The organism is Pontibacter burrus (genome assembly GCF_010686685.1).
In the GTDB taxonomy this organism is placed as follows: domain Bacteria; phylum Bacteroidota; class Bacteroidia; order Cytophagales; family Hymenobacteraceae; genus Pontibacter; species Pontibacter burrus.
Genome location: NZ_JAAGWD010000001.1, coordinates 111,684 through 227,026, shown reverse-complemented (window position 1 = coordinate 227,026; position 115,343 = coordinate 111,684). Strand labels below are relative to the sequence as shown.

Annotated in this window: 105 protein-coding genes and 1 tRNA gene (2 of these 106 cut by a window edge); 65 read left to right on the top strand and 41 right to left on the bottom strand. The window is 47.5% G+C overall.

The window, feature by feature from the left end:
* The 5 genes from GXP69_RS01135 to GXP69_RS01115 form a co-directional block, all read left to right on the top strand.
* Positions 1 to 1,270 carry the 3' portion of a putative Ig domain-containing protein gene (locus GXP69_RS01135; RefSeq protein ID WP_163911250.1) on the top strand. Its footprint begins 839 nt before the window's first position, so only the last 1,270 of its 2,109 coding nucleotides appear in the window; its start codon lies beyond the left edge, outside the window; it ends in the stop codon at positions 1,268 to 1,270.
* 123 nt (positions 1,271 to 1,393) lie between these two features.
* Complete coding sequence (locus GXP69_RS01130) at positions 1,394 to 3,163, top strand: ABC transporter ATP-binding protein (protein ID WP_163911247.1); 1,770 nt, start codon at positions 1,394 to 1,396, stop codon at positions 3,161 to 3,163.
* Positions 3,160 to 3,681: a GyrI-like domain-containing protein gene (locus GXP69_RS01125; RefSeq protein ID WP_163911244.1), complete on the top strand. Its 522-nt coding sequence runs from the start codon at positions 3,160 to 3,162 to the stop codon at positions 3,679 to 3,681. Before GXP69_RS01130 ends, GXP69_RS01125 begins: the two co-directional genes overlap by 4 nt.
* Positions 3,682 to 3,744: 63 nt before the next feature.
* Positions 3,745 to 4,362, top strand: coding sequence for a TetR/AcrR family transcriptional regulator (locus tag GXP69_RS01120; protein ID WP_163911241.1), 618 nt, complete (start codon positions 3,745 to 3,747; stop codon positions 4,360 to 4,362).
* A 141-nt stretch (positions 4,363 to 4,503) separates the two neighbouring features.
* The gene (locus GXP69_RS01115) at positions 4,504 to 5,571 is read left to right on the top strand and encodes a formylglycine-generating enzyme family protein (protein WP_163911238.1); all 1,068 of its coding nucleotides are present in this window, start codon (positions 4,504 to 4,506) and stop codon (positions 5,569 to 5,571) included.
* A 75-nt stretch (positions 5,572 to 5,646) separates the two neighbouring features.
* On the opposite strand, the gene GXP69_RS01110 is transcribed toward GXP69_RS01115, so the two are convergent.
* Entirely contained in the window at positions 5,647 to 6,069 is a 423-nt protein-coding gene (locus tag GXP69_RS01110; protein ID WP_163911222.1) for a hypothetical protein, read from the bottom strand.
* 721 nt (positions 6,070 to 6,790) lie between these two features.
* Positions 6,791 to 8,575, bottom strand: a complete 1,785-nt coding sequence (locus GXP69_RS01105) for an ABC transporter ATP-binding protein (RefSeq protein WP_163911219.1) — start codon at positions 8,573 to 8,575, stop codon at positions 6,791 to 6,793.
* Between the two features lie 147 nt (positions 8,576 to 8,722).
* On the opposite strand from GXP69_RS01105, the gene GXP69_RS01100 reads away from it, so the two are divergent.
* From GXP69_RS01100 to coaE, 8 genes are all read left to right on the top strand, one after another.
* On the top strand, positions 8,723 to 9,826 hold the full coding sequence (locus GXP69_RS01100; protein ID WP_163911216.1) for a Glu/Leu/Phe/Val family dehydrogenase: 1,104 nt from the start codon (positions 8,723 to 8,725) through the stop codon (positions 9,824 to 9,826).
* Positions 9,827 to 10,002: 176 nt separating this feature from the next.
* Positions 10,003 to 11,184 (top strand): transcription antitermination factor NusB, encoded by a 1,182-nt coding sequence (gene nusB / locus GXP69_RS01095; RefSeq protein ID WP_163911213.1) that lies wholly within the window; start codon positions 10,003 to 10,005, stop codon positions 11,182 to 11,184.
* A gap of 82 nt (positions 11,185 to 11,266) precedes the next feature.
* Positions 11,267 to 11,572, top strand: a complete 306-nt coding sequence (locus tag GXP69_RS01090; protein WP_163911210.1) for a YtxH domain-containing protein — start codon at positions 11,267 to 11,269, stop codon at positions 11,570 to 11,572.
* Positions 11,573 to 11,575: 3 nt separating this feature from the next.
* Positions 11,576 to 12,574 (top strand): isocitrate/isopropylmalate dehydrogenase family protein, encoded by a 999-nt coding sequence (locus GXP69_RS01085; RefSeq protein WP_163911207.1) that lies wholly within the window; start codon positions 11,576 to 11,578, stop codon positions 12,572 to 12,574.
* 26 nt (positions 12,575 to 12,600) lie between these two features.
* Entirely contained in the window at positions 12,601 to 13,152 is a 552-nt protein-coding gene (locus tag GXP69_RS01080) for a DUF1573 domain-containing protein (protein ID WP_163911204.1), read from the top strand.
* A gap of 21 nt (positions 13,153 to 13,173) precedes the next feature.
* A complete protein-coding gene (yajC, locus tag GXP69_RS01075; protein ID WP_163911201.1) occupies positions 13,174 to 13,491 on the top strand; it encodes a preprotein translocase subunit YajC in 318 nt (105 codons plus the stop codon).
* Positions 13,492 to 13,536: 45 nt separating this feature from the next.
* Positions 13,537 to 14,478, top strand: a complete 942-nt coding sequence (locus tag GXP69_RS01070; RefSeq protein WP_235925521.1) for a YbbR-like domain-containing protein — start codon at positions 13,537 to 13,539, stop codon at positions 14,476 to 14,478.
* A gap of 4 nt (positions 14,479 to 14,482) precedes the next feature.
* Complete coding sequence (gene coaE, locus GXP69_RS01065) at positions 14,483 to 15,076, top strand: dephospho-CoA kinase (RefSeq protein ID WP_163911196.1); 594 nt, start codon at positions 14,483 to 14,485, stop codon at positions 15,074 to 15,076.
* Positions 15,077 to 15,965: 889 nt separating this feature from the next.
* On the opposite strand, the gene GXP69_RS01060 is transcribed toward coaE, so the two are convergent.
* Positions 15,966 to 16,040, bottom strand: a tRNA-Val gene (locus GXP69_RS01060).
* Positions 16,041 to 16,225: 185 nt separating this feature from the next.
* On the opposite strand from GXP69_RS01060, the gene GXP69_RS01055 reads away from it, so the two are divergent.
* Positions 16,226 to 18,742, top strand: a complete 2,517-nt coding sequence (locus GXP69_RS01055; protein WP_163911193.1) for an AsmA-like C-terminal region-containing protein — start codon at positions 16,226 to 16,228, stop codon at positions 18,740 to 18,742.
* A gap of 539 nt (positions 18,743 to 19,281) precedes the next feature.
* On the opposite strand, the gene GXP69_RS01050 is transcribed toward GXP69_RS01055, so the two are convergent.
* The 3 genes from GXP69_RS01050 to GXP69_RS01040 are packed head-to-tail and all read right to left on the bottom strand — an operon-like array spanning position 19,282 to position 22,810.
* Positions 19,282 to 20,454 carry a mechanosensitive ion channel family protein gene (locus tag GXP69_RS01050; protein ID WP_163911190.1) on the bottom strand — a complete coding sequence of 391 codons (1,173 nt, stop codon included), beginning with the start codon at positions 20,452 to 20,454 and terminating at the stop codon, positions 19,282 to 19,284.
* A 1-nt stretch (position 20,455) separates the two neighbouring features.
* Positions 20,456 to 21,682: a Glu/Leu/Phe/Val dehydrogenase dimerization domain-containing protein gene (locus GXP69_RS01045; RefSeq protein WP_163911187.1), complete on the bottom strand. Its 1,227-nt coding sequence runs from the start codon at positions 21,680 to 21,682 to the stop codon at positions 20,456 to 20,458.
* 60 nt (positions 21,683 to 21,742) lie between these two features.
* Positions 21,743 to 22,810, bottom strand: coding sequence for an anhydro-N-acetylmuramic acid kinase (locus GXP69_RS01040; protein ID WP_163911183.1), 1,068 nt, complete (start codon positions 22,808 to 22,810; stop codon positions 21,743 to 21,745).
* 120 nt (positions 22,811 to 22,930) lie between these two features.
* Here GXP69_RS01040 and GXP69_RS01035 point away from each other — a divergent pair, with 120 nt between their 5' ends.
* Positions 22,931 to 23,239 (top strand): ArsR/SmtB family transcription factor, encoded by a 309-nt coding sequence (locus GXP69_RS01035; RefSeq protein WP_162347343.1) that lies wholly within the window; start codon positions 22,931 to 22,933, stop codon positions 23,237 to 23,239.
* A gap of 135 nt (positions 23,240 to 23,374) precedes the next feature.
* Here GXP69_RS01035 and hemA read toward each other — a convergent pair whose 3' ends face one another.
* Positions 23,375 to 24,649, bottom strand: a complete 1,275-nt coding sequence (gene hemA / locus GXP69_RS01030) for a glutamyl-tRNA reductase (RefSeq protein WP_163911180.1) — start codon at positions 24,647 to 24,649, stop codon at positions 23,375 to 23,377.
* 114 nt (positions 24,650 to 24,763) lie between these two features.
* Here hemA and GXP69_RS01025 point away from each other — a divergent pair, with 114 nt between their 5' ends.
* The 3 genes from GXP69_RS01025 (at position 24,764) to GXP69_RS01015 (ending at position 32,629) form a co-directional block, all read left to right on the top strand.
* A complete protein-coding gene (locus GXP69_RS01025; RefSeq protein WP_163911177.1) occupies positions 24,764 to 25,945 on the top strand; it encodes a sensor histidine kinase in 1,182 nt (393 codons plus the stop codon).
* Positions 25,946 to 26,072: 127 nt separating this feature from the next.
* Positions 26,073 to 27,011 carry a GNAT family N-acetyltransferase gene (locus GXP69_RS01020; protein WP_317164552.1) on the top strand — a complete coding sequence of 313 codons (939 nt, stop codon included), beginning with the start codon at positions 26,073 to 26,075 and terminating at the stop codon, positions 27,009 to 27,011.
* Positions 27,012 to 27,514: 503 nt separating this feature from the next.
* Positions 27,515 to 32,629 (top strand): T9SS type A sorting domain-containing protein, encoded by a 5,115-nt coding sequence (locus GXP69_RS01015; protein WP_163911174.1) that lies wholly within the window; start codon positions 27,515 to 27,517, stop codon positions 32,627 to 32,629.
* A 72-nt stretch (positions 32,630 to 32,701) separates the two neighbouring features.
* On the opposite strand, the gene GXP69_RS01010 is transcribed toward GXP69_RS01015, so the two are convergent.
* Complete coding sequence (locus GXP69_RS01010; protein ID WP_235925520.1) at positions 32,702 to 33,601, bottom strand: DMT family transporter; 900 nt, start codon at positions 33,599 to 33,601, stop codon at positions 32,702 to 32,704.
* Between the two features lie 660 nt (positions 33,602 to 34,261).
* Positions 34,262 to 35,257: a tRNA dihydrouridine synthase DusB gene (dusB, locus tag GXP69_RS01005; RefSeq protein ID WP_163911171.1), complete on the bottom strand. Its 996-nt coding sequence runs from the start codon at positions 35,255 to 35,257 to the stop codon at positions 34,262 to 34,264.
* Positions 35,258 to 35,310: 53 nt separating this feature from the next.
* Here dusB and GXP69_RS01000 point away from each other — a divergent pair, with 53 nt between their 5' ends.
* The 4 genes from GXP69_RS01000 to GXP69_RS00985 all read left to right on the top strand — a co-directional run bounded on the left by GXP69_RS01000 (position 35,311) and on the right by GXP69_RS00985 (position 39,317).
* Positions 35,311 to 36,261: a CPBP family intramembrane glutamic endopeptidase gene (locus tag GXP69_RS01000; protein ID WP_163911168.1), complete on the top strand. Its 951-nt coding sequence runs from the start codon at positions 35,311 to 35,313 to the stop codon at positions 36,259 to 36,261.
* A 58-nt stretch (positions 36,262 to 36,319) separates the two neighbouring features.
* Positions 36,320 to 37,147, top strand: coding sequence for a phosphatidate cytidylyltransferase (locus GXP69_RS00995; RefSeq protein WP_204281876.1), 828 nt, complete (start codon positions 36,320 to 36,322; stop codon positions 37,145 to 37,147).
* A gap of 88 nt (positions 37,148 to 37,235) precedes the next feature.
* Entirely contained in the window at positions 37,236 to 38,510 is a 1,275-nt protein-coding gene (locus tag GXP69_RS00990; protein WP_163911165.1) for a Glu/Leu/Phe/Val family dehydrogenase, read from the top strand.
* A 123-nt stretch (positions 38,511 to 38,633) separates the two neighbouring features.
* Positions 38,634 to 39,317, top strand: a complete 684-nt coding sequence (locus GXP69_RS00985; protein ID WP_163911163.1) for a phosphatidylserine decarboxylase family protein — start codon at positions 38,634 to 38,636, stop codon at positions 39,315 to 39,317.
* Between the two features lie 288 nt (positions 39,318 to 39,605).
* On the opposite strand, the gene GXP69_RS00980 is transcribed toward GXP69_RS00985, so the two are convergent.
* Positions 39,606 to 40,088, bottom strand: coding sequence for a GAF domain-containing protein (locus GXP69_RS00980; protein ID WP_163911160.1), 483 nt, complete (start codon positions 40,086 to 40,088; stop codon positions 39,606 to 39,608).
* A gap of 35 nt (positions 40,089 to 40,123) precedes the next feature.
* Complete coding sequence (gene ribD / locus GXP69_RS00975; RefSeq protein ID WP_163912879.1) at positions 40,124 to 41,137, bottom strand: bifunctional diaminohydroxyphosphoribosylaminopyrimidine deaminase/5-amino-6-(5-phosphoribosylamino)uracil reductase RibD; 1,014 nt, start codon at positions 41,135 to 41,137, stop codon at positions 40,124 to 40,126.
* A 203-nt stretch (positions 41,138 to 41,340) separates the two neighbouring features.
* On the opposite strand from ribD, the gene prmC reads away from it, so the two are divergent.
* The 7 genes from prmC (at position 41,341) to GXP69_RS00940 (ending at position 48,130) form a co-directional block, all read left to right on the top strand.
* Positions 41,341 to 42,195: a peptide chain release factor N(5)-glutamine methyltransferase gene (prmC, locus tag GXP69_RS00970; RefSeq protein WP_163911157.1), complete on the top strand. Its 855-nt coding sequence runs from the start codon at positions 41,341 to 41,343 to the stop codon at positions 42,193 to 42,195.
* Positions 42,196 to 42,267: 72 nt separating this feature from the next.
* Positions 42,268 to 43,302 carry a UDP-glucose 4-epimerase GalE gene (gene galE / locus GXP69_RS00965; protein WP_163911154.1) on the top strand — a complete coding sequence of 345 codons (1,035 nt, stop codon included), beginning with the start codon at positions 42,268 to 42,270 and terminating at the stop codon, positions 43,300 to 43,302.
* Between the two features lies 1 nt (position 43,303).
* Complete coding sequence (gene rfbB / locus GXP69_RS00960) at positions 43,304 to 44,353, top strand: dTDP-glucose 4,6-dehydratase (RefSeq protein WP_163911150.1); 1,050 nt, start codon at positions 43,304 to 43,306, stop codon at positions 44,351 to 44,353.
* Positions 44,354 to 44,531: 178 nt separating this feature from the next.
* On the top strand, positions 44,532 to 45,401 hold the full coding sequence (rfbA, locus tag GXP69_RS00955; RefSeq protein WP_163911147.1) for a glucose-1-phosphate thymidylyltransferase RfbA: 870 nt from the start codon (positions 44,532 to 44,534) through the stop codon (positions 45,399 to 45,401).
* A gap of 16 nt (positions 45,402 to 45,417) precedes the next feature.
* Positions 45,418 to 46,152, top strand: coding sequence for an acetolactate decarboxylase (locus GXP69_RS00950; protein ID WP_204281875.1), 735 nt, complete (start codon positions 45,418 to 45,420; stop codon positions 46,150 to 46,152).
* 111 nt (positions 46,153 to 46,263) lie between these two features.
* Positions 46,264 to 46,977, top strand: coding sequence for an endonuclease/exonuclease/phosphatase family protein (locus GXP69_RS00945; protein ID WP_163911144.1), 714 nt, complete (start codon positions 46,264 to 46,266; stop codon positions 46,975 to 46,977).
* A gap of 262 nt (positions 46,978 to 47,239) precedes the next feature.
* Positions 47,240 to 48,130, top strand: coding sequence for a restriction endonuclease (locus tag GXP69_RS00940; RefSeq protein WP_163911141.1), 891 nt, complete (start codon positions 47,240 to 47,242; stop codon positions 48,128 to 48,130).
* Positions 48,131 to 48,134: 4 nt separating this feature from the next.
* On the opposite strand, the gene chrA is transcribed toward GXP69_RS00940, so the two are convergent.
* A complete protein-coding gene (gene chrA / locus GXP69_RS00935) occupies positions 48,135 to 49,304 on the bottom strand; it encodes a chromate efflux transporter (RefSeq protein WP_163911139.1) in 1,170 nt (389 codons plus the stop codon).
* 71 nt (positions 49,305 to 49,375) lie between these two features.
* Positions 49,376 to 50,359 carry an isopenicillin N synthase family dioxygenase gene (locus tag GXP69_RS00930; protein WP_163911137.1) on the bottom strand — a complete coding sequence of 328 codons (984 nt, stop codon included), beginning with the start codon at positions 50,357 to 50,359 and terminating at the stop codon, positions 49,376 to 49,378.
* Positions 50,360 to 50,461: 102 nt separating this feature from the next.
* On the opposite strand from GXP69_RS00930, the gene GXP69_RS00925 reads away from it, so the two are divergent.
* On the top strand, positions 50,462 to 51,295 hold the full coding sequence (locus GXP69_RS00925) for a hypothetical protein (protein ID WP_163911133.1): 834 nt from the start codon (positions 50,462 to 50,464) through the stop codon (positions 51,293 to 51,295).
* 1,020 nt (positions 51,296 to 52,315) lie between these two features.
* On the opposite strand, the gene floA is transcribed toward GXP69_RS00925, so the two are convergent.
* From floA to proS, 3 genes are all read right to left on the bottom strand, one after another.
* A complete protein-coding gene (floA, locus tag GXP69_RS00920) occupies positions 52,316 to 53,308 on the bottom strand; it encodes a flotillin-like protein FloA (protein ID WP_163911130.1) in 993 nt (330 codons plus the stop codon).
* Between the two features lie 5 nt (positions 53,309 to 53,313).
* Positions 53,314 to 53,802, bottom strand: a complete 489-nt coding sequence (locus GXP69_RS00915) for an NfeD family protein (RefSeq protein ID WP_449578163.1) — start codon at positions 53,800 to 53,802, stop codon at positions 53,314 to 53,316.
* 950 nt (positions 53,803 to 54,752) lie between these two features.
* Entirely contained in the window at positions 54,753 to 56,231 is a 1,479-nt protein-coding gene (gene proS, locus GXP69_RS00910) for a proline--tRNA ligase (protein ID WP_163911126.1), read from the bottom strand.
* A 184-nt stretch (positions 56,232 to 56,415) separates the two neighbouring features.
* Here proS and GXP69_RS00905 point away from each other — a divergent pair, with 184 nt between their 5' ends.
* From GXP69_RS00905 to GXP69_RS00890, 4 genes are all read left to right on the top strand, one after another.
* On the top strand, positions 56,416 to 57,588 hold the full coding sequence (locus tag GXP69_RS00905) for a hypothetical protein (RefSeq protein ID WP_163911123.1): 1,173 nt from the start codon (positions 56,416 to 56,418) through the stop codon (positions 57,586 to 57,588).
* Positions 57,589 to 57,622: 34 nt separating this feature from the next.
* Entirely contained in the window at positions 57,623 to 59,137 is a 1,515-nt protein-coding gene (locus GXP69_RS00900) for an OmpP1/FadL family transporter (RefSeq protein ID WP_163911121.1), read from the top strand.
* 169 nt (positions 59,138 to 59,306) lie between these two features.
* Positions 59,307 to 61,541 carry a S9 family peptidase gene (locus GXP69_RS00895; protein WP_163911118.1) on the top strand — a complete coding sequence of 745 codons (2,235 nt, stop codon included), beginning with the start codon at positions 59,307 to 59,309 and terminating at the stop codon, positions 61,539 to 61,541.
* Between the two features lie 200 nt (positions 61,542 to 61,741).
* Complete coding sequence (locus tag GXP69_RS00890; protein ID WP_163911115.1) at positions 61,742 to 62,545, top strand: YybH family protein; 804 nt, start codon at positions 61,742 to 61,744, stop codon at positions 62,543 to 62,545.
* A 1-nt stretch (position 62,546) separates the two neighbouring features.
* On the opposite strand, the gene GXP69_RS00885 is transcribed toward GXP69_RS00890, so the two are convergent.
* From GXP69_RS00885 to GXP69_RS00870, 4 genes are all read right to left on the bottom strand, one after another.
* On the bottom strand, positions 62,547 to 63,380 hold the full coding sequence (locus GXP69_RS00885) for a RelA/SpoT domain-containing protein (RefSeq protein ID WP_235925518.1): 834 nt from the start codon (positions 63,378 to 63,380) through the stop codon (positions 62,547 to 62,549).
* Positions 63,381 to 63,461: 81 nt separating this feature from the next.
* On the bottom strand, positions 63,462 to 64,907 hold the full coding sequence (locus GXP69_RS00880) for an aldehyde dehydrogenase (RefSeq protein WP_163911112.1): 1,446 nt from the start codon (positions 64,905 to 64,907) through the stop codon (positions 63,462 to 63,464).
* Positions 64,908 to 64,990: 83 nt separating this feature from the next.
* On the bottom strand, positions 64,991 to 65,599 hold the full coding sequence (locus tag GXP69_RS00875) for a hypothetical protein (RefSeq protein WP_163911109.1): 609 nt from the start codon (positions 65,597 to 65,599) through the stop codon (positions 64,991 to 64,993).
* Between the two features lie 35 nt (positions 65,600 to 65,634).
* Complete coding sequence (locus GXP69_RS00870) at positions 65,635 to 66,423, bottom strand: SDR family oxidoreductase (RefSeq protein WP_163911106.1); 789 nt, start codon at positions 66,421 to 66,423, stop codon at positions 65,635 to 65,637.
* A 110-nt stretch (positions 66,424 to 66,533) separates the two neighbouring features.
* On the opposite strand from GXP69_RS00870, the gene GXP69_RS00865 reads away from it, so the two are divergent.
* Positions 66,534 to 67,073, top strand: a complete 540-nt coding sequence (locus GXP69_RS00865; RefSeq protein WP_204281904.1) for a 3-hydroxyanthranilate 3,4-dioxygenase — start codon at positions 66,534 to 66,536, stop codon at positions 67,071 to 67,073.
* 277 nt (positions 67,074 to 67,350) lie between these two features.
* Here GXP69_RS00865 and GXP69_RS00860 read toward each other — a convergent pair whose 3' ends face one another.
* From GXP69_RS00860 to kynU, 4 genes are all read right to left on the bottom strand, one after another.
* On the bottom strand, positions 67,351 to 68,748 hold the full coding sequence (locus GXP69_RS00860) for an FAD-dependent oxidoreductase (protein WP_163911103.1): 1,398 nt from the start codon (positions 68,746 to 68,748) through the stop codon (positions 67,351 to 67,353).
* 76 nt (positions 68,749 to 68,824) lie between these two features.
* Positions 68,825 to 69,415 (bottom strand): alpha-ketoglutarate-dependent dioxygenase AlkB family protein, encoded by a 591-nt coding sequence (locus GXP69_RS00855; RefSeq protein WP_163911100.1) that lies wholly within the window; start codon positions 69,413 to 69,415, stop codon positions 68,825 to 68,827.
* Between the two features lie 17 nt (positions 69,416 to 69,432).
* Entirely contained in the window at positions 69,433 to 70,902 is a 1,470-nt protein-coding gene (locus GXP69_RS00850; protein WP_163911097.1) for a potassium/proton antiporter, read from the bottom strand.
* A 539-nt stretch (positions 70,903 to 71,441) separates the two neighbouring features.
* The gene (kynU, locus tag GXP69_RS00845; protein ID WP_163911094.1) at positions 71,442 to 72,713 is read right to left on the bottom strand and encodes a kynureninase; all 1,272 of its coding nucleotides are present in this window, start codon (positions 72,711 to 72,713) and stop codon (positions 71,442 to 71,444) included.
* A gap of 252 nt (positions 72,714 to 72,965) precedes the next feature.
* Here kynU and GXP69_RS00840 point away from each other — a divergent pair, with 252 nt between their 5' ends.
* The gene (locus GXP69_RS00840) at positions 72,966 to 74,060 is read left to right on the top strand and encodes an amidohydrolase family protein (protein ID WP_204281874.1); all 1,095 of its coding nucleotides are present in this window, start codon (positions 72,966 to 72,968) and stop codon (positions 74,058 to 74,060) included.
* A gap of 202 nt (positions 74,061 to 74,262) precedes the next feature.
* Here GXP69_RS00840 and GXP69_RS00835 read toward each other — a convergent pair whose 3' ends face one another.
* From GXP69_RS00835 to GXP69_RS00825, 3 genes are all read right to left on the bottom strand, one after another.
* Positions 74,263 to 74,673 (bottom strand): hypothetical protein, encoded by a 411-nt coding sequence (locus tag GXP69_RS00835; RefSeq protein ID WP_163911091.1) that lies wholly within the window; start codon positions 74,671 to 74,673, stop codon positions 74,263 to 74,265.
* 22 nt (positions 74,674 to 74,695) lie between these two features.
* The gene (locus GXP69_RS00830) at positions 74,696 to 75,970 is read right to left on the bottom strand and encodes a hypothetical protein (RefSeq protein WP_163911088.1); all 1,275 of its coding nucleotides are present in this window, start codon (positions 75,968 to 75,970) and stop codon (positions 74,696 to 74,698) included.
* A gap of 94 nt (positions 75,971 to 76,064) precedes the next feature.
* On the bottom strand, positions 76,065 to 77,339 hold the full coding sequence (locus GXP69_RS00825; protein ID WP_163911085.1) for a hypothetical protein: 1,275 nt from the start codon (positions 77,337 to 77,339) through the stop codon (positions 76,065 to 76,067).
* Between the two features lie 316 nt (positions 77,340 to 77,655).
* On the opposite strand from GXP69_RS00825, the gene GXP69_RS00820 reads away from it, so the two are divergent.
* Entirely contained in the window at positions 77,656 to 78,159 is a 504-nt protein-coding gene (locus GXP69_RS00820) for a DUF4168 domain-containing protein (RefSeq protein WP_163911081.1), read from the top strand.
* 76 nt (positions 78,160 to 78,235) lie between these two features.
* Here the strand turns inward: GXP69_RS00820 and GXP69_RS00815 are convergent, their stop codons facing one another.
* Together GXP69_RS00815 and asnS are read right to left on the bottom strand one after the other, a co-directional pair.
* Complete coding sequence (locus GXP69_RS00815; protein ID WP_163911078.1) at positions 78,236 to 79,765, bottom strand: hypothetical protein; 1,530 nt, start codon at positions 79,763 to 79,765, stop codon at positions 78,236 to 78,238.
* Positions 79,766 to 80,705: 940 nt separating this feature from the next.
* Positions 80,706 to 82,145, bottom strand: coding sequence for an asparagine--tRNA ligase (asnS, locus tag GXP69_RS00810; RefSeq protein ID WP_163911076.1), 1,440 nt, complete (start codon positions 82,143 to 82,145; stop codon positions 80,706 to 80,708).
* Positions 82,146 to 82,415: 270 nt separating this feature from the next.
* On the opposite strand from asnS, the gene rpoN reads away from it, so the two are divergent.
* The 4 genes from rpoN to GXP69_RS00790 all read left to right on the top strand — a co-directional run bounded on the left by rpoN (position 82,416) and on the right by GXP69_RS00790 (position 87,048).
* On the top strand, positions 82,416 to 83,870 hold the full coding sequence (gene rpoN / locus GXP69_RS00805; protein ID WP_163911073.1) for an RNA polymerase factor sigma-54: 1,455 nt from the start codon (positions 82,416 to 82,418) through the stop codon (positions 83,868 to 83,870).
* Positions 83,871 to 83,998: 128 nt separating this feature from the next.
* On the top strand, positions 83,999 to 84,619 hold the full coding sequence (locus GXP69_RS00800) for a hypothetical protein (RefSeq protein ID WP_163911070.1): 621 nt from the start codon (positions 83,999 to 84,001) through the stop codon (positions 84,617 to 84,619).
* A 726-nt stretch (positions 84,620 to 85,345) separates the two neighbouring features.
* Positions 85,346 to 86,128, top strand: coding sequence for an enoyl-CoA hydratase-related protein (locus GXP69_RS00795; RefSeq protein ID WP_163911068.1), 783 nt, complete (start codon positions 85,346 to 85,348; stop codon positions 86,126 to 86,128).
* Positions 86,129 to 86,319: 191 nt separating this feature from the next.
* Positions 86,320 to 87,048: a TapB family protein gene (locus GXP69_RS00790; protein WP_163911065.1), complete on the top strand. Its 729-nt coding sequence runs from the start codon at positions 86,320 to 86,322 to the stop codon at positions 87,046 to 87,048.
* 66 nt (positions 87,049 to 87,114) lie between these two features.
* Here GXP69_RS00790 and GXP69_RS00785 read toward each other — a convergent pair whose 3' ends face one another.
* Positions 87,115 to 87,822 carry an ABC transporter ATP-binding protein gene (locus tag GXP69_RS00785; protein WP_163911062.1) on the bottom strand — a complete coding sequence of 236 codons (708 nt, stop codon included), beginning with the start codon at positions 87,820 to 87,822 and terminating at the stop codon, positions 87,115 to 87,117.
* Between the two features lie 221 nt (positions 87,823 to 88,043).
* Here GXP69_RS00785 and GXP69_RS00780 point away from each other — a divergent pair, with 221 nt between their 5' ends.
* A complete protein-coding gene (locus tag GXP69_RS00780) occupies positions 88,044 to 88,622 on the top strand; it encodes a DUF4142 domain-containing protein (protein WP_163911059.1) in 579 nt (192 codons plus the stop codon).
* A gap of 97 nt (positions 88,623 to 88,719) precedes the next feature.
* Positions 88,720 to 89,286: a DUF4142 domain-containing protein gene (locus GXP69_RS00775; RefSeq protein WP_163911056.1), complete on the top strand. Its 567-nt coding sequence runs from the start codon at positions 88,720 to 88,722 to the stop codon at positions 89,284 to 89,286.
* A 91-nt stretch (positions 89,287 to 89,377) separates the two neighbouring features.
* Here GXP69_RS00775 and uvrA read toward each other — a convergent pair whose 3' ends face one another.
* On the bottom strand, positions 89,378 to 92,275 hold the full coding sequence (uvrA, locus tag GXP69_RS00770; protein ID WP_163911054.1) for an excinuclease ABC subunit UvrA: 2,898 nt from the start codon (positions 92,273 to 92,275) through the stop codon (positions 89,378 to 89,380).
* 192 nt (positions 92,276 to 92,467) lie between these two features.
* On the opposite strand from uvrA, the gene GXP69_RS00765 reads away from it, so the two are divergent.
* Positions 92,468 to 93,616: a hypothetical protein gene (locus tag GXP69_RS00765; RefSeq protein ID WP_163911050.1), complete on the top strand. Its 1,149-nt coding sequence runs from the start codon at positions 92,468 to 92,470 to the stop codon at positions 93,614 to 93,616.
* A 1-nt stretch (position 93,617) separates the two neighbouring features.
* Here GXP69_RS00765 and GXP69_RS00760 read toward each other — a convergent pair whose 3' ends face one another.
* The 8 genes from GXP69_RS00760 to GXP69_RS00725 form a co-directional block, all read right to left on the bottom strand.
* Positions 93,618 to 94,004, bottom strand: a complete 387-nt coding sequence (locus GXP69_RS00760) for a YidH family protein (protein ID WP_163911048.1) — start codon at positions 94,002 to 94,004, stop codon at positions 93,618 to 93,620.
* Positions 94,005 to 94,013: 9 nt separating this feature from the next.
* Positions 94,014 to 94,433 carry a YidH family protein gene (locus GXP69_RS00755; protein WP_163911045.1) on the bottom strand — a complete coding sequence of 140 codons (420 nt, stop codon included), beginning with the start codon at positions 94,431 to 94,433 and terminating at the stop codon, positions 94,014 to 94,016.
* 40 nt (positions 94,434 to 94,473) lie between these two features.
* Positions 94,474 to 96,795 carry a T9SS type B sorting domain-containing protein gene (locus GXP69_RS00750; protein ID WP_163911043.1) on the bottom strand — a complete coding sequence of 774 codons (2,322 nt, stop codon included), beginning with the start codon at positions 96,793 to 96,795 and terminating at the stop codon, positions 94,474 to 94,476.
* A 9-nt stretch (positions 96,796 to 96,804) separates the two neighbouring features.
* The gene (locus GXP69_RS00745; protein WP_163911040.1) at positions 96,805 to 97,227 is read right to left on the bottom strand and encodes a hypothetical protein; all 423 of its coding nucleotides are present in this window, start codon (positions 97,225 to 97,227) and stop codon (positions 96,805 to 96,807) included.
* A 150-nt stretch (positions 97,228 to 97,377) separates the two neighbouring features.
* Positions 97,378 to 98,241 (bottom strand): LOG family protein, encoded by an 864-nt coding sequence (locus tag GXP69_RS00740; RefSeq protein ID WP_163911037.1) that lies wholly within the window; start codon positions 98,239 to 98,241, stop codon positions 97,378 to 97,380.
* Between the two features lie 141 nt (positions 98,242 to 98,382).
* Positions 98,383 to 99,630 carry an ABC transporter permease gene (locus tag GXP69_RS00735; RefSeq protein WP_163911034.1) on the bottom strand — a complete coding sequence of 416 codons (1,248 nt, stop codon included), beginning with the start codon at positions 99,628 to 99,630 and terminating at the stop codon, positions 98,383 to 98,385.
* Between the two features lie 277 nt (positions 99,631 to 99,907).
* The gene (locus tag GXP69_RS00730) at positions 99,908 to 101,215 is read right to left on the bottom strand and encodes a tyrosine-type recombinase/integrase (RefSeq protein ID WP_163911031.1); all 1,308 of its coding nucleotides are present in this window, start codon (positions 101,213 to 101,215) and stop codon (positions 99,908 to 99,910) included.
* The gene (locus GXP69_RS00725; protein WP_163911028.1) at positions 101,196 to 101,534 is read right to left on the bottom strand and encodes a hypothetical protein; all 339 of its coding nucleotides are present in this window, start codon (positions 101,532 to 101,534) and stop codon (positions 101,196 to 101,198) included. The genes GXP69_RS00730 and GXP69_RS00725 overlap by 20 nt, the downstream gene beginning before the upstream one ends.
* A gap of 66 nt (positions 101,535 to 101,600) precedes the next feature.
* Here GXP69_RS00725 and GXP69_RS00720 point away from each other — a divergent pair, with 66 nt between their 5' ends.
* A complete protein-coding gene (locus GXP69_RS00720; RefSeq protein ID WP_163911025.1) occupies positions 101,601 to 102,269 on the top strand; it encodes a hypothetical protein in 669 nt (222 codons plus the stop codon).
* Between the two features lie 136 nt (positions 102,270 to 102,405).
* Here the strand turns inward: GXP69_RS00720 and GXP69_RS00715 are convergent, their stop codons facing one another.
* The gene (locus tag GXP69_RS00715; RefSeq protein ID WP_163911023.1) at positions 102,406 to 102,600 is read right to left on the bottom strand and encodes a hypothetical protein; all 195 of its coding nucleotides are present in this window, start codon (positions 102,598 to 102,600) and stop codon (positions 102,406 to 102,408) included.
* Positions 102,601 to 102,618: 18 nt separating this feature from the next.
* Positions 102,619 to 103,311, bottom strand: a complete 693-nt coding sequence (locus tag GXP69_RS00710; protein WP_163911020.1) for a S24 family peptidase — start codon at positions 103,309 to 103,311, stop codon at positions 102,619 to 102,621.
* A gap of 123 nt (positions 103,312 to 103,434) precedes the next feature.
* On the opposite strand from GXP69_RS00710, the gene GXP69_RS00705 reads away from it, so the two are divergent.
* The 20 genes from GXP69_RS00705 to GXP69_RS00610 form a co-directional block, all read left to right on the top strand.
* Complete coding sequence (locus GXP69_RS00705) at positions 103,435 to 103,659, top strand: hypothetical protein (protein WP_163911017.1); 225 nt, start codon at positions 103,435 to 103,437, stop codon at positions 103,657 to 103,659.
* Between the two features lie 2 nt (positions 103,660 to 103,661).
* Positions 103,662 to 104,438 carry a phage antirepressor KilAC domain-containing protein gene (locus GXP69_RS00700; protein WP_163911015.1) on the top strand — a complete coding sequence of 259 codons (777 nt, stop codon included), beginning with the start codon at positions 103,662 to 103,664 and terminating at the stop codon, positions 104,436 to 104,438.
* A 50-nt stretch (positions 104,439 to 104,488) separates the two neighbouring features.
* Positions 104,489 to 104,803 (top strand): hypothetical protein, encoded by a 315-nt coding sequence (locus tag GXP69_RS00695; RefSeq protein WP_163911013.1) that lies wholly within the window; start codon positions 104,489 to 104,491, stop codon positions 104,801 to 104,803.
* Positions 104,804 to 104,879: 76 nt separating this feature from the next.
* A complete protein-coding gene (locus tag GXP69_RS00690) occupies positions 104,880 to 105,071 on the top strand; it encodes a hypothetical protein (RefSeq protein ID WP_163911010.1) in 192 nt (63 codons plus the stop codon).
* A gap of 1 nt (position 105,072) precedes the next feature.
* The gene (locus GXP69_RS00685) at positions 105,073 to 105,945 is read left to right on the top strand and encodes a PD-(D/E)XK nuclease-like domain-containing protein (RefSeq protein ID WP_163911008.1); all 873 of its coding nucleotides are present in this window, start codon (positions 105,073 to 105,075) and stop codon (positions 105,943 to 105,945) included.
* Complete coding sequence (locus GXP69_RS00680; protein WP_163911005.1) at positions 105,945 to 106,760, top strand: recombinase RecT; 816 nt, start codon at positions 105,945 to 105,947, stop codon at positions 106,758 to 106,760. Before GXP69_RS00685 ends, GXP69_RS00680 begins: the two co-directional genes overlap by 1 nt.
* Positions 106,761 to 106,764: 4 nt before the next feature.
* Positions 106,765 to 107,067, top strand: coding sequence for a hypothetical protein (locus GXP69_RS00675; protein WP_163911002.1), 303 nt, complete (start codon positions 106,765 to 106,767; stop codon positions 107,065 to 107,067).
* A 43-nt stretch (positions 107,068 to 107,110) separates the two neighbouring features.
* The gene (locus tag GXP69_RS00670) at positions 107,111 to 107,338 is read left to right on the top strand and encodes a hypothetical protein (RefSeq protein WP_163910998.1); all 228 of its coding nucleotides are present in this window, start codon (positions 107,111 to 107,113) and stop codon (positions 107,336 to 107,338) included.
* A 97-nt stretch (positions 107,339 to 107,435) separates the two neighbouring features.
* Positions 107,436 to 107,690: a hypothetical protein gene (locus GXP69_RS00665; protein WP_163910995.1), complete on the top strand. Its 255-nt coding sequence runs from the start codon at positions 107,436 to 107,438 to the stop codon at positions 107,688 to 107,690.
* Complete coding sequence (locus GXP69_RS00660; RefSeq protein WP_163910992.1) at positions 107,687 to 107,956, top strand: hypothetical protein; 270 nt, start codon at positions 107,687 to 107,689, stop codon at positions 107,954 to 107,956. The genes GXP69_RS00665 and GXP69_RS00660 overlap by 4 nt, the downstream gene beginning before the upstream one ends.
* Before the next feature lie 115 nt (positions 107,957 to 108,071).
* Entirely contained in the window at positions 108,072 to 109,007 is a 936-nt protein-coding gene (locus tag GXP69_RS00655; protein ID WP_163910989.1) for a DUF4097 family beta strand repeat-containing protein, read from the top strand.
* A 2-nt stretch (positions 109,008 to 109,009) separates the two neighbouring features.
* The gene (locus GXP69_RS00650; protein ID WP_163910986.1) at positions 109,010 to 109,180 is read left to right on the top strand and encodes a hypothetical protein; all 171 of its coding nucleotides are present in this window, start codon (positions 109,010 to 109,012) and stop codon (positions 109,178 to 109,180) included.
* Positions 109,161 to 109,343, top strand: coding sequence for a hypothetical protein (locus GXP69_RS00645; protein ID WP_163910985.1), 183 nt, complete (start codon positions 109,161 to 109,163; stop codon positions 109,341 to 109,343). The genes GXP69_RS00650 and GXP69_RS00645 overlap by 20 nt, the downstream gene beginning before the upstream one ends.
* A complete protein-coding gene (locus tag GXP69_RS00640; protein WP_163910981.1) occupies positions 109,330 to 109,572 on the top strand; it encodes a hypothetical protein in 243 nt (80 codons plus the stop codon). Before GXP69_RS00645 ends, GXP69_RS00640 begins: the two co-directional genes overlap by 14 nt.
* 9 nt (positions 109,573 to 109,581) lie before the next feature.
* Positions 109,582 to 110,397, top strand: coding sequence for a helix-turn-helix domain-containing protein (locus GXP69_RS00635; RefSeq protein WP_163910978.1), 816 nt, complete (start codon positions 109,582 to 109,584; stop codon positions 110,395 to 110,397).
* Positions 110,394 to 111,836, top strand: a complete 1,443-nt coding sequence (gene dnaB / locus GXP69_RS00630; RefSeq protein WP_163910975.1) for a replicative DNA helicase — start codon at positions 110,394 to 110,396, stop codon at positions 111,834 to 111,836. The genes GXP69_RS00635 and dnaB overlap by 4 nt, the downstream gene beginning before the upstream one ends.
* A gap of 123 nt (positions 111,837 to 111,959) precedes the next feature.
* A complete protein-coding gene (locus tag GXP69_RS00625; protein ID WP_163910973.1) occupies positions 111,960 to 113,723 on the top strand; it encodes a DNA cytosine methyltransferase in 1,764 nt (587 codons plus the stop codon).
* A 92-nt stretch (positions 113,724 to 113,815) separates the two neighbouring features.
* Positions 113,816 to 114,442, top strand: coding sequence for an ASCH domain-containing protein (locus GXP69_RS00620; RefSeq protein ID WP_163910970.1), 627 nt, complete (start codon positions 113,816 to 113,818; stop codon positions 114,440 to 114,442).
* A 15-nt stretch (positions 114,443 to 114,457) separates the two neighbouring features.
* Positions 114,458 to 114,661, top strand: a complete 204-nt coding sequence (locus GXP69_RS00615) for a hypothetical protein (protein WP_163910967.1) — start codon at positions 114,458 to 114,460, stop codon at positions 114,659 to 114,661.
* Positions 114,662 to 114,667: 6 nt separating this feature from the next.
* Positions 114,668 to 115,343: the 5' portion of a DNA adenine methylase gene (locus GXP69_RS00610; protein ID WP_163910965.1), read on the top strand. Its footprint extends 182 nt past the window's final position; only the first 676 of its 858 coding nucleotides appear in the window; its start codon is at positions 114,668 to 114,670; its stop codon lies off the right edge, out of view.

Below are 115,343 nucleotides of genomic sequence, written 5' to 3'. Positions count from 1 at the left end.
TCAGGTAGCTCCGGGGCAAAAATTAAACTTTACTGTAAAAGCCCACGACACCGATCCGAACGACAAACTTATGCTGCAGGCCACCGGCTTGCCCGTAGATGCTTTACTTTCGCCGGCTTTACCCGTTAACGGCAACCCGGTACAAAGCGCCTTCACCTGGACCCCAACAGCCGCCAACTTGGGTGCACACGTCATCAACTTCATAGCCCAGGATTCAAAGGGCGTGCAAACCACTACATCGGTAACTATAAATGTAGGCTATAAGCCAGGTTTTGATATACCGCCAACACCCGAAGCCAACAGCTATCGTTTTACAGCGCCCGGGCAAACTATAAAATTCGATCTGCAGGCATCAGCACCAGATAAGAATAATAAACTAAAACTTGTCGAAATAACAGGACTACCCTCAGGTGTGGCGCAGTTGCCAACTATAGCCGCCAACCCGGTGCAGATGCAGGTAAGCTGGGTTCCGGAAACCAAACACTGGGGACTGAATAAGATCAAAGTAAAAGCCCGCGACGACCAGCAGAACGAAGTAAGCCATAGTTTTAACCTGGTCGTGAACACGCCACCAACATTTACATCTGCACCTACAGAGTACCCTATAGCTGCAGGCTACGAATTTAAATATGAAATAACAGTGCAGGACAATGACTTGCCGTACGGCGACAGGTTAGCTATACTCACAGATCAATTGCCTGCCTGGCTGCGCCTGATAGACAGGGGAGATGGAACTGCTCTGCTCTCGGGTACACCAACTATAGCCGATGCCGGTGAATATACTATAAAACTGATGGCCGAAGACAAATGGCACCACAACGGCGGCCTGGCTGTGCAGGAAATCTACTTAAAAGTTACGGATGCCAGCTGCGGTGAAAACAACGAAAAGGTGCTTGTATGCCATAACGGGCAGACGATCTGTGTGCCTAAAAGCAAAGTGCAGGAACATCTTGACCACGGGTGCTACCTCGGCACCTGCGATCAGCTTATCCCGGGCGAATATGTAAAAGAAGAAGCAAAGCTGCTTGCTTACCCAAATCCGCTGGGCGCCACTACCACCCTGGAGTTTGTACTGCCTGCAGCCGGAAACTATAGCCTGGAGCTCCTCAACCTTAAAGGTCAGCCGGCCGCGATGCTGCAGCAAGGCAAAGGCGAAAAAGGCCAGCTTTTTGTTCAGGAAGTAAACACTACAGATCTGCTGCCAGGGATATACTTTATCCGGCTGATAACCGACGGCGGGGTGCAGCACGTAAAGGTGGTAAAACAATGAGCTCTGCTGTACTAACTGCTGCTGTAGTCTGTTAAAAACACTTACCTTTGCGACTGGTTAAGTATAGATGCCTGCATGGACAAAGGCGGGAGCTACGTTTATATTTAAAACAGAACGCAGATTTTGGAAGATAAACCTAAAAATACAGGCAGGGTATTCGATGCAGATGTGCTGAAACGGCTCTTCGAGTTTGTGAGGCCCTACATACGCATTTTCTACTTCATCGTATTCCTGACTTTTGCCTCAGCTATACTTGCCGCCGTACGTCCTTTCCTGATCCAGTACACTGTAGATAACGAAATTCTACAGAACGACTGGCAGGGCCTGAACAAAATGTTCGTGATACTGGCTGTGTTGCTTGTGGTGCATGCTATAGTTCAGTATTTACATACCTATTACGCCGGCTGGCTGGGCCAATACGTTGTCCGTGATATCCGGGTAAAACTATACCGACACATCTTAAATCTCCGGCTTAAGTTTTTCGACCGCACGCCCATCGGCACACTGGTAACCCGTAACGTGTCCGATGTGGAAACGCTGTCGGATGTATTCAGCGAAGGTTTGGCTGCTATGATCGGTGATATTCTGCAGCTGGTGTTTATTCTGGGCTTCATGTTTTACATCGATTGGGAGCTGGCGCTTGTCAGCCTTTCAACCTTCCCGATCATGCTCATCAGCACCTACATCTTTAAAGAAAAGATAAAAGAAACTTTCCAGGAAGTACGTACGGCTGTGGCACGCCTTAACTCGTTTGTGCAGGAGCATATCACTGGCATGAGCATCGTGCAGATCTTTAACAACGAGAAGCGCGAGATGGAGAAGTTCAAGGAAATCAACAAAGAGCACACCCGCGCCAACATCCGGTCTGTATTATACTATAGCATATACTTTCCGGTAGCCGAAATTATTGGTGCGGCTGGTTTGGGCTTGCTGGTGTGGTACGGCGCTCATGGTGTGATTGACGATGATACGTCGCTGGGTACGCTGATGGCCTTTATCCTGTACATCCAGATGTTCTTCCGTCCGATACGCATGATCGCTGACCGCTTCAACACCCTGCAGCTAGGCGTAGTAAGCACCGAGCGTTTGATGAAGCTGCTGGATAGCAAAGAGATGATTGCCGACAACGGAAACTATGCGCCTGAGAAGATAAAGGGCAACGTAAAGTTCGAGAACGTATGGTTTGCTTATAATGATGAAGAATGGGTGCTGCGCGATATTTCCTTTAATGTTAAGGCTGGTGAAACGGTAGCTTTTGTAGGTGCCACCGGGGCCGGTAAAACATCCATCATCAACCTGCTAAACCGCTTTTACGAGATCAACAAAGGGCACATTATAGTTGACGGGCACGACATAAAAGAATATGACCTGAACGTGTTGCGCCACCACATTGGCGTAGTGTTGCAGGATGTGTTCCTGTTCTCCGGAACTATAGCCGACAATATTAGCCTGGGCAACAAAGCCATTACCGAAGAGCAGATGTGGCGCGCTGCCGACCTGGTGGGTGCCCGCAAATTTATAGAACGTCTGCCGGGTGGGCTGCATTACCAGGTAATGGAGCGCGGCGCTACCTTATCGGTGGGCCAGCGACAGCTTATCTCGTTTGTGCGTGCTATGGTTTATAATCCGGAGATCATCATCCTGGACGAAGCCACCTCCAGTGTTGACTCTGAAACCGAAGAACTGATACAGTATGCTATTGACCAGCTGATGCATGGCCGTACCTCTATCGTTATTGCGCACCGCCTGAGCACCATCCAGAAAGCAGACAAAATTATAGTGCTGGACAGGGGCGAAATAAAAGAAGTGGGCAATCACGAAGAGCTGCTGCGCCATAACGGGTACTACGCCCAGCTATACCAGATGCAGTATAAGAACATGATCAATATATGAGCAGGAAATTTTTAATCGCCATAGGTGTTATTATGGCATTTATGGTGGGCATTTATGCCTTCGTGGGTGGTTTCAGCGAACCTAAAGTGCTGGTAACAACATCAGAGCCGCTGCTGATTGCAGGGCAGCCTTTTGAGGGTACAGTAAGCGACGAAGCTTTTGGTAATGCCTTTCAGAAAGCGGCAAAACTGGTAGCGGAAAACAAACTACAGGGCGGCCTTGGCAACGTGTACTATAATAACCCGGAAACCAAAAGCGACTCAATTAAAGCCTTTATCGGTGTAGTTATTCAGGATTCAACTATAGCTCTGCCAGAGGGGTACGAACTGCTGCGTGTGCCGGGTGGCCGTAAAGTAGTGCACTCCGAAATAAATGCCCATTACATGATTGCACCCGGCAAACTATACGACAACCTGTTTGAGTACGCCGAAGCGAATAACCTGCAACTGGAGAACTTTTACGTAGAGTGGTTCCCGTCGGAGCGCAAAGCGGTAGTGGAAGTGCCTGTAAAAGAATAACCTTGCAACTATAGAATAATCGGGTATATTTGGTAGGGCTAACTAAACTATAGCCGCTATACTTTGGGCAAAAAAGCAGACGTAAAAAAAGAGCTGATCCTGGAGGCAGCCAAATCCGTGTTCGGGAAAATGGGCTATAGCAAAGCCACCCTCGACGATATTGCCCATGCCATTGGCCTGAAAAAACCTACGCTGTACTACTATTACAAAAGCAAGGAAGTCCTTTTTATAGAGGCTTTCTCGCAGGAGTGGAAGGATAGTTTGTACCGCATCAAAAAGATTGCCGAACAGGAGCCCGACCCGCACCAGCGCCTGCTGTTATACATCCGGTCATCGTTGCGTTACTACCAGGAAATTGTAACACAGCACACCATTTCCATAAAAGTACTGATCGAGACGCGCAGCCTGTTTCAGAAGCTTTTTGCCGAATCCAGGGCTAAAGAAACCAACTATTACGCTTCGGTGATAAAAGAAGGCATTGAGAAAGATGTGTTCATTCCCTGCGAAGCTGACCGTGTAGGCTACTCCATGATGGTTGTGAAAGACCTGATTCAGTTCGATGAATTTGAGCGTTCCTTTTATCAGCAATTACCCACTATAAACTTCGCCAAAATAGAGCAGGACGTGCTTTTTACCATCTCGCTTATACTAAACGGTATCTTGGCCCAAAAACAACTATAGCCTATGCGCAACTATAGTTTTCTTCTGCTTATTGTGTTTTGCCTGTTTTTGGGGTGTGGTTACAGAACGCCTAATTCGGTTTATATTGGAGCTTCCAGCGCTAAAACTGGTTTATACAACGGATGGGGTGTTCACTATAACATGCCAGGGAGCTTTCAGGAAAGTAAACTTATCAGGTGGCGTAGTGTAAAATGGGAAGATGCACGCAACCTAACTAAGGAAGAACTAAAAGCAGAAAGGCAAGAGCAGTTCGCAACTATGATGAAGGTTATAGTTGATAATAACCCGGACAATGTTCCTTTTAACTATGCACCCGGTGGTTTATTTATAGGGCCACTGCGACTCTTCTTCGATGAAACAGCAGTCGCAAACATCCATTGGCAGGAATTTCTGCATTACATAAAGCAGGACTCTTCAGCTGCATTTTACCGAAGCATGTTGCCAGACTCTACAGTTATAAGGCTAAACGAGCGTGATCATTTTCGCTATGATGATCTAGGGTTTGAGCTTCGTGGCGGCAGAAACGTTAATTATACGGTGGTTGGCGAAGATACTACTTTCCATCAGGTGTCTGGGCAAATACCAGTAGATTCTATTTACTATCGGCACCCTGAATACCTGTATTACCCTATTGTTGGTGTGAGTTACGAGCAAGCCGTGGCGTATTGTCAGTGGCGTTCTAAGGTTGTTACAAGTTTCGTTAATTCACTTCCCAAAAGAAAGCAAAAAGTAAAGGTAACCTACAGGCTGCCAACAGAACAAGAGTGGGAGATAATTGCTTCTGCCGGAGTGGATAAGAATAGATTCCCCTGGAGTACAGCTACGGATGCAACAGTAAAGTATAAAGTAAATCCTAAGGCAGCAGCTTTTATAGCTAAAAAGATAGTAGATGCTAAACCTGTTGCACAAATAACGCAGGATTTAAAGGAAACAGAAGTACACGATCTGCCAATAAATGTAAAGCGCCCGTTGCCATACTTTTTACAGTTCCGGACGCCAGCTTATGTATATGGCGGCATACCAAATGATTATGGTGGCTACCACGTGCTGGGCAACGTAGCCGAAATGGTGGCTGAGAAAGGTATAGCCAAAGGTGGCAGCTGGAAAGATGAGCTCAGCACCTCCAAAATAACTGACAGGCAACTATACACCACTCCATCCGATAAGGTGGGCTTCCGGTGCGTTTGCGAAGCAGAATTGTTAAAGTAAAGGCACTAGTTACCGTTTCGCTTTTTCTGAGCGGTGTCAGCAGTAAGCAGCAGGGCTAATACAAGCAGGAGTAATTTATTCAGCTTCAGATGCTTTTGCTTTAAATTCTTCCAGTTTTGCCATCAGTGCATCCACATCAGGGCGGTGGCCTTTGGCAACTTCTGCGGCATCCAGCTCAATCAGCATGTTCTTCATTTGTTGCAGATAGGCCGCTTTGTCTTTTTTCAGGCAGTTTTTAGGTGTGTCGTGGCAGTCGCCATTTTCGCCTTTGGGTTTAAACATGCTGCCCTCGCCATAAATAAGCCATTGCGGGTTCAGGTCAGGGAAATTTTTTACAATAGCTACCAGCTCATCCAGCACAATGTTGCAGCCGTTTATAATGTTGCTCAACGTTTCTTCGTTACTGCCGGTCATTGCCTTCAGGTCTTCCATTTCCAATTCGTTCAGGTGCGTGTAAAACCTGAATCTTTTGCCGATTTGCTGTAAGTCAATAGCCATATATAGTAAGTTTAGAGGTGAATGTGATAATGCTATACGTAACTATAACAGAATTTGCCCTAAAAAATTCCGACAATAACATAACGGCATAATTATATCCGATAAAACAGGCCAGTAAACCTGTGACTCTGCAGGCCTTATAGTTGATTTGAGACAGGCGGAACAGCAGTTATGAGGACCAGGAAGAGCAATTAGGAACTATAGCTGAAGCTAAAAAGTAACAACGAAACTATAGAACTGCAGCTACAGCGGAAAAGCCCCCCTTTCAAGGGGGTAGGGGATGACTGACAGCAACTATACAACTATAACTCAACTATAGCATAAATAGAAATCCCCCTCTTGGGAGGGGCAGGGGTGGGTTATAGCAGCGGCCTGATTTCCCAGTAACTAAGATCCTTCCAGGATGGCAAAGGAAAAAGTAGTGCGTGCGGCTAACGGTAAGGGGCAGCAGGCGTGGTTTGATAACCGTAACTATAGAACGAAAGCTCAAGCTACAGCCAAAGCCAAAGATTCCCCACCTTAGACAAGGAGGGGTTAGGGGTGGTTGGACCACAGTAACTATGAAACTATAGCTAGCGCAATTGCCTGTCCCTGCCGGGCCAGTTGAGTTGCAAACTCAATCCTATAGTTAGACTTAGGTTGCAAACCCGCGCCAGCTAATAAATATCAGCGAGCAAACTATAGAACTATAGCTCAATCCTGAAAATCCTGATTCAGACAACTACCCAAGCTCCTCAGTTTGTAATTGGCGTTCATACAGCTCTTTGTACAAGCCTTTCTCGCGTATCAGCTCATCGTGTGTGCCGTGTTGTACAATCTCGCCATCATCCAGCACCAGAATTCTGTCTGCCAGTTTTACCGACGATACCCTGTGCGAAATGATGATAGACGTACGGTTCTGCATAATGCGGCGAAGGCTATTCAAAATAGCATTCTCTGTCTTCGTATCAACCGCCGACAGCGAATCGTCCAGAATCAGGATGCGTGGCTCGCGTACCAGTGCCCGGGCAATAGATACACGCTGCTTCTGCCCACCTGATAAGGTAATGCCGCGCTCACCAAGCTTGGTTTCAAACTTTTCCGGGAAGCGCATGATGTTCTCGTACACATCGGCATCTTTGGCGGCCTGTACCATTTGTTCTTCAGTTATAGCTGGTAGGCCAAACCCAATGTTATTGCGGATAGAGTCGGAGAACAGGAACACATCCTGTGGCACATAGCCAATCTGGCTGCGCAGGCTCTCTATGTTATAGTCGCGCACATCCACACCATCTATCAGAATACGGCCATTGGTTACATCGTACATGCGTGGCAGCAGCGTGGCTACCGTACTTTTTCCGGAGCCAGTATTGCCTATAATGGCCAGCGTTTCGCCATGGCGTATGCTGAACGACACATTTTTGAGCGCATGAATGTTGGTATCCGGGTAAACAAAATCAACATGCTCAAAGCGGATGTCGCCCTGGATCTCTTTGCTGATGTTTTCACGGGAAACAATGTCGTTCTGGGTGTGCAGAAACTCGTTGATACGCGCCTGCGATGCCGCCGCGCGTTGTACCAGACTGGCCGTCCAACCTAATGACGTAACCGGCCAGGTCAGCATGTTCACATAGATGATGAACTCGGCAATGTTACCTGTGGTGATGCTGCCGTTTATAACCTCTTGGCCGCCAATGTAAATGGTAATAATGGTGCTCAGGCCAACCAGGAACAGGATAAGCGGAAAGAACAGTGAGTTTACAAAGTTCAGATCCAGCGATTTCTCTTTATACGTATCGCTTGCTTTGGTAAAATTATGATGTGAATCGTCTTCGCGTACGAACGATTTCAGCACCCGGATGCCTGAGAATGCCTCCTGCACAAAGGTGGTGATGCCTGAAAGGCTGCGTTGTATCTCATCGGATTTGCGCTCGATGATGTTGTTTACATAATAAATACTGATGGCCAGTATAGGCAGCGGAATCAGCGTATACATGGTCAGTTTCACGTTCACCGACAGCATGTACGGGATCACCATCACAAACAATACCACCAGGTTTAGCCCATACATAATGGCCGGGCCAAGGTACATGCGCACGCGGCTCACATCTTCCGATATGCGCGACATCAGGTCGCCGGTGTTGTTTTTGCGATAAAAGCTGAGGGGCAGGCTCTGGTAATGGGCGTAAATTTCGTTCTTCAGGTCATTCTCAATCAGGCGGCTCATAACAATGATGGTTTGCCGCATAAAGAACAGGAACACGCCGCGCAGCAGCGCCATTATCAGGATAATTACCCCGTAAACCAGTATGCTTCTCGCGAAAATATCATATACCATGCCCTGTTGTGCCATTCCTTCGTACAGCCTGTGCAGACTGATTCCCTCCTTTATCAGGTTAAAGGCATAGCGCACCACCTGGGCTGGTAAAATCTGGAAGAAGTTGGAAATAATGATAAATACTAGCCCCAGCAGGAGCCTGTATTTATACTTGAGCAGGTATTTATTTAAGTAGCGTAACGATTTCACAATTAGTAATTAAAGCCACAAAGCTTTTACGAGAAGATACAGAGTACAAATTGAATTAATGAAAAAAAGAATTAATTTTGCAGCGCAAAAGGGAATATACTACACTCTTCGGCACAAAGATAGGATAACACTAAACCAATTTCATAAATGGTCGAAATTAAAGAAGTAGAACTGAAGAAAGATACATCATCTATCTTCGGTCAGATTTCAGAATACAACCACGAGAAAGTTGTTTTCTGCCATGACCACGATACTGGCCTGAAGGCAATTATCGGTATTCATAATACAGTATTAGGTCCTGCACTGGGTGGTACACGTATGTGGTCTTATGCATCTGATGCAGAAGCGCTGAACGACGTGCTGCGCCTTTCAAGAGGTATGACCTACAAAGCTGCTATCTCTGGCCTTAACCTGGGTGGTGGTAAAGCGGTTATTATCGGCGATGCCAAGAAAGATAAATCAGAAGCTTTAATGCGCCGTTATGGCCGTTTTGTAAAGAATCTGAATGGTGCTTACATCACTGCTGAAGACGTAGGAACCACTACAAAAGATATGGAGTACATTAAAATGGAAACAGATCACGTAGCCGGTTTACCTGAAGCTGTAGGTGGTAGCGGCGACCCTTCGCCTGTAACTGCTTACGGTACTTACATGGGTATGAAAGCTGCTGCTAAAAAAGCTTATGGCTCAGACTCTTTAGAAGGTAAGAAAATCTCTGTACAGGGTGTTGGCCACGTAGGTGGTTACCTGGTAGAGCTGCTTGCCAAAGAAAATGCTCAGATCTTCATCACCGACATCTACGAAGACCGTCTGCGTGAGATCTCTGGTAAATACGGCGCTAAAGTAGTAGGCATGGATGAGATATATGACCTGGATGTAGATATCTACTCTCCTTGCGCGCTGGGTGCAACTATAAACGATAACACCATCAGCCGCCTGAAGTGCCAGATCATTGCAGGTTCTGCTAACAACCAGCTGCGCGATGAAGATATTCACGGCCCAGCTCTGATCGAGAAAGGCATTATCTATGCTCCGGATTTCCTGATTAATGCGGGTGGTCTGATCAACGTTTACTCTGAACTGCAGGGTTACAACCGCGAGAGCGCTTACTCTCAGACAGAGCGTATCTATGGTTATACACTGGATATCTTTGAACTGGCTGAGAAAGAAGGTCTGCACAACCAGTTGGCTGCCATGAAGCTGGCTGAAAAGCGTATCGACAGCATCAGCAAGATTAAGGCTAAATACTAAGCCTGATCCGATAATGAATAAATAAAAGTAAAAGTGCTGCAGTACCTGTGGCACTTTTGCTTTAAACACGTACCATCCTTATTGTGTTATAGGCAACCTGTTTTGCAGTTTGCGTATAAACCCGGCACTTGGTGCAGAAAAACTTTACAACTACAACTCGTTCTTTATAAAAAATTATGCTTAACCGCAGAACACTACGCATTAAGGCCATGCAGGCAATTTACGCTTACATGCAGGCCGAAGGTTCTGACTATCTGCTGGCACTGGACCAGATAGGAGAAGATTTTGCACCCGATCTTAACACGATGGAAGTGCAGGATAAAAAACTGCTCGAAGGACAAAAGCAGATCGCAACGCTGCTTTTTAAAGAGTGGTACGAGAAGCGCCAGTTCGACCCTGAAGATGCAGAAAAAGTGATCATAGATGCGGTAAACCGGGCAATTGTAAGCTACCAGAACCAGGTCAGAAAAGACTTCCGCTTTTATCAGAACCAAATGCTTACGGCCGTAGAGCGCATTTACGACCATTACCTGGCCAACCTGCAACTGCTGCAGGTACTCAACAACCTGGTAGAGGAAGAAGAAGCTAAACGCAGCAGACGCTTTACCGAAGCCAAAGGCCCGGATGTTAAACAATTCCTGCGCAACCAACTGGTGCAGCGCATCCTCAACAACAAATCTTACCAGCAACACATCATTCGCCGCAACATTAGCTGGGGCTCGGATGTTAGTGAAATAGCGCAGGTTTACAAGAACGTTCTGAAGCAGGACGAAGTGTTTTTAAGCTACCTGCAAAACCCTTCACCAACGCTTACAGACGACTTTGAGCTGGTAAAACATATTTATAAAAACATTATCTTTAAAGAAAAAACTTTACAATCTTTGTTTGAAGAGCAGGATTTAAACTGGGCCGAAAACAGAAGTATTGTGAAGAGCCTGGTAAATAAAACCCTGAAAATGTTTGGCGAAGAAGCCGACGGCGACACAACAGAGATTGCGTTGCTGGACCTGTCGCCGAACTGGGAAGATGACAAAGCGTTTTTTGAAGAGCTCTACGAACAGACCCTGCAGGAAAGCGAAAAGTACGAGGCGATGATTGCAGCCAGTGTGCAGAACTGGGATGTAGAACGTGTAGCCTTGCTCGATAAGATCATTCTAAAGATGGCTCTCAGCGAAATGTACATTTTCCGCAGCATACCAGTTAAGGTTACCATCAACGAGTACATCGAGATCTCCAAACTATACAGCACTCCAAAAAGCAAGCAGTTTGTGAACGGCGTGCTCGATAAAATGGCACAGGAGCTCATAAATAAAGGCGAAATACGCAAATCAGGCCGCGGACTGATCGATAATAAATAAGTTTAGTTCCGGGCTTACCACAACACCGAAATTACCGTAAGGAAAACTGAATAATTAGAATCCGATATATAAGCATACAACTATGGGTAAGAAGACAACCGCCATGCTGGCTTTTGTATCAGGTGCCGCAGTAGGAGCTGCCGCTGGCATACTATTCGCCCCTGAAAAGGGCCAGGAAACACGTAGCTGGCTTAGCTACCGCTTAGAGAAGTACCGCGACACTTTATCAGACCTGCTGGAGCAACTGGTAGCTAAAGGTGAAAATGTACCAACGAGCGCCAGAACTGAAGGACAGCGCGTAATTCAGGACGCCAAAGACAAAGCTGAAAAGCTGCTTGGCGATGTGGACTTACTTATAAACGAGATAAACAGCAGGAAAGAACTATAGTACATGAGACAGATAACACTTATTCCGGGCGACGGGATAGGCCCTGAGATCACCGAAGCTGTAAAAGCTATCTTCAGTGCTGCCAACGTACCGGTTACCTGGGAAGAAGAAAACGCAGGCCAAACTACTTTTGATGCTATCGGGGAGCTGATACCGGCTACACTGATCGCTTCTTTGGAAAAAAACAGAGTTGCTCTGAAAGGCCCGATCACCACACCAGTGGGCAAAGGCTTTAAAAGCGTGAACGTGCAGCTGCGTCAGAAATTTGACCTGCACTCGAACGTAAGACCGGCGAAAACTACCAAAGGACTGGCCACCAGGTTCGATAATGTGAACTCGGTACTGTTCCGTGAGAACACCGAAGGGCTGTATTCTGGCCTGGAGATGTTTGATGAGCGCCTGCAGATCTCTGATTCGGTTGCGCGCATTACCCGCACCGGTTGCCAGAAAATTATCCGCTCGGCATTTGCTTACGCTGATAAGCATGGTTGCAAAAAAGTAACAGCTGTGCATAAGGCCAACATCCTGAAAAGCGCTGGTGCTATGTTCCTGGGTGTGTTTAACGAAATAGCAAAAGAGTACCCGCATATTCAGGCCGATGACAAAATTGTAGACAATATGTGCATGCAACTGGTTGTAAAACCAGAGCAATTTGACGTTATTGTTACCACAAACCTGTTCGGCGACATAATTTCGGATATTTGTGCCGGTCTGGTTGGCGGACTTGGCGTAGTAGCCGGGGCCAACATTGGCGACGACATGGCAATATTTGAGGCCGTACATGGTTCGGCTCCGGATATTGCAGGCAAAGGCATAGCGAACCCTACGGCATTACTGCGTTCAGCTATTATGATGCTGCACCACATCGACCTGAAAGACGAGGCGTACATAATAGAAACGGCACTGGATGCCACGCTGGCTAATAAAGAAGAGTGCACCGGTGACCTGGGGGGCAAAGCGAGTACCATGGAATTTGCTCAGAATATCATTGCTAAACTATAATACCATAATCAGACGTTACTTATAGTATGAAAAAGAACCTGATATTTACATTTGCAATGGCTGTGGCCCTGATGGCTACCAGCTGCAACCAAGCTTCAAACACCACCGATGCGGCAGCTGAGGCTGATGTAACGGCTGCTGCTCCTGCTGCCGAAGCAACTATAGATAACCCGAATGTAGCTACTGTTGAACAAACAGCAACGCCTGTTGCTAACACCAACGCGCCGGTAATGACATTCAAAGAAACAGTTTATGATTTCGGAACAGTAAAGCAGGGCGAAGTAATCAACCATACATTCACTTTCACCAACACAGGTAAAGAGCCACTTATTATCGAGAACGCTTCGGCCTCTTGCGGCTGTACAGTTCCTGAGTGGACTAGAACTCCGATCGCTCCTGGCAAAACAGGTGAAATAAAGGTTGAGTTTAACAGCACAGGCAAGTTCGGGCAGCAGGCGCCAATGGTTACCATCCGCGCTAATACTGAGCCAAACATTACGCAGGTATCTCTGAGAGGTACTGTAGAGGCTAACACTATACCAACTGCAGGTGCAGATGGTCCAGTAAGAAGAAACTAATATTACCCTTATCACATACTAATGCAAACCATACTCTTACAAGCCGGACAAGACGGAGGTATACTTCCTCAGTTACTGATGTTCGGAGCGATCATCCTTGTGTTTTATTTCTTCATGATCCGTCCGCAGCAGAAAAAGATGCGTGACCAGAAGAAGTTCCGTGAAGAATTAACCAAAGGAATGAATATAGTAACTATAGGCGGCCTGCATGGCAAACTTGTTAGCCTTGATGATGATACGATAACGTTGGAAGTAGATAAAGGTGTACGCCTTACTTTCGACAAGACTGCTGTGTCGATGGAAGCGACAGCAAGAGTTAATCAGCAACCAAAGAGCTAAGAACCGTTGCCGTTTGAAGGAGTCAGAAATATAGTTATATGGTTTTTGAAGCCATTCAGGCCACAAACAAAGCAGTACTGGCGAGTAGTGCTGCTTTGTTTTGTGGCGGCTTCTACTTTCTGGCTGCTTAATGCCCTCAACAAGAGTTACTCAACTCAGACTACTTACCCCGTAAAGTTTGTTTACAACGACCAGCAACTGGTACCGATAAAGCCCCTGCCCGAAGAAGTGCAGGTGAACGTAACGGCAAAAGGCTGGAAGCTGCTCCGCAAAGCACTTCGCCTGGAGGTGCAGCCTGCTGAAATCTTTATCCGGAACCAGCCCAGAAACAATTACCTGTTAGGTTCGGCGCTTCGCCCGGCACTGGTAAATGCAATGGATGGTCTGCAGCTTAACTTTGTGGTAACCGATACGCTGCATTTTAACTTTGATGCCAAAAGCAAGCGAACAGTTGCCTTGCAGCACGATCCGCAGCAACGCATTGCAGCAGAAGGCTACGAAATAGTAGGTCCGGTCACCTTTAATCCGGATTCTATTACCTTTACTGGCCCTTCTACCATCATCAATAGTTTCCCGAACCCTTACTTATTACGCGTACCTAATACAGGATTAACTGCCGCTACCAAGTTAGAGGTGCCTGTAATGTTCGCCTCGCCAGAGTTGGTAAGTGTCAGTAAAAACGAGGTGGTAGCTACCATAAACATTAAAGGGCTGGTACGCGAAGAAAGGCAACTGGTACCTGAGATGGTAAATGTACCCGAAGGAAGGAGCTATACTGTCAGGCCGCAAGTGATACTGGTTCGCTATCAACTGTTCGAGGATTCTGTAGCATTGCTTAACCGTGAATTATTTAAAGCGGTGGTAAACTTTGCCAACTATAACCGTCAGGACTCTACGGTAACAGCCGAACTGGTGCAAAAGCCGGTGGGCGTACGCCGCATTACACTGGAGCCGCAACGCCTGAAGGTCATTCCGCAACAAGACTAAGCTTATGCTGAAAATTGGCATTACCGGCGGCATAGGAGTAGGCAAATCTATAGTTTGTAGACTGTTTGCAATACTTGGTATACCTGTATACGATGCTGATACCCGCGCCAAATGGGTGATGCACAACGACCAGGCCCTGAAAGAGGAGTTAACTGAAGCTTTTGGCCCGGAAGCTTATACCGAAGCCGGCGAACTAAACAGAACCTACCTGGCTAAAACAGCCTTTCACAATCCTCAGAAGTTAGAATTGCTTAACAGCCTGGTACACCCGCACGTGGGCAACGATTTTACAAACTGGGTAGAAGCTAACCAATCAGCACCTTATGTGCTGAAAGAGGCAGCTCTGATGTTTGAATCAGAATCATGGCGGCAGATGGATGAAATTATCGTTGTGTCTGCTCCGTTGGATGTACGCATCAAACGCATTCTGCAACGCGACCCGCACCGTACTCAGGAGGATGTAGAAGCTATTATAGCGAAGCAGCTGGATGAGGACGAGAAAATGGTTCGGGCTCAGCACATCATTTATAACGATGATAAACAACTGTTAATACCGCAAGTATTGAAGCTGCATGAGCAATTCCTGTCTAAAGTATAACTCACATTTGTCATCCTGAGCGTTAGTCGAAGGATATTATATGTCCTAAAGTAGTTACTCATTTGTCATTTCGAACAAAGTAAGAAATCTATTACAAACTATAGTTGAAGTCATCGTCCTATAGCTAACTATAGTTGCTACTCGATACAAGCAGTTCGTTCTATAGCCACCTCATATCCCGAGAGCTCTACTTACCTATGGTTTCAATCGGGCTTTGGTGCGCTCACGGCCGCGGGGCCCCGTCTTCGGGCATCGCGCGGTGTACATTTCTTTTGCTCCTATCGTCACAATGCCTGACGGCACCAGAAATCTACAAGGCGCTCAACCCAAAGACTGAGATCGCTCGATAGCTACGTTGCTTATAGTTTGATTAGCTATAGTTGCATCGCCTTTCCGTGGTAGAAGTTCCTTGTGTCAGGCTGCGCCTGCCTGTTCGTGGACTGAAACTATTGGATCATAGTTGAAACTATAGCTGTAGCAGTTAAAGCTCCCCTCCTTGAATAAGGAGGGCAGGGGTGGTTTGACAATCTTAACTATAGCACTATAACCTCAATTATAGCAATAGCAGAAAAGTATCCTTCGAAGGGGGTAGGGGGATGACTCACGGAAACTATAGAACAATAGCCCAAACTATAGCAATTGTCAAAACTCCCCTCTTGGGAGGGGTAGGGGTGAGTTAAAACCAAGCACGGCAACTATAGAACTATAACTCCAACTACAGCAGCCAAATCTCCACACCAAAGCCGAGCCTTGTTTACAAGCAAATGGAAATCAGGGAATTATACTATAGCTTGAGGTGAGGCGTTAAACTATAGGTTAACAGTGTGAGAGGTGCGCAGAGCAGAAAAGTATGGACATAAAAAAAGGACAACTTTTGAGTTGTCCTTTGTGGGGCGTACTGGATTCGAACCAGTGACCCCCTGCTTGTAAGGCAGGTGCTCTGAACCAGCTGAGCTAACACCCCGTTTTATCGTTTCGTTGACCTGTTGTCCCCGTTTGATGATGCAAATATGGGGCGTTTTTTTGTAACTGCAAAACAATTCGAAAAAATTTGTTAAAATTTTTTTCTGACTTGCCGGAGCTATTGCTCACCTGTAATTACTGCTGTACCTTTATCTTTTGTAAGATGCTTAAAATCTGATAATTCTCTTGAAGCGAATCGGTCTTGTTAAAAAAGTGCTATTTTACTTAACGGCTGCAGTAGTAGCCGTAGCAACTATAGCCTTTGTGCTGGTTTACACTTACCAGGACAAGATCATCAGCCTGTTCGTTACCGAAGCCAACAAGCACATTGATACAAAAGTAGAAGTAGGCACTATTTCGCTTTCACTGTTCGATAAGTTTCCGCAGGTGGCTGTCTCGCTGGATCAGGTGAATGTGGTAGAGGCTATGCCGGAGAGTGAGGAACCGCTGGGCAAACTGAGCAAGCTATACTTTACCTTCAGTATCTGGGATGTGCTGCGCGGCAAGTACAACGTAAACGAACTATACCTCGAGGACGGTGCCATTTATGTAAAAGTGCTGAAAGATGGCAGCGTGAACTATAATATCCTGAAAGCAGATACCACTGCTACAGAAGATAGCGACTTCGCTTTTAACCTGCAGCACATCTCTCTGAACAGGGTAACCCTGCACTATACCGACCAGCAGCAGAACCAGTCCTATGAGGCGGATGCACACCAACTACAGGCAGCATTAACTATAGCTCCGGAAACGATAACGATAAAAGCTAATGGCGATGCGACTATAAACACCATAAAGCTCAACAGCGGTGAGTATTTTAAAGAGAAGCGTGTAAACCTGCAAACTTCACTGGCCATCGACCGCAACAACAAGCAAATAAAGCTGGAGCCATCGGTGGTGAAAGTAGAGAATGCTGCTTACGACGTTGCTGGAACTATAAACTATGCCCAGACCACTGAGCTCGACCTGAAGCTGGAAGGCAAAAACACCAGCATACAATCTATGCTGAGCTTGCTGCCGCAGCACATAACCAAAGAGTTTAGCCAGTACAGGTCTGATGGCGATGTATACTTTAATGGTGTAATTAAAGGTAAAGCATCCTCAAAACATAACCCCGAAGTCACCTTTAGCTTCGGTTGCCGCAATGCTACGTTCTATCACCCGGATGTAAAGCAGCGCCTGGAGAAACTGAGCTTTGAAGGCAGCTTTACCAACGGCGACCGGCAAACAGCATCTACCTCCGAACTGGTGCTCCGGAATCTGAAAGGCTCGCTCAACAACAGACCTTTCTCCGGTAACCTGTCTTACAAAAACTTTAAGAATCCAACTATAGCTTTTGATGTGGAGGGCAAGGTAGATGTAGCTTATGTGCTAGGCCTGTTGCAACTGGAGCAAGTGCCCGGTGGTAGCGGTCTGGCTGATGTTAAGATCGCGTTTGCAGGCAATTTCAATGAGTTTAAAGCAAAGCCGGGAAACAATACAGTAAATACCTCCGGAGACATAACGCTGCACAATGTAAGCCTGAACCTGCGCGACCTGCCCTTGCCGGTAACCGGTATGCACGGCAACTTTATGTTTAAGCGCAACAACGTTGCCGTATCGGATTTTAAGGGCAAACTGGGTGATTCTGATTTTGTGCTGAACGGCATGTTTAATAACGTAATGGCCTGGCTGTTGCTAGATAACCAACGCCTGATGGTAGATGCCGACTTCAGCAGCAATTACCTAAACTTCGACCAGCTGCTGAGCGAAAAACAGAACACACCGGCCAGTGCACGCAAAAGCGAATCGGGGTACCGGTTAGAGGTTTCGCCTAACATGGCTTTTAATTTAGAAGCTTCTGTTAAAAAAATGAAATTCCGGAGGTTCAAAGGGGAAAACATAAAAGGAGCAGTAACGCTGCGTAACCAGGTTATTACATCACCAAACATTTCGTTTAAAGCTGTTGGCGGCGATTTTGCTGTGCGCGGTAGCATGGATGCCCGCCAGCGCAACCACATAAAAGTGAGCACAGCTAGCAAACTCAACAACATGAGCGTAGACAGCCTGTTTTATGTGTTCGAAAACTTTAACCAGAATTTTATAGTTGACCGCCAGCTACGGGGCAGCCTGACAGCCAACATTATTTCCGATGTGTACCTCGACAGCCAGCTAAACCCGAAAACGAACCTGCTGCAAGCCGAAATAGAAGCTGTGATCCGTAACGGGCAGCTCATCAATTTCACACCCATGCAAAAGCTATCGGTGTTTGTAAAGCGTTCGGAACTGGCTAATATGAAGTTCTCGGAGCTGCGTAATAACTTCTATATTCAGGAGCGCACTATTTATATTCCGGAGATGGATATCCGCACTAACCTGTCGCCGTTGCCTTCTGTGTCTATTTCAGGAATGCACACGTTTGACCAGGACATGGACTATAAAATAAAGATGCCTGTTTTCCAAAAGCGCCGCCCGGACAAAGACTCTTTTTTTGGGGTGGTGGCCGAAGACCCGAATGCGGGCAATAGCATGCTCTTCCTGACACTGAAAGGCAAAGAAAACAACTTTAAACTTGCTTACGACGATGATCGGGTACGTGCCAAAATTAAGGACGACCTGAAACAGGAAGGGCAGGAGATCAAACAACTTCTGAAAGGCAAAAAACCGGTTAAAAAGGAAAAAACCGTTGAGCTGGCAGAAGGCGAATACTTCGACTTTAATTAACCCGCTTTCTAAAGCCTTATAGTCACCTTTTCCGTTATAGAACTTCTTTTATGCCTTTTACCCAGGCAGGCTTTGCCAATAGTTTTGATACAACCTAGAATAAACTCATAAGCTACCTGCGCCAGAGATTCATCTAACTATAGCCATCTAGGTCTATCTATTTTGTAACACAGGCTACCCATTGGCTATAGTTTAAGCTGGTTGCAATTGTACCTTATATAGTTGCACCTATATTATTCTATATTGTAAAAATAATATTATTTGTTTGCATTAAATTAATGCATGTTTACTTGTTTAAATAGGTGGTATAACGAAAAAATTATAAATAAATTGTAACTATAGCATTGTAGGTGCGTTAATCAAATCAAAACTACAATTCTTGAGCGAAAAGTGGTTTTGTAGGGATAAGGTTTTATTTAGTGATGGGATCCTGTTTAGGTGCAAACACCAGGGAACCTGTAACGTCTGATGTAACACAGACAAAATAAGATATAAGGGTGAAAAAAAAGCCGGAGCTTCTCCGGCTTTTTTATTTATGGTCAGGCAAGGTCGGTTGCCTTTTCTGTTGCTATAGTTTGTGCGGGGGCTGTTTTGGGGGTTTGCCCGGTTGTCTGCATAAACACACTCTGGGTAGGAGCGTAGTTTGCCCCGTGCCGTTCTATCACTTCCACTACTTTGTAAGTGATCTCCTCTTTTATTTTCAGGTACTCTGCCCAGTCCATCGACTCCACAAAATACAGCACCATAATGTTTTTAGAAGCCGGCCCTATCGTCTGGAATCGCACCACACCATCTTCGTTTGTGTTTGGATGGTTATCAATGTACTGTTGCAGCTCCGTGGCAATAGCCCTGATTTGTGCAGCTGTTGTGTCCAGGGTAAGCGGCACCTCGTACTGTACTCTCCGGAAGGTGCGCAATGTAAGGTTGTTGAGCGGCTTATCGATCATGCTCTTGTTGGGCACCGTTACAAAGGATTTCTCCAGCGTACGGATTCGCGTACTTCTGAAACCGATCTTTTCTATCGTTCCCGTAATGCCATCTACTTCTACCAGGTCGCCTACTACAAACGGATGATCCAGGAAGATGGTGAAGGATGCCAGCAGGTTCTCTAAGCTCTCTTTGGCTGCAAAGGCAAGTGCCAGACCACCCACTCCCAGACCAGCCACCAAACCGGCTACATTAACCCCGAACACAGTGCCCAGTATTACCAGAAAGGCAAAAATAACGACCAGGATCTTTGTAAAATCCCGGAAGAAAGGCACCAGCTGCTCATTCAGTTTGGATGATGGATGCTGTAAGGTACGATGCTGGAAGATGAGGCCAATAAAGTCCACGAAACGCATAACCACCCACGCCAACGCTACAATCACGAACACCTGGTAGGTGCGGAACATGAACGTTTTTATGAAATGGTCACCTTTGCGGATCTCAGTTGGGTCGAGCGGGTATTTAAGCGCCTGGAAAGCAAAATACAGGAACAACAGGAACAGGATTACCTCCAGCGGCTGTATAAGCAAACGCCGGAACTCGGGCAGATTGTCTTCGTGCGAAAAGCGTTTTACAATCTTAAATAAAACAGAAGACAACAGCCGCGAGAGTAGGGTTTTAAAAATAAAACCAAACAGCAGAATGCCTGCAAACCATAGGTAATTCGAAACCGCATTACCCAGGAAACTATAGTTCAGAATTTCTCTCCAAGCGGTGTAATCCATATTATAATAACTGACTTAGCGCAATTTCAAAAGATGTTTTCGCGATCTCTGTTTTGCCCGGGTTTTTAGCATGCGACTTTACAAGGGCATTGGCTATAGTTGCGGAAATGTCTGAGAAGATAGCCCCGTCAGAGATTTCTACTTCGTTCTCCATCAGGTAAGCAAATACACGCGCCATGCCGCAGTTGGCAATAAAGTCCGGTATAACGGCTATGTTCTGGTCAGCAAACTCACCGGTTGCGCCAAAGAATATTTCCGGATCATGGAACGGTACATTGGCACCGCACGAGATCACTTCCAGTCCGCTGGCGATCATACGCTCAAGCTGCTCTCTGGTAACCAGGCGTGATGCTGCTGCCGGAATAAATATTTCAGCGTTAACAGACCAGATCTGATCGTTTATCTCTTCAAAAGAAAGCATGTTTTCGGCATACAAGGTGTTGCCCTGGCGGTTCAGGAACAGCTCTTTTACCTCTTCAAAACTATAGCCTTCGGTATTGATAAGCCCGCCTACACGGTCGATGATACCTACAATTTTAGCACCGTTGGCAGCCAGGTAATAAGCAGCAGCAGCGCCTACGTTCCCCCATCCCTGTATGATGGCTCGCTTGCCTTGTAGCTCTCCACCCCAGATGTTATAATAGTGGCGCACAGCTTCGGCAACACCGTAACCGGTTATCATATCGGCAACAACATAACGGCGCGCTGCAGATGGCGTGTATGCTTCGTCTTCAATTACTTTTTTAACGCCTTCGCGCAGCTGGGCAATTCTGTTGTCGCGCTGTGCATCGGTGGCATGGAAGTGGCCGTTCACAACGCCTTCCTGCGGGTGCAGCAAACCGTATGCTTCCGTAATCGGAATTACCTCGTGTATCTCATCAATATTCAGGTCGCCGCCGGTGCCGTAGTAATTTTTCAGTAACGGAAATACCGCTTTGTACCAGCGCTCCAGAACGCCACGTTTGCGCGGGTCGGCCGGGTCGAAGTTGATGCCTGACTTAGCGCCGCCAATTGCCGGACCGGACACGGTAAACTTAACTTCCATGGTTTTAGCCAGCGACTCTACCTCGCGCTTATCCAGGCCTTTGCGCATGCGTGTACCGCCACCGGCAGCTCCGCCACGCAGCGAGTTGATCACTACCCAGCCTTCGGCTTCGGTTTCGGCATCTTTCCATTCAAAAACTATTTCAGGTCTTTTATTCTCGAATTTGGCGAGTAAGTCTTTCATGTTGGTTTATGTGATTCGGGTTGTGGTGCAAAGGTACAAAATAACTATAGAGCGTACAGGCTAGCCCATATAAATGGCTCCACCCACGCTGTTGCGGCTGGCTCCGGTAACAGTTTGCAGGCTGTTTACTTCATTGCGCCAGCGCAATACTCCTAAAAAGGCAAATACCAAGGCTTCCTTAAACGACACAAGTTCCGGGGCTGGAACTTCTATACGGTAGCCATTGCCGGCATACTTTTGCAATAAGGCTATTAAGTATGAATTAAAAGCACCGCCGCCAGTTACTAACACTTTCTGTTTATAGTTGGCTGGTTGCAGGGCATTGGCGATCTGCTGCGCGATATGGTGGCAGGTGGTGTGAAGTTTATCTGCTATAGTTGCGTTGCTCTCGGCTAAGGTTTTCAGGCTATGCTCCAGCACCCACTCTTTGCCCAGCGATTTGGGGTAAGGCGCTGAAAAATAGGATGGGACATTCAGCTGTTGCAGGAGTATAGCATCTAATTTGCCACTTTGGGCAAGCCTGCCATCTTCATCATAGCTAAAGCCGGCCTGGTTAGCGAGCGTGTTCAGCAGCATGTTGCACGCCGATATATCATAAGCAATGCGCCGGCCGTTATGGTTAAACGAGATGTTGGCAATTCCTCCCAGGTTCAGGCAATAGTCATAGTCAGCGAAAAGCAGTTCATCTCCGATGGGCACCAGGGGAGCACCTTGTCCGCCTAGGGCTATATCCAGCGTTCTGATATCGCAGATAACCGGTAACCTGGCATGGGCTGCCAAGTAAGCGCCGTTACCGATCTGCAACGAAATATGTTTGTCGGGCTGGTGAAAGATGGTGTGCCCGTGCGATGCCACGAAATCGGGCTGTATGTTGTGGCGAACTATAAACTGACGAACCTGCTCACCCATGTGTTGTCCGAAGGCATGGTCCAGCGCAACCAGGTTTTGGCCGGCGGCAGTCTCTGCACCCCGGAGAGAGTCAATCCAATAGTCGCTGTAAGGTAGTGTTTCAGCATTAAGTATATTATATATCCAATTTTTGGTTTTATACGTAAGCCTACAATATGCAATGTCAAGGCCATCTAGCGATGTGCCCGACATTAAGCCGATCACATGATAAGTATTCATGTAGCGAAGTTAGAAAAATGATGTAAAAAGACATCAGCCAAATAACGTAAGCCTCGTATATATCTTATTATGAATAGGATAGTTAAATAATGTAGAAACTGTTAGGTATAATTATTAATTATGAAAAGTTTGTTATCTCGCATCGAATCAAAGAAGATAGATAAGGCGGCTGCCATGCTGAAAGTGTTAGCTCACCCAAAACGGCTGGCTATAGTTGACCTTCTGGGCAAGGAAGAGAAAATGACTGTAACTGAGATATATAAGTATCTGAATCTGCCGCAGGCCATTGCCAGTCAGCACCTGATTACCCTTAAAGATAAGGGTGTGCTTTCCTCGTTTAAAGTAGGTACAAAAATCTACTACTCGCTTTCAATCCCTAAACTCATTGATGTAATAGATTGCCTGGAAGAGTGCTGTATTGACATTTAATCAGGCATTTCCTATCAAGTCAGTCTGTTAATTAAAAAGGCCAAAGGCCTCCGAAGTGCTTTTATAGTTGCTTTCGGGGGCCTTTGGCCTTTTCATTTACTAAAAAAAAGTAGCTATTTACTTATTTATATAGTCTTATAGTTTAATCTCTTCAGCCTGATTTTCCAGGTTAAATAAATCATTCAGCACGTCGATCAGGGTTTCGGCCTCGCCGCGTTTGCAGGCTGCTTTCAGTTGCAGCACCGGCAGCTTTATGATCTTCTGCATCATAGACTTGGTAATGCTGTCGATGTACTTCGCTTCTTTCGGGCCAAGCTTTTTCATGTAACGTGCAATCTCTTCCTGGCGGATGGTCTCTAGCGCGTTCTTCAGCTTGTTTATAGTTGGCGATACCACCATCTCTTTCGACCAATCGTTGAACTGCTCGATAGACTCTGCAATGATCGCTTTAACTTTAGGAATAGAGTTAATTCGCTGCTGCAGTGCTTCTGATGCCTTGTTCTGAATAGTATCGATGTTATAAACCAGCACGCCCGGTATAGTTTCCACATCAGGCTCCACGCTGCGTGGCACCGACAGGTCTATAAAGAACTTGAACGACAGGATATCAAGGCGCTGGATCATTTCCTTTGTGAAGAACGGCGTTTCGCGGGCTACCGAGGAGATGATCACATCCGCTTCTTTCAGGCCCTGTACAATATCTTCAAAAGGAAGAACTTCCATATTGCACTCCTCGGCCAAGTGTTGTGCCTTGGTAAGGGTGCGGTTTGTTATTTTAACGTCCGTAAAGCTGCTGTCTTTCAGGTTGCGGCACACATCTGCACCAATCTCACCTAATCCCACAACTAAAATTTTCGGATCAGCTATGTCGGCAGTCAGTTCTTCTATCAGCTCTACAGCGGCATAAGAGGTAGAGGCAGCTCCATCGCGGAAAGCTGTTTCCTGTACCACGCGCTTGTTGGTAAAGAAGATCGTGTGCATCAGGCGGTGCAGGAACGGGCCGGCTGTATCGTTATCAGCAGACCACTGGTATGCCTGTTTCGCCTGGTTCGAGATCTGCATATCGCCTACCACCTGCGACTCCAGCCCCATCGAAACATCGAAGAGATGCTGTACGGCGTCGTTGTGCTCGTTCAGGATGGTGAAGTAATCGAAGTACTGCGAGATATTATCAATGCCTTTGGTGATGCCCAGCAGCTTTACAATATCGCGGCTATAGTCGGTATCAGCGTTGTAATAAACTTCGGTGCGGTTGCAGGTCGAAAGCACCAGTATGTCAGATGCCTGAATAAAATTCTTTAGCGTCTGAAGGAATTGCCTGCAGGAGGTCTCATCTAAGGCAATCAGTTCCCTGATATCCAGCGGAGCTTTCTTATAGGATAGGCTGATTGCTTTAAAATTCTGTAGCATAATGGCTTTAGGAATACTAAAGTGCAAATTTACGGTTTGATTTATCAAAAATAAAACTTACTTGCCTTTATTACTTAATTTATACTAATTTCAATTAGTTTTCGTGTTGCCTGCATGATACCCATTTACTCTCAGAAAAACAGAATAAAGTTTATAGTTGTAATTATCGCACTCATAATAGGAGCTGCAACTATAACATATACCAATATTCTGGTAAGTAAGTTATCGGAGCGGGAGCAGGAATTGGTGCAATTATATGCCAAGGGTTTGCGCTATATGATCAACGCACCCTCAGACGACAACATTGTTTTTATAGAGGAAGAAATCCTGTCGGCAAATACCACGGTTCCCGTTATCCTTACTGATGAAAACGAAAACATCCTCGATTCCAAGAACATCGATATCCCCCAAAATGTTGCCGACGATCCTAAGAAAGTGAACGAACTGCTGCAGCGGCAGATTGAGATAATGAAAAACCAGCACGCACCGATCGTTGTGCCGTGGGCTGAGGGCTCTGTAAACTATGTTTTCTATAAGGATTCGGACCTGCTGTCGCAGCTGCGCTATTACCCGTATGTGCAGCTGATGGTAATTGCCTGCTTTTCTCTGATGGCGTATTTTGCCTTCAGCTACTCGCGTAAGGCGGAGCAGAACAGGGTTTGGGTTGGCCTGGCCAAAGAAACAGCGCACCAACTGGGCACGCCGCTCTCGTCGCTGATGGCCTGGTACGAGTACATGAAGGCAAGCCCGAAGTTTGAGAACGAACCTATAGTTGCCGAACTCTGGAAAGATATCCGGAGGCTGGAAGTAATTACCGAACGTTTCTCCAACATTGGCTCCGTACCGCTGCTCCGCGACGAGAACATATTCCAGGTAACGCAAAATGCGATCAACTACTTACAGAATCGCATCTCAAGCAAAGTAGAGATGCAGGTGGTCTCAACCTTCTCGCCGGATATAACCGCCAAAGTAAACGTGCCGCTCTTTGACTGGGTGATCGAGAACATTTGTAAGAATGCGGTTGATGCCATGGAAGGCCGCGGCAGTATTACGCTGCAGCTTGTTTTGCTGGGCAAAAGCAGCATCGCCATCGATATTGCCGATACGGGCAAAGGCATCCCGAAAAGTAAAATGGATTCTGTTTTTCTGCCAGGGTACACCACCAAAAAGCGTGGCTGGGGCTTGGGGCTAGCGCTGGCCAAACGTATTATCGATAATTACCACCGCGGCAGGCTATATGTAAAGTCATCGGAAGTTGGCAAAGGAACCACTTTCCGGATTGTGCTGAATCGTTGATTGTTAAATTGCTGATTGTTGAATTGCTGTACAGGGGAATTGGATTTATGTTAATCCGTTATCTTCCTTAATCTGCAGAGCAGTCAGGAATCATAAAATCAGATAAATCCCTTTAATCACTGGTCTTGTGGAAGTAGTAAAGTATAGTTCAAAGGATAGCGCCGCCTGGGATGCTTTTGTGAAGGCATCCAAGAACGGTACCTTTCTGCTTTACCGCCAGTACATGGAGTACCATGCCGACCGGTTTGAAGACCACTCGCTGCTGTTTTACAGAAAAGGAAAGCTCATAGCGCTTTTGCCGGCCAATGTGGTCGGCACAGAAGTACAGTCGCATGGAGGGCTGAGCTATGGCGGTATAGTGAGCGGAGCTGAAATGAAAGCACAACTGATGCTGGAGGTATTTGAGGCCATGCTGCAATACTATAGCGCGCTGGGGTTTGAAGCTGTAAACTATAAAGCCATACCGCACATTTACCACCGGCAACCTGCCGAAGAAGACCTGTACGCCCTTTTCATAAACAAGGCAACCCTATACCGCCGCGACCTGAACACCGTTATCTCGCTTGCTGACAAGCTGCCCTATAATACGCTCCGCAAACGCAGCCTGAAACAGGCAGCCGTTGTTGGTATTGAAATTTCGGAGAGCCAGGATTTTGAGACTTTCTCAACTATAAACCAGCAGCTACTGGCACAAAAGTATGATGTCGCGCCTGTGCACACAGCCGCAGAATTACAGTTGCTGGCATCCCGTTTTCCGGAAAATATCAGGCTTTATATTGCCACGCACGCTTCGGAAATGCTGGCTGGCATACTGGTATATGAAACCGCAACTGTTGCGCACTGCCAGTACATTGCCGCTACCCCCCAGGGGAAGGAACTTGGAGCACCAGACCTGCTTACAGGCTACCTGCTTACAGAAGTTTATGCCCATAAAAAATACTTCAGTTTCGGAGTTTCAACAGAGCAGCAAGGTGCTTACTTAAACCAGAATCTGGTGCAGTATAAAGAGAGCTATGGTGGGCGCACCATCATGCACGACTTTTATAAATTACCCATCCGTAAGTAAAACAAGGGCTAGCAGTCTTCTGTATGCTGTCTGTCGGCTATAGTTTATGCAATTTCCTTAGACTATAGTTGTGCCTAAATCACAATAAACATTTCTTTTTGGTCCAAAATGCACTTTGTAAAGTCGCCATTTCTGTTCTAAAGCTTAGCGAACTCAAATTTGCCTAAAACAAGCATAGACACTATTTGATATGGTTTTTAAAACATTTATTTAAGCAATTCATGGTGGTTGGTTAAATTTATTGTGCAAAAAATCATAACAAATCTTGCGTTGTATGCGTAAATTCATATATATTTATGGATGGGTGCAAGTGATGTCTGTTTGGTGCAATTATAGGCTCCTTTGCCCTAGATCAGAATACAGAATGCATACCTGCTCTTCAGTCCAACATCAGGAATTACCATTGAAGTAACCAGCTAAGCTGTACTATTTCAAGTGATGGTGCTACAAAACAAGCATTAGCATACGCTTACCCCGGATTCTCACGTCAACTTTTGCTGTATATGAATGCCACAACTGTCAGGGTACTTCTGATTAAAAAAATCGTGCTTATACTGTTTGCCTGGGCTGGGCTAAACTATAGCGCACAGGCACAAACGACTACCACTACAACATGGCTCGGCCAGACAGATTCCTGGAGCACGGGTACTAATTGGTCCGGAGGGGTTGTTCCAACAGCAAGCACAAACGTTATAATTCCAGTTGTATCAGCACCAAGAAAAGCGCCGGTAATTAACATTAATGGTATAGCCGAGTGTCTCTCACTTACAATACAACCAGGTGCAAGTCTGGAAGTCAGCAATGACAAAGGCATGACCATACATGGCGATGTTACGATCGGGGCGGGGGCAACTTTTACAAATGACGGCTCAGCTATAGAAGTAAAGGGCAGCTGGGTAAACAATGGTGTATATGTGGAAACCATTTTCGTGCGCGGACAATCTATTAATGCCAGAAGCAATCAGAACCCACGGATTACCTTTTCAGGTGCTGATAAAACTATGGGCGGAACAAGTGCCAGCACGTTCAGTAATATTTTGATCAGTGGCAGCATTACCTTAACAAACAACATAGCCACGACCGGCCTGGAAAAGAACAAAGTCACAGCTGATCCGCAGTTACAACTTACCGGCAGCCTCGACCCCCAGCTAAACAGGGTAACACTGGCAACCGGGCCAGCCCTACAGCCTTTTGTAATTGGTGCCGGGGCAACTGCCTTTGTAAAAGCTTCTACCTACTACGCGAACTATAGTATTGTGCCGTCTGCAATGGCAACAACCAGTGTTATAGACTATGCCGCATCAGGGAATCAAACTATAACCAAAGACATAACCTACCCGATATTGCGGGTGAGCGGCAGTGGCATAAAAGCGCTGCAGGATAATACCAATCTGCTGGCAACCACAACCGATGTGCAGGTGCAGGTAGTAGGCGGCACCCTGGATGTAGGTAACTTTACATTGAACAGAAGCACAGCCGATGGCAGAATAAGAATAGCAACGGGAGCAACCCTGCGTATTGGGGGTAATAAGCCTTTTCCGGCTGCCTACCCGACCAGAACATTTGAGCCAAACAGCACCGTTGAATATTATGGCGCAGCGCAGGCAGTAACACCCCTTACGGCACCTGATTACTGGCACCTGGTTATAAGCGGCAGTGGCAGCAAAATAATGCCAGCTACCCCAATGCTGATACAGGGCAATTTAACCAGCACCCAAAGGGCAGTCGTTAACGCCAGTGCAGCCATAACAGTAAACGGAAACCTGATAACAGCTACAGAAAGCGCCTTTACAGGAAATACTTTAGGGCATACTATAAAAGGCGATGTGCTGAATAACGGCACTTTTACGCATGGCAACGGTACCATAACCATAAGTGGCAACTGGATTAACAACGGCGTTTTTAACCATGCCGGCGGAACTATAAAGTTCGATGGCAGTGCGAATACAACAATAACCGGAACTACCACTTTCAATACATTGGCGATAGAAAAGGCCGCCTTAACAAACTATGTAAGTCTGAACCATACTGTAACAGCTGCAAACCTTAACCTGGCCAGTGGAGATTTACACACCGGAATTAATAAAATAATCCTTACAAACAACCGGAGCGGCAATGGCTGGGTGGTGGGCACACTTACCAGACAACACAATTTTGTATCGGGAGTGGGCTATGCGTTTAACGGTTCTTTTGCAACACTTACATTTAGTGGAGCAGCTGGTGTAAGCGAAGCAACTATGAAAACGGGGCAGGCCGGGTTTGTGCCAAGCGGCTTTACGACAGGTAAATCGATAAACAGGATGTACGAAGTGCAGGTACCTGCCGGAACATTTACCAACGCCAGTCTGCAATTACAATATCAGGATGCGGAGTTGAATAACTGCGAAGAAAGCGGCCTGAAATTATATTTTTCGCCAACCGGAACCAGCACCTGGAGCAATGCCAGCCGCCATGACTATAACGATACACAAAATTGGGTAAGACGCAATGGCCTTACCAGCCTCAACGGTTTCTGGACCCTGACAGATAACCCAAGCACTTATAAATGGGATGGCTCTGCAGACATAAACTGGGAAAACGGGGCCAACTGGGAAGTATTTACAGATGGTCCGCCAACCCGCGGGGTAGCAGGCCCCATGAGCTCTGATTTTGTAGAGTTGGGCAGCCTGAAAGCCATAAGACAGCCAACTATAAGTACTGATGTGTGGGTACGAGATGTCCGTTTCTTCGGAACTGACCAGATAACCTTAACTATGGCGGCAGGTTCGCTGCGCACTACCGGCAACCTGGCAACTATAGGTGCAGGCAGCAACGTGCAGCATGCACTATATGGCAACGCACAAAATATAACGATAGGCGGTGACCTGATCTTGAATGATGGAAGTACCGGAAACAATCTGAGCCTGAACACCACAACGGGCAATGTAATTATAGCCGGTAATATTGCACACCGCGCCACTAGCAATATAAACCTGGGCTCAGGCAGCCTGGCTATAGCTGGCAACTATAACTACGAAGCAGGGAGTTTTACAGGAGGTACATCAACGGTAACCTACAACGGAACCAGTTCGCAGCTTGTCGCAGCTGTGCCATATCACCACCTGGCAATAAATAAAGCAGCCGGTACTGCCAACTATACCGCAACTATACCGCAGGGCATAAGTGGTAACCTGAGTGTTGTAAATGCCGGCACGCTTAACCTGAACATGCCCACGCTAACTATAGGTGGTGGTGTGAATCTGACAGCAGGAGCCTTGCATGCGAACGCGTCAACTATAGACCTGAAAGGCAACTGGACTACCGCTAACCTGACCTCGTTTGTACCCGGCAGCAGCACAGTTATATTCTCAGGTAGTGCAAACCAGCGTGTATCAGCTACAAACTTCCATCATCTGCAAAAAACAACAGCCAATACCCTGACCACCACCGGTAACTCAACTATAGGCGGTAACCTCACCCTGCTTTCTGGAATAATGGTGCTGGATGGTCATACTCTAAACCATGGTGGTACGAATGGCGCACTGGCGTTAGCTGATAATGCGACGTTACGGGTACAGGGTGCAGCTGCTTTTCCGGCTAATTTCGCCAACTATAGTTTAGGACAGCAGAGCACCGCCATTTATAGTGCCACCGGCGCTGGTATTGCCGGTGTAACCTATGGTAACTTGAGCTTACAGAATGGCAGCACAGGAGCTTTGCTAGGAGATACGCGTGTGGCCAACCAGATGCAGCTAGCCAGCGGAGCCGTTTTGAATGATGCACCTGCTACCTTAACCTTAAACCGAGACCTGCAGAACAGCGGAACTATAAATGCACCTAATACCAACCTGGTGTTTACCAGCGCCTCGGCCCAACTGGGTACATTCCCTGGTGCAGGATCAGCAACAATCAGAAATGCAACTATAGAGGCAGGAGCCAGTCTGAATGTCTCACAGAGTCTGACGTTGTATGGTAACCTCACCAATAATGGCAATAGCTTTAGCGCTTTAGCAACCCAGGTTGTTTTTGCTGGTGCTGACAACGCAACTATAGTTTCCGGATTCCCCATCGTGATAGACCAGCTGCGAATTGCTAAGGCCGCACCAACTGCTACGGTTACGCTTCAGTCGCCGGTTATAAATATGCAGCGCGTGGACGTATTGAGCGGAACCTTAGATGCAGCCAATCAGACCCTTACGGAGAGATTTGGTGTAGTATCATCGTTAACTATAGCTGATGGTGCTACCATGCGCGTTGGTGGAGCAAACAGCTTCCCGGCTTTCGATAACTATAGTTTAGCGGCTAACAGTTATGCAGTATATAATGGCAACAACCAACAGGTAAAAAGCATACAGTACGGGCACCTGCATCTGCTGAACACGGCCACTGCCACCTTCGAGAACGGCATAGTCAAAGTGGCCGGCAATATGTTAAAAGGAAATGAAGCAACGGTAGTTACCCCGCACACAGTAGAATTTAACGGCAGCACAGATCAGTCGGTGCCTGGTATCAACTATAAGAACCTGGTGTTTTCAGCAGCTGGCAATAAGAATCTAACTGGAAACGCACTTGTTGCCGAAAAGCTGTCGCTTACAGCCGGCATGGTGCGGACACATGCTTACGAACTGGAGCTTGGACCTACTGCTACAATGGAAGGCGAGCGCGAAGATAGTTTTGTGTTGGGCACTCTTAAAACAACACGCACCGTGCCGGCAGGCGTGAGATCGGACTTCGGTGGGATGGGCATTGCGGTTACTCCAGCGCTGGAGGCAGGTGCAGCTACCATGCGGCGTGTAACCGGAACGTCAGTAGGGCAGGACAACAACAGCATCAGGCGTTACTACCATTTCGTGCCCGAAGTAAATGTAGGCAAACTGAACGCAACCATAGAAGCCGCTTACCTTACCGCAGACCTCAACGGGCACGAGGAAGCTGCATTGCAACTCTTTACTGCCCGGTTTCTGGCCGATGGTTGGACAGCCATTTCGGAGATCGGTAATACCCGTACCGGCAAAACCATTACCGCAACAGGCGTTAACAGTTTCAACTTCCTTACTTTCGGCACATCTGTAATGCCGCTGCCGGTAGAGCTGGTTTATTTTAAGGCTGTGAAAGAAGGGCGTAATGCCATGCTGCAATGGAAAACCGCATCAGAGAAAGATAATGCAGGTTTTGAAGTACAGGTGTCAACTGATGGCAAAAACTACCTGAAGATCGGGTTTGTAGAAAGCACAGTCGGCACATCGGCAGTAGCGCAACACTATAGTTTTACAGATGCCCGCAACGGTAAAAATGGTGTGTTGTACTACCGCATCAAGCAACTGGATACAGATGGCACGGCAACGTTGTTCGGCCCCGCTGCAGTAAATTTTGGCAATGTAACAGCTACCACCGTAGCAGCATATCCTAACCCTTTCGAGAAGAACATACAACTGGCGATAAATGCGGAGCAGGACGGCAAGGCAACTATAGCACTTTATACAGTTGGCGGGCAGGTTATTCTGAAGCAGGATCAACAGCTGTTAAAAGGTGCTTCGGTACTGGAGGTACCGCTAAACGAAAACCTGCAACGTGGCATGTACCTGCTTACGGTAGCCTTCGGAAACCAAACGCAAACCCTGAAGCTGATCAAAAGATAACCTTAATAGTTTCTGCGAAAGAAAAGGCTCCTGTTTTGCAGGAGCCTTTCTTATTGCTATAGTTTGGTTCTGTTACCTCGCCCTGTTCACGATAAACACACCAACCAGAATAATCACCATGCCTACATAATGCCAAAGGTGTATAGTCTCGCCATCCAGCACGCCCCACATCAGCGCAACTATAGGAATCAGGTAAGTAGATGAACTGGCAAACAGCGGCGTAGAGATATGGATAAGCTTATTGAAAAGCACGAGCCCAACAGCCGTACTGAAAACAGCAAGTATGGCAATGTAAAGCAACGCTTCGCCGGCGCCGGGTGTGTGTTGCAGTTTATCAAATGCATCGGTGGTGAGCAGGTAAATAAAAGCCATAGGGCCTACCGTAAGCAAAGCCAGGCTCGACATTACAAAAGGTTTCAGGCCCTGCAGTTTGTATTTAATGATGTTCACGCTGCCGCCATAGCAAATGGTAGCCACCACGATGTAGAGGCCATACATAGTATTGTCGAAATTGGTGTTTTCGCCGCCCGAAAAGATAAGAACCGCTGTGCCCGCAATACCGATGATAATTCCGAGCATGCGCATCCAGGTGATAGGCTGATGAAAGAAAGCAGCACCTACCAACAGTGTAAAGAGTGCGGTAAGCGAGTTTAGTACACCAGCCAGGCCACTCGCAAGCCGGGTTTCGGCGTAAGCGAACAGGAAAGCCGGAATAAGGTTGCCCAGCAGTCCGCTACCCAGCAAAAACTTCCAATGGCGTGGTTCCGCATGCCGGATATGCTTGATTGCCCACGGCAGCAGCGTAAGGCAGGCAATCGTTATACGCCATGCGCCCAGCTCGTCCGACGAGTACACCACCAATCCCTTTTTGATCAGGATAAAGGAAGTGCCCCAGATAAGCGCCAGTATAACCACCAGGAACCAAGCCAGCGCCGAAGCCCCCGTTTTATGTTGATCTGAAATGTTAGCCAATTAGGTTGTGAATTTAGAAAGTTTGTACGTTGAAAAGTGGCTGCAAAAGTAGAAGATTTTTATAGTTAAAAGTTAGAAAGTTTGAGAAGTTAAAAAGTTAAAATTGCTGTGAGCTTACAGTACCTATAGAACTATAACCTTAACTATAGCAATAGCCGAAAAAGTCCATTATTGAAGGGGGGCAGGGGGATGACAAAAAGCAACTATAGAACGATAGGTAAAACATAACTATAGCAGTAATTCCCCTCTCGGGAGGGGTAGGGGTGGGTTATTGTAGTAGCCTGATTTCTAAGCGATCAAGATTCTTTCGGGGTGACAGAAGAAAAGAAATAACCAGAATAACGCGGACTAAGAAGTCCGCAGCAGATTGGTTTCGGACTAGGAAGTCCGAAACAGTGATAGAAAAACTATAGAACTATAGCCCAAACTATAGCAGTAGCAGTAAATTCCCCGCCTTAGACAAGGAGGGGTTAGGGGTGGTTGGATCTACTTCAACTAATAGAACTATAGCAGAGACCGAATTCTAAGAATTAAGCTCCCTCTCCTGTTTGGAGGTAGGGGCTCTCCATAAAAGGAGAGCATTGAGGTGAGGTAGACAAAAAACGCCCGTCGCAAAAGCAACAGGCGTTCTATAGTATGACTTTCTAACTTCTAAACTTTCTAACTTTCTAACTCCGCATAGCTCATAGTCTGTGCGATTTCATCCAGCGTGTCGTAAATTTCCTGAATGTCTTCGGACTGCACCAGTTTCATGCGCAGCGGTTTGAAGTGTGGCAGACCACGGAAGTAATTGGTATAGTGGCGGCGCATCTCAAAAATGCCCAGTTTGTCGCCTTTCCATTCCAGAGAGTGGGTGAAATGCTGACGGCAAACTTCTACGCGTTCTTCCAGTGTTGGGCCCGGTAACATTTCGCCGGTTGCCATGTAATGCTTTATCTCGTTAAAGATCCACGGGTAACCAATGCTAGCGCGGCCGATCATAATACCATCTACGCCATACTTATTGCGGTACTCCAGTGCCTTCTGCGGAGAGTCAATGTCGCCGTTTCCGAAGATCGGGATGTGCATGCGCGGGTTATTCTTTACTTCTGCAATCAGGCTCCAGTCGGCTTCGCCTTTATACATCTGCACACGCGTGCGACCGTGTATGCTCAGCGCTTTTATCCCGATATCTTGTAATCTTTCCGCAGTTTCTACGATGTACTTGGTGTTTTCGTCCCAGCCCAGGCGGGTTTTAACGGTAACCGGCAGGTTGGTTGCTTTCACAATTTCCTCGGTCATCTTCACCATTTTGGGTACATCGCGCAGCAGGGCAGCACCGGCACCTTTGCAGGCTACATTCTTTACCGGGCAGCCATAGTTAATATCTATCAGGTCTGGCCCGGCCTGCGACGAAACGATTGCTGCTTCGCGCATCGACTCAATATCGGAGCCAAATATCTGAATACCAATGGGGCGTTCGTAATCAAAAATATCCAATTTCTGGACACTTTTGGCTGCGTCGCGTATCAAACCTTCAGAGGAAATGAATTCAGTGTACATCAGGTCGGCCCCGTTGGCTTTGCACACTTTCCGGAACGGCGGATCGCTCACGTCTTCCATAGGTGCCAGCAGCAGCGGGAACTCGCCCAGTTCTATGTTCGCTATCTTTACCAAAGCAAAATTTAATTATTCGCGTAAATTTACACCAATTTAACCTAAACTCCTGTATGAAAGGTTTCATCTCTAAAGAGACACACCCGGCTTCCGTGCTGATTTTGTTACTGGCATTTATGGTAGGCGGCTACTTTGTGGGCAGTTTTTTCTTTGCTGTGCTGGCTATTGCTGTGTTTGATATCAGCTTTATACAAATGCCCGACATAGCCTTAGACCCTGCGTCGCACCCAAGCGGACGCAATATTATGCTGCTGCTGCAGGGGGTGGTGCAATTCATGTCTTTTGTAGTTGGGCCGCTTATTATGCTGCGGGTTTTAAAATATAAGATCGATCCGTATCTGAACTGGAAAATGCCGGTTACGCCGCTGCTGGTGCTGCTTTCAGGTCTTCTGATGATCATTATTATGCCTGCCAACTCCGTTATTATAAACTGGAATGCCACAATGAGTTTTCCGGATTTTATGAGTGACTTTGAGCAGTGGGCACGTGCCAAAGAAGACGAACTGGCTGCACTAACCAAGATGATCGCCAACTTTGATGATGTGCCAAAGCTGCTGGTTGGTTTGCTGGTGATTGCTGTGATACCGGCCATTGGCGAAGAAATCGTGTTCCGTGGTGTTTTACAAAAGCAACTGCACCGCTGGACAGGTAATCCGCATGTCGCCATCTGGATTGCGGGGTTAATATTTGCGGCCATTCACGTGCAGTTCTTCGGATTTGTACCGCGCGCTATACTGGGTGCCCTGTTTGGCTACCTGTACTTCTGGTCGGGCCGCATCTCGGTACCTATAGTTGCGCACTTTTTTAATAACGGTTTTACCGTGCTGCTGCTATACCTGCAGCAAACCGGCGCGGTAGATTTTGATATAGAGTCGACGGAGCCAATGAACTGGTGGAGCGTGCTAATTTCGTTTCTGTTGAGCGCGGCTGTATTGTACTACTTGTATACAGAGTTTAAAGAAGTGCCGAAACGAGAACAGGCTCTGGCCGAAACTGAGGTATAGACGTCCGAAAATATAGATAATTTTATACCTTTAATGCTCAAACAGCATCCTCTACTAAATGGGCAAGAATATTTCGGGACTGAGTAATGTATGGCAACGTATTATAGTAGGGGTGTTGGGCGCCGCCCTGTTTGTGGGTAGTATTGTAGTTAACCCCTGGGCTTATGCGGCTCTTTTCCTTGGTCTTACCTTGCTGGGCTTACTGGAGTTCTATAAACTGGCAGGTGCGCAGGATATAAGACCTAACAAAGGTATAGGCATCGCGTTGGGTGGCCTGCTGTATGTTTCCTTTTTCCTGATAGAAGAAGAGATCATGTCGCCGCAGCTTCTGTACCTAACGCTCCCGCTACTGGGGCTGGTTTTTGTGCTGGAACTATACCGCAAGCAGCCTCAACCTTTCACTAACATTGCTTTTACACTGCTGGGTGTTTTATATGTGGCGCTGCCATTCGGGCTGCTGCACAAAGTGGCCTACCTGCCCGGTGACTATACCTGGCAACCCGTGCTTGGCCTGATGCTGCTGATCTGGTCTGCCGATACCGGGGCGTATATTGCAGGGAAAAACTTCGGGAAAAATAAATTACTGGAGCGCGTATCGCCGGGCAAAACCTGGGAAGGTTGGGCTGGTGGCACTGTGCTCACCATGCTGGTAGGCTATGTGCTGAGCATATACCTGCAGGACCTGACCGTGGCTCAGTGGCTGGGGATCAGTATTATAGTTGCTGTTTTTGGCGTGCTCGGCGATCTGGTAGAGTCCATGCTAAAGCGCAGCCTGGGCGTGAAGGATTCGGGTACGCTTTTGCCTGGCCACGGCGGTATTCTGGACCGTTTTGACAGCCTTATTATGTCTATTCCGTTTATAGTGGCATATCTGCAAATCTTCTGATTTTGTTGCTTGGACATTTGCAGGTTAAAAGTGTAATTTATATACCTTTGCTTCGTAATAATCACTGATAAACTCAAAAAGTTAAAGTATGTTATACAAAGAGCCAGCACCCATCAAGGACAGAGAAAACCCTTTCGAATCGATGATGTCACGCTTCAATGTTGCAGCCGAAATATTGGGGCTCGATGAAGAAATATACAATGTACTAAAGTCTCCTACCCGCCAGGTTATTGTGAATGTACCTGTTACAATGGATGATGGCAAAGTGCGTGTTTTTGAGGGTTACCGTGTCATACATTCCACTATCCTTGGTCCGTCAAAAGGCGGTATTCGTTATGCTCCGGATGTGTTTCTGGATGAAGTAAAGGCGCTTGCTGCCTGGATGACCTGGAAATGTGCCGTAGTGGATATTCCTTACGGTGGTGCCAAAGGCGGTATAATATGCGATCCGTTTACCATGTCGGCTGGCGAAATAGAGCGCTTGACAAGAGCCTACACGGCGGCACTGGCTGATACTTTTGGCCCTGACCAGGATATTCCGGCGCCGGACATGGGTACAGGCCCGCGCGAGATGGCCTGGCTGATGGATGAATACTCTAAAACGAAAGGCTCTACGGTACATGCTGTTGTTACTGGTAAGCCACTTGTACTGGGCGGCTCGCTGGGGCGTGTAGAAGCTACTGGCCGTGGCGTAATGGTTTCGGCAATGGCTGCTATGGATAAGCTGGGCATGGATCCGGCAAAATCAACTGCTGCTATTCAGGGTTTTGGTAATGTTGGCGCATGGGCTGCCAAACTGATGGCAGAACGTGGCGTGAAGATTTTGGGCGTGAGTGATGTGAGCGGTGCTTACTGGAACGACAACGGCATCAATATTGAAGATGCCATTGAGTACAAAAACGCACATAATGGCCGTCTGGAAGGTTACAAGGGTGCTGAAATGATGGACCCGGATGAACTGCTGACATCTAAAGTAGATGTGATTGTGCCGGCCGCTGTAGAAGATGTGATCACGATAAAGAACGTAGAAAAGATACAGGCCAGACTTATAGTAGAGGGTGCTAACGGGCCAACTTCTTATAAAGCCGATAACATCATCAACGAAAAAGGAATTATGGTAGTGCCGGATATTCTGGCAAACTCAGGTGGCGTAACAGTATCTTACTTTGAGTGGGTACAGAACCGCATGGGCTTTAAATGGACACTGGACCGCGTGAACGAGCGTGCCGAACGCATTATGAATGAGTCGTTTGAGCGGGTTTATTCCGCATCTCAGAAATATAATGTACCTATGCGTATTGCTGCCTATATTGTTGCTATTGACAAGGTTGCCATGACATATAAGTACCGCGGCGGCTTCTAAGAGAAGATTTAATTTAAAATAAGCAAAAGATTATATAATTTTGGCAAAGCTAATAGCCCATCTACTAAACTGGATGGGCTATTATAACTTATAAAGTGCTGCAGTTTTTTACACAACACACGAATGAAAATTCATAAAGAAGGACGAAAGATTCTGTTTTTTACATTGCTGATATTAGTGGTGCTGAACCTGTTACTGTATCACTTCAACCCTGCTAACAGCACCTTCAACAAAATTTTTACTGGCGTGTCAGTTGTGCTGTTCCTGCTTATACTGCAGTTCTTCCGTAGCCCGTATCGTAACCTGTTGCTGCACGAAGACCTGCTGGTAGCCCCTGCTGATGGTAAAGTGGTGGTAATTGAGGAAGTGGAAGAGCCGGAGTATTTCAAAGACAAGCGTAAGCAGATCTCCATCTTTATGTCGCCGATAAACGTGCACGTTACACGTAACCCGGTTTCAGGCATCGTAAAGTATTTTAAATACCACCCAGGTAACTATTTTGTAGCCTGGCACCCGAAATCAAGCACGCAGAACGAGCGCACTACGGTGGTTGTAGAATCTACTGCCGGCCCAGAGGTGCTTTTCCGCCAGATTGCCGGTGCCATGGCCCGCCGTATAGTTTGGTATGTAAATGAAGGCGACGAAGTAAGCCAGGGCGAAGAGTTTGGTTTCATTAAGTTCGGCTCGCGTGTAGACGTATTTGTGCCACTGGATACGGAAGTTAAGGTTCAGCTAGGTCAGAAAACCAAAGGCGGCGAAACCGTAATTGCCCAGCTTAAAACGCCACCACCAACGTTGTTTGGGTAGTCTTACCTGACAAAGGATTTTTAGACAAAGGACAAAAGACCATAAAAAGGCCGCTGCAACTATAGTTGCAGCGGCCTTTTTGTCTGAACCGGGATTAATGAAGATTTAAGGATTAGCCGAATTTATAAGATGTTGTAATCGCGATTCCAGAAATTCCCCTCCTCGGAGGGGTAGGGGTGGGTTTTATTCCCAACGATCAACTATAGTTCGTGGCTGATAGGACGTTCGTAGGAGCTGCGCACGCTACGAGGTCTTCGAATAACGATTAACAAACAACGAGTAACGAAACTAATACCAGCTCTCTACCAGCTTCATCAGCTGCTCTAGGTATTTCTGGTCAACTTCGTCGAAGTCGTTTAGTTTGTCGCTGTCTACGTCCAATACCAGTTTTACTTCGTCATCTTTTATAACCGGCACTACAATTTCTGATTTAGAGTCGCTGGAGCAGGCAATGTGGCCCGGGAAAGCTTCTACGTCAGGAACCAGTATCGTTTCGCGGCGGGTGTAGCAGGCACCACAAACACCTTTGTGATAAGGAATGCGTGTGCAGGCAATCGGCCCCTGAAACGGACCAAGCACCAACTGGCCTTCTTTGTTAAAATAAACGCCTACCCAGAAAAAGCCGAACCCTTGCTTCAGGGCAGCTACCAGGTTTGAGATGTTAGCGATCAAATCTGTTTCGCCGGTTGTTAAAGCTTCAATTTGCGGTAACAGGCTCTTATATTTTTCTTCTTTACTAAGGTTCTGGTCAACTATAAGCGATTCGGCCATGTATTTAATTGTTGATTGTTAATTGCTGATTGTTGTTAAATATTTCGGTAATGCAACAACTGGTCGGAGCCTAATGTTTGCTGCTCTGTTAATGTGCCATAGTTCATAGTTGGGGCTTTGATGCCATCAGCTATAGTTAAGGCAGTGTTTTTAAGAATAAAAGCTTCGTTCCAGAGGTTTTCTTGCAACAGGCTTTCAAGCAGGTAAGTGCCACCTTCTACTAAAACAGAGATGACATTACGCTTATGCAGATCGGTCATAATCTGTGGCAGCAAGGGTTCGTTTTCATGCAGCTGCACAAAGTACAGATTTTCCTGCTCTTCCTGTTTTTTATAGTTGTAAACTATAGTTGGCTGTCTTCTATCGAACAGGTTTATAGTTTTCGGCAAGCTTAGCTGACGATCTATAACGATTCGGATGGGGCTTTTGCCACTCCAGTGCCGGGTGTTCAGACGTGGGTTATCGTGTAGCGCAGTGCGGGTGCCTACCAAAATGGCTTGCTCTTCGGCGCGAAGCTTATGCACAAAGCGTTTTGCCAGTGCGCCACTTATCTGGACTTGCTCACAACCCGGGCCGGCTATAAATCCATCAGCTGTTTCAGCCCACTTCAGTGTAATGTAAGGTCGTTTCAAACGATGACTGGTAAAAAAGCGCTTGTTCAGCTCCTGGCCTTCCTGCTCCAGCAAGCCGGTCTCTACTTTTATGCCTGCATCCAACAACTTCTGCACACCGCGGCCAGCTACCAACGGGTTCGGGTCCAGGTTACAGATCACGACATCGCGCACGCCACTGTTTATCAGCAAATCAGCACAAGGCGGCGTTTTACCGAAGTGTGAGCAGGGTTCTAACGTTACATACACACGGCTTTCCGGTAAGAGGCTTTTGTCGTGTACACTGGCAATGGCATTTATCTCGGCGTGCGGGCCACCGTACTGGTGGTGCCAGCCTTCACCAATTACCTGCTCCTTATGCATTACCACGCAGCCCACCATCGGGTTAGGGGCCGTATAGCCACTTCCCAATCTGGCAAGTTCCAGCGCACGCCGCATGTAAAACACCTTATTCAAGTTAGAAAGCTCGCTTAGTTAGAAAGTTAAAAAGTTTGGAAGTTAGAAAGTTAAAGGTGTAGAGACGCAATACTTAGCGTCTTGAGTTAGACGTGCAATTTCATCTCTACATCTTCAAACCTCCAAATTTTCAAATCTTAAACCGTACTTTTGCAAAGATACCGAAATCAACACAAACTATACGTGTGACTACCATACAGCAGACAACGCAAACTATAAAACAACAGCTTACGGCCATTTACCCGGAGCCGGAAGCCGGTGCCATAGCACAGCAGGTGCTGGAACATGTGCTGCAACAAAACCGCGTACAACTCAGCCTGAACCAACTACAGGAAATAACTATAGCCCAACAGGAGCAGCTACAAACTATAGTTAGTCGTCTGCTGAAAAATGAACCATTGCAATATGTACTGGGCATAGCGCATTTTTATGGGTTAGAGTTGCAGGTAAATGCCAGTGTGCTTATTCCGCGCCCCGAAACCGAAGAATTGGTAGACCTAGTAATAAAGGAACACCGGAATCAGCAAGGCTTACGGATACTGGATATATGTACTGGCAGCGGTTGCATTCCTGTAGCATTAGCGGCTAACTCACACACAGAAGTAATTTATGGGCTGGAAGTATCGGAGGGAGCCTTGGAGGTGGCGAAGGCTAATGCTGCAAACTATAAGCAAACTATAAACTGGCTGCACCAGGATATTTTCGACGATGTACAAACTATAGTTCCGGGCTCGTTGGATATCATTACCAGCAACCCGCCTTATGTGCTGGAAGAAGAGCAGCAATTGATGCGAGCCAACGTGCTGGACTACGAACCGCACCTGGCCCTTTTCGTACCCGACACCGATCCGCTGAAATTTTACAAACGCATTGCTATAGTAGGCTATAGTTTACTGAAGCTTGGTGGCAAACTGTATTTTGAAATAAACGAACGCTACGGGCAGGAAACCTGCGATGTACTCTTGCAGGCTGGCTTTGCGGAAGCCAAAGTGGTGCAGGATCTGTTTGGCAAAGACCGTATGGTGCGGGCAGTGAAATGATTAGGCAGAATATTGTAACTTTACAAAGAATAAGAGACTAAACCCAGCTTCCAAAGCTGATAGAATATAGACATGCAGAAGATTTTAGTGACAGGCGGTGCTGGCTACATTGGCTCACACACAGTAGTAGAGTTGTTGCAGGCAGGCTATGAGCCGGTTATAGTTGATAATTTTTCTAATTCCGAAGAGCGCTCGCTGGAAGGCATAAAAGCTATAGTTGGGCGCGATGTAACATGCCACCGCATCGACTGTACGGATGCAGATGCCATGCGCCAAGTGTTCGAGCAGGAGCAGACTTTAGTTGGTGTTATCCACTTTGCGGCTTACAAGGCAGTTGGGGAGTCGGTGGAGAAGCCGTTGATGTATTACCACAACAACGTAGGCTCTCTGGTAACGCTGCTGCAGGTAATGCAGGAGTTTGATGTACAAAAACTGGTCTTCTCTTCGTCGTGTACCGTGTATGGTATACCAGAGCAGTTGCCGGTAACCGAGCAAACGCCGGTGCAGAAAGCCAACTCGCCATATGGTAACACCAAAAAAGTATGCGAAGAGATCCTGACTGACCTGGCTAACAGTGGAAATAGCAACATCAAGAGCATAGCGCTGCGTTACTTCAACCCGATCGGGGCGCATCCTTCAGCCCAAATTGGCGAATTACCTTTAGGCGTACCCAACAACCTGGTGCCTTTCATTACGCAAACTGCTGCCGGCATCCGTGAGCAGATCACTGTTTTCGGAGATGATTACGATACCTCAGATGGAACCTGTATCCGCGACTATGTGCATGTAGTGGACCTTGCCAAAGCACATGTAGTAGCTATTGAAAGATTGCTGCGAAATAAAACCGAAGCCATAGAATTTTTTAACGTCGGCACTGGAGAGGGAAATACGGTACTGGAAGCCATTCATGCGTTTGAGCGTGCTACGGGCGTAAAACTGAACTATAAAATAGGTCCGCGCCGCGTGGGCGATGTGCCTAAAATATATGCTGACGTAACCAAGGCTACCGAAGAACTCGGCTTTAAAACCACCAGCACCCTGGAAGAGGCCATGAAAAGCGCCTGGGACTGGCAATTGCATTTACAAAACACTACAGCAGACTTATAACATGAAGATATTAATAACAGGCGGAGCAGGCTTTATCGGCTCGCATGTGGTGCGGTTGTTTGTAAACAAATACCCTAACTACCAGATCTATAACCTGGACAAGCTCACTTATGCCGGTAACCTGGAGAACCTGACAGACATTGAGCACAAGGAGAACTATAGTTTCCTGAAAGGTGATATAACAGACGCGGCTTACCTGGACGAGATTTTTGGCAACTATAAGTTTGATGCTGTTATTCACCTGGCTGCCGAGTCGCATGTGGACCGCTCTATTGCCGATCCGCTGGCTTTTGTGCAAACTAACGTAATTGGCACCGTAAACCTGTTGCTTGCGGTTAAAAAGCACTGGGCTGATGATCTGGAAAAGCATTTGTTCTACCACATCTCTACCGACGAAGTATATGGCTCACTGGGCGAAGATGGCTTGTTTACCGAAGAAACGCCTTACGACCCGCGCTCGCCTTATTCAGCTTCCAAAGCAAGTTCCGATCATTTTGTGCGTGCCTGGTATCACACCTATGGCTTGCCGGTAAAGATATCCAACTGCTCCAACAACTATGGCCCGAACCATTTTCCTGAGAAGCTGATTCCGCTGGCCATCAACAATATCAAAAACGAGCGCCCGGTGCCGGTTTATGGCAAAGGCGAAAACGTACGCGACTGGCTTTATGTGTTAGACCATGCCCGCGCCATTGATGTGATCTTCCATAATGGCAAGGTTGGTGATACTTATAACATTGGCGGTATCAACGAGTGGAAGAACCTGGATCTGATCGAACTGCTCTGCGATGTGATGGACGAAAAACTGGGTCGGGAAAAAGGACATTCGCGCAAGCTGATTACGTTTGTAAAAGACCGTGCCGGCCACGACCTGCGTTACGCGATAGATTCATCTAAACTGGTAAACGAACTGGGCTGGAAACCATCGGTTACGTTTGAAGAAGGCCTGAGCAAAACTGTAGACTGGTATCTGGAAAATAACGAGTGGCTGGAGCACGTGACCAGCGGCAACTATACGCATTACTACGAAGAGCAGTACACCAACCGATAGGTTGTAAATTGTTAAATTGTTTAAGGTTAAATTGTTGGTTTGCTATAGTTAACCCACCCCTAACCCCTCCGAGGAGGGGAATTATACTTCTTACCAAGTCCCCCTTTGAAGGGGGTAGGGGGATGACAATCGCTGTCAGAATCAACCATTTAACCTTCAACCATCAAGCCATCAATAAATGAAAGGAATCATACTTGCCGGGGGCTCCGGAACCAGACTTCACCCGCTTACACTGGCTGTTAGCAAGCAGCTGATGCCGGTGTACGACAAGCCGATGATTTATTACCCGCTCTCAACACTGATGTTGGCCGGTATTCGTGAGATTCTGATCATCTCCACACCGCACGATCTGCCGATGTTTGAGCGCCTGCTGGGTGATGGCTCACAGATTGGATGCAGGTTCAGTTACAAGGTGCAGGAAGTGCCCAACGGACTGGCGCAGGCCTTTGTAATAGGCGAGGAGTTTATTGGCAAGGATAAAGTAGCACTGGTACTGGGCGATAACATCTTCTATGGTTCGGGTATGAGCAAGCTGCTGCAGGCCAATAACAACCCTGATGGCGGTGTGGTATATGCCTACCACGTGCACGACCCGGAGCGCTATGGGGTGGTGGAGTTTGATGCCAATAACAAGGCGGTTTCTATTGAAGAAAAGCCCGCAAATCCGAAATCTAACTATGCCGTGCCAGGTCTTTACTTTTATGATAACGATGTAGTAAGTATAGCCAAGAGCCTGGAGCCAAGCGCACGTGGCGAGTACGAAATTACGGACGTGAACAAAGAGTATCTGCGCCGTGGCAAGCTTAAAGTAGGCATCCTAAACCGTGGCACAGCCTGGCTGGATACCGGTACCATTCAGTCGCTGATGCAGGCGGCTACCTTTGTGCAAGTAATAGAAGAGCGGCAAGGCCTGAAGATCGGCTGCATTGAAGAAGTAGCCTGGCGTATGGGCTTTATCTCCGATGAAGAACTGAAAGCTGTGGCAGAACCGCTCCGCAAAAGCGGCTATGGTGAGTACCTGCTGAGAATGCTGAAAGAGAAACGCTAAACTATAGAAACGCCCCATGAACTTCCGCCACCTTATCACTGCAATCGCTGCCTATACTATAGTTGTACTGTCTGTTGGCTGTGCTACAACTATAGAAAAGAACCAGCCCGATACAACTGTGCAGGTAGTAGGGGCTATGCGCAATGTGATGTGGAAAGGAGAGTTGCAGGGAACTATAGCATTAGACACTATCGAAGACAAGGAGCATTTGTACGGACTAGGGCCAGTGGAGTACCTTTCCGGTGAGCTTCTGATTGTAAATGGCAAATCCTACAAATCCACTGTCGTGTCGGAGGCGGAGATGCGTGTGGAAGAGACCTTTGATGTAAAAGCGCCTTTCTTTGTATATGCCAACGTGCCCGATTGGAGAGAACAGCCACTGCCCGACAGTATCCGAACTATGAGCCAACTGGAAGCTTTCCTGGATCAGGCCACGAAACAGGCAAGAAGGCCGTTTGCTTTCAGGTTGGAGGCTACTGTCGATAGTGCCCAGATACACATCGTAAACCTGCCCAAAGGTACCCAGGTCAGCTCGCCCGACGAAGCCCACCAGGGGATGACAAACTATAGTTTGGAGAACCAGGAGGTAGAGATTGTTGGCTTCTTCTCGACAGAGCACAAAGCTGTTTTTACGCACCACGACACGTTCCTGCACATGCACCTTATCACCAAAGACAAAAAGCAAATGGGCCACCTCGACAATCTGCACCTTCATCCGGGAACGGTTAAGCTTTACTTGCCGGTGGAGTAGAGTTCGGGTTCAGAAGTAAATTTAGTGCTAACCTGGCAGGCTAACTGCATTGATATATCTATAATTCTATATGTTTAGTAGAATACATACTTATGTGACTGCACCCGATAGATGAAAATCGTAACCTGGAATTGTAATGGCGCTTTAAGAAATAAATTTCAGCATCTACTGGAATTTGAAGCTGACATCTACATAATCCAGGAATGTGAAAGTCCAGAACAAGTGCATCATGAGGGATACGCTGAGTGGGCTAAAAACCATCACTGGATCGGGGATAGCAAGAACAAAGGGCTTGGCATATTCGCTGCTGAACACATCAAGTTAGAGCTTCTTAAATGGAGCAATCTTTATACTGACCACACTGTTAAGTATTTTCTGCCCTGCTTAGTAAATGATAGCTTTCAGCTGCTTGCAGTGTGGGCACACCAGAACAACTCTCCTAACTTCGGGTATATCGGCCAGTTATGGAAGTATCTGCAGGTAAATAAGCAGAACTTCGGGAAGGTAATCATTGCAGGAGATTTTAACAGCAATACAATCTGGGACCAGTGGGATAGATGGTGGAATCATTCGGATGTAGTAAGGGAACTACAGGAGCTGGGAATAAACAGCTTGTATCATAAGCATTTTAAGGAGGATCATGGAAAAGAATCCATACCTACATTCTTTTTAAATAGAAAGTCCGAAAGGCCATATCACATTGACTATGTGTTTGGCAGCAGGGAGTTCGAAAATACCTTAACAAAAATTGAAATTGGCAATTCAGAGCAATGGTTAAAGATCAGTGATCATTTGCCATTATTATGCGAATTTGAGCAAGTGTAAAATCAGTTAACCGCTCGCATAGTTATAAGTACTTCTCCACAAACAACTATAGTTCAGAAGCCATTTTATTACATAAACATCGACAAGATCTTTGAAGGATAAGTACAGACGGCGGTAGAGCAAAGTAATGAGTTTATCCCTATCTTAGTACTAAACTATATTTAATATTTTCTAAATACTATATTTGGTGTAGCGCAGAATGTTAGTTGTTCTTTAAGATGAATACTACATATCCAAATCAGTAAAGAGGCTGTCAAAATAAATGAGTCAAAGTCAAGAAATCCCTAAGTTTTACGAAACTTTCAATCCAATTTTAGAAGTTTTATCTAATCGCGAGGTTATACATACTCGCGAAATGCAAAAGAGAGTAATTGATAAATATTACTCACATCTGTCAAAAGAACTTCTTGAAGAAAAGACTAAATCGGGGGAGATCTTAATAAATAACAGAATTGCTTGGGGGAAATCTTACTTAAAGAAAGGTGGATTTATCCATTATCCTTCACGTGGCAATGTTCAAATAACTGATAAAGGCCTGTCTCAAAAGTCTAAGTTAAGTTTAAGGCATTTAGAGGAAGAAACTTCTATGTTAGACTTCTATCAAACTGAAAATGATAAAAAGCCAACAGAAATAAAGAAGATTTCCAATGCATCTCCACAAGATCTTATAGATGAAGGTTTTAATAAAATAGAAATAGAAATTAAGAATGACCTTCTCGAGAAGTTGAAAGTCATTGATCCTTATTATTTTGAGAAAGTTATCTTGATACTTCTGAAAAAGATGGGATATGGAGATTTTATAGAAACAGCAAAGTCTTCTGATGGAGGAATAGATGGTATTATAAATGAAGATAAGCTTGGGCTCGATAAAATCTACATACAAGCAAAAAGATTTACTGAAAATAAAGTTAGAGAAAAGGATATCAGAAACTTTATCGGAGCAATGAGTGGAGACACAAATAAAGGTGTATTTGTTACCACTTCACTATTTGATAAAGGCGCTGTAGAGAAAGCTAAAAATGCCCATCATAAAATTATATTGATTGACGGCAATAAGCTCGTTGATTTAATGCACGAGTACAATGTTGGTGTGCAGGTTAAGGCAACTTATGAAGTTAAGCACTTAGATGAAGACTTCTTTGTTGAGCAATAATTCCCTACAACACAAATCCCAACAACAAGCCAGTTAAGATAAGTACCGGAGCAGGAATGCGCGTGAACATCAGCAGCCCAAACGTGGCTACTACTATACCGAAGTTAAGCAGCGTGTTATCAATGGGGTGGTAGAGCATGATGGCGGCGGCTACTACCATGCCGGAGCTTACAGCGCTGATGCCTTCTAAAGATGCCCGCACTACGCGGTACTTCTTAAGCTGGTCCCAGAAGCGGATAACGAAGAAGATAAGAAAGGTGCCCGGCAAAAAGATACCCACCGTAGCCACAAATGATCCTAAAAACTGCCCTGCAACACCATACTCGCGCATTGCCAAGTTCCCTACAAAGGATGTAAAAGAAAAAGTCGGACCTGGCAAGGCTTGTGCTATGGCGTAACCAGACAGAAACTCCTCGCCGGTGAGGTAGCCTTTAAACTGCACAAACTCGGTATACATTAGCGGTACCAACACCTGCCCGCCACCAAATACCATGCTGCCGTTACGGTAAAAGTTCTCGAATAACCTGACCGGCAACGACGAAGTGGCCCCACCCAAAGCAGCCGCCAGCACAAACACCCCTACATACAGTAAGAAGTTAGCCCATTGTATATGCAGGCGCTTATCCAACTCGCGTGGGTGTTGTTTAAAGCGCAAAGCCGTAACGGCACCACCGGCAACCAGCAACAGCGGGTAAACCCACGGCGACCGGAAAAAGTACGACAGTACCGCCGAAACCACCATAAGCCCGATAGCTACCTTCGTGTTCACTACTTTTACACTGATCTTCCAGGCAGCATAGGCTACAAACCCAACCGCCATGGGCAGTATGATCCGTAGAAAATGAAGTGAAATGTTGTTCTCCTGCAGGTACGATATCACAAAACCTGCCAGTGCCATAATAGTAGCCGCAGGTGTTATCCAGACAAGCAGTGTTAGATAAGCCAGGTTTGGGCCGCCAATTCGGAAACCAATAGCAGTTATAGTTTGGGTGGATGTAGGGCCAGGCAAAATCTGGCAAAGCGCGTTAAGCTCGATGAGCTCCTGATCGGTGAGGTAGCGGCGCTTTTCTACCAGCAGCTTAAACATCATAGCGATATGTGCCTGCGGCCCCCCAAATGCGGTAAGGGCAAGAAGCAACACGTCTTTCAGAAAGATGTAGTAGCGCAAGCTCATAACGGGTAAAAATAAAAAAAGAGAGACAGCTTCTACCTATCTCTCTTTTAAATATTTTAAAATATTAATACTTAAGCTTTTTTAAGGCCAAGTTCTATCAAACGCTCATTCAGGTATTCGCCTGCTGTTGCATCCGGGTAAGCTTTCGGGTTCTGCTCATCTATGCAGCTCTCCAGGCAGGTCAGGTCCATTTCGGAGCGTGGGTGCATAAAGAACGGAATAGAGAAACGGGATGTGTTCATGAGCTCGCGCGGCGGGTTAACCACACGGTGAATCGTAGACTTCAGCTTGTTGTTGGTTAAGCGTGCCATCATATCGCCCACGTTTACTACTACCTGCTCCGGCAACGCTGTAATCGGAATCCAATGGCCATCGCGGCGAAGTACCTGCAAACCGTCGGCACTAGCTCCCATCAGCAACGTGATCAGGTTAATATCACCGTGTTCAGCTGCACGTACAGCATCGGCTGGTACGCTGTCCGGGTTCTCGATCGGGAAGTAGTGAATAGGGCGCAGAATGCTGTTGCCGAATTTTACCTTCTCATCGAAGTAGTTTTCTTCCAGCCCAAGGTGTATAGCAATAGCGCGCAGTACTTCTTTGCCGGCCGCTTCCAGTTTACGGTAAGCTTCTAAGGTTACTTCTTTAAATTCTGGTACCTCCGTTGGGAAGATGTTTTCCGGATATTCTGCTTTGATTGGGTCGCTGTCCGGAATATCGCTTAGTTCCTGGCCAACGTGGTAAAACTCTTTTAAGTCGCCGGTGTTAAAGCCTTTTGCTTTCTCTTTAAACTTACCAACATAGCCACGCTGTCCGGCTAGTTCCGGCTCTTCATATTTCTGCTTAACTTCATCAGGTAAGGCAAAAAACTTTTTGGTAGCAGCATACAGCCTCTCAGTCAGCTCATCGCTCAGGCCGTGGTTACGGAGGGCAATAAATCCAATATTCTGGTACGCTTCACCCAACTGTTTCACAAATCGAGCCCTTCTTTCAGCGTCACCTGACGTAAAATCCGCTAAGTCCAAAGACGGAATTTCGTCGAACAAAATTTCACTCATATTATTTTGCTGTATACTTTTTTGTGTTAATCACGTAGTTCGCAATATACGAAAAAAATAAATTCACTAACTTAGCTGGATTGCTAACCTAATATCTAACAGATGAAAAAAACCTACTTAGGCCTGGCAGCCGCCCTTTTGCTGGGCTTCTCGGCGTGCGATACCGCCAGACAAACGCAGGATAACGAAACTCCTGTAGTTACTACCACCTCAACTGGCCCTACACCCGCCGGAGCAGTAATGAGCAAAGACGGATTGCGCGTTTATGCTTTCGACGATTCACAGCAATACCCTGAATCGGCTTTGCGCCTGAACACACCACCTGCAGGTGGCCTTGTAGAGCCTGGTCCGGTAGAGTTTAACTACAGCCTGTCGAACTACCAGCTTACCCGCATGACGCCGCACTCTAACGCAGAGCACATGGCTAACTCGCATGAGGGTCAGCACATTCACAACATAGTTGATAATGAGCCATATACGGCGCATTATGAGACTACGTTCACAAAAGAATTATCTGAAGGCGATCACGTTATCCTTTCGTTCCTGTCTCGCTCTTACCACGAGAGCCTGAAGCACAAAGGCGCTTACGACCTGCGCATTGTTACAGCCGGTAAGCCAGCAGAGCGCATGAACTTCGACCTGAAAGCACCACACATGTTCTACAGCCGCCCTAAAGGTGAGTATGTTGGTAAGGATACCGAGAAGATCATGCTTGATTTTTACCTGGTGAACACTGAGCTGAGCACTACTGGTAACAAGGTACGTGCGACTATAAACGGAACTGAGTTTATGCTGGATCGCTGGTTACCATACATTATTGAAGGCCTGCCAATGGGTGAGTCAACTATAAAGCTGGAGTTACTGGATAACAATGGCAGTGTAGTACCTGGCCCATATAACACAGTTGAGCGTAAGATTACGCTGAAAGAAAGTTAAGATTTACAGTCTTTAACATAAATAAGAAAGCCGGTGCTGTTACAAGTACCGGCTTTCTTATTTTTAGTTAATCGCAGTCGAGACATCTTATTTGGCCTATAGTTAACTATAGTTGCTACTTGCCACAAGTAGTTTATGCTATAGTTACCACTTATCCTGGGAGCTCTACAAGCCTACCGTTTTATAGTTGCTTTGGTGCGCTCACGGCCGCGGGGCCCTGTCTTCGGGCATCGCGCGGTGTACATTTCTTTTGTTCCTACGTCACAATGCCTTTCGGCACCAGAAATCTACAAGGCGCTCAACCCAAAGACTGAAATCTTTCGATAGCTACAGCTATAGTTTGATCTATGGCTATAGTTCTGTAGCCTTTTCGTGGTAGTAGTTCCTTATGGACAGGTAAACCTGCCCTGCTCATGGTCTGTAACTATAGAACTATAGCTGCAACTAAAGCAAAGGCAACTATTCCCCTCTCGGGAGGGGGCAGGGGTGGGTTAATTGCCAACTATAGTACTAACTATAGCAACAGCTCAAAGTCCCCCTTCGAAGGGGGTAGGGGGTCACAAGCGCTAGCTATAGAAAGATAGCCTAAACTATAGCATCGACAGAAACTGCCCCTTGAGGACAAGTGAGAATGGGAGTTCGAAGCTTGCGAGCGTAGCTCACAGGGGTGTTGCGACAGTAGCTATAGAACCATAATTGCAACTATAGCAACATCCCAAATCCTGATTCAGACAAATTCCTGTCCTTTCTGGTCCAGTTGCGTTACAAACTTAACCCTATCGTTTGACGCAAGTTATAAACCCGCGGCAGCGAAATGAATTACTGCGGCAACTATAGAACTACAGCAGAACCTCCTTTCCCTGTTTGGGGGGACTCTCGACAAAAGGGGAAGGGTTGAAACTATAGCAACAACTTAATCTTATGAATCTGAAAAATCCCCAAATCACTGGTCCCCGTGCAAATAAAAAAAGCCGGAACATAACATGCTCCGGCTTCTGAAACTATAGGATAACTATAAAGTTACTCTTTTGGTTTATTAGGGTTGGTGCTGCCCTGATTAGGGTTGGCAATAGAGTTGCGCATATCCGTATCAGACTGGATGTTCTGCATCTTATAGTAATCCATTATGCCCAGGTTGCCGCCACGGAAAGCTGCTGCAATAGCCTGTGGTATTTCTACTTCAGCCTGGATAACGTTGGCACGGGCAGCCTGCGCTCTGGCTTTCATTTCCTGCTCTTCGGCAACGGCCATGGCACGGCGTTCTTCAGCGCGGGCTTCGGCTACTTTCAGGTCAGCATTGGCTTGGTCTATCTGTAGCTTGGCACCAATGTTTTCTCCTACGTCCACGTCGGCAATGTCGATCGATAAGATCTCGTAGGCGGTTCCGGCATCAAGGCCTTTCTGCAGTACCAGTTTCGAGATCATATCCGGGTTCTCGAGTACGCCTTTGTGCGATGCAGAAGAACCGATAGAGGTTACGATACCTTCGCCAACACGAGCAAGAATTGTTTCTTCACCGGCACCACCCACCAACTGCATAATGTTGGCGCGCACGGTAACACGTGCTTTGGCTATCAGCTGAATACCGTCCTGCGCTACAGCGGCTACGTTAGGTGTGTTAATTACTTTCGGGTTAACTGATGTTGTAACGGCCTCAAACACATCGCGGCCTGCCAGGTCGATAGCTGTTGCCTGTTTAAACGATAGCGGAATGTTGGCTTTGTCGGCAGAGATGAGGGCTTTGATAACATTGGGCACATTACCGCCTGCCAGGTAGTGTGTTTCGAGCTCAGAAGTAGTAACAGCTATGCCCGCTTTGGTGGCGTTGATCATCGAGTTTACGATCAGGCTTGGCGGCACCTTACGGATACGCATAAACACCAGTTCCAGCAAACCTACGCGTACGTTAGAGAATTGTGCTGTGATCCAGAGGCTGATCGGTACAAAGTATAAAAAGATCATGAGCAGGATAAGGGCTCCTGCTATCAGAAAAAGAACGGATAGGTTTTCCATTTGGCTTAGGTTACTGCTTCTACTATTATTTTATGTTGATTTAACTTAATGATGCGTACTGTCGTGTTGGAAGAGATAAATTCACCTTTGCTCTGTACCTCGTGGCGCTGTTCATTAAACATGGCCATGCCTTGAGGACGAAGCGCTGATACGGTTATGCCTGTTTCTCCCAGTTGCAGATTATGCTGGTATTCTTCATTTACGCGGCTGTCGATGCTTTCTTTCAGGGCAAACCTGTTCCAGGAGTCTCCCCGGAAACTATAGAAAAAAGCTACTCCAGATACCAGTACAGTTAGCCCAAGTATGATATGGCCGATGGGGGTGCCAAGCGTGGCGTAGCCGAACCAGATGCCAATACCTGCCAGCACAAATCCAAGGATACCAATAAGGGTAGTACCCGGTATAAACACCAGTTCAACAATAATCAGGACGAGCCCGATCACGATCAGCAATATTACGGTTACCCACTCTAGCATCATACGCAAATGGCTTATTAGGTAAATATAGCATTTTTTAGATGAAACTCTGCAATGCCTCAGCTAAATAGCTTATGTTATTTTACGGATTTCTGAAATAGGTTATGGTTAATCAGGTAGGTGTTTCTATGAGATTAAGGCTGATTTTTGTTGTTGTATATCTGATAGAACTACTTCTCTGCTGGATTTTAAGGCTATAGCTTCTCTTTTGTCATGTAGAGCGTTAGTCGAGACATCTTATGCGTCTTATAGCTAACTATAGTTACTACATGACACAAGCAGCTTCTTTCATAGCCACTACTGATCCTGGGAGCTTTACTTACCAATTGTGCTATAGTTACTTTGGTGCGCTCCCGGCCGCGAGGCCCCGTCTTCGGGCATCGCGCGGTGTACCTTTCTTTTGCTCGTCCCTCGCCATGCCTATCGGCACCGGAACCTCTCGAGGCGCTCAACCCAAAGACTGAAATCGCTCGATAGTTAAGCTATAGTTTATTTCAATAGCTATAGTGCTGTAGCCTTTTCGTGGTTATAGTTTCTTGTGTCAGGTTGCGCCTGCCTGTTCGTGATCTGTAACTATTGAACTATATCACAAGCTGTAGCTGTGGCAGCAATTCCTCTCTCGGGAGGGGTAGGGGTGGGTTAATGCTAACTATAAAACTGAAGCCCAAACTATAGCAACGACTAAAATCTCCCTCTCCTAAGAACAGGAGAGGGTTGAGGTAATCATTGACTACCGAGAAGCGATTTCAGAGGTAGCGAGCAGAGGCCTGAAGTGGACCACGTTAACTATAGACCCATATCTCCAACTATAGCAATCGTCAGAAATCCTGAAAACCCATTAATCCTGTAAATTCTGATTCAGACAAAAAGTAGAGTTTAAAAACAAAAACCGCCACTCTCCAGTCAGGGAAGTGGCGGTTTGAAAATATAGATTGCCGATCTAACAATCAGCAATAAACTATTAACAATTAATACGCTTTGGCAAAATACACGCGTTTCTTGCTAGGCTTGCCGGTAATCATGTCTACACCTTCTTCTTCCGGGGTGGCCAGGGCAATGCAACGTATAGTAGCTTTGGTTTCTTCTTTTATGCGCTCTTCTGTTTCAGCGGTGCCGTCCCAGTGCGCCAGTACAAAGCCTCCTTTGGTTTCCAGTACTTCTTTAAACTCCTCATAAGAATCTACCGAAGTAGTGTGTTCTTCACGGAACGCCAGCGCCTTGTTGTAGATATTCTCCTGAATCTCGTCTAACAACGCCGGGATATAGTTTGCCAGGTTATCGAACTGCTGTGTGCTTTTCTCTTTCGTATCGCGACGGGCAACTTCGGCAGTTCCGTTTTCCAGGTCGCGGGCTCCGATGGCGATGCGTACCGGCACACCTTTCAGTTCCCACTCTGCAAACTTAAAGCCTGGGCGTTCGGTGTCGCGGTCGTCAAACTTCACGCTGATGCCCTTGGCCATTAGCTCGCGCTTCAGTTGGTTCACTTTCTCCGTGATCTGCGCCAGCTGTTCATCACCTTTATAGATCGGAACTATAACCACCTGGATTGGAGCCAGCTTTGGAGGCAGCACAAGTCCTTCATCATCCGAGTGAGCCATTACCAGCGCACCCATCAGACGTGTACTTACGCCCCACGATGTTCCCCAAACGTGTTCCAGGCCACCGTCTTTCGTTGCAAATTTCACATCGAAAGCCTTGGCAAAATTCTGGCCCAGGAAGTGCGATGTACCCGCCTGAAGCGCTTTTCCATCCTGCATCAAACCTTCAATGCAATACGTGTCGAGGGCGCCGGCAAAACGCTCGCTTGGTGTTTTAACACCTCTTACAACCGGAAGCGCAATGTATTGCTCTGCAAAAGTGGCGTACACTTCCAGCATCTGTTCAGCTTCTGCAATTGCCTCTTTATCAGTGGCGTGTGCAGTGTGGCCTTCCTGCCATAAGAACTCGGCAGTTCTTAAGAACAGGCGCGTACGCATTTCCCAGCGCACCACGTTAGCCCACTGGTTTACCAATATAGGCAGGTCGCGGTAGCTCTGTATCCAGTTTTTGTACGTGTTCCAGATAACGGCTTCAGAAGTAGGTCGAACAATCAGCTCTTCTTCCAGTTTAGCATTAGGGTCTACACGAAGTTTTCCTGGTTTGTCCGGGTCGTTCTGCAGGCGGTAGTGTGTTACAACAGCACACTCTTTGGCAAAGCCTTCGGCATTCTGCTCTTCGGCCTCGAACAGGCTTTTGGGCACAAACAGCGGGAAGTATGCATTTTCGTGGCCGGTAGCCTTAAACATATCGTCCAGCTGGCGTTGCATCTTCTCCCAGATGGCGTAACCGTATGGTTTGATAACCATACAACCACGCACGGCGGAGTTTTCAGCAAGGCCTGCTTTCTTCACCAGTTCGTTATACCATAAGGAATAATCTTCGCTTCTTTTTGGTAGCCCTTTGCTCATTTTTTTAATTATTTATTGTATATTCTTAATTAAAGATGTTTTTGGAATAATAATTGCTATTGATTCAAATACAGTTTAGACATCAATACAGCTCAAAATTACGTTAATATATTATACTATTGATAAGGTTTTGCGCCATTGTGTTTATATCTTTGATATAGAAGAAGTTTTACACCAGAAGGCCATGAAAAAGTTTTCCATTTATACGATAATTCCGGCATTGTCTCTGTTGGCGGTGGGTTGTAGCGGCCCAGGTTCAATGCAGTCTTCGGAGTACGATGATATGTACTATAGCTCTGCCGACAGAACGGAGTATGTGCAGCCAGCCGATGAAACATACGCAGCGCAGCAAAACCAGGGAGCAGAGCAGGAAGCTGTTCAGAGCCAGGAATATGCAGCGCGCAGTAGCGATATTACCAGTAATTATTACGCCGACGAGGATTACGACTATTATGATGGCCGTGAATACAACCCGCGTGATAACTGGTACCGCCCGAATTATTCTTTTGTAGATCCGTACTGGGGGCAAGATGTATATACAAGCAGTTATTACCACCACCCAAGAAGCTACCGCTACCGATACGCTGACCCATTCTACGATCCGTTTTATTACGATCCTTTCTTTTATGATCCTTATGGATACAGGCCTTACTGGGGAAGTGGTTTAAGCATATCTATCAGCTATAATTATGGTTGGGGAGGCTATTACAACCGCTGGAACCCATACTATGGCTATGGCCGTTATTATAACCCATGGTCGCCGTACTATGGTGGTTACTACGGTGGCTACTATGGCCGACAGTATGTGTATGATTACCCTGGCTACGCACCGTTGCGCAAAGTACAGTATGGCCCGCGCGACAGCCGTGGTGGTACAGTAACAGAACGCACACGTACCGAGCGTGGTAACCTGAACGAGAGCCGAGAGCAGCGCGCCGTGTATGGCCGCCCAAGCAGAGCAACAGAACGTGTTAACAGATCAACTACCGAGGAAGGTAAAGAAGTGATCACTACGAGACCAGGTCGTGATGCGAGCCGTCCGCGTGATACAGGAACTACCCGCCAGCGTGTAGAGCGTTCCAGCCAACCGCAGGAACAGCGCACACAACCGGCCCGTCAACAGGAGCAGCGTGTGCAGCCTGCCCGCCAGCAGGAGCAGCGCCGAACTACCCGCGAGAGCACAAGCACACCACAACGCCGTGAATACCGTCAGGAGCAACGCAGCACCGAATCAAGACCTGCACCAACGCGCACTTATGAGCAACGCGAGACCCGCAGATCAGAGCCGGCGCGTAGCAGTGGTAGTAGCGGAAGCAGCAGCGGCGGCGGCAGTGGCCGGCCACCACGGGGTAATTAAAAACCTATCGATTAAGTAACAGAACCACATGAAAATGAATAAGCTAATTTCTGCCAGCCTGGCGATACTGCTGGGCTGGAGCGGAACCGCTTTTGCTCAGAACGAGGAAGATGCCCTGCGCTACACCCGGCTTGGGCTGCAAGGTTCGGCACGTATACAAGGTATTGGCGGTGCACAAACAGCACTTGGCGCTGATATATCAACTATGGCTACCAACCCGGCCGGGCTTGGCATGTTTCGCAGATCCGAAGCCAATGTAAGCATCGGGTTTACAAATAACAGCACCAACTCTTTGTTTGGGAATAACAGCATACCCGACGAACGCACTACTCTGAACATACCACACGCCGGCGTAGTGTTCAGCAACCGTAGAGATGATAACGATGGCAGCGACTGGCGTGGTACCTCTTTCGGGTTCAGTTTATCCCGGTTAAACAACTTTAATAACCGCTTCACCTATAACGGCGCTACTTCTGCAACAGCTCCCGGACTTGCCGAATACATTTATGAGCGCGCATTGGCAGAAGGCCGTACAGTTGACGACCTGGATGATGAATACAGGCAGGGGTATACTTCGCTGGCAGGCCTGGCTTATGGTACCTATCTGCTTGATGTGCTGGAAGATGATCAGGGCGAATATTACTTGCCAACAGAACGCTTCGGAGCCCTGAATCTGCGGGAAGAACTGGAGCGTCGTGGTTCCCTGAACCAGATCGATTTCGCTTTTGGTACCAGCTTCCGCGATAAGATCTACCTGGGTGCATCGCTTGGCATCGTAACTTCTAAATTTACACAGGAGCGCATTTACCGCGAAAACGAGTCAGACCAGAGTACCGATTTCGCGAACCTGGAACTGCGCGATGAGTTTACGACAGAGGGAGCAGGTGTTAACCTGAAGTTAGGTGTTATAGTCAGACCTATTGATGCGCTGCGCTTTGGTGTAAGTATACAAACGCCAACCGCCTTCAGTTTTACCGAAAGGTATAACCGCTCGTTGTACACCACTTTTGAAGGTACTGCCGGACTGGAGAACTATAGCGCATCTGAACTGCCAGGCGAGTTTTCCTATAGTTTAACTACGCCATTCCGTGCGAACGGTGGTGTGGCGGTATTTATAGGCAAGTATGGCTTCATCACAGCGGATGCCGAATACGTAGACTATAGCAACATGCGCTTTTCTGAAGATGATGATGGCAGCGGTTTCAGCACTTACTTCAGTGGTATAAACAGCCGCATAAAAGATACCTACAAGTCGGCAATGAACTATAGAATTGGAGCTGAAGGACGCTACGAGGTGTTCAGGTTGCGTGCCGGTTATGCCATATCAGAGAGCCCGTATAAGAACAGTGCCTTTGATGCCGCAGTAAATACATTTACACTTGGTGCGGGTGTGCGTCTGCAAAATTACTATGCTGACGTAGCCTTCTCGAGATCGAATGGCAACAGCCTGTACGCACCATACACTTTTGATGATCCAACACAGAACCCGGTAGTGGATATAGACCAGAAGCAGAGCAATGTAATGTTTACAGTAGGCTTTAATTTTTAATAATTAACTTATACTTCCAGTTTAAAAAGCGCAGGGCCTCTGGTCAGGCGCTTTTTGCTTTAAATGCACCAGGCTTTAACTTCCTAAATATGCTTTTAGCATCAATAGTATGGCTTAACAACAATATTGTCCTAAATTAGGGGGACTAAACTATAACTAAACCAATCGCATGCATAGTAAGTTAAGAACTAACCTTCTGGTTGCTGTAATGCTTTGCTTTGCCTTTGTGGCGCAGGCGCAGCAGAAAAAAAACATAACCCTGGAAGATATCTACCGCAAAGGCACTTTCCGCAGCCAGTCGGTATATGGGGTAAACTGGATGAACGATGGCCAGTACTATAGCTCGCAGGTGGCTGACGAGAAGAACAAGGTACAAGACATCGTAAAATATAATGTAACTACAGGCCAGCCTGTTAGCACGATTATAGAGGGGGAAGACCTGAAGCCACAGGGCAGCAACACCCCGATCAGCTACGATGGTTATACCTTTTCATCGGACGAGAAAAAAGTGCTTTTCTCTACAGGCCGTGAGCAGATCTACCGTCGCTCTTCCAAGGCTGATTTCTACATCTACGACATCGCCTCTAAAAAACTGACTAAGCTTAGCAACGGCGGCAAGCAAATGTATGCTACCTTCTCGCCGGATGCGCAGCGAGTGGCTTTTGCCCGCGAAGGCAACATGTTTGTAGTGGACCTGAGCAACATGAAGGAAACTCAGATCACTACTGACGGCAAGTATAACTCCATCATCAACGGATATGCTGACTGGGTTTACGAAGAAGAGTTCTCTTTTGCACAAGGCTTCCACTGGTCGCCGGATGGCAAGAAGATCGCTTTCTATACTTTTGATGAGACCAACGTACCGGAGTTTAACATGCAGATGTGGGGCGAACTATACCCACAGGACTATAAGTTCAAGTATCCTAAGCCAGGCGAGGCGAACTCTATAGTTACCGTATCGGTGTATGATGTGGCTAGCGGTAAAACCGTGAAAATGGATACTGGTAAGGAGACTGATATCTATATCCCGCGCATCAAGTGGACCAACAACCCGAACCTACTTTCTATTCAGCGCATGAACCGTCTGCAGAACACGCTGGAAATTTTGCACGCTAATGCAACTACAGGTAAAGCTGATGTGGTACTGAAGGAAACCGACAAAGCTTACATAGACGTAACAGATGACCTGACTTACCTGAAAGACGGCAAGCACTTTATCCATTCCTCAGAAGTAAAAGGCTACAACCACCTGTACCTGTATAATATGCAGGGTAAACTGGTGCGCCAGATCACGAACGGCAACTGGGAAGTGAGCAGCTATGTTGGCTTTGATGAGAAGAACGACCGCCTGTACTATATGTCTGCGGAAGTATCGCCGCTGGAGCGCCACCTGTACAGCATCAGTAGCAAAGGCAAAAAGAAACAGCGCCTGACCACTACTGCCGGTACGCACCGCGTAAACATGAGCAACGACTTTAAGTATTTCCTGGACTATAGTTCTGCTGCTAACGAGGTACCTACTGTGGCACTGCACACAGCCAAAGATGGCAAGCAGATAAAGATGCTGGAAGATAACACCAAGCTTAAAAATACGCTGGACCAGTTTAACATTGCCAAGCAGGAGTTCTTTACCATGAAAACTGCAGACGGCACACAACTGAACGGTTGGATGATCAAGCCAACGAACTTTGATCCGAACAAGAAGTACCCTGTGCTGATGTTCGTGTACGGTGGCCCGGGCTCGCAGACAGTGACTAATAGCTGGGGTGGTACCAACTACCTATGGTACCAGGTGCTGGCTAACAAAGGCATGGTGGTAGTAAGCGTAGATAACCGTGGCACAGGTGCCCGTGGTGCTGAATTTAAGAAAGTGACTTACGCTAACTTAGGTAAGTACGAGATAGAAGACCAGATTGAAGCAGCCAAGTGGCTGGGCAACCAGAGCTATGTAGATAAGAACCGCATCGGTATCTGGGGGCATAGCTATGGTGGATATATGACGTTGCTGGGCTTAACCAAAGGCAATGGCGTATTTGCTGCCGGTATTTCGGTAGCGCCTGTAACAAACTGGAGATACTACGATACCATTTACACCGAGCGTTTCCTGAAAACACCACAAGAGAATGCTTCTGGTTATGATGATAACTCTCCGCTGTTCTTCGCAGATAAAATGCAGGGCGAGCTACTGCTGATTCACGGTACCGGCGACGATAACGTGCATTTCCAGAATGCTGTGGCCATGCAGGATGCCCTGATCAGTGCTAATAAGCAGTTCGAAAGCTTCTATTACCCGAACCGTAACCACGGTGTGGGTGGCGGCATCACTTCGCTGCACCGCTTCATCATGATGACCGATTTCCTGGAGCGCAAACTGATCAACGCATCAGGCGAAAAAAACCAGTAAGTACAAGGTAAAACTTAATTATAGAGGCCTGCTGGAAACGGTGGGCCTTTTGTTTTAACTATAGGTATGCGCATAGCTATAGTTGTGTGCTGCAGGCTTTACGTGTAACTGCTTAAATTTAAAGCTAATGAAGCGTTAAGCGCCTGTATTTCATTTATATTTGACCTTACTTTTTGCTGCACATATCACCTCTGAAAACTATGAAATTATCTCTCTTGCTGATGCTGCCAGTGCTGATGCTGCCAGTGCTGCTGCTGTGCGCCTTTCAGGCCACCAGAACTACCCGAGAAAAGGAGTTGGAAAGCCTTGCCAATGCCGAACGCGCCTTTGCCGCTACCTCTGTAAAAAAAGGATTTCATCAGGCATTTGTAGAGCACCTGGCCGAAGATGGAATTGTGTTTACACCTAAACCAACCAATGGCAGAAAGCTACATGCCGAAGCTCCCGAAAGCAAGGCCATACTTAGCTGGTATCCAATGAATGCTGATATCTCCGGCTCTCTGGACTGGGGCTATACCACTGGGCCTTATGAATTTAAAGCCAACCCTGAAGATGCAAAACCAGCAGGAGCCGGATTCTATTTATCTGTCTGGAAGAAGCAGCCGGACGGGCAATGGAAAGTAGTGATAGACATGGGTAATTCGTTCTCGCCGGATCTGATCAGGAAAGAAACTTACAAGCCTGCACCGGAAGTTAAAACTGGTAAAGGCAAAGCCACAGATCTGCTGGAGAAAGATGTGCAGCCGCTACAGCCTTATGTAGAAGAAACATTGATCTACCGCCACGGCGAGTACCCGACAAGGTATAAAGACTTAACTATAGCGCAAGCGTCAGATGTAATTTATACAAACCTCGGCCACGATATCTCACCTGCCTCCGACATGGCCTATACCTACGGTAGCTACCAGCAAGGCAACAACAGTGGCCACTACCTGAAAGTATGGAAAGTGCTGGGTGACGAATGGAAACTGGTAGCGCATAACCTGGTGCCCGACCGCAGGTAAACTATAGCAACCTGTTTATCCGGGAGTATAGTTGCTGCTTTTCGGCTTCCGGTATAGGCAGGGTGCGGATATACTCCCGTAACTGATTACTGCGCTCAGGGATAGGTGCAGTACTGTTTAAGGCATCAGCTAGTACTTTAATTTGAGTAATTGTTTCGTTAGCATAGCTTGTAAGTCTGCCGAGTATAAGCAACAGCTCATCAAGCAGGGGGTGAGGGCTATAGTTAGGATAACGGATGCTATGGTCTAATTCACTCCAGGTTTCTTCGAGCAATGTCCTGAGTTGAATCTCAATAAAATAGCGCTGCCTGTCGGGACTTGTAGTTATTACAAAATGGATGGCGCTGTAGCCTCTTGGGTGCACAAATACGTTACAGCCCTTGTTTATAAAAAGCTGAAGCTCTCCGCTGTGCCGGATGTAAGCGTATGGTGGCCGTTTCAGTTCCCATAGTTGCCTGATATGTCTCCCGATCTGCTCCCAGTCTTCTTTATAGAGGTACAATACACGAACACCCGCCAGATCGTTGATGTAGTGCAGGTAATTATGGCGGTTTATATTGCGGTGCGGGTATTCTTTCTTCTTCCGGATGATCTTTTGGAGCAGGTGCAGCGGGTCTTTTAAGCGATACCGCACTGCGTGCACTTCCCTGCAGCGTAGCAGCATCTCAGCCACAAAGCCGGCTATAGTTTTCAGTTCCTGCTTCCTGGAAAGGTAATCATTATAAACAGCAACCAATATATCAGCGTCCAGGCCTTGGGCATGCAGGCTTTCTTCACTCTCTCTTAATTGTGAAAGTATAGTTGCCCGCATAGCTATAGTTGCTGCCTTTGCCATAATGCTTTATGAGCCTACTGTTTTTATACAATACGCTTATAAAGATTAAAGGCATCACAGAGTTTAACGCAATCTTTACAACTATAGCTTCACACACACATTCTGTGGTTCGGTAAAGAAACGCAGCGCTTCAAAACCACCCTCACGGCCAACGCCGGAGTTTTTCATGCCGCCGAACGGAGTGCGCAGGTCGCGTAGGAGCCAGGTATTGATCCAGATAATGCCGGAATGTACCTGGTGTGCCACACGGTGTGCCCGTTGCAAATTGTTCGTCCAGATGGTAGCGGACAGGCCATAGTCGGTGCAGTTGGCGTATTGGATCACTTCTTCTTCGGTATCGAAAGGGGTGAGCGTAACCACAGGGCCGAAGATCTCTTCGGTGTTAGTGCGGCAGTTGTAAGGCAGGCCTTCAACTATAGTCGGCGCTATAAACCAGCCGTTTTCGCAGCGACCATCTACCGCTACGCGCTCCCCGCCGGTAAGTATAGTTCCACCTTCCTGCTTGGCCAGTTCAATGTAAGACAGTACCTTCTGCATGTGCTGCTCCGATACTACTGCGCCCAATTTCGTGCCTTCTTCCATGGGATCGCCCACTTTCATGGCTTTTACCTTCTCTACAAAAGCATCCCGGAACTTCTCGTACAGCGGCCGTTCTATAAAAATGCGTGAGCCACACAAGCAAATCTGGCCCTGGTTGGCAAACGAAGAGTGGATAGTGGTGTGCAGTGCGTTATTGAAGTCACAGTCCGCAAAGATGATGTTCGGGTTTTTGCCACCCAATTCGAGTGACAGCTTCTTGAACATAGGAGCCGCCGTGGCAGCTATAGTTCGTCCGGTAGCAGTGCCGCCTGTAAAGGAGATAACCGGAACTTTCGGGTGAGCCGTCATGGCAGCACCCACTTTGTGCCCGTAACCATGCACAATGTTCAGCACACCGGCAGGCAAGCCCGCTTCTATACAGATCTCCGAGAGTAAGTAGGCCGTCATAGGTGTAACTTCCGATGGTTTGGCAACTACACAATTACCGGCAGCTAGGGCAGGCGCAATTTTCCAGGTAAACAGGTACAACGGCAGGTTCCAGGGCGAGATACAGCCCACTACCCCGTGCGGATGACGAACTGTATAGTTGATGGCATCAGTGCCTTCCATGTAATGCGCTTCGGAAGCAAAGTGCTGGATGGCAGTACCATAAAAGCGCATGTTGCTACTGGCGCGCGGTATATCTACAGACTTAGCCAGTTTTAGCGGCTTGCCATTGTCTATAGATTCGGCTTCAGCCAGGCGGTCCAGGTTCTGATCTATCAGGTCGGCAATGCGCATCATTAGCTGCCCACGCTTTTCGGCTGGCGTTTTAGCCCATGCCGGAAAAGCTGCCTGCGCCGCCTGCACAGCTTGCTCCACATCCTGCTCATCCGAATCCGGAATAAGAGAATACACTTCGCCAGTAGCCGGGTTATAGTTGTCGATGTACTGCCCCGCCACAGGCATTACCAACTGACCGTTTATATAGTTATGTATGTGCTGCACCTTCGGGTAATTATAAATTAGAAATTATGAATGGGTTTGGAATGCTATAGGTTTGACGATTAGTGTGCTGTTGTGTGATGGTGTCAGCCGTTAGACTTTATGAGTTCATTAATCACATGTTCCTGATGGCCTATTGCGGCTTGTCTTCTTATAGCTTCTATCAACTCTACTGCTTCACTGATAGATAAATTCTTGAACAAATACTTCCTGTCCTCTACTCCGTAACGCTCTTGCAAAATGGTGAATCTTTCCTCTAGGGTTACCGAAAATCTAGTGTTTAGCGATAGCCGGTTTATCTCCTGGTTCAGTCTCTCTAATGTGGCAAAGAAAAAATCGTGGCTGTTGTTTCTGAATGCTGTTTCACCATAAAAATAGTCTTCAACGTAGTTGAAGGCAGGCACATTGTAGTAAAATGCTTCTTCTGTATATCCGCCCGCTATAGTTATGAGCTCGTTTTTGATTAATTGTAAGCTGTCATCGAACTGCAAAAAAGGCTTAATGGATTCAACTAACTCAGCAGAGTTTTTCCCTTTGATCAGCTGCTGGCTCTGCTTGTAAATCTGTTCTGATCTTAAATCTAAAACTCTGACTTTTATAGCTGACTCGTTGAGCCTGCTCTTTTCTCTAGAAGAATCCCCCGAGCTACATGAAAGGGTAATAAGAAGTAGAGGTAAGTAGTGTAATAGTTTCATGTGGTTTTGCATTTACTACACTGGCTAACTAACAACTATAAACACCCCGTTCTACCACCATCTACCGGCACATTAATCCCATTGATATAAGCAGCGGCTGGTGTGGCCAGAAACGCAGCAGCGGCGGCAACTTCTTCGGGTTCAGCGAAGCGGCGGGCTGGTATCTCTTTCATCATCTCTTCTTCCACGGCATCTACTTCGGTAGCGGTTTTCTTGGCCTTATTTTCGATGATGGATTCCAGGCGGCCGGTGCGGGTGGCGCCTGGCAACACGTTATTAACCGTTATCCCGAATTGTCCCAGCTCATTCGCCATGGTTTTGGCCCAGCTGGCTACGGCTCCGCGTATAGTATTAGATACGCCCAAACCATGCAAAGGCTGCTTTACCGATGTACTGATAATGTTGATGATGCGGCCATAGTTGGCTGCTTTCATACCCGGGATCACGGCCTTTGCCAACAGGTGGTTCGCGATCAGGTGCTGGTTAAACGCATTCACAAACTCATCTGACACCGCTTCTGTAATTGGTCCGCCTGCCGGGCCGCCGGTGTTATTCACCAGTATGTGTATAGTTGGCTGTTGCTCCAAGTAAGCCTGTACTTGTATGTTCAGGTTATACGGATCCGAGAAATCTGCAACTATAAAATCGTGCTGCTGCCCCTGGCTGTTGTCCAGATCGTGCAAGGCGGCCTGTAGTTTTTCTTCGTTGCGGGCCACCAGCGTTACATGCGCACCTAACTGGGCCAGTTCTACGGCTATGGCCTTGCCGATGCCCTGCGTGCTGCCGCATACAAGGGCGCGTTTATCTTTCAGGTTTAAATCCATAGGTTAAATGTACAAAAATCTATAGTATGAAGTGCAGTTATCCGCAGGTTGGCGCTACCATGTTTGCCGGAATTTCCGTACTTTCAAACAGCAAACACAAAATTAAAACTATGGCCATACAACGACCTTTCAATTTTAAGCAGTGGATAGACGAACACCGCCATCTGTTAAAGCCACCAGTAGGCAACCAGCAGGTATATAAAGGCAACGACGATTTTATTGTGATGGTAGTTGGTGGCCCCAATGCCCGCAAAGATTATCATTACGATGAGAGCGAGGAGTTCTTTTACCAGGTAGAAGGCGACATTGTGCTCAAAATTATAGAAGACGGTAAGCCGGTAGACATCCCGATAAAAGAAGGAGAGATTTTCCTGCTGCCACCGCGTGTACCACACTCGCCGCAGCGCCCGGCTAACACGGTTGGGTTGGTAATAGAGCGTTACCGCAGAGAAGGGGAGCGAGACGGATTTATGTGGTTTTGCGAGAACTGCGGCAACAAACTGCACGAAGACTTTACCGAAGTAACCGATATTGTAAAACAGCTGCCGGTTATTATGGGCAATTTCTGGGACGATGAGCAGAAGCGCACCTGCAGCAAATGTGGCGAAGTGCTGCAACCACCTGCAAAACCCGCCGAAGCCGCTAGATAGCAGATGCCTGGGCTAACAATCAAGCGTTTGCAGTTGCGCCTGATCCAGCCATCTGATGCGGATTTTATACTTCGGGGGCTGTCTGATATTTTTGCTGGCGCGGATCTGCGGTCCGTGACTAACTTATAGTGTTGGATTTGCAATCCAACTGGGGCGGAGGCCAAGCTATAGTTCGACACGAGCGAAGACGCTCGCGCCATAGTAATCTGGTGAATCAGAATGATGAGATACTACCCGCTACTGCTATAGTTGCGGGAAAGAGTAGGTTGATTACTGTTTACTTATCACTACTAACTGAAGACTGCTGATAGGCTTTCAGTTTCTCTTTGTGGATGATCTCCTCTTCAATCAGCTGCTGCACTTCCGGTTTGTTATAGTCTTCTATCGTCTGGATGTGCTTCATTACCTTTTTCATGATCTTGTCCTGCTGGCGTCCGGTTTCAAGAGCATGAGAGTAAGGCATATCCGTGAACGTAACCATGGAGTAGAGTGGTATCCACTTATCCGGGTACTGCTCGTTTATTTTGCCTTCTATCTTTTTGCGAAGCAGGAACCGTGGATCAGCCACCTTATCGCGCATTTCAATAAAGTTCATTACGGCCAGGTCGGCAATGGCGTCGGCGTTGGGTTTGCGGCTCTGCTCAAAAGCTTTAAATAAACCCTTCCAGTCGCCATCAAAGGTTTCCAGCATCTGGTCCAGCACTGTTATGTCTTCGAAGCCGGCATTCATGCCCTGTCCGTAAAACGGTACTACAGCATGGCTGGCATCGCCAATAAGCAGCACTTTATCCTCGTAACTCCACGGGAAACATTTTATAGTTACCAGCGTACCGGTTGGGTTGCAGAAATAATCCTGAGCCAGGTCTGGCATTAGCGGCACTGCATCCGGAAACACCTCCAGGAAAAAGTTAAGCAGGTCGGTGTCGGTTTTGATGGATGCAAAGGAACGCTCGCCCTCGTACGGGAAGAACAACGTACAGGTAAAACTACCATCGGTGTTTGGCAGCGCGATCATCATGTAGTTGCCACGTGGCCAGATGTGCAGCGCATTTTTCTCCAGCGCCCAGCCGCCATCTGGTGTAGCCGGTATGGTCAGTTCTTTGTAGCCGTACTCCAGGTAGCTTTGCTGATAGTTGAAGCGCTCGGTTTTCTGCAGGGCACCCCGCACCATCGAGAAAGCGCCATCCGCCCCAAAAATGAGGTCAGGTTTTATAGTTTCGGTAGATTCAGTATCGTTGTTGCGCAGGTATACCTCGCCGGTTTTAAGGTTCACGTCCTGCACCTGGCGGCTAAAGTGATAGGTAATGTCATCGTTAGGCTCCGATACGTTCATCAGCGCCATATTCAGCCCGGCCCTGGATACAGAATAAATCGCTTGCCCCTCTTTGCCGTACGGCTGAAATGTGAGTTCGCCGCTCTCGCTATGCATCATGCGGCCGTACATTGGGATGGCCACCTTGCGTACTTCCTCTTCTATGCCGATGCCCCGTAAAGTGCGCCAGCCACGGTCGCTCAGCGCAAGGTTTATCGAACGGCCGCCATCCAGGGTGGTCACCCGCATATCGGGTCTGCGCTCGTAAAGGTCTATTTTATGGCCGCGTTTGGCCAGGTACAACGAAAGCAGCGAGCCAACCAATCCGGCTCCCATAATGGCGATGTTCTTTTTTTCCGTCATAGGGTAAAGTATAAGGCTATACTTCTGTTGCTGTAAAGTAATATTTTCCTTCCATTTTTCACAATCTATAGGCTGCTTAGCTTAGAATGTTTCGAAAAGTAAGGTTGATGCGGTGGCCTGTAGCGCGTGTAGTTTTGGTAATGCTGTGAAGCCAGTTACGCTGCGTAGGGCCCTGCATAAGTAGTAAACTGCCGTGCACCAAGGTAAAATACAGGTTTTGCTGTGCTTTGTTGTGCCGGTGCTTAAACCCAAACCTGCGCTCGGCCCCAAAACTGACCGAGGCTATAGTTGGTTCCGGCCCCAGTTCAGGCTCATCGTCGGAGTGCCAGCCCATGCTGCTTTGCCCGTGCGGGTACAGGTTCAGCAGCACGCTGTTGTAGCTATAGTTGGTGGCTTGTTCTACCTGCGTTTTTAACTGCTGCAGCACAGGCAGCCAGGGTTGCGGCTCATTTTTAAGACCAGAATATGTGTAAGCTTTATCGCCATACCAGGCAGTGAGGCGGGGCAGCGGCATCTCTTTGCCAAACATTCTTATCTTTTCCTGCTTCCAGGTTACCTGTTGCTGTAGTTGGGTAAAGTACAGGTCACTTTCCGCAGCACTAAAAAAGTTGGGGGCATACCATACGTCGGCATCGGGCAAGGGTAATTTCCGGAGGAGAGGGTGCATAAACTATAGTTTGTTGTTTAGACGGTTATTCCCAGCGCTGTGTTTACTTTCTCCAACTCGCTGTCGTTGTCGATCATGACCAGCAGCTTGTCGTTGGGTTCAAGCACGGTGGCGCCGTTTGGAGTTACGTATTTGCCACCGCGGTTTATAAGTACGATCAGCGATGACTTAGGAAACTGCAGCTCAACTATGGACTTTCCGTTTGCCAGGCTGTCTGGGGTAAGCTCTATCTCTACGAGTGCATTCTTCATGTCATACCCCATTTCATCGCCCAACTGCAGCCGCTTTAAAGCCCTGTCGCGGCGCGAGAGGCGCAGCCACCCTGCCACCTGTGTTAGCGTAGTGCCCTGCAGCATAACCGAGGTGAGTACTATAAAGAAAACGATATTGAAGATCATGGTGGACTTCTCTACACCGGCCAACATGGGGTAGGTGGCAAACACAATGGGCACAGCGCCCCGTAACCCCACCCACGAAATATACACTTTGTCGCGGAGGGTGCTGCGGAATGGGATCAGGCTTAAAAAAACGCTCAGCGGGCGGGCAACCAGCATCAGGAAAACCGATATAAGCACCCCGGTCCCTAGTACTGGTATCATCTGCGAGGGGAATACAAGCAAACCCAGCGTCAGGAATATCATAATCTGCATGAGCCAAGCGAGGCCATCGTAAAACCGGATAAGGCTTCCCCGGTGAATAAAGTTGCGGTTGCCCAGTATTACACCGGCAATGTAAATGGCCAGAAACCCGTTGCCTTTAATAACCGTGGTAAAAGCAAACGTAAATATGACCATACCCAGGGTTAGCGCCGGGTACAGGCCATCCTGCTGCAACGAAATACGGTTGATCACCCAAACCATAACCCGGCCCATCACAACTCCCATGACGGCACCAATGCTCATCTGCAGGAAAAACATGGGTATCAGGTTCCATAAGCTTGCCTGGCCTTCGTGCAGCACCAGGTAAGTAAAGCTCACGGTCAGGAAATAAGCCATCGGGTCGTTGCTGCCAGACTCAAACTCCAGGGTGGGGCGCAGGTTGTGTTTCAAGCCGATGCTTTTAGAACGGAGTATGGAAAATACCGCTGCTGCATCGGTAGAGGAAACGATGGAGCCCAGTAAAAGCGCTTCGAATAAAGTAAAATCGGTAATATACCAGACAAACAGGCCCATCAGCAGAGCCGTTATAAAAACGCCTATAGTTGAGAGCATGACGCCCCGCCAGAGGATAGGTTTGGTTGTTTCCCAGCGCGTATCGAGGCCGCCAGAGAAGAGAATGATTGTAAGTGCCACAGTGCCCATCGACTGTGCCAGCCCAGGATCGTTGAAGTGGATGTTGCCGATGCCTTCTGAGCCAGCCAGCATGCCCACCCCTATAAAAAGTATCAGCGCCGGAATGCCGTATTTACCCAAACTTTTACTAAGTACTATACTGATCAGCAGCAGTATAGAGATACCTAATAAAATGTTTTCGATCGGGAAACTCATGCAACATTCTTAACAGTAGTTGCTCTTTATACTGAAATCCGACTCAATGTTTTGCTCCGGGTAGCTATTAATCGAAAAAAAGTGGCTGCTGACTGATGAAAATGAGAAAAGAAATGGGATGTTAAACTATAGAAAAGGTAAAGCAGGACTGTATAGAAGGCTGAGTAAATGTCCTCCTTCTGCTGGCGCGGATCTGTGATCCGTGACTTATTTATAGTGTTGGATTTGTAATCCAACTGGGCCGGAGGCCCAGCTATAGTTCGACATGAGCGATGACGCTCGCGCCATTGTAAGCTTGAATTACAGAATGGATCACTTCTACTTCAAGAATGTACTACTAACATAACGCCCTCGCTCGCCTCTGGCGAGTGTGAGTTTCCTTCGGACTCTGGCCGCTTTAACTGTGCCTGAGGCACAAGTGGCGGGACACCACTAAAGTAGCTCACACTCGCCAGAGGCGAGCAAGGGCGCAATACTAGAAACAATAAAGCTCTGTTTTACTGCTGAAGCTATAGAAGCTATAGTTTTGGTAACTATAGTTAATTCTCAAGGCACTGGTGTAGTATTTCAGAGAAGCGATACACTTCCTCGAAGCTGTTGTAAAGCGGGGTAGGGGCTACGCGTATTACGTTTGGTTCGCGGTAATCCACTATAATGCCGGCTTCCATTAATTTGTTAAACAGCACACGGGCATCCCTTTTAACAAGCAGCGAGATCTGGCAGCCGCGGGCTTTCGGGTCGGCTGGGGTTATCATTTCCAGTACATCTTTGCCTACATGCACATCGTTGATCAGGTACTCCAGGTAGCCGGTCAGTCTTTCGCTTTTAGCGCGCAGGTTGTCCATGCCAGCTTCGTCAAACAGCTCCAAAGAAGCGCGGTGTACGGCCAACGGTAGAATCTGTGCGTTGCTCAACTGCCAGCCTGCAGCTCCCTGCATTGGTATAAAGCCTTTCTTCATCTGGAAACGCACGCTGGCATCGTGGCCCCACCAGCCGGCAAAACGCGGCAGGTCGGGGTTGTTGGCGTGGCGCTCGTGCACAAAAACACCAGACGTACCACCCGGGCCTGAGTTCAGGTATTTATAAGTACACCACACGGCAAAATCCACACCCCAGTCGTGCAGCTTAACCGGTACGTTGCCGGCAGCATGTGCCAGGTCGAACCCAACTATAGCGCCGACTTCGTGGCCCGCTTTGGTAATGGCTTCTATGTCGAACACCTGGCCGGTATAGTAGTTTATGCCTCCCATCATCACCAGTGCCAGTTCTTCGGCATTGTCTTTTATGGCTTGCAGAATGTCTTCGGTGCGCAGTGTGTGCTCGCCTTCGCGCGGGTACAGTTCAACTATAGCTTCGTCGGGGTTATAGCCATGGAACCTGGTCTGCGTTTCCAGGGCGTATTGGTCTGATGGGAATGCGCCGGCTTCGGTAATGATCTTGAAACGCTTGCCTTCTGGTCTGTAGAACGATACCAGCATCAGGTGCAGGTTCACGGTGAGCTGGTTCATGATCACCACTTCGCTTTCTTTAGCACCAACCACACGGGCAGCACCGGCAGCTAACAGCTCATGGTAATTAAACCAAGGCTCTTCGCCTTTAAAATGCCCCTCTACAGCCAGGTTTGCCCATTTATACATCTCGTTATCGATATACATCTGCGCCGATTTTGGCTGCAGCCCCAGCGAGTTGCCACAGAAATAGATGGCATCCTGGCCGTTTACCTGCGGAAAGTAAAACTTATCTCTGAAGTGATGTAAAGTATCCTGTTTATCCTGCTCCTGCGCAAAGGCAAGTGTGTTCTGATAGGTCATGTAAGCTTGTGGTTAGCGCCTAAAAGTTTGGCTATAGTTTGTAAAGGTCTGCGAATATACGCATTTGGTGTGTTTTGCTTTTGCTATAGTTGGTTTACATTGTTTAAATTATCAAGTAAGATATCACTATAGTTCTGTTTGCGCAGGAAGCTTTTGCGTTTATAGTTCGTATGTAATGTATAGAATTTGTATATTGTTGGATTGCCCGACAGTGCCGTACCCCTGAATACAGCATTCTCACCCTTTTAAACTATGCACAAACAAACCCCTGCTGAACTTGTACTTACCGATGCCGGTCTGCTGAAGATCGACATACACACGCACATTTTGCCTGCTACCTGGCCCGACCTGCGCGAGCGCTACGGTTATGGTGGTTTTGTACGCCTGGAGCACCACAAGCCCTGCTGCGCCCGCATGATGATGGATAACAAGTTCTTCCGCGAGATTCAGGATAACTGCTGGGACCCGGTTGTGCGCATGCATGAGTGCAGTCAGCATAAGGTGGGGGTACAGGTGCTGAGTACGGTTCCGGTTATGTTCAACTACTGGGCAAAGCCTGAACATACCTACGACCTGAGCAAACTCCTGAATGACCACATTGCCGGCGTAGTCGCTGATTACCCGGACCGTTTTATTGGCTTGGGAACCGTGCCGATGCAGGACACCGACCTGGCGATAAAAGAGCTGGAGCGCTGCGTGAAAGAACTGGGGATGCCCGGTATACAGATCGGCACTAACGTAAATGGCTGCAACCTGGATGAGCCGAAGTTGTTCCCGATTTTTGAAGCTGCCCAGGATTTAGGCGCTGCTATTTTTGTGCATCCCTGGGATATGCTGGGCAAAGACCGAACCAGCAAATACTGGATGCCCTGGCTGGTTGGCATGCCAGCCGAAACTACCGTAGCTATCTGCTCGATGATATTTGGTGGTATATTTGAGCGTTTGCCAAAACTGCGTGTCGCGTTCGCGCATGGCGGCGGTTCTTTCCCGTCAACTATAGGTCGTATTGCTCATGGTTTTGAAGTGCGGCCAGACCTTTGCGCTATCGATAATAACGTAAACCCACGCGAGTACCTGGGCAAGTTCTACTTCGATTCGCTGGTGCACGACCCTATGATGCTGGAGTATCTGGTAAACCTGGTTGGTGCGGATAAAATTGCGTTAGGTACGGATTACCCTTTCCCGTTAGGTGAACTGGAGCCCGGTAAACTCATAGAATCCATGCCTTATGACCTGGCAACTATAGAACGTATGCTGAGCGGCACTGCCCTGGAGTGGCTGAACCTGAAAAAGGAACAGTTTGTGAAAAGGCCAAGTATAAAATCAGCATCCAGTTTAGCGGAATAGTTTAGTTATCTGGTGCAGGTCTCTGTCGTAGCCCTTAAGCTACGTCTCAAAGATGCATCCGTCTAAAAGGCTCTAAAATTTAAACCGGTACAACTATAGCACGCCTGCAGATTTATGCTGTACCGGTAAGGTCAGTGAATAAAAAATCCTGCCCCCGCGCATAGCGGAAGCAGGATATCCTGGTTGCTTTACATGGGTATGCCTAGCGGTGCGGGATAAATGTGACCATGTCTCCATATACCATAGTGTTGGCTGTTCTTACAAAAGGCCTTACGTAGTATGTCGCCTTCTTCTCGAACTGATAATCATCTACGGTTGCTGTAAAAGTGCCGGTGTCATTCGAGCGGCTCCCGAGCTCTACCAATCCGAAAACTTTCTGATCAGCAAAGGGCTTTGTTTTGCCCCATGTAAAGCCGTGTTCCAGAATCGGCTCCGGGCCTGTATGGATAATACTGGCGCTGAACGTTGCCCTTGTAGCAGCAGTATTTGTAACAGCATGGTTTTTCAGCTGGTGATAATCTCTTGCGGGGCTTGGGCTATCGTCGGAGCAGGAAGTAAGCAGTGCCGTAAAAAGCAATACTAATACAATAATATGGCTGGTGTAGTATCTCATGATAAATAAACTATAGTTGTCATTACTTCAGGATGTAAGCGGCTGTCAGGTAGTAAGTCATTGAGTTTTTCAGGTTAAAGGAGTGATCCTTGTTCTCAAATGCCCTGCGCGATAAAAATACGCTGCGCTCGGCTCTGAACTGGAAGGCAACCTTATGCTTTGGGTTAAACTGGTAAGTTGTACCCAGCGCTGCCGTTAAACCTGCATGATAGCTGAAATTAAGATCAGTTTCTGTAATGTCGGTCTCAACATGCCTTACCCCTAACACAAGTATTTCTGTTTCCTGTCTCCTGGTGGCCTTGCTATCAATAACATAGTTGTGCGCCACACCAATACCATAGTATGGGTTAAACTTCTGGTAAGTGCCAAGGTTAAAGCGGGCCATTGTTACCGCAGCCAGGCGTTTCATTTCCACACTGTAATCGCTGCGGTGCTTAAGGTTGGGCCTCATGTTCCCGTGGTAGCCCTCGTATTTCTCTGAGCTAAAGTAAGCGTCTACAATTACAGAGAACTTCTCACTTCTCCTCGGCGACATCAGGTTAAAGTGGCCGCCCACTATCAGGTTAGAAGTTAACGGGAACTCGGCCTTCTGGTCGGAATAATATGCGGTGGTCATGTTCAAGCTTGCAGCATGGCTGCCTATCAGAATGCCTTTCTCTATTTTTACCCACGGCTTGTCCTGTTTATAGGTAATGTTGTTGTTAGGGGAAGCACAGTTGTTGTAAGCCACTACTATAGCCTGTATGTCCGGACCCTTTACTTTTCTCAACACTTTTGTGAGCAACTCTTCCGGCACAGGGCAGTCGTAGGTAAGCGTGTTAAGAAGAATCAGGTGACCTGTAGTGCTGGTGGAAACCATTTGCTGGCCAACCGTACCGCCTACAGCCGAAGTATTTGATTTCGTGCTTATCAGGTGCAGGTCCTCGTTTTCCTTTTGCAGGAAAAACATATTCCGGTACCCGTAAAGGCTCAGCTTTCCGTGGTTCAGCACTTCAACAAAGGTCTTTATCTGCTTTTGCTTCAGATTGGTGATGGTTTTAACCTCAAACATTGCGTCGTTGGTAATACCATAAGCTACGATATCATCAATTCCATACTCCTGCGAAGCGGCCCTTTCATTGGCCTTAAAAATGCACGAGGCATACCGCGCGTTGCCTTCCCTGTACTTTACAAGGCCCCTGAGCGTATCGCCTTCGGCTCTTACAATAAACCCTGGGCGGTAAGTTTGTGCTGTTGCATCGGGCAGGAAGGCCAGCAGGCAAATAGCGGTTAAAACAAATAGATAAGAATGCCTCATGATAAATGTAATAACGTTAGATAGATATCCTGATAAAGTGATAACCTGATAAAGTGATAAGGAGCCAGATTACGATTTGTGCAGCTCTGCAATATTACTTAAATACATAAGCCACCGACAGATAAAAGCTCGGGTTCTGCTCAGGATATAGCGAAAGTCGCGTCTCTGCGTAAGCGCTGGATTTAGTGCCCACACCCTGTTCTGCCCTAACCTGCACAAGGAGCATTTGCTTGCTGCTAAGTGTGTAGCTTGTACCGAGCGCTGCCGTTAAGCCTGCATAATAGGTCATATCCAGGTAAGCGTCAGAGGTTTCGGTGCTTTCGTATTTCACATCGTTAATGGTGGTTTCTTTTCGCTGCACTATACCGGCATTCTCGCTGATAATGAAGTTGCCCGATACACCGGCTGCAACATAAGGGCTTAATCTTTTATGGTTGGCTATTGTGTAACGGGCCATTGCCACTGCCGATACCCTTGAGAAATCTATAGTATAATAGTTACGCTTAAAAATAAGCGGTTCAGGTTGCTCCAGGTAACCCTCGTAACTCTCCTTACTAAAGAAAGCATCCAGCTGAATAGAAATCCTTTCACTTCTTTTTGGCGACAAGAAGTTAAGGTGCCCACCAACTATAAGGTTTGTCTTTGCTGCAAAATCAACGTCTTTGATGGCATATGGTCCTGCAGTAAAGCCAATTTTTGTGCTATGGGCACCAACTAAAACACCTTTTTCGATCGCGAGCCATGGTTTTTCCTGCTTATAAGTTTTGCTGCTGTTCGGAGCCTGGCAGTTATTGTAGGCATTAACTATAGCCAGCATGTTAGGGGCTGATATTTTCCTGAGCACTTTTGTGAGCAGCTCTTCCGGCACAGGGCAGTCGTAGGTAAGCGTGTTAATCAGGATCAGGTGTCCTGTAGATGTAGTTTTAACCTGCTGTTCGCCAGGTGTACCAGTAGTGCCCGGCTCATTGGATCTGGCGGCTACCCGCTGCAGGCCGCCATTCTCTTTTGCCAGGTAAAGCATGTTCCGGTACTCATACAGGCTTAGTTTGCCATGCGTCAGCACTTCTACAAACGTTTTGAGCTGGATGTTTTCGTGGTTAGTAATTTGTTTGCTTTCAAAAAGTCCCTCGTTCAGAATGCTGTAAGCCGTAATATCCTCTGGCTTGAATTTTTGTGCCGCTGCGTTCTCGTCTGTTTTAAAGGTGCAGGATGTGTAGCGGCTTTTGCCTTCCTGGTATTTCACTAACCCCCTGATTGTATCACCTTCGGCTTTTACAATAAAGCCAGGGCGATAAGCTTGTGCGTGGGCCTCAGGCAGGTAGGCAAGTAGGGAGAAAACAAATAGGGCTAAAAGTAAAGTTTGTTTCATAACTATAGTTTATCAACATTTATGCATAAAGCTAATTAAAACATTTTAAGATTAAAATATAGTAAACTATAGATGTTGATAAAGCTGTATTTGCTTTATCCAGCGATAGCTGATAGTAATTTCTCACTGTGCGAAACGACTGGCGCCTTCCATTATTTAACATGCAGTTTGCTGTCCCAACTATAGATTAAGCTGCGAGCAGCCTCTGCCTGAAAACAACAAAACCTTTTAAAAGAAAGTATAAGTTGTTCTGGCCGTTGCTTTTTGCGGCTCGCTAAACCGATTTCACATCTTAAAAAATCAAATCCTGAACCTTATGAACACATTACATAAAAAACTGAAAGGGCTTGCTGTTGCCATACTTTTAGTGGGTGCTACAGCAGTTACAAATGCAGCGTTTGCGCAGCAGCCTGTACAGCCTAAAACGCAGCAAACTAAACCTGCAGCCTTTACTGATGCTGAAATAAAGCAGTTTGCAGATGCCAACAATCGTTTGATGGTGATACAGCAGGAAGGCGAAAAAGCAATGCTGGCTATCCTTACCGAAGAAAAACTGAGCGTAGAGAAATTCAGTGAAATGGCGAAGGCGCACCAGGAGCAGAAAATAAACGAAGTAAAGGCTACCCCTGAAGAGCATGCCGCTTTTAACCGTTCGGCGCAACGCATGATGGAAATGCAGCCTGCCATGGAGCAAAACATGCAGGCCGCTATAGTAAAAGATGGTATGACAGTAGAAAAGTACGAGCAGATTATGATAGCCCTACAGCAGGACCCGGCCTTGCAGGCTAGAGTGCAGAAGCTGATGGAGCAAAAGCAGTAACTATAAACTATAGCTCACAAAAAAGGCGCTGACCCACATCGGGCAGCGCCTTTTTCTGTATTACTCTAAAGCTTGATTATTTGGCAGCAAACTCCATTATCTTAAAGGTCTTGGATTTGCGGTCGTAGTACCCATAGTGCAGCTTATTGCCATAACGGTAAACAGTTTTATAATCCGGCTCCGACTTCAGCTCCTGCTCAAACTTATCCAGCTTGTCCTGCACCAGTTCGCTGGTATCGCTGGCTTTGGTTAGCGTGTTGCTGTCCAGCACAGCTCTGAAGTACGTACTCACACCCGGTCCCGATGGCTGACTATAGCGTTGCCCGTTCGGGTCGTAGAAGTAGCGGCTATAGTAAGGCGAGTTCAGGTAATAGCTCGGAATGTTATAAGCCGGCGTCCAGCGGCCCGGTATCATCATCAGACCGCGCGAGGTGCGGTAATAACGGTCTGGAGTTCGTACCATGCGTGTCATATCAGACGATGGATCGCGTACAGTTGGTGGCTCGTAAGAACCGATCGTGAGCTGAAGCGTGCTGTCGGTAAAGGCATCTACAGTAATAGCAGGCAACCCATCAGCCAGCTTGCGCATGATCCTGTTTGTTTGCTTTACAGTATCCACATCCGATTTAAAAAGGCCACGCACACCCCGCTGGTAAACCGGAGTAGATTTGATGGTGATCTCCTCATCGCCTTTAAAAGTATAGGTTTTAATTGGCTGCAGGTCGTTGAAATTATAGGCAGTCAGGTTCAGCTTATCGTCTTCGAGCTGCAGTCGGAACAGGGTGTCGCGGAACAGGAATGAGTTGAAGACCGGCGAATTACGCTGAGTAATGGCTGGAAGTGTGCGGTAGCTGGTTTCTCCTGTTTCCCAGTCCAGTCGCAGAATTTCGGTGGTCGCTTCTCTTTTAGCACCCTTTAAAGCGTGACCGTCAAAGATCATATAAATAGCGCCATCCCGACTATAGATTTTGCTGCGATGGTAGCCGGCAATCACGGTCCGCTCCATGTCCGGATGAACATACATCAGGTCAGCCAGACGCGAATCACGGGTACGTGAGTCAGGCATTTTAGGCTCAAAGATCTGCAGATCCATTTTTGCTAGTCCCTCCGGTGAGTCGTTGCTGCGGTACAGGTGCAGGCGGTCTTTACGGTCGGTATAAAGCATATAGAAATGGTCATCATCACCAAAACCACCCACAAAGTAAGTGTTTCGCTCTTTCTGCAACTCTACGTCCTGCATGCTTCGGAAAGCACCAGATTTACGGTCAATGGCAAACGGACGCACATAATCGCGGCGGCCATTTTCGTAGCGGCTGTAGAAAATAAAATCGGTAGCGGTTACACGTGTGCCCAGCACCTGCGGATCGCGGTTCCAGCGGTAAGGTATTTCGTGCTGCGCTATAACTGCGCCAGCAGGAGAGAGAAGTGTGAAATGCAGTTTGTTGTTCTGGAAGAAGTATAAACATACATTTCCGTTATCGTCGGCCACAGTTACAAGGTCCTCAGGCCGGCGTAGTGGTAACTCCAGGTTAGCAAACTCACGCTGGGCACTGGCCATCTGTGCAAAGCCCAGGAACATGAGTAAGGTTAGGATGAATCTATGCATAGTTTAAGTTACGAATTACAAGTTATAACAAGCAAATTTCCAGCCAGATTGATAGCTTTTTAAGATAAATTTTGTTTCCTTTTTAAGACCTCACAGTGTGCGCAGCTCTTGTGAGTGTCTGGAGTATAGTCAACTTTTTACTTGTCATCACGAGCGTAAGCCGAGGGATCTTATATATCCTATACTTTCACTATTGTCATTTCGAGCTTAAGCTAGAAATCTATCGCCAACTATAGTTGAAGCTATCCTTCCATAGCTAACCATCGTTGCAACTGGGAACAAGTAGTTTCTTTCATAGCAACTACTGGTCCTGGGAGCTCTACTAACCTACAGTTTCATATCTAGCTTTGGTGCGCTCACGGCCGCGTCTTCGGGCATCGCGCGGTGTACCTTTCTTTTGCTCGTTCCTCGCAATGCCTGACGGCACCAGAAATCTACAAGGCGCTCAACCCAAAGACTGAAACCACTCGATAGCTACCACTATAGTTTGTTGAATGACAATAGTTACATCGCCTTTCCGTGGTAGTATTTCGTAAGGGCAGGCTGCGCCCGCCTGTTCGTGGTCTGGAACTATAGAATGATAGAGTAACTATAGCAACAGCAGAATTCCCCTTTTGGGAGGGGTAGGGGTGGGTTAAGATACGAACTATAGAACGATATCGATAACTATAGAAAAGACAGAAAGTCCCCCTTGGAAGGGGGTAGGGGGATGATAAAACTGTAGCTCCAACTATAGCATAGGCTCAGAGCTCCCCGCCTTAGACTACCGAGAACGAGAGTTCGAGCCTAGCTCTGATGGGTCAGGAGTGGTTAGACCAACTCCAGCTATAGAGCTATAAGCCTAACTACAGCAAAACCCCAATCCTGCAAATCCTGATTCTGACAAAAACAAAAAGCCCGACCATTCCTGATCGGGCTCTATTAAACCTATAGTTTAAGCTTAAAACTCTGCGTTCTGCGGTGTTCTTGGGAAAGGAATTACGTCCCGGATGTTGCCCATACCGGTAACGAATTGCACCATACGCTCGAAGCCAAGTCCGAAACCAGCGTGCGGACAGCCACCGAAACGGCGGGTATCCAGGTACCACCACAGATCTTCTTCGTGTATGCCTACGCCTTTCATGCGCTCCACCAGAATATCGATACGTTCTTCACGCTGCGAGCCACCTACAATCTCGCCGATGCCCGGAGCCAGAATATCCATAGCCGCCACGGTTTTGCCATCATCATTCAGGCGCATATAGAAGGCTTTAATGTCTTTCGGATAATCCGTTACGATAACCGGCTTCTTGAAGTGCTTCTCTACCAGATAGCGCTCGTGCTCGCTCTGCAGGTCGATGCCCCAGCTAACTTCGTACTGGAATTTCTTCTTCTTGTAGTGGTTCGAGTTCAGCAGGATGTCGATTGCCTCTGTGTAAGTAACGCGCTCAAAGTCGTTGTTCACCACAAACTCTAGCTTCTCGAGCAAAGTCATTTCCTGACGCTCGTTCTGTGGCTTGGCTTTGTCTTCTTCTGTTAAGCGCTGGCCCAGGAACTCGATGTCCTCGCGGTTGTTCTCCAAGGCGTAACGGATGATGTATTTGATAAACTCCTCAGCCAGGTCAGCGTTCATTTTCAGATCGTAGAAAGCCATTTCTGGCTCAATCATCCAGAACTCCGCCAGGTGGCGCGTAGTGTTCGAGTTTTCAGCTCTGAAAGTAGGGCCGAAGGTATAAATATCGCTGAACGCCATAGCCGCTAGTTCACCTTCCAGTTGACCAGATACCGTCAGGTTCGTAGCCTTGCCGAAGAAATCCTCTTCATAGTTAACTTCGCCATTCTCAGTGCGCGGAGGGTTAACCGGGTCAAGCGTCGTTACGCGGAACATCTCGCCAGCACCTTCGGCATCCGACGCTGTGATGATCGGCGTGTGCATGTATACAAAGCCTTTCTCGTTAAAAAACTTGTGTACCGCAAAAGCAAGCGTGTTACGCACTCTGAACACAGCGCCAAAGGTGTTGGTACGGAAACGCAGGTGTGCGATCTCACGCAAAAACTCCAGCGAGTGTGCCTTCTTCTGCAGCGGGTATGTTTCAGGGTCAGCTTTGCCCAGTACTTCTATAGTTTTAGCCTGCACTTCAAACGCCTGGCCTTTGCCCTGCGATGCTATCAACTCACCAGAGATAGAAACAGCGGCGCCCGTCGTTACGTCCTTCAGTTGCTCTTCGCTGAAATTATTGGCATCGGCTACAACCTGGATATTATTTATAGTAGAGCCGTCGTTAACGGCAATAAAGTTCACGTACTTATTTCCGCGCTTGGTGCGCACCCAGCCTTTCAGCAGGACATCCTGGCCTGCTGCGGCGCCTGATAACAGGTCTTTAACTTTTGTGCGTTGCATGTAACGTTGCGTTTATAAAATTTAAATGTAGCCAACTATAAAGGTAGAAAGAAAGACCGGAAATGTAGTGGCCTACAAACTATAGTTTATAGTTGAAAGTCTGCAAAGGTACAGCAGAAACTATAAAAAGCGATAAACCTGGCGGCGTGGATGACTGTTACTAACAAAAAATGTGCTAAACACACGAAATTTCAACCTTTTGTTGATATTGCGAGTAAAATTATTCTAAATTTGAAATACGGGTAACCGTTACAGAACAGACTTTACACCATGCAGCGCCTCGACCTCAGACAACTTTTACAGCAGAAGCTATCGCCGCAGCAGATACAATTTATCAAGCTGTTGCAGATACCTACGGCCGAGCTCGAGATGCGCATAAAGGAAGAACTGGAAGTAAACCCGGCCCTGGAAGAAGGCAGCGACGAGCCCATGGATGACCTGTACGGCGACTCGGATGACGACTACGGCGACAGCGACGACGATTACGGCAAAGATGACGTAGACATTAACGACTATCTGAACGACGATGAGATAAGCGGCTACAAAATGCAGGGCGACCGTGGCGGCGATGACGAAGAAGACCGCGAAATGCCGATCGCGATGACGTCTACGCTAACCGATCAGTTATTGGACCAGCTCGGCTTCCTTGACCTGGACGACAAACAGCATACCATTGGCATGCAGCTGATTGGCAGTATCGACAGCGATGGCTATATTCGTCGTGAATTGAGCTCCATCTCCAACGACCTGGCTTTTTCGCAGAATGTGGATGCCTGCGAAGAAGAGATCGAAGACGTGCTGCACATGATCCAGACCTTCGACCCGGCTGGGATTGCTGCCCGCGACCTGCCCGAATGTTTGCTGCTGCAATTGCACCGCCGCGACCAGGACGAAACCACCATACTGGCCGAGCGCATTCTGGAGGACGCTTTTGATGAGTTCACCAAAAAGCATTACCAGAAAATACAGAGCAAGTTTGGAGTAACCGAAGATGCACTGAAAAAGGCTATTGACCTGATCACGAAACTGAACCCGAAACCAGGTGGTTCAGGCGCTGGCTCAACGCGCATCCAATACATCATCCCGGATTTTATCCTGACCAACAACAACAACGGCCAGCTGGAGCTGTCGCTTAACTCGCGCAACGCCCCTGACCTGCGCATCAGCCGCTCGTATGCCGATATGTTTGATGCCTATGACAAGTCGGATAAGAAGGACAAAAAGCTGAAGGAGACGGTAACCTTTGTGAAGCAGAAACTGGATGCGGCTAAGTGGTTTATAGATGCCATTCGCCAACGCCAGAATACCCTGCTGCGCACCATGGAAGCTATTATCAAATACCAGCATGATTTCTTTCTGGAAGGTGACGAAAGCTTACTGCGCCCGATGATCCTGAAAGATATTGCCGAAGAAATTGGCATGGACATCAGTACCGTAAGCCGCGTGGCAAACAGCAAAGCCGTGCAGACTGAGTTCGGTATTTACCCGCTCAAATATTTCTTCTCCGAAGGTATCGCCACCGACTCCGGCGAAGATGCCAGCAGCCGTGAGGTAAAGCATATCCTGAAAGAGATTATTGACGGCGAGAACAAGCGTAAGCCGCTGTCGGATGAGAAAATAGAGCAGATACTGAACGAGAAGGGTTACAACATAGCCCGCCGTACCGTAGCTAAATACCGCGAGCAGCTTAATATACCGGTAGCCCGCCTGCGCAAAGAACTATAACTATAGAATTATGAATGCTGAATTATAAATTGTGAATTACAGCAAAGTATAAACCCATAAGTATAGCAACACCTATAGATCTAAAGATCAATTCATCATTCATAATTCTTAATTCATAATTAATCAACGTGAACCGTTCGCTCGCGAAAGCCCTTTCTGTAGTTTTACATCCGCTGTTGCTGCCAACGTACCTGTTTGCTTTTGTGCTTTATTACCTGCCAGCGCCAACACTTTCGTTGCCGATGCAAAGCCGCTGGATCGTACTGGGCATGATCTTTTTTACCACCTTTATTATACCCGGTTTAGGAGCTTACGCCATGGTGCGCACCGGTTACCTGGATTCTATGGAGATGGAGCGCCGCGAACAACGCCGCCTGCCGTTGCTGTTCACCAGCGTGTGTTATGCCATTACCACCTACCTGCTTTACCGCGAGCCCGCTTTTGATGAGATCTTCTATTTTATTATGGGTATTATTGCCGCCTCAGTTGTGCTAACGTATGGCCTATCGCTGGTTTGGAAAGTGAGTGCTCATAGTGTGGGTATGGGCGGTGCTTTGGGACTACTGCTGATCCTGAGTAAACTGGTGCCTGATGCGCCAATGCTGCTACCTATATCGCTAGCCATAGTTTTATCCGGAGCGATTTTATCTGCAAGATTAGCCTTACACGCACATACCCCATCTGAAGTTTACACAGGATTTGGTACAGGCCTGTTACTAGCAATTACTGCAGGTATAGTTGCGCTATAGTTTGTTTGGACTGGGGTTTAATGGATCTATTGGTTTAGGTCGTTGCTATAGTTGCTTGCTATAGCTCCATAGTTGGTGCAGGTCCAACCACACCTAACCCCTCAGAGCTACGCTTGCTACCCTCGAACTCTCGTTCTCGGTAGTCTAAGGCTGGGAGTTTTCTGCTACTACTATAGTTAAGTTATAGTTCTACAGTTTCTCTTTTAACCCACCCCTACCCCTCCCAAGAGGGGACTTTCTGCCATTGCTATAGTTCACCTATAGTGCTATAGTTCCAGACCACGAGCAGGCAGGCGCAGCCTGCCCTAAGGAACTATGAGCACGAAAAAGCGACAGAACTATAGCAGCTTAATAAGCTATAGCTTAGCTATCGAGCGATCTCAGTCTTTGGGTTGAGCGCCTTGTAGATTTCTGGTGCCGTAAGGCATTGTGACGATAGGAGCAAAAGAAAGGTACACCGTGCGATGCCCGAAGACGAGGCCCCGCGGCCGTGAGCGCACCAAAGTAACTATAAAACGATAGGTAAGTAAAGCTCCCAGGGTTATAGGAAATTTAAAAGAAACTGCTTTTGTCCAGTTGCAACTACAGTCAACTATAGGACACATAAGATCCTTCGACTAGCGCTCAGGATGACAACTAACCTATAAATCAACAAGCAACAACAGCACTTTGCACTTAACCCCATATACATTACCTTTGGCTAAGAACAAAACAAACTATAGAAATATGACCTACGAGTGTTTACTATATGAGGTACAGGACGGTGTGGCAACTATAACACTAAACCGACCAGATGTATTTAACGCCTTTAACGACCAGCAAAGCTACGACCTGCAGGATGCCCTGAAACAGGTAGCCCGCGATAACAACGTGCGTGTGGTAGTGCTTACTGGTGCTGGAAAAGCCTTTTGCTCAGGTCAGGATTTAAAAGCCATAGCCAGTGCCAGCAAACGTGATTTGTCGGAGTCGCTGGAGAAGCGTTATAACCCGATTATACGTGCCATGCGCAATTTGCCGAAGCCAATCATCTGCAAACTGAATGGCGTAGCGGCCGGTGCAGGTTGCTCGTTAGCGCTGGCGTGTGATTTGGTAGTAGCATCTACAGCAGCCAGCATGATAGAGGTGTTTGTTAATGTCGGGCTGGTACTGGATTCGGGTTCGTCGTTCTTTTTACCACGCGTGGTGGGTTCTTTAAAAGCGTTTGAGTTAAGTACACTGGGTTCAAAAGTATCATCAGAAGAAGCATTGCAACTGGGCATGGTTAACAAAGTAGTAGCCCCGGAAGAGCTGGATGCAGCTGTGGCAGAACTTGCTGCCCGTTATGCAGTAGCGCCAACTAAAGCCATCGGCCTGATGAAAAAGATGCTGAACAAGTCGTTTAACTCGTCGCTGGATGAGATGCTGGATTATGAAGCGTACTGCCAGAAAATTGCCGGCAATTCTGCAGACTATAAAGAAGGTGTAACGGCCTTTAATGAAAAGCGCAGACCGCAGTTTAAAGGAGAGTAACTATAAACTATAGTTTTGCCCATACCAAGCCGGAACCAACGTTCCGGCTTTTTCTTTTACTGCCTATTCTTGTATGTTCACACCTTTAATCAGTACATATACTTTGTAAAGTCTTTATGCCTGGATATCAGGTATAAAGAACGTTATATTTGTACTTTCCTGTTATTTGTTTTACTTATAAGTATAGTGCTATGAAGAAAAGAAACCTGCTTTACTTGTTTGCTATAGTCATGTTAACCTGGGTGTCAGGACCTCCGAAGGCTGCAGCACAGGACTGCGCAGGATATTACCTGCTAACCAATGATGCAGAGTATGAGCTCTTGAACTACGACCGTAAAGACAAACTCACAGGCAGAGTACAATATAAGGTAACCTCCATCAACAGCAGTCCGGCTAAAACAGAGGCCACCATACATAGCAAGATTTTTGATGAAAAAGGCAAGCTGACCACCGAAGGCAATTACACGGTAAGCTGCCAGGATGGTAGTATGTTAATTGACATGCGCTCTATGATAAACCCCGATATGCTGGCTGCTTATAAGAACATGGAGGTAAAGATGCAGGGCGACCAGATGGATTATCCATCGGGGCTGGCAGCAGGGCAGAAACTAAAAGACGGCTCCCTAACCATTGATGTGCTGGATAAAGACAGCGGGCAGCAGATGTCGTCTATGGTAATGAATATAACCGGGCGTACCGTTGGCGATCAGGAAAGTATAAATGTGCCAGCCGGGGCTTATAATGCTTTTAAAATAAACCAGGATATGGAAATGCGTACCAAAGCTATGGGCATGAACATGCCTGCTACACGCATCCAGACTATAGAATATTTTGTGCCGGGTGTGGGCATCGTACGGTCAGAGAGTTACCGGAATGGCAAACTCCTTTCGTATAGTGTGCTAAACAAGATGGTAAAGTAGGTAAGCATCAGCTATAAAAAAGAAGCCTGCTATCTGTAAAAACGGGCTTCTTTTTTATAGTTAAATTTAGAAGGCGTATCCTATCGAAAACTTAAGCTGTGCGAGCGGGGTAGCTGCCAGGTAAGAGCTCTCGTCTTTTATCAGTTCATAGCCAATAATGTGTTCAGGCAGCAATTCTTCGGCAGTGGTAGCTTTGGCATACTTTACGCGGCCGCCAAGCGAACCGGCTACTTCCAGTGTAAAGTGGTTACCCAGCAAAAACTGCCCGCCAATTCGGTAGCTCAAATCAAGAGAATTCTGGTATAAGCGGCCTACATACCTGAAATTAGGAGAAGAAGGATCCTGCTCCGGCAAATCAAAAACGTTTTTCTCAAATACCAGGAAACGGTAACCGAACACTGGTCCGTGGAAGAAGCCAAACGGCGCACTTTTGGTTTTAGAAGTATAATGTCGCTGGCTCATATGGATGCCTACGCCCTTTACATTTTTTGCCTCAAAGTCCTGCCAATCATCCGTTTCGCCTTTCAGATAGCTTTTATAAATATAGCCGATACCATACTCATTGGAAATACGCTCTGTCCGCAGCTTCTCCATTGATACATAGACTTCGCCTAGCTGCAGCGGGTGTATTTTAATGATACGGTCATGGTCTTTATCCATTTCCCGTATGTCGGTGGCATCCGGGTCCTGCTGCTGCGCTTGTACGGCACCGGCACCTAAGAAGAACAAGGCCAGTAGCCCCGCCTTCGTCCATGAAGTAATTCTTGTTCTCATAAAAGGTTTATAACGAAATATTTAAATGCTTTTACTAAAAATCCAAGGTGCCGGCAGAGGGCGTTATATGCAGAAGGAGATGCCTTTACCCAATTAATACAAAAGAAATACACCAGCAAAAGGTTCCGAACTATAGTATTATAAACCACAACTATAGCGTACACAGGGCGTATATTAAATACTTTATAGAAAAATAAAAAAATATAACATTATACACAACTATGAAAAAAATCACATCAACAGGTTTAATAGCCTTAGCACTATTATTTGGCTTTAGCTGTAATCAGAAAAAAGAGCCAGTTGAAGAAGCCCAGGAAGCAAACGAGCGGGCTTTTGAAGATACTCCACAGGAAGAAACTAAGGATGACCTTTCAGAATTTATGACTAAAGCAGCCAGCGGAGGCATGATGGAAGTAGAACTGGGTAAACTGGCGCAGCAAAAAGGACAGCATGCCGATGTGAAAAACTTTGGACAAATGATGGTAACTGACCATACCAAAGCAAACGATGAGCTGAAAGCATTGGCCGCTGCCAAAGGTATTATGTTGCCCGATAGCATGGGAAGCGATCACATGGATCATGTAAGAAATTTGCGTGATAAAACTGGTGCTGATTTCGACAAAGCCTACATGAACCTGATGGTAGATGATCATAAAGATGACATAGATGAATTTGAAGAGGCAGCCCGTGACCTGCATGATGCTGACGCAAAAGCCTTCGCCAGCAAAACTTTGCCTGTATTACAGAAGCACCACGAGCGCGCCAAACAAATAAAAGACATGCTGGATAAACAGAAATAACAGTACCTACGCAGGTTTACAGTAACTTGTAAAACATATGAAAGCATCTGTAAGTAACTATACTTAACAGATGCTTTCTGTTTATAACCCTATAACTATGAAACGATATTTATCTACTGTATTGCTGGTGGCATTAACGGTTGGCATGCTGGCCAGCTGTAACTCTAATGATAGCATAAAGGCTGCCGCAGAACAAAGCATAGCCCAGTTCGAAAAAGCCGGTCAGAAAAACATGGAAAACGACGCCTTGTTTGTAGCAGATGCCGCCAGTGCCAACATGCTGCAACTGCAACTAAGCCAGGAGGCTATAGCGCGTGGTGTAAGTCCCGAGGTAAAAGCCATAGCACAGGAGATGGAGGATGTACATGAACAGATGCTGACCGAACTGCAGGAACTGGGCGCTAATGCCAATTTTGTGCTCCCCCAAACCTTAGGCAATGCCCACAAAGATGTGCTGGAAGAAGTTTCGTCTAAAGAAGGTATTGCTTTTGACCTGGCTTACATTCGCGAAATCCGTTACCTGCACGATAAGCTTCTGGACAGTTATGAAGACATGGCTGAACATGGCGTATCGATGGAAGTGAAGCAATATGCCTCAAAACAGCTGCCACTCATCAGGCAGCACCTGGAGCACGCCGAGGCCCTGGAGAAAAAGATAAAATAAAAACAAAAGCCGCAACTATAAACTATAGCTGCGGCTTTATAATTTTCAAGCCCTTATTCGTGACCCGCGAGTGTGAGCTAACTATAGTTTCTTACTCCTGGCCATTTTCGCGGTAATGGCTGTTTTTCAGTTCATCCCTCAGGAAACGCGCAGTATAACCTTTCTTTACTTTAGCCACTTCTTCGGGTGTGCCTTGGGCAACTATAGTTCCGCCACCTTCGCCACCTTCCGGCCCGATATCAATTATCCAGTCGGCAACTTTTATCAGGTCCAGGTTGTGTTCAATGATAAGCACTGTATTGCCTTTATCGGTTAGCTTGTGCAGTACTTCGGTCAGGTGCTCAATGTCCTGGAAGTGCAGGCCTGTAGTTGGCTCATCCAGGATATACAGCGTTTGGCCGGTATCTTTTTTAGAGAGTTCTGTAGCCAGTTTCACGCGCTGCGCCTCACCACCCGATAAGGTAGTTGCCTGCTGGCCTAATGTAATATAACCCAACCCAACTTCGTTCAGCGTTTGTATCTTTCGAAGGATGCGCGGCTGGCTTTCGAAAAACTCAACGGCTTGCTCCACGGTCATATCCAGCACATCGGTAATGCTTTTGCCTTTAAAGCGCACTTCCAGGGTTTCGCGGTTGTAGCGTTTGCCTTTGCATACTTCGCATGGCACGTACACATCCGGCAGGAAATTCATTTCAATGGTTCGCATACCCGCACCTTCACAAGCTTCGCAGCGGCCACCTTTTACGTTAAACGAGAAACGCCCCGGCGTATACCCCCTGATCTTAGCTTCGGGCAGCTGTGCAAACAAGCTACGGATATCGGTAAACACGCCTGTATACGTAGCCGGGTTAGAGCGTGGCGTACGGCCAATCGGCGACTGGTCCACCTCAATTACTTTATCTACTTTATCCAAGCCTTCAATTGTTTTATAAGGCAACGGCTCACGCTTCGCTCTAAAGAAGTGCGTGTTCAGGATCGGGTACAGCGTATCGTGTATCAGCGATGATTTGCCTGAGCCTGAAACACCTGTTACACAGATCATCTTACCTAATGGTAGCTCTAGCGTCACGTTTTTCAGGTTGTTGCCGGTAGCACCTTTCAATACAAGCTTTTCGCCATTGCCTGGCCGCTTTACGCGGGGCACTTCTATACCACGACGGTTGCTTAGGAAATCAGCTGTTTTTGTACCGGCCTTCATCATTTCTTCCGGAGTGCCGGCTGTAACCACTTGTCCGCCATGTATGCCTGCTCCCGGACCAATATCCACTACATAGTCGGAGTGCAGGATCATGTCTTTGTCGTGCTCCACAACTATAATCGTGTTGCCCAGGTCGCGCAGGTCTTTCAGTGCGTTTATCAGGCGCTCGTTATCGCGCTGGTGTAGCCCTATACTTGGCTCATCCATAATATAGAGCACCCCTACCAGCTGCGTACCTATTTGTGTTGCCAACCTGATACGCTGACTCTCGCCACCAGATAAGGTTTTAACCGGGCGGTGCAGGCTCAGGTAATCCAGGCCAACATCCAGCAAAAAGCCAATGCGCTTACGGATCTCTTTCAGCAGTTCGCGGGCAATTACATTCTGGCGCTCGCTCAGGCGGTCTTCCAGCCCCTCGAACCAGGCAGCCAGTTTATTTATGTCTAAAACCGATAGTTCACCAATATTATTACCGGCCAGCTTAAAGTGCAGCGATTCCTTTTTTAATCGGTAACCGTTACACTCGGGGCAGGTGGTGTTCTGTGCAAAATCTTCTACCCAGCTGCGTATGTTGTCAGAATCAGACTCCATCTGGTTTTTCAGGAAGTTGATGATTCCCTCAAACTCTACCACATAGTTGCCTTTCTTGGTATTCACTTCCAGGTCCTCATCCAAACCGTACATCAGTACCTTTACCACATCAGCAGGCAGGTCTTTTATCGGGGTAGATACCGAAACCTTAAAGTGCTTGAACAGTGCTTCGATCTGCTTAAATATCCAGATATCGCGGTACTCGCCCAGCGGCGCAATACCACCACGGCGTATGCTCAGGTCTCTGTCCGGTATAACCGACTCTTCGGTGATCTCCTGTATCTCGCCCAGGCCATTACAAACCGGGCAGGCGCCGTAAGGGGAGTTGAACGAGAAGGAGTTCGGAGCCGGGTCGTCGTAGGCAATACCGGTGGCCGGGTCCATGAGGTGACGTGAGAAGAAGTGCGTCTTGTCTGCATCCACATCCAGTATCAGCGTAGTTCCTTTGCCATGTGTCAGGGCATTCTGTATAGAGCTCGACAAACGGAAACGGTCTTCTTCCTTCACCACAATCTTATCGATCACGATCTCAATGTCGTGAATTTTGTAGCGGTCTACCTGCATTTTTGGTGTGATCTCCAGCAGCTCGCCATCTACGCGGGCGCGTATAAAGCCCATCTTACGGATCTGCTGGAACAACTCGCGGTAGTGCCCTTTACGGCCCTTTACAACCGGGGCGAGCACAACTATACGCTTGCCATCAAAGTTTTCCAGGATATGGTTCACGATCTGGTCGTCGCTCTGGCGCACCATTTTCTCGCCGGTTACATAACTATAAGCTTCGGCCGTACGTGCCCATAATAGGCGCATAAAGTCGTAGATTTCGGTGATGGTGCCTACTGTAGAGCGTGGGTTGCGGCTGGTGGTTTTCTGTTCGATAGAAATTACCGGCGACAGGCCCTCGATCTTATCAACGTTCGGGCGCTCCAGGCCACCCATAAACGAGCGGGCGTAGGCAGAGAACGTTTCCATGTAGCGGCGCTGCCCTTCGGCATAAATGGTATCAAAAGCCAGCGACGATTTGCCTGACCCGGATATGCCTGTAAAAACTACCAGCTTGTAGCGCGGTAGTTTAATGGATATGTTCTTAAGGTTGTGTTCGCGGGCGCCGTAAACTTCAATATGCTGCGCTTCGCCGTTTTGCGGGAAGGCTGCGGTTTCGGTGCCAGTATCGGTAGTCTGCTTTTGTTCTAAAGCCATGCAGGATGCGTTGATTTTAAATAGCAAAGGTATAAAATAAATCAGCGTGCTGCCGTTGCAGTACGCTAACCTATCTTAACATAAAACAAGCACAATTGGTTTAGCTGAATTCACTTTGTTTCAGATGGATAGAATTATATAGTTTGAGCCGGCGCCTGTGCACGAAATATAGAAAAACAGGTAGATTTGCAGATGGCCTACCTGAAAGCATTTAATCGTAGTAGTGCAGCTTACCTTTTATATGCGGGGCTAGCTGCATTCTGGGTTTTAGTGCAGTTTCTGCTCTATAGCAAACACGGAATTAAGGTGGTTTTTGATAGTAAACGCTACCTTGCGCAAGCCGGCATGTTTGCAACAGGAGACTATAGTTCTTTAAAGATAAGCTACATTGTATATACGACGCTTCTTGCTCTCTCAAATTGGCTAGGGGGCCTGGGCTGGATCGTATTGCTGCAAACTATAGTTTCGGGTCTGGCGATGGTAGCTATGTATAAGGCGGCTTGCAAGTTAACAGGTAGTGAGCTGGTAGCTGCCCTAACTACTTTTCTGCTCATCCTGTGGCCCGATTTTCAGTTCTGGAACCTGTACATCCACACCGAATCGTTGTTTGTGAGCGTAACCTGCCTTGTTTTCTGGCGACTGGTAACAGCAAACAAAAAAAGTCATTATCTGCATTTATCGCTGTTGTTGCTGGTAGTGCTGTTTCTGCGGCCAAATGGTTTTATGGTAGCCGTAGCAGTATTCGTTTACTGGGGCATTGGTTTTTGCAAGCAAAGAGAATATAACCTCTGGAAGGCAGCTACTTTATTGTTGAGCTTAGCATCTATAGTTGTACTTATAGTGGCGCATCTTTTTCTGCAGGATATATCCAGCGATCACTCTTTTACAAAATTCCTGGTGTCGGGAGAGGTTATTCAGGGATATGAGCCGCTTCGCTTAGAGGGCATAACTATAGCACAACCACAAGGGTCGCCGCTGCAGCAAACTGTAGCTATAGTTCTGAGTGAGCCCTGGTTCTTTTTAAAGCAATCTCTTTTGCGACTCTTATACTACTGGGGACAGGTACGGCCGTATTATTCGCTCTGGCATAACGTAGCTATAGTTGCGCTCATTTATCCGCTTTATTTGCTGGGCATAAAAGCCTTATTAGCCAGAATGGTAGAGGCAAGAGTTACTGGCTTTATCGTTTTTCTGATGCTTCAGCTTTCCGCTATGGTAGTTGTAAGCGCTGTAGACTGGGATAATCGCTTTTTTTTGCCTTTGCTGCCATTTGTTTTTCTGCTAGGGGCAATAGGGATAAAAGAGCTGCTCACTAAAAGAGCGAAGCAGGTAAAGCTATAGTTTAATCGACATTGCCATATCCGGATGCTTCTTTTTCGTGGATCTTGGCGTGATGGTGGCTGGTTTGCACAAATTCTTTCTGTTGTTTTCTGATGAGGCGCTGTTTCTTGAAGTACCGGTAAAAACTATAGATGATCAGGCTGCCACCTAAAGCCAGCAGCAAAAAGCCGATTATGCCCATATATTTGTGCTGTGATAATTTGATGGCTGCTATACCACCGGCCAGCAGGGCAATGGCAGTTCGGAGGTAAGCCATTAGGGTGCGCTCATTGGCAAATATGGTACGTTGCACCGCCATCTGGTCCCGGATCTCAATATTCTTTTTCTCCTGCGCTTTCAGCTTCTTCTTCAGGCGCTTTATTTCTTCCTGTTCTGGGTCTGGTAGCATAGCAACAACTTATAGTTGGGGTGAGGTGGTAGTTGAGGTCGTATCAGTGCCGGGTTCGTCTTTTTCCTGTTTGGTTACTTCAGCCAGTATGGGGCTGGTGGGGGCGTATAAGGTTGTATTTTGTGCTATTTCCAGCTTTTGCTTACTATAGCGCCTGTAGCCAAAATAGGCAACAACCACACCCATCGGTATAGATATCAGCCCTACACCAATGTAAAACAGGTCATCAAACAGTTTAATAAACGTGAGGCCGGCCAGAATCATGGCTGTGGCGGTGCGCATATAAGCCAGAAGCGTACGTTCGTTTGCCATTCTTGTGCGCTGCATAGCCAGGCTGTCGCGTACTTCCAGGTTCAGTTTGTCCTGTACCTTTAGCTCCTTTTTAAGTTTTTTACGCTCATTGCGGCTAAGTATACTTCTCCAGTTCATACAGGAGGTATACGGTAGCAGCCCTAAAGGTTATAGTAGCTTACTGCAGCACTTCTACCCAGCCTTTGTAGGTGCGGCCTGTAGCTGGGTGCCGGAGCAGGTAATAGAATATGCCTGTTGTGTTACCCGGCTGGGGTGCCCAGTCATTTTTATAGTTTTGGGTCCGGAAAACTTCTGTGCCTGTACGGTTGTAAAGTGCCAGTTCCCAGTCATCTTCTTCCAGGCCATGTATAAAGAACACATCGTTTTTGCCATCGCCGTTAGGAGTAATAACATTTGGGATAAAAAGCCCGCCAATGCAGTCTCTGAAGCGAATGGTTATCTCGTCGCTGGCTTCGCAGTGCTCATTAAAAGCGGTGAGTTTGTAAGTGCCCGGTTTGGTTACTTTATAAAGAGGCTCTGTGCTGCCATCCTGCCACAGGTATCGGATGTTGCCCGGTAATTCTCTGCCTATAACCAGTGTGTCGCCATAGCAAAGGGTGGTGTCATTGCCCAGCGCTATAGCTGGCCGGGTCAGGTAAGGTACCCAGATCTCGTCGCGCACCACGCAGCCTAATTCGTTGGTAACATCTACCCAGTATTTCCCGGGCTCTTTTACCAGAAAAGTAGGGTTAGTAGAGCCATCCTGCCATAGGTAAGTGGAGTTAGGATAAGTAGCATCCAGTAACTTGGTATCTCCGGAGCAAAGGGTAACATCCGGTCCCAGGTTAACGACAGGCAGCGGCAGATGGTTAATGCGGATGGCATCGGTGGTGCTGCAGCCTTTGCTGTTGGTTATAGTTAACCAATACTCACCTGCAGTTGCTACAGTTATAGTTGGTGTGGTGGCTCCTGTACTCCATTTATAAGTTACACCAGGCTGGGTAGCATCCAGCATAGTAGTCGTGTTGGCACAAACGTCCCGGTCAGGCCCCAGGTTAACAACAGGCAGCGCATTGTAAACTATAGTTACCTCGTCTGTTTTCTTACAGCCATTTTTACTGGTAACCTCTACGCGGTAAGTGCCTGCTTTGGTAACCGTAAAAGTTGGGTTGGTAGAGCCATCCCGCCACAAATAGGTAGCTCCTTGGTTAAAAGCATTCAGTTCTATCGTTTCCCCTTCGCACAGTTCGCGGTCCGGACCCAGGTTTACGGTTGGCAAACTATAGTTTGAGATCTTTACTTCGTCGCGGGTGATGCAGATTCCTATAGTTACTTCAACCCAGTAGGTGCCAGGGGTGGTAGTGGTTATACTTGCCGAGGTACTTCCGTTACTCCATTTATAAGTAGCATTGGGTGTAGTTGCATCTAGTGTTACTTCGGTGCCAGGGCAAACACTGCGGTCGGGACCCAGGTTAACTACAGGCGGCGCATCTACCTTTACAGTTATGGTATAGGTTTCCTGTTTGTTGTTGATGTGGCGGGTAAATGTAACAGTATACTCACCCGGGGCACTGAAATTGTGGCTGGCATTTAAGGTGCTGACAATGTTGTTCGTGCCGGAAGCCGGGTCTCCGAAGTCCCATTCCATAAAGGTAGGCTGTTCTGATGCAGGAGCATCGAAAGCGAAGGTGCTTGCCTGGCCAAAACATTTAATATCAAAACTGATGTCGTAGGTATAGTCAAAGTTACTCTGGATAAAGGCTGGTAAACCCATCATACTTTTATTCCCTTCCAGGTAAACAGCTTTATCTACGTAGTTGCTTGCAGCACCTGAAGCATTTGGGTTGTTAATTACGCCTAGGTGAGAACTGGCTGGCCGGGCAAAGTAAATCTTGCCATCCGGAGCAAGTTGTAAACTGCCACCTACAAAGTTCGTGGGCGGGTTCGTTGGGTCTAGGTATGCTTGTCCGATTAGTGTTTTTGAGGCGATTATAGTTGCAGCATCCTCAGAGCTAAGATCAAACTGATAAATTTTAGTGCCTGCATCTGTGCTTACATAGAGCTTAGTGTTATCAGGAGAGAATTCCAGCCCATAGGGGTGATCGGAGGCTGGCAACACAGTAGCCTCGTACCATAACGGGAAGTTCATGACTGTGCCACGGTCGGTGAAACTAAAAATCCGGACTGAATTTGTAACGCGGTGAGTAACTGCTATTTTAGAACCATCCGGCGAAGCTTTCATAGTGCCAATCGCATTTGTAGGGTCCGTTACTGCAGGAAATTGTGAGTCAAGGAGCGTTGTTATTGAACCAAGATTTTTTCTTGCAACTCCTTCTTCTGTAACCAGAAAGCTTTTAAAACTTCTTGTACCAAACTCGTGCGATACAACCCAGATATCTACTTTATTTTCATGCTTTACAGCAGTCAGTTTCTCAGAAGTAGGGGTGTAGAGCAGTATATTTTTTTCGATAACAGCACCCAACCCACTGTTTACTCCCATGTCTATAGTTTAGTAGCGTAAGCCATTTGCTTTGCCTGCAGCATCGGTAGTAAACAGGTAATAAATTGTCTGACTACCAGGCTTAGGAACTATAATACACGATTGGGCACTGTTGGCGCTACCTAGTAAACCTGAGCCATTGGCCATTACCTGATGCTGCTTGTTCCAGACCGTGGTACCATCCGAATAGAACAGAAGTCTGCCATCGGCATCGGCTATACTTGCTGTTCCTTCGAAAGCTTCCATAGCCCCATCAGTAAGTACAGTAGGGGTGCCGCTATTAAAGTCTAAGCCGGCTTTGCTGCCAAAATACCAGATATTAGATTGCTTATTGATTTGAGCCAGCGCTTCTGAGAAAATACCTGCAACCAAATAGCAAACTATAAGCACAACTGCTTTGCCAACAAACGAAAGCTTAACGCCACAAGCCATATTACACAAACTATAGATATCCAGTGTTATGTAAATATAGGATTTTTAGAATGCAATGTGTATAGCTATAGTATGATATTTACAAAAAGTAACACAAAAAAAGCCCGCTGTGTTGGCAGCGGGCTTTTGCATAAACTATAGTTACTTTTCTTAGAAGTTTGGAGAAAGCAGGTATTTGCTGTAAAACGCGTCAATAATTTCCACGGCTTCCGATGGATCGTCTACAATGTGTACCAGATCCAGGTCTTCTGCGCTGATGTTGCGTTCCATTTTAAGCATTACGTCCTCTACCCACTGCATTAAACCGCCCCAGTATTCACGGCCTACCAGTACAATCGGGAAGGCACCGATCTTCTTTGTTTGGATCAGTGTGATCGCTTCAAAAAGTTCGTCCAGCGTTCCGAAACCGCCAGGCAACACTACAAAGCCCTGCGCATATTTCACAAACATTACCTTGCGTACAAAAAAGTAGTCAAAGTTAATGAGCTTGTCAGAGTCGATGTAAATGTTGTTGAACTGCTCGAATGGCAGGTGAATGTTAAGGCCTACCGATTTACCACCTTCAGAGTGAGCACCTTTGTTACCGGCTTCCATAATGCCCGGGCCACCACCTGTAATTACACCATAACCGTGGCGCACCAGCTTGGCAGCGATCTCCTCGGCCATAATGTAGTATTTGTTGTCGGCTTTGGTTCTGGCCGACCCGAATATCGAAACGCAAGGGCCGATCTTGGCCAGCTTCTCGAAGCCATCCACAAACTCAGCCATTACTTTAAATATCTGCCAGGAGTCAGCAATCTTAATTTCGTTCCAGTCTTTATCTACAAATGCTTTGCGTATACGGATATCTTCTTCAGAGGCAGGCGCTGCTGTTACCTGTCCGCTTTCGCGCAGATCAGTTACCGATCTTACTTTGTTTTCGTTAGCATCAGGATTCAGAATAGTTTGTCCGCTGCCTGTGTTCAGCGATTCGTCGTGCAGCTTGGTTTTGCTCGTTTTTCTAAGCTTTGTCATAATAATAATTAGTCATCTTCAGTGCAGGGCACTTTACCCTGCGGCGCTTATTTGTCTGCGCCATTCATCATATAAAAATTTAAAGGCCGCGAAAAAGCAGGCAGTGAGGGAGCACTGCTATAGCGCGGGGTGTAAATTACTTTATTTAGAGCGGATTGCAATAACCGGATCAAGATTTGATGCCAGCACGGCCGGAATTATACCTGAAAGCATACCAATCACGGCAGATACGCCAAGTCCCAGCACAATGTTACCCATCGACAGGCTGATCTTCATCATGTCCTGTGGGATAATGGTAATGAGAAATACCAGGAAGATACCAATGGCGCCGCCTAACACACTCAGGAACACCGACTCGAACAGAAACTGGAAAAGGATGAAATAGTTTTTAGCTCCTAAAGATTTTTGGATACCGATAATGTTTGTACGCTCTTTTACAGATACGAACATGATGTTGGCAATACCAAAACCACCTACCAGTATAGCAAAGCCGCCAATAACCCAGCCAGCTATTCCAATAACATCAAAAAAGCCGGTAACAGCCTGTGTAGCCATCTCTGGGCGATTTATGGCAAAACTATCATCGTCACGTGGGCGCTGGCCACGTATGTTGCGCATCATGCCGCGCACTTCATACTCCAGCTCCTGCAGCCCCTCATCGTCTTCACGGCCTTTTACAGCTATCGTTGTGCCTATGCCATTAGGGCCGGTATCATACATTTTACTGAAAGCTCCGAACGGGATAACGCCCATCTGGTCGAAGTTCGGGGCACCGAACATGTTCTCGCCCTGCTTCTCTACCACCCCAATCACCCGGAACCGCTGGCCACCCACTTTCAGTTCCTGCCCTACAGCGCTGCTGTAAGGGAACAGGGTTTCGGCAATCTCTTTACCGATCACGATCACATTGCGGGAGGCATCTATTTCCTGCGGTATAAAATAGCGGCCTTCCTCAATCGGAATTTCGCTCACTTTACTATAGTCGTAGGTTACGCCCATCAGCATGCCATCCGAGAAGCTGTTGTTACGATACTTGTACGTGCTGCCCCCTTTGCGGGCAAAAATTGCCACGCCGGCATCGTTGGTCAGGTTACGGTCCAGCAAGCGGTACTCGCGTGCTGTAGGCTCCGGGCGCTGAAAATACTTCCACCAGGGGTAGCTGCCACCAAAGCTCCAGGGCCACTTCTCTACATACAACACCTTATCGCCAATAAAGCTCATGCTATCGCGCACGTTACGCTCCAGCGAATCTACCAGTGTAAAAACCGAGATGATAGCAAAAATGCCGATTGTTACGCCCAGCAACGAAAGCAGTGTGCGCAGCATGTTTGCGCGCAGGGCCTGCCAGGCAAAACGGATGCTTTCTGCTAAAAGCCGGAGGTAGATCATCAGGTTTTGGGTGTGGTTAAAGTATATTTCCTTAAAAGTAAGAATAATTCGGGCAAATTGAGTAAATTTGCGGCTCGTTTTTTTGCTAATTGCCAGGTTACAAGCCTAACCCCTACAGGCAATACAAAGTTATATTTACCGCGTATTTTACCAAGTTTGGAATCCAAATACCGTAATATGTGGTTATTTACCTAAGTCTGCCACTCCGAACGGCAAAACCCTTTTCCCCTACGCCATTTGCACCCCTGAAATGCACGTTTTTGCAGACAATGTTTCCCTATTGTTTCCCTATTGTTTCCCCGATGCTGCCATACAGGCTGTCGTTCAGGCTGTCTTTCTGCGTAAGCTGCAGCCGGGCCAGGTAATGCTGCGTGGATTGCACCGAGCCGTGCCCGACCATCTCCTGTACCACGCGCACATCCTTGGTCAGCTGCCAGAGTTGCTCGGCAAAGGCGTGGCGTTGGGCATGCGTGGTTAACTTGGCTGTGATACCGGCCTTCTTAGCAACGCGCGCCAGGGCTTTATTGATCGGGGATACGGTATTTTGCAAGAGACGTACCCGCTCCTTCCCAGAGAGTTTGTCGTCTTCCTCTGTCAGGTAAGGGAAAACGTATTTCCCAGTGGGTTCGTACTGCGCCAGCACCCACTCCACACCAGCATGCCGGGCAATGGACTTACGCCGCTTGCTGCGTTTTTTAGGCTGGTAGTCCACCCGCTCCACCTGCAGGTCGACCCAGCGCAGGGTTAAGACCTCCGAGACGCGGGCGCCGTTCAAAAAGTACTGCATCAGCAGGACGTTGCGGGCGTTACGTTGCACTTCCGTCAGGCCGTCCAGGTGCATCAGCGACAGCAGCTGGTCAACTGAGGGGTAGCTCACGTTTTTATCTTCTTCCGGCAGCAAGGGCACATCAAAGGGATTGGGCATCGGAGGCAGCCAGCCTTCCAGCACAGCGTTCTTGAACACGGTGCGGTAGGTGCGGAAAGCGGTGTTGATTGTCGAAGCCTTGTAGCCGACCTGTGTCTTATTGACCTGTACCGTATGAAGGTGGTGGATAAAGGCACTGATCGTGGCCGGGTTCAGTGCCTCCGGCGTATCGGGCCTGTCTCCCCAAAACTGCTTCAGGTAATACAGCGTGCTCTCGTAGACGGTACTGGTCCCGTGCTGCGTCATGGCATCCTTGCGCCGGATCCATTCCTGAAAGAAAGCCAGGAACCCTTTCTGCGCTGCTTCAGCGGGTTTATGCTTGCCTGCCTTTTCATCGCTATAGCCCTGCTTGATCTCAGCGGCGCTATAGGTGGGGTGATCGGCCGCGTATTTATCCAGTTCCTTGATGGTTTTGTGAATGCGCTCGTTGTAGAGGGCGTGCTCGTGGTTGGACGAGCGTACCCAGTTAGCTTTTAAAAAATCGCCATCGGGGTTCCAGTCCCCTTTGCGGGCATCCTTCTTTTTGGGTTCCCCTTTCAGGTAAATACCCAGCTTGTAGTAGGCGTGCACCCGGTCTTTGGTAATGCGGATGCGCACCGAGCGGGTGCCGTCACTGCGCTTGGTTTCTTTTAAGTCTGCTTTAAAGGTTGGGTGTGCCATGGTTCAACAGCTCTCTGATCTCTTTTAAGGCTTCCTGGGCCTGCTGTAATTTTTGATACGCTTGTGATACCACCAGCGGCTCTGTCCGCACGCCATCCAGGATATAAGCATAGCTGACACCATGCTCCCGGTAAGCCGAAACAAAGTCCACCAGCACCGGCAGGCTCAGCTCGGAGCGGACGTTGCGGATATCGGACAGGTGGTAGCTTTTCAGGCCGCAGCCCTCGGCCACCTGCGCATAGGAGCGGCAGATGCCCGAGGAGACCAGGCGCTCTACTTCATCGAGAAAGCGCCCGCGGATGGCGTGGTTGTCGTACATACTAATTATGTTAGCGAATATATTATTGTGCTAATTTTCTTATCTTTACTTCATATAAGCCTGTGTATGAAGCAAGAAGTAAAACCATCCGGCACACTGTTGCAAAAGTTCTTTGTTAAGGGGAAGGGGCTGCTTAAAACAGTATATACTCCCAAGCCTACACTGCTAGTCGAACCTGATGCCTGGCAGTGTACTATCGAGAAATGGGACATCATCGGTAAGGATTCTGCTGCGCTCATGCTGCATCTGGCAGAGCAGCGGCTGACAGAAACTGTAACAGCTTCGGATAGCATGTCTAAGAAAGCAGAGATTATTATTTCCATATTAATTCCCTTTCTAACGGTGTTGATTGGTTTTATATTGAGCCGAGATGCAACCGCCTTCGACAAGGATGCGCTAGGCTTAGCTGCTCTATTTTGTATCATACCTGTGTGTGCTTCCCTTTATTTTATCCAACGCAATTTTCGTCCCTATAGAATTACCGTTCCAGGAGAATCACCTCAAAACATTGCAACGGCAAGGAACTTTGATAATGACCTAACAACAGATGAGAAGTATTATAATCTGGTGCTTAACCAGCTGGGGAGCTACCAGGATCGCATACTTACAAATGAAGAGATCAACTCAACGAGAGTGGAAAACATAAGGCTGGCACTCTTTTGTATGATGTTTATTCCTATCGCTCCTTTGTTGGCTTTCCTGTTGGTCTTTCTCTCGGGCCTTGTGAACTTTTAGAGCTCCACTCTTTGGTCGGTGGACTTGCCGGCCTTGGTTTGCTGCTTCCTTCTTTATCTTTGCTCATATCATTTGATTTAGGCCCCTGCTCGCAACAGGGGCTTTTTATTGTTATTCTAAGGTACTGCCGTCTGCTTTATTTGGCACACTTGCAGGCTTCAGGATCGGTTAGTGTTACCGTTGCTCCATTGTCTTCGTAGTAACAGCCGCCATTTACCCCCTTCTTTAGAGCAGGCCCTGAATAGTCTGTGCATTTATCGGAGCTGGAGTCATCACAGGCGAACAACGCTATAGTACATAGTGCGATAAAAAAGGTATAGATGGTTTTCATATTTATATTGTGGTATCGTTAAGCCATACTGTTAATGCGAATACTAGCCTTGATATAAGCCAGGGCCCGGATGTTCTTTAAGGGAATATCAATAGGGGAGTGGTATTGGTTCTGGCTTACCAGTTTCACATAGTCATTGCCTTCATCTGAGCGTTGGATGTACTTAACCAGCGTTAGCAGGTCCCCGCCTATCTCAGCTGATAGTAGATACATTTCGCCCCATAGGATGCTGTTGCGTATGTCCTGCACTTGCTTGTACATCACAATGTCACCACTCTTTAAAAGCGGGTACATGGAATCGCCACTAATATGTACCGCCCCATCGCACTTGGGCAGGTTAGGTACTCTTATGAAATCCAGGATATTTTCAGCATTACTAAAAAGCTTTGTTAAACCCGCCGCTGCTTCAAAGTCATATAATGGTATGGCCTGTTCGTCTACCCTTCTGTCGGTAGGCTTGGTGTAGTCTTGTAGTTTGTTTCCGGGTGTTTTTAGCATAGGGTCTTTCCCTTTAATAAGCCATTCAATATTTACTGAAGGAAAAGTTTCAGTGATCTTCGCAATTATTTCAAATCCCGGCTTGCTTTCTCTGCTACCTGGCATCATAGAAGCTATAGAAGTGTGTGAAACACCTATTTGCTTGGCGAATTTCGACACAACTCCATCTGAGAAGGTTTTTACTAAGTCTTCAAGACGCTGATTTACAGACATTTATAATTTATTTGAAATAATTGTTTAAAATATTTACTCAAAAGTTTGAATATTGTTGAAACAATTGCGTACATTTGAAATACCAACAACGCAACAAGCGAATATAAATTAAATAACAACACAATGACAAGGAATCAACCAAAAATGCGCGACTTGATGCCAGAGAAGTACGGACCGATTCTAAGAGAGCGTACAGGCAAAAGTCTAAATCACATTTATGATGTGGTTAATAATGAGCGTACCGAAAAGGGTATCTGGACGGAAGTGTTAAAGCTGGCAGACGAACACCAAAAACAGCTAAAGCAAAACCGGATAAAAACACTTGCAATCAAATCTAACGCAGCTTAGTTATGAACCTGCAAGTATTTCAATACCAGAACCATCCTATCACATTTAACGCTAACGGCGAAGTGATGGTAAACGCCACTCAGATGGCAAAGCCATTCGGTAAAAGACCTAATGACTTTTTGAGAGCTGAACAAACAGAAGGTTTTATCGAAGCACTGTCTGACCGTTACGGGATTTCCCGTAACGCTATAGTTCAAATCTTACAAGGCGGCACAACGCAAGGCACCTGGATGCACCAAAAGCTGGCCTTAAAATTTGCCGGCTGGCTGTCTCCTGAGTTTGAGCTATGGGTCTATGACCGCATCGAAGAGCTACTGACCACTGGTAAGACAGAGTTAAAGCCCCTGTCAGACGATGAAATGATCAGCCGCTCGCTATTGCTAGTGCACGAAAAACTGAAAGCCGCTCAGCAGCGCACCTTGCTTTTAGAGGAGAAGAACCAGCTAAACGAGCAAGTGATCCAACAACAGGCTCCTATCGTGGAGTATGCCACTAAAGTGCTTAATACCAGCGACGCTTACCCGATCACGGTCATTGCACAGGATTTTGGTCTGAGCGCAGTCGCCATGAACAAGAAACTCCGCGACCTGCGCATTATCCGCAAGGTAAACGGGGTATGGGTGCTCAATGCGCCGTTCCAGGGCAAAGACTACGCTAAAACCAAGACACACACATACACCAACTCGGAAGGCAAACAGATGACTTCCATACAGATGGTGTGGACACAGAAAGGGCGCGAGTTCTTACACCGCTACATCAGCCAAAAAGCCGCCGCCTAGTCCTATACGCAAGTCTCACTATATAGTTCAAACTAAATATTTAAATACTTATGTCTCATACAGCATTTCCTTATATACAGGCCCAGCAGCAACAGTCTTTTGTGCTGGTTCCGGAACAGGAGTGGCGCATGGTACTGGAAGGGTTAACGCGCCGTGTGGATGATTTGGAGCGCAACCTGGACGAGGATATAAAAGGCACGGCTGCCGCTGCCAAGTTTGCAGGCGTAAGCGTCCGCACCCTGCAGAATGAACGCGACAGGCCCGGCACGCTGATTCAGTTCAAGAAGGTAGGCCGGGCGGTAAGCTACTCACGCAAAAGCCTGATCGCCTACAAGCAAAGCAAGCGCCTTCGGGTGGCTAGTTAAACAAAAAGAAATAGGCACCCCCGCTTATTGAGTGCCTATCAATGAAACATTAATCTTTTAACAAGGACAAAGTAACATGAACGGAACCAGAAAAACAACTTATGCCCTGTTTTATGACGCCAAGGGCAACCTGGTGTGGGATTGCCAGAGCAATGCGCGCTATGAACTGAGCAACGGCTCAAAAGCCGTGCGCAAAGGGGCTACACACGGTGTGCTCTTTGAAAGCGGAGTGGAAATAGATCGTCTTACCTATAACCCGGCCCGCTAACATGGAACAGCAAATCCAACTACAGGGCGAAAGCTACCTGGTGCAGAGCGACAGCAACGCTTTTTACCATGCCCAAACGCACTTCATCGGTTCATCTGGCCTGAAGCTGATCAACAAGAAATCCGTGTATCACTTCTTTAACCAGCCGGAGCAGAAACAATCGCCTACGCTCGTATTCGGCAGCGCCTACCATACGCTGGTATTGGAGCCGGAGCAGTTTGATGAAGAATACTTCTGCCTGAATGATGCTGAAAAGGTAGCCGAAATAGGGGGCGCTAACCCACGTGCGACCAAAGTATACAAGGAATGGCGCGCCGAAGTTGAAGCGGCCAACATGGGCAAAACCTGCCTGTCTACCGAGGATTACCAGAAACTACAGGAGATGCGCGATGCCCTTTTTTCAAATCCCAGCATCAAGCAGCTATTTGCCAAAGGCATAGCGGAAGTTTCGCATTATGTGGACTTCGGCGGGGTACAGGTAAAGGTGCGCCCGGACTACCTGAAGCCCAAAGCAATTGTGGACCTAAAGACCTGTGAAGACGCTTCGCCTGAAGGATTCAGCCGTGCCGCCGCCAACTATGGCTATCATTTGCAGGCAGCCTTTTATGCTGACGTAGTGGAGTATGCATCACAGGAAGAGCGGCTGTTTGTGTTCGTGGCACAGGAGAAAGAATACCCTTACGCTGCGGCTATCTACAAGCCGACAGAGGGCTTCATGGCACAGGGCCGGTATGAGTATCAGCTGGCATTGGACAAATACACAGAAGCCCTGCAGACCGGCCAGCATAAAGGCTATGAGTCCTGCGCGGCAGCCGACACCCACGGAGTAATAGAATTAGATCTTCCAGCTTACGCATATAAGGAGAAACAATAATGAGCAACATTACCCTATCCCCAAGAGACATTGTAGTTGCTGCGCGTCCAAAATTCGAAGCAGTAAAAAGCAACCTGGACTTCGGCAAAGAGGCTGGTTTTGCCCTGCAGATATTGCAAAAGAACACGTTCCTGGCAAAGACTAACCCGGAGAGCATTAAAAATGCCATTGTGAATTGTGCCCTGACTGGCCTGACACTGAATCCCGTGCTCAAGCTGGCCTACTTGGTGCCGCGAAAAGGCGAGTGCGTGCTGGACCCTTCTTACATGGGCCTGATCAAGGTGCTGACCGATGCCGGCAGCGTGAAGAACATCTATGCGGAAGTGGTGTATGAAAGCGATCACTTCTTCATCGAACAGGGCACCAATCCGAAAATAGATCATAAGCCGGAAGTGCTTGGCAACCGGGGCAAAAAGATTGGGGTGTATGCCGTGGCTTTCCTGCTCAATGGTGGCTACCAGTTTGAGTTCATGCGTGCCGATCAGGTGAATGCGATCAAGCAACGTTCTGAGATGGGCAAAAAGAACGACGGCAGCTGGAAGACAGACGAGGATGAGATGTGGAAAAAGACGGTCGTAAAGCGCCTTTATAAGTACCTGCCAAAGTCTGAGATCAGTGAGGCGGTTGTGAAAGCGCTGCAACTGGAGAACCAAAACAACGGCATCGACTTCGATGAAGAACGCGCAGCCAAAGCAAAAGCCAGCGCTTCGATGCTTTTTGATGAAGCAGAAGATGTGACGGATCAGAAAGCCATTGCGACCGGCACTGAACAAGCGCAGGATGCAGAAGTGGAAGTAACCGAAACTAATGCTTAACGCCATGTCAACCTCTACCCTCAGCATCTCCGAAAAACAAAGCCAGCGCACCGCCTTTGAACAGGAACTAAACAGTTTTCTGGCAGAAGTTAAAGCTGCTATGATGGTGTGCTTTGAAGCCAATCCGAATGCGTCCAACGATCCTTACGTGATGCTGGGGCGCTTAGAGAAAGAGACTTTCGAAGTAAAGCAGGCCATTTCGGAGCGACATCCCAGCAAACTCAAGAGCGAGATGTTTGATGTCGTTGTACAATGCGCCTATGGCATCATCCAATGCAAAAACGTGCGGGCAACCGACCTGATATAACACAGCCTGTAACCCTATCTATCACCCTTAATTCTTAACCCTTATGGATCACCAATTAAAGACCGCCTGCCTGTTCCTTGGAGCGGGCGGGATAGGCGCAAGCCTTGCCCTTATCTGCCTGCTACTGGGCTATGAACTACGCTATCCCTTGTTTTTTCTCTTTACCCTGGTGGGTACGGGGATCTTCCTGGGGATAGGGGTTGCTGCCTGGTGCCAGTGGCACGAGGCCTACAAGCAAAGCAGACGCAACCGCAACGCCCTGAAAGGATGAAACGGCTCTTGAAAGACATCGCCCTGTGGCTGCTGATCGTGGCCCTGTGCGGGGGATTCGGAATACAGATCGCTTACAATTTAACGAGTTAAGAAAAATGAAGATAACAGGAAACGAACCAGCCTACCCTTTAGCTTCTGAAGAACTTTCAGACAGGTTCCACGAAGGGATAGACAACTTATCTGGCCTGACCATCCGCCAGCAGTTTGCCATGGCAGCGATGCAAGGGCTATGTGCTACGACAGGGCCAGATAAAGAAGTAAGTCAAAACCTTGCACAAACCTTCGCTAAAGAAGCTGTACTGTGTGCTGATGCGCTGATTGCTGAACTTAATAAAGCTACCCAGCCATGAGACAAGGAATCCAAGCAGAGATCAGCCCCAGCGGCTTCGGGGTGACCATGTTCTTCCCAGCCAACCAGGACATCAAGAAGTCACATCTAAAACGCTTAGAGCTGGCAGGCTTTGAAAGGCACAAACTTAATCTACGCCACTTCACCAAGTCCTGCAAGCCGGAAGAAGTAGTGGAGGTGCTGCAACAGGCCGAGCGGCTGAACAAGTGGCTGGCAAATCCGGACAACGGCCGGGAGATGATCTACCCTAAACGCAAAGCTGCCTGATGAAACCAACCTTACCCAAACACCTGGTGCCCGTGCCCTTAGTTGTAATCACCACCACCGGCAAGCTTACCAAAGATATCAGAAAACTATACCGCTAACCTTAAAAAATACAGACATGAAAATTACAGGTAACTTAATCATTTACCCAGGAGATAAAACAGATTACTCCAAGCTTACCGAAGTATCAGGCTCCATCGACGTAAGACAGAATGCTACGCTGACTGCTCCTGCGCTTACCGAAGTATCAGGCTCCATCGACGTAAGACAGAATGCTACGCTGACTGCTCCTGCGCTTACGAAATCAGGCTCCATCTACGTAAGCGAGAATGCTACGCTGACTGCTCCTGCGCTTACCGAAGTATCAGGCTCCATCTACGTAAGCGAGAATGCTACGCTGACTGCTCCTGCGCTTACCGAAGTATCAGGCTCCATCGACGTAAGACAGAATGCTACGCTGACTGCTCCTGCGCTTACGAAATCAGGCTCCATCGACGTAAGACAGAATGCTACGCTGACTGCTCCTGCGCTTACGAAATCAGGCTCCATCGACGTAAGCGAGAATGCTACGCTGACTGCTCCTGCGCTTAAATGTAAGTCCAACACCGCCACCTTCGGGAGAAAGAAACATAAGATCCTGCATAACGATGGGTTGTGCTTCTACGCTGAAAGCACCAGAACATCCAAAGGCATTAAAGTATACGCCGGCTATACCCAGCTTACAATATCCGATGGGGTGGTTGCAGGTGAGAAGGGCTACCTGGTAGAGAAGGAGGGTTATTCAGCCCACGCCACTTCGCTTAAAAAGGCAATCGCCGACCTGAACTTCAAGATCGTGGCAGAGAAGCTTGCCAAAGAACCGATCTATCCTGATACAGTTGTGAGTATGCAGCACTACAGACTGGTGACTGGGGCGTGTGAATATGGCTGTCAGCAATGGATGGCGCAAAATAATATCACGGTAGACGCGATGCCTGCTAAAGAGTTACTGCCCCTGCTGGAGAAAACCCACGCATACGGACTGGACAGGTTTAAACAACTGATTGCGTTTTAGCCATGAGAACCCAGCAGGACACAACCCACTTCCACGAGCGCATCCAGGTGTTGCGCGTCGTGGAAGCCGACAAAGAGCAGCAGAAGCTGGTGCAGACCGTGGAGCTGCTGCCAGAGCCTGAAGAAGTAGACCCGAACCAGCTGGACTTATTCCATGACCACGGAAGAGCATAAGCACTTTGTAGAACTATCAGTGCGCTGGTGCCAGCTGCGGGAAGAGTTTCACCGCGAAGGCACCAGCAAGCTCCGAAGGCAGGAGATCCGCAAACGCCGACAGCAGATTGACCAGGAACAGGAAGCCCTGCTTCAAAAAGAAAAGAGCTATGAGACACAGTGAGATTCAATTTAAGCGGCGTGTACAGCGCACGGTAGAACAGCAGGGACTCAGCGTTGCCTTTGCCCAGCTGCTGCTCCGATACGAAGACATTTCCGCCCGCATGGAGGCCTACTACTGGGAGTGCGATACGGTGCGCGAGGTACGGCTGGAAAAGCTGCAGGCCACCTTCCACGTGAGCCGGAGGGAAGCCCAGCGCCTGGGCAGGTTGTACGAAACAGCAAAACGATAAAGAACCGAGATGAAAGCAACTGTTAAAATAGCCTATACCACCATCCTGCACGAGCCCCGCAAGAAACTGGGATTAACACTCAATGAATACAGCGTGGCCGCTTCAATCTACCATTTATCTAATAACCCGAAGGCGCCCGTGAAAGGCTGGTGTTCTGCCAGCAAAGAGCAGCTTGCCAACTTCATAGGAATAAGCAGAAGAACGGTGTGCACCATCTTAAACACGTTGCTGGGGAAAGGGCTTATTGAGCGGCAGGAAGAAACCAGTTTCTTACGCTCATCAAGTAAATGGTATGACGAAGTGGAGTGCTTCACAGGGTGTGAAGAAACTGCACACAAGGGTGTAAAGAAACTGCACACTGCCTGTGAAGATTCTTCACACAATAATAATACTATAAGTAATAAAGAAAATAAGAGTCGTGCTGACGCACCCCCTGCCTTAATTTCCAAACATGCCAACACCGGAAAAGAGATCGTGCACCAGGATTTTGTAGATGCTTACTGGCAGTGGTACGAAGGCAAAGTAGGCGAACCGCCCCGGCTATTGGAAGCCGATTACAAAGCCATTAAAAACATCCGCAAATACTTAACGGAGGCCAAGAAAGGAGATGAAGCAAAAGCCCTATCCAGTTGGCTGTACATCTTATCCAGTTGGGGTAAACTGGAAGACTTCCTGCAGCGTCAGGTCAAACCAACGCAAATAGACAGCAACATGGCGAATATCCGCCTACAATTACGGGAGCAGCACAAAAAGGTTACAGCCGCTTCCAACGGACTGAACATCCAGAAAATGATTGAAGAGCAGCAAAATAAGGTATACAAATGAAACAACGCTACCAACCCAAACCAGCCCACAGCGACATGGCCGGGGGCTATGTACTGCCCCACGATGCGGCCCTGGAACAGGCTGTGTTAGGCGCTGTGCTGCTCGAATCGTCTGCCGTGCGTGTGGCCCTGACCCTGATCAAACAGGAAGAGTTCTTTTACAAGGAGCCGCACCGCCTGGTCTTCCGTGCCATCAAGCGCCTGTTTCAAAGCGGCACCTCGGTCGATATCCTGACCGTGACAGCCGAACTGCGTCAAGCTGGCCTGCTGGACTCGGTGGGCGGGGCCTTCTTTGTAGCCGAACTGACGATGCGCGTGAATTCGGCAGCCAACCTGGAAACACACATCCATTATCTACTGGAGTTGTTTACCAAGCGCCGCATCCTGACGCTGGCCCAAACCATCCACGGCAAAGCCCTGGACCAGACCGCAGACCCTTTTGAGCTGCTCAGTGAGCTGAGCAAAGGGGTAAGCGATACGCTGGGCAACCTGATCGTTAAAAAGTCCGTGACGGCGGTGCAGGCCTACCAGGAAACGATTCAGCAGATCCAGCGCGGCATCGGCAAATCGGGGCTCGTGGGCATCCCGACCGGCATCCACTCCATTGACAAGCTGACCGGTGGCTGGCGACCGGGCGATCTGATCATCATTGCCGCCCGCCCGGCCATGGGCAAGACCGCTGTGGCGATCCAGTACCTGAAAAATGCCGTGCTGGCGTTTGGTAAGACCGCGGCGATCTTTTCCCTGGAGATGAGCTACATGCAGCTCATGTACCGCCTGATTGCTTCGGAATCAGAGTTTACCAATAACCAGTTAAGCAAGTCGGAGCTGACGGTAGACGAACTCGAAGAAGTAGCGATCATGAGCGCCAAGCTGCAGAACGAGCACATGCTGCTTGACGATACGCCCGGCCTCTCGATCATGGAACTCCGCACCAAAGCCCTCAAAATGAAAGCCGATCACGATATCCAGCTCCTCATTGTGGACTACCTGCAGCTGATGCAGGGGGAGAAGGGCGGCAACCGGGAGCAGGAGATCTCTTCCATTTCCCGCGGCTTAAAATTGATCGCCAAAGAAATTAAGGTGCCCGTGATTGCGCTCTCGCAGCTGAGCCGCAGCGTGGAGTCCCGGGGCGGGGATAAGAAGCCGCAGCTCTCGGATCTGCGGGAGTCCGGCTCCATTGAGCAGGATGCCGACACGGTGGTGTTTCTGTATCGTCCGGAGTACTACGGCATCACGGAAGACGAACTGGGTAACTCCACAGCCGGCACCCTGCAGCACATCTTTGCCAAGCACCGCAACGGGCCGCTCGACACGATCATTACCCGCTGCGACCTGGCCCACAACCGCATCCAGGACTTTCATACCATCTGGGAGCCGGACCACAAACCAAACGCTTTACCCGCCAGCAATTTCGAGTATGAGCAGCCCGGTTTTTAGCCTGGAGAAAGTCTGCTCGGAGCTGGGCAGGCAGGGCAAGTTCCGGCAGCTGGTGCAGCTGTATGTACTGAGTAGAAAAGCCAAACAAGTTAAAACCAACCAATCACCTTTTAGCCTAACAATATGAAAAACCCTCTACAAACCCCGCTGCAATACCTGTATGTGGACCTGTTCTGCGGTGCCGGCGGTGTGACCACGGGCATTGAGAAAGCCCGGGTAAACGGCAGGAAAGTAGCCAAAGTGATTGCCTGTGTGAACCACGACCCAATCGCCATCAGGAGCCATGCGCAGAACCATAAGCACGTGCTGCACTTCACGGAAGATATCCGCACGCTGGACCTCACATCACTGGTAAGACTGGTGCAGTTCTACCAGGCGAAATACCCGCATGCCAAGCTGGTATTATGGGCTTCCCTGGAGTGTACCAACTTCAGCAAGGCCAAAGGAGGCCAGCCACGTGATGCAGACAGCAGAACATTGGCAGATCACCTGGACCGCTACATTGAAGCCCTGAAGCCGGATATGATCCAGATCGAGAACGTGGAAGAGTTCATGGCTTGGGGGCCACTGGATGCGAACGGCAAGCCGGTTTCCAGGAAGAACGGCAGGGACTTCCGCAAGTGGGTGGAGCGCATCGAAGACTACGGCTATAGCTTTGACTACAGGCTGCTCAATTCTGCTGACTTCGGCGCTTATACTTCCCGCAAACGGTTCTTTGCCCAGTTCGCCAGACCTGGTGTGCCGGTGTCCTGGCCGAAACCTACCCACAGCAAAACCCCGTCTTCCGGAATGTTCGGGAGCCTGAAGCCATGGAAGGCAGTGCGCGATGTACTGCAGCTATCAGATGAAGGCAAAAGCATCTTCGGCAGAAAGAAGCCGCTGGTGGAAGCATCGCTTGCCCGGATCTACCACGGGTTGAAAAAGCATGTCGCACCAGGTGCGGATGCATTCATAACCAAGTATTACTCAGGTAAGCCGGAGCATAAGAACATCAGTGTGGAAGGGCCTGCAGGTACGATAACCTGTGTGGACGGTCAGGCTATAGTTAAAGCCAATTTCCTGACCAAGTATTACGGCACAGGTGTTACTATCCCTACTGATAGTGCTGTTAGTACGATCACTACCAAAGATCGTATGGGCTTGGTTACTGCTGCATGGCTGGATAAGAACTTCTCATCAGGTGCCCATAATCATCAATCCATCAATGAGCCGGCAGGAGCACTTACTACTGTAAACAAGTTCGGCTTGATGCAGGCCTGCTGGCTGGATAAGCAGTTCAGCGGAACGGCTAACCATCAATCAGTAGATCAGCCGGCAGGATCCATACTCCCAAACGATAAGCATTGCCTGATGCAGGCAGAAAGCTGGATCATGCCAACCAGCTATACCAACGTGGGCAGATCGGTTGACGAGCCATGCCCAACCATCCTTGCCAGTAGAAAACACCATTACCTGGTGAACCCGCAATTCTGCAACAAAGGCAATTCGGTTGATAAGCCGGCACCTACGCTGATAGCAGGCATGGGCAAACGGCCATTAAGCCTGGTTACAGTGTCGCATGTAGTAGATGCTGATGCAAGCCACTTGGCAATAACTGAAAATGGTGAACTGGCTATAGCTATCTATGAGAACGACACGCCGTGGATGAAGCAGATCAAGGAGCTGATGGCAGAGCTGGGTATAGTAGACATTAAGATGCGCATGCTGAAGGTGGATGAGCTGAAGGTGATACAAGGCTTCCCGAAAAACTACTACCTGGCAGGCACGCAAAGCGATCAGAAGAAGTTCATCGGCAACTCCGTGCCACCGGACCTGCCAAGGGCTATGGTAGAATCAAATGCAGTTGCCCTGATGGAACTACTGAAAGAGCAGTTAATAGCAGCCTAAAACTGTAGCAGAATAAAGGTTAATCCACCCACCTGCATTATAAGGAGTGGAAACAAGAAAATGAATGTAGCACAACAACCTAATAACTAACCATGGTAACAACGACAGCAATTAAAGACAGACCTATCCTGTTCAGCACTCCAATGGTACAGGGAATAGTAGAGGATAGAAAGACTAAAACCAGACGGGTTGTAAAGGGCCAGGCGCTTGAATGGCTACAACCTGATATGTTCACACCTGAGTATGTAGCCAGTCCTGAAAACAAGTTGTGCCCCTACGGCTATCCAGGCGACCGGCTTTGGGTTCGCGAGGCATGGCAATACAGTGATAACCTTGAAGAACCATATTTATACCGGCAAAAAGAATTAGATGAACTGAAGCCTGAGTTTTTTGAGAGAATGAAGTGGAAACCTTCAATTCACATGCCTAGAGAAGCCTGTAGATTGATTCTTGAAATTACCAGTGTAAAAATAGAGCGACTTCAAGATATATCTGAAAATGATGCAATAGCCGAGGGTATAGAGTTGCTAGATGGCAAATTGGATGATTCGCCGGTTTTCAGAAACTACAACTATAAAGCTCCTGAAGTTAAGTACGGCTACGGGTTCCCGACTAACTCCTTTAGATCACTTTGGGAGAGTATAAACGGCAAAGAAAGCTGGTCCGAAAATCCGTGGGTATGGGTAGTCGAATTTAAGAAAGTATATCAATCAACCTAATATATAACTAACCCCATGAGAAGAACATTAGAAGTAACAGTAACCTATAGCTATACGCTTGAGGTTGACGATGAAAACCACATTGTCAAGGAGTATGAATCAGACGAACATTTGGTAAAGGACATGGCACTTTATCGTTTTGGCACAGGCTTACCAGTAATCGGAGATGGGGGCGTACTGGTCGGAGATGTTGAAGTATTAGAAGTCGAGATAAACTAATGCTTTATGCTAACTAAAAATACACCAACTATAAGCAGACCAATCTTACGCTATCATGGCGGTAAGTGGCTGCTTGCAAAATGGATCATTGAACACTTTCCTTCTCACAGAAGATACACCGAAGCGTTTGGTGGAGCTGCTTCAGTTCTACTCCAGAAGAGGCGCAGTTATTCAGAAGTTTACAATGACTTATGTGGAGAAGTTGTGAACCTGTTCCGAGTGGTAAGGGATAAAGATAAAGCTGAGCAACTAAAGGAGATGCTTCAACTAACACCTTATTCCAGAGCAGAGTTTGATTTATCCTACGAACTGGCAAATAATGAGGTAGAACAGGCAAGACGTACCGTTGTGCGCTCTTTTATGGGGTTTGGTTCAGCTTCTCATAATACCAGCCATAAGACGGGGTTTAGAAGCAATTCCGACAGATCCGGAACAACGCCGGCGCATGACTGGATGAATTACCCTGGGAACCTGAATGCTATAGTTGAACGATTGCAGGGAGTGGTTATAGAGAACAGAAAGGCAATTGATGTTTTAACTGCTCATGATTCCATTGATACCCTGCATTACGTTGATCCGCCTTATGTACTGAACACCCGGTACAATGGAGACAAAACCAACTGCTACAACTTTGAAATGAATGATGATGAGCATGTGCAGTTAGCGGAGATACTTCACAGTC

Coding starts and splice junctions, on each gene's coding strand:
- GXP69_RS01125 (WP_163911244.1), top strand. CDS start 3,160: ATGAGCAGGAAATTTTTAATCGCCATAGGTGTTATTATGGCATTTATG.
- GXP69_RS01115 (WP_163911238.1), top strand. CDS start 4,504: ATGCCAGGGAGCTTTCAGGAAAGTAAACTTATCAGGTGGCGTAGTGTA.
- GXP69_RS01110 (WP_163911222.1), bottom strand. CDS start 6,069: ATGGCTATTGACTTACAGCAAATCGGCAAAAGATTCAGGTTTTACACG.
- GXP69_RS01100 (WP_163911216.1), top strand. CDS start 8,723: ATGGTCGAAATTAAAGAAGTAGAACTGAAGAAAGATACATCATCTATC.
- nusB (WP_163911213.1), top strand. CDS start 10,003: ATGCTTAACCGCAGAACACTACGCATTAAGGCCATGCAGGCAATTTAC.
- GXP69_RS01090 (WP_163911210.1), top strand. CDS start 11,267: ATGGGTAAGAAGACAACCGCCATGCTGGCTTTTGTATCAGGTGCCGCA.
- GXP69_RS01085 (WP_163911207.1), top strand. CDS start 11,576: ATGAGACAGATAACACTTATTCCGGGCGACGGGATAGGCCCTGAGATC.
- GXP69_RS01080 (WP_163911204.1), top strand. CDS start 12,601: ATGAAAAAGAACCTGATATTTACATTTGCAATGGCTGTGGCCCTGATG.
- yajC (WP_163911201.1), top strand. CDS start 13,174: ATGCAAACCATACTCTTACAAGCCGGACAAGACGGAGGTATACTTCCT.
- coaE (WP_163911196.1), top strand. CDS start 14,483: ATGCTGAAAATTGGCATTACCGGCGGCATAGGAGTAGGCAAATCTATA.
- GXP69_RS01050 (WP_163911190.1), bottom strand. CDS start 20,454: ATGGATTACACCGCTTGGAGAGAAATTCTGAACTATAGTTTCCTGGGT.
- GXP69_RS01045 (WP_163911187.1), bottom strand. CDS start 21,682: ATGAAAGACTTACTCGCCAAATTCGAGAATAAAAGACCTGAAATAGTT.
- GXP69_RS01040 (WP_163911183.1), bottom strand. CDS start 22,810: ATGAATACTTATCATGTGATCGGCTTAATGTCGGGCACATCGCTAGAT.
- GXP69_RS01035 (WP_162347343.1), top strand. CDS start 22,931: ATGAAAAGTTTGTTATCTCGCATCGAATCAAAGAAGATAGATAAGGCG.
- hemA (WP_163911180.1), bottom strand. CDS start 24,649: ATGCTACAGAATTTTAAAGCAATCAGCCTATCCTATAAGAAAGCTCCG.
- GXP69_RS01025 (WP_163911177.1), top strand. CDS start 24,764: ATGATACCCATTTACTCTCAGAAAAACAGAATAAAGTTTATAGTTGTA.
- GXP69_RS01015 (WP_163911174.1), top strand. CDS start 27,515: ATGAATGCCACAACTGTCAGGGTACTTCTGATTAAAAAAATCGTGCTT.
- GXP69_RS01000 (WP_163911168.1), top strand. CDS start 35,311: ATGAAAGGTTTCATCTCTAAAGAGACACACCCGGCTTCCGTGCTGATT.
- GXP69_RS00995 (WP_204281876.1), top strand. CDS start 36,320: ATGGGCAAGAATATTTCGGGACTGAGTAATGTATGGCAACGTATTATA.
- GXP69_RS00990 (WP_163911165.1), top strand. CDS start 37,236: ATGTTATACAAAGAGCCAGCACCCATCAAGGACAGAGAAAACCCTTTC.
- GXP69_RS00985 (WP_163911163.1), top strand. CDS start 38,634: ATGAAAATTCATAAAGAAGGACGAAAGATTCTGTTTTTTACATTGCTG.
- GXP69_RS00980 (WP_163911160.1), bottom strand. CDS start 40,088: ATGGCCGAATCGCTTATAGTTGACCAGAACCTTAGTAAAGAAGAAAAA.
- ribD (WP_163912879.1), bottom strand. CDS start 41,137: ATGCGGCGTGCGCTGGAACTTGCCAGATTGGGAAGTGGCTATACGGCC.
- galE (WP_163911154.1), top strand. CDS start 42,268: ATGCAGAAGATTTTAGTGACAGGCGGTGCTGGCTACATTGGCTCACAC.
- rfbB (WP_163911150.1), top strand. CDS start 43,304: ATGAAGATATTAATAACAGGCGGAGCAGGCTTTATCGGCTCGCATGTG.
- rfbA (WP_163911147.1), top strand. CDS start 44,532: ATGAAAGGAATCATACTTGCCGGGGGCTCCGGAACCAGACTTCACCCG.
- GXP69_RS00950 (WP_204281875.1), top strand. CDS start 45,418: ATGAACTTCCGCCACCTTATCACTGCAATCGCTGCCTATACTATAGTT.
- GXP69_RS00945 (WP_163911144.1), top strand. CDS start 46,264: ATGAAAATCGTAACCTGGAATTGTAATGGCGCTTTAAGAAATAAATTT.
- GXP69_RS00940 (WP_163911141.1), top strand. CDS start 47,240: ATGAGTCAAAGTCAAGAAATCCCTAAGTTTTACGAAACTTTCAATCCA.
- chrA (WP_163911139.1), bottom strand. CDS start 49,304: ATGAGCTTGCGCTACTACATCTTTCTGAAAGACGTGTTGCTTCTTGCC.
- GXP69_RS00930 (WP_163911137.1), bottom strand. CDS start 50,359: ATGAGTGAAATTTTGTTCGACGAAATTCCGTCTTTGGACTTAGCGGAT.
- GXP69_RS00925 (WP_163911133.1), top strand. CDS start 50,462: ATGAAAAAAACCTACTTAGGCCTGGCAGCCGCCCTTTTGCTGGGCTTC.
- floA (WP_163911130.1), bottom strand. CDS start 53,308: ATGGAAAACCTATCCGTTCTTTTTCTGATAGCAGGAGCCCTTATCCTG.
- proS (WP_163911126.1), bottom strand. CDS start 56,231: ATGAGCAAAGGGCTACCAAAAAGAAGCGAAGATTATTCCTTATGGTAT.
- GXP69_RS00905 (WP_163911123.1), top strand. CDS start 56,416: ATGAAAAAGTTTTCCATTTATACGATAATTCCGGCATTGTCTCTGTTG.
- GXP69_RS00900 (WP_163911121.1), top strand. CDS start 57,623: ATGAATAAGCTAATTTCTGCCAGCCTGGCGATACTGCTGGGCTGGAGC.
- GXP69_RS00895 (WP_163911118.1), top strand. CDS start 59,307: ATGCATAGTAAGTTAAGAACTAACCTTCTGGTTGCTGTAATGCTTTGC.
- GXP69_RS00890 (WP_163911115.1), top strand. CDS start 61,742: ATGAAATTATCTCTCTTGCTGATGCTGCCAGTGCTGATGCTGCCAGTG.
- GXP69_RS00885 (WP_235925518.1), bottom strand. CDS start 63,380: ATGGCAAAGGCAGCAACTATAGCTATGCGGGCAACTATACTTTCACAA.
- GXP69_RS00875 (WP_163911109.1), bottom strand. CDS start 65,599: ATGAAACTATTACACTACTTACCTCTACTTCTTATTACCCTTTCATGT.
- GXP69_RS00870 (WP_163911106.1), bottom strand. CDS start 66,423: ATGGATTTAAACCTGAAAGATAAACGCGCCCTTGTATGCGGCAGCACG.
- GXP69_RS00865 (WP_204281904.1), top strand. CDS start 66,534: ATGGCCATACAACGACCTTTCAATTTTAAGCAGTGGATAGACGAACAC.
- GXP69_RS00860 (WP_163911103.1), bottom strand. CDS start 68,748: ATGACGGAAAAAAAGAACATCGCCATTATGGGAGCCGGATTGGTTGGC.
- GXP69_RS00855 (WP_163911100.1), bottom strand. CDS start 69,415: ATGCACCCTCTCCTCCGGAAATTACCCTTGCCCGATGCCGACGTATGG.
- GXP69_RS00850 (WP_163911097.1), bottom strand. CDS start 70,902: ATGAGTTTCCCGATCGAAAACATTTTATTAGGTATCTCTATACTGCTG.
- kynU (WP_163911094.1), bottom strand. CDS start 72,713: ATGACCTATCAGAACACACTTGCCTTTGCGCAGGAGCAGGATAAACAG.
- GXP69_RS00840 (WP_204281874.1), top strand. CDS start 72,966: ATGCACAAACAAACCCCTGCTGAACTTGTACTTACCGATGCCGGTCTG.
- GXP69_RS00835 (WP_163911091.1), bottom strand. CDS start 74,673: ATGAGATACTACACCAGCCATATTATTGTATTAGTATTGCTTTTTACG.
- GXP69_RS00830 (WP_163911088.1), bottom strand. CDS start 75,970: ATGAGGCATTCTTATCTATTTGTTTTAACCGCTATTTGCCTGCTGGCC.
- GXP69_RS00825 (WP_163911085.1), bottom strand. CDS start 77,339: ATGAAACAAACTTTACTTTTAGCCCTATTTGTTTTCTCCCTACTTGCC.
- GXP69_RS00820 (WP_163911081.1), top strand. CDS start 77,656: ATGAACACATTACATAAAAAACTGAAAGGGCTTGCTGTTGCCATACTT.
- GXP69_RS00815 (WP_163911078.1), bottom strand. CDS start 79,765: ATGCATAGATTCATCCTAACCTTACTCATGTTCCTGGGCTTTGCACAG.
- asnS (WP_163911076.1), bottom strand. CDS start 82,145: ATGCAACGCACAAAAGTTAAAGACCTGTTATCAGGCGCCGCAGCAGGC.
- rpoN (WP_163911073.1), top strand. CDS start 82,416: ATGCAGCGCCTCGACCTCAGACAACTTTTACAGCAGAAGCTATCGCCG.
- GXP69_RS00795 (WP_163911068.1), top strand. CDS start 85,346: ATGACCTACGAGTGTTTACTATATGAGGTACAGGACGGTGTGGCAACT.
- GXP69_RS00790 (WP_163911065.1), top strand. CDS start 86,320: ATGAAGAAAAGAAACCTGCTTTACTTGTTTGCTATAGTCATGTTAACC.
- GXP69_RS00785 (WP_163911062.1), bottom strand. CDS start 87,822: ATGAGAACAAGAATTACTTCATGGACGAAGGCGGGGCTACTGGCCTTG.
- GXP69_RS00780 (WP_163911059.1), top strand. CDS start 88,044: ATGAAAAAAATCACATCAACAGGTTTAATAGCCTTAGCACTATTATTT.
- GXP69_RS00775 (WP_163911056.1), top strand. CDS start 88,720: ATGAAACGATATTTATCTACTGTATTGCTGGTGGCATTAACGGTTGGC.
- uvrA (WP_163911054.1), bottom strand. CDS start 92,275: ATGGCTTTAGAACAAAAGCAGACTACCGATACTGGCACCGAAACCGCA.
- GXP69_RS00765 (WP_163911050.1), top strand. CDS start 92,468: ATGGCCTACCTGAAAGCATTTAATCGTAGTAGTGCAGCTTACCTTTTA.
- GXP69_RS00760 (WP_163911048.1), bottom strand. CDS start 94,004: ATGCTACCAGACCCAGAACAGGAAGAAATAAAGCGCCTGAAGAAGAAG.
- GXP69_RS00755 (WP_163911045.1), bottom strand. CDS start 94,433: ATGAACTGGAGAAGTATACTTAGCCGCAATGAGCGTAAAAAACTTAAA.
- GXP69_RS00750 (WP_163911043.1), bottom strand. CDS start 96,795: ATGGGAGTAAACAGTGGGTTGGGTGCTGTTATCGAAAAAAATATACTG.
- GXP69_RS00745 (WP_163911040.1), bottom strand. CDS start 97,227: ATGGCTTGTGGCGTTAAGCTTTCGTTTGTTGGCAAAGCAGTTGTGCTT.
- GXP69_RS00740 (WP_163911037.1), bottom strand. CDS start 98,241: ATGACAAAGCTTAGAAAAACGAGCAAAACCAAGCTGCACGACGAATCG.
- GXP69_RS00735 (WP_163911034.1), bottom strand. CDS start 99,630: ATGATCTACCTCCGGCTTTTAGCAGAAAGCATCCGTTTTGCCTGGCAG.
- GXP69_RS00730 (WP_163911031.1), bottom strand. CDS start 101,215: ATGGCACACCCAACCTTTAAAGCAGACTTAAAAGAAACCAAGCGCAGT.
- GXP69_RS00725 (WP_163911028.1), bottom strand. CDS start 101,534: ATGTACGACAACCACGCCATCCGCGGGCGCTTTCTCGATGAAGTAGAG.
- GXP69_RS00720 (WP_163911025.1), top strand. CDS start 101,601: ATGAAGCAAGAAGTAAAACCATCCGGCACACTGTTGCAAAAGTTCTTT.
- GXP69_RS00715 (WP_163911023.1), bottom strand. CDS start 102,600: ATGAAAACCATCTATACCTTTTTTATCGCACTATGTACTATAGCGTTG.
- GXP69_RS00710 (WP_163911020.1), bottom strand. CDS start 103,311: ATGTCTGTAAATCAGCGTCTTGAAGACTTAGTAAAAACCTTCTCAGAT.
- GXP69_RS00705 (WP_163911017.1), top strand. CDS start 103,435: ATGACAAGGAATCAACCAAAAATGCGCGACTTGATGCCAGAGAAGTAC.
- GXP69_RS00700 (WP_163911015.1), top strand. CDS start 103,662: ATGAACCTGCAAGTATTTCAATACCAGAACCATCCTATCACATTTAAC.
- GXP69_RS00695 (WP_163911013.1), top strand. CDS start 104,489: ATGTCTCATACAGCATTTCCTTATATACAGGCCCAGCAGCAACAGTCT.
- GXP69_RS00690 (WP_163911010.1), top strand. CDS start 104,880: ATGAACGGAACCAGAAAAACAACTTATGCCCTGTTTTATGACGCCAAG.
- GXP69_RS00685 (WP_163911008.1), top strand. CDS start 105,073: ATGGAACAGCAAATCCAACTACAGGGCGAAAGCTACCTGGTGCAGAGC.
- GXP69_RS00680 (WP_163911005.1), top strand. CDS start 105,945: ATGAGCAACATTACCCTATCCCCAAGAGACATTGTAGTTGCTGCGCGT.
- GXP69_RS00675 (WP_163911002.1), top strand. CDS start 106,765: ATGTCAACCTCTACCCTCAGCATCTCCGAAAAACAAAGCCAGCGCACC.
- GXP69_RS00670 (WP_163910998.1), top strand. CDS start 107,111: ATGGATCACCAATTAAAGACCGCCTGCCTGTTCCTTGGAGCGGGCGGG.
- GXP69_RS00665 (WP_163910995.1), top strand. CDS start 107,436: ATGAAGATAACAGGAAACGAACCAGCCTACCCTTTAGCTTCTGAAGAA.
- GXP69_RS00660 (WP_163910992.1), top strand. CDS start 107,687: ATGAGACAAGGAATCCAAGCAGAGATCAGCCCCAGCGGCTTCGGGGTG.
- GXP69_RS00655 (WP_163910989.1), top strand. CDS start 108,072: ATGAAAATTACAGGTAACTTAATCATTTACCCAGGAGATAAAACAGAT.
- GXP69_RS00650 (WP_163910986.1), top strand. CDS start 109,010: ATGAGAACCCAGCAGGACACAACCCACTTCCACGAGCGCATCCAGGTG.
- GXP69_RS00645 (WP_163910985.1), top strand. CDS start 109,161: ATGACCACGGAAGAGCATAAGCACTTTGTAGAACTATCAGTGCGCTGG.
- GXP69_RS00640 (WP_163910981.1), top strand. CDS start 109,330: ATGAGACACAGTGAGATTCAATTTAAGCGGCGTGTACAGCGCACGGTA.
- GXP69_RS00635 (WP_163910978.1), top strand. CDS start 109,582: ATGAAAGCAACTGTTAAAATAGCCTATACCACCATCCTGCACGAGCCC.
- dnaB (WP_163910975.1), top strand. CDS start 110,394: ATGAAACAACGCTACCAACCCAAACCAGCCCACAGCGACATGGCCGGG.
- GXP69_RS00625 (WP_163910973.1), top strand. CDS start 111,960: ATGAAAAACCCTCTACAAACCCCGCTGCAATACCTGTATGTGGACCTG.
- GXP69_RS00620 (WP_163910970.1), top strand. CDS start 113,816: ATGGTAACAACGACAGCAATTAAAGACAGACCTATCCTGTTCAGCACT.
- GXP69_RS00615 (WP_163910967.1), top strand. CDS start 114,458: ATGAGAAGAACATTAGAAGTAACAGTAACCTATAGCTATACGCTTGAG.